Raw genomic sequence first — 112,226 nt, 5'->3', positions numbered from 1 at the left:
GGACAGGCGGCGGCAGACCGACAATCCGTTTTCGCCCGGCATCATGATATCGAGTACGATAAGGTCAATCCGACCGGCCGCCAGTCGCGCGTCCATCTCGGTTGCGTCGCGCGCGGTACTGGCGCGCAACCCATTCTTTTCCAGATAACGGCTGACAGCATCACGGATTTCGCGGTGGTCGTCGACAATCAAGATATGTGGTGCTTCGGTCATGGCGCGATCATAGGCCTCGGCGCGGTACAAATCCCGGCTTTTTTGTAACCCTTTGTATCAGTTGGGCCGGCTGCGACACAACGATACAAACCGGGTTGAGTAGGAGGGTGGTGGCGCGGCCGAGGGCGGCCATATGCTTTGTGTAGAAACAAAAACCCGAGAGGTGAAAGTCATGAAAGTTACCTTCACGCTGGCCGCCGGAGCCATTGCCGCGACTTTGATGGCGCTGCCCGCGCTTGCCGCCGGTCAGCATGGCAGCAGCGCGCAGATGCAGGGCCATCAGGGCGGCATGATGCAGGGTGCGCCCGGCGGTATGATGGGCGATCACGCAGGCATGATGCAAGTGATGATGAAAATGCATGGTCAGATGATGGGTGGTATGCATGGTAAGGGTATGATGGGCGGCAACTGGCTGGCGGTTCTGGACATGGAGGTTCTGGACATGGACGAGGACGGTCGCCCGAGCGAATCTGAGATCGCCGAAGGTCTGAAGGCCCGGATGCAGGCGCATGACGTTAATGGAGATGGCAACCTGTCGATTGATGAGTTCGAAGCGCTGCATTCCGGAATGATCCGCGAAACTATGGTGGACCGATTTCAGCATCTGGATGCCAATGGCGATGGCGCGGTGACCACAGGGGAAATCGAGAAAGGCGCGAAGACGATGTCGCCGAAACACGGCATGAAGTCCTCGAAACCTGTGACAAAGTCTTCTGAAACCAACAACTGAAACGCAACCGTGTAGCCGGGTCATCGCACTCGGCCACAAACCACTGAGGAACAAAGCGATGATGGGGTATGGCGCTGGAATGGGGTTTGGCATGATTTGGATGTTGCTGATTGCAGTGTTGATCGTTCTGGCGATCGTGGCACTGGTCAAATACATCGCTAAGTGACCTCGGAATCCGTCACTCCCGTATAGGGGTGGAGGGCTATGTCATAGGAGGAACGAAAGCTGGAAGGCCTGCACAGCAATAGCCGTTTGGTTTTCATCGCGGTTTTGATCGCGTTGCTGATCGCCACCATCTGGTTGTGGCTGTCTGGCGCGTTGGACGCAGGACTATCGCGCGAAGTCATTACTGCGTGGGTGGATTGGGCCGGCCCGTTCGGACCCATTGTCATCATCGGCTTCATGACAGCCGCAGTGGTTGCCAGCCCAATCCCCAGCGCTCCGATCGCTGTCGCCGCCGGGGTGGCATATGGGCATGGGCCGGGAACCGCATTGGTTGCTATCGGGGCGGAGTTGGGGGCGCTGCTGGCGTTCCTGATAGCCCGTTGGTTGGGGCGCGACGCGCTGCGCCGGTGGTTCGGCGACAAGCTGGACATGGGGTTGCTTGGATCGCAGAATGCCCTGATGTTGACCGTGTTCACCAGCCGCCTGATGCCTTTCGTTTCTTTCGACATGGTCAGCTATGCCGCTGGTCTGACCCGACTTCAATTTTGGCGGTTCGCACTGGCCACCTTGGCTGGAATCTTGCCGGCCAGTTTCGTTTTGGCCCATCTGGGCAGCCAGATTACCGAAACCGCGACGGGCGGCACCAGCCTTGCGGTTATCGGGCTTGGGCTGTTGACGGGGGCGCCACTTATTTGGTTGGCTTGGAAACGCAAGATGCCCGTTGGCTCTTCAGACCACGAATTGAGCCAGATCAATGCGACCGATCCAAGCGGTCCTAAACTGTTGGAGAATGGAGGAAACCCTAAGTGATCCGCGCACAATGGATATCAACTGCGACACGGACGGGTCGAGCCATGGGCCGGCTGCAGGTCCTGTTGATCTGTGCGTTGGTGGTTTCGATGCTGATTTCTGTTGTGCCGTCCCATGCCGGGCATGACATCGCGAAGGCCGCCACCCAGGCCGAGCTCGTTATCGATGACAGCGGTGGGTATCCCGCGTCTCATCCATCAGAAGAATTAGACTGCTCAGTGCACCCGGGCTGTTATGCGATGGCAGTTATGGCGGCACCTGAATTGCTCTCGATGCGTATTGCTACGCTCGTAGCGCCAGAACGGTTCCGGCCACGCGCAAGCCTGCCGGTCGCACCACTACCACATCCGCCAAACCTGTCCTGAACGTGACCGGCAATGGCCCCGGAATCGCTCCGGGGTCTTGCCCAAGCCGTTGATTGCGGCCCAACTCAGTTCAGGACACTTACCATGCTTACCATTCTGTACTTTTTCGTCACGGGCGTGGTGCTATTCGCACTGTTGCGCCTGACCTGTGGTCCCTGTGTGATGGGGACACAAGAACATCATCCCGTTGTTCCGGTGACAACCCTTGGCTGGGCGCTCAGCCTGTTTCTGGCCGCAACCTACCTGCTGTGCGTGGCCTTTGACCTGATCTTTCCAAGTTTTGCCATGTACCGGGCTTGGATCGGCCTGATGCCCGGAATGACTTGGCTCAGCCTGCCCTCATTCCTGTTGGGACTGTTATGGGCGTTTCTCTACGGCTGGTACGCCGCGTTGCTGTTCGGCGGACTGTTCAATGTCTTTGCGGCTCGCACAAAACTCAACTGATTGAATGGACAAAGCCATGAAGGCCATCGCTCTGACCCTGCTTTTGACGCCCTTCCTGATGGCCGTCATCTACCGGATTTTTCTGCACGTGCCCGCCAAGGTGCGCGTTTCAGTTGACGAAAGGAAACCTAAATGACCCTGTTCAATCTGGCCGCTGGCCTGTCTGTAGTAGCTTTGACCGCGCCTTCACTCACGCTTGCGGCAACCGTGTTCATTCCCGAAGGCAGCGCGGACTCGGTTCTGGTGATCGACTCCGAAACCGGCAAGACCGTCGAGCGGCTGCCGAGGCTCGTGGCGGTCCATGGGCTGGCCGGCGCGCCCGGCGTTAAGTACTTGGTCGCGGGCAGCTACGCAGAAACCGAGGCCACAACGCCACCAAAACCCGAAGGTATGTCCCAGGACGAACACGCCGCGCACCACGCCAAGCGCGATGTCACCGTGTTGCCCAAAGACAAGGGGCGGAGCCTGCTGACGATCCTTAATGCGGAAACACGCGAGGTCGTCCGCCAGATCGAGGTTCCAGGTGCGGTGCATCACACTGCGGTCTCGCCCGATGGGCAGTTCGCGGTGGCGACCCATCCGGGCGGTGACGGTATTTCGATCGTCGATCTCGATAAGCTCAGCTTCCTTGGTTTCGTAGCAACCGGGCCAATGCCCAACTATGCGGTATTCGCGCCTGACGGCGACAGGGTCTATGTCACCAATACCAGCAACGGTACACTTAGCGAAGTGGATGTCGTCAAAGGCTTCGTCGTACGCAACATCCCCGTCGGCGAAGGCCCTGAGCATCTTGTACTTAACGCCACCGGCAGCGCCGCCTTCGTAGCCGACAGTGATGGTGGCAAGGCCTTCCGCGTAGATCTTGCCAGCGGTTCTGTCACCGAAACCTATGACATAGGAGGCGAGTTGCACGGGATCGGCCTGTCCGACCGCGAGGCCGTACTGTTCGTGGCCGCCAAAGGCACCGACCGGTTGTTGTCGATTGATCTTGCTACGGGCAAACAGCGCTCGACCAACCTGTCACCGGCACCCTATCACCTGACGACCATACCGAACTCAGGCAAAGTGATGGTATCAAGCCGAACCGAACCGAAGGTCTGGATCGTCGATCAAGTCAGCCTGACGGCTATTACCGAAGTGCCGATACTGGGTGAGGGCCACCAGATGGTTGTTCTGCCCTGAAGGACTGTGCCCGGCATTGTGTAATTAAACGGCTCTACGACCAAAGCTTAAACCAGGGAGCAGAACATGACAGAAGACCACGACATCAGAATCCACGCGAACGGTCCGACCGAGATCGCTTACGTCTGCCCCATGCATTCTGACGTGCGTCAATCTGGGCCCGGCGACTGTCCCAAATGCGGGATGCACCTTGTGCCCGAGGGCGAGGTGGATGCGCATGCGCATCACCATCATTCCGCGCATCATGGCGCGACGGACGACAACGGTGAATATGACATCGTTCCGACAGGCTATGACGGACCCGTATATACCTGCCCGATGCATCCGCAGGTGCGGCAAACCCATCCTGGGTCCTGCCCACTCTGCGGCATGGGGTTGGAGCTGGAAAGCGCGGCGATGGTGGACGAGGGGCCGAACCCGGAACTGGTGGATTTCACCCGGCGCCTGTGGGTAGGTGCGGTTCTGACGCTGCCGCTTTTGGTTTTCACGATGGGCCCCTACGTTGGGCTGTCTGGTGTGCGAGAGATTTTTGGTGAGCGAACAACCCTATGGATTGAACTGATACTTGGCACTCCGGTCGTTCTTTGGTGCGGTTGGCCATTTCTGGAACGAGGGTGGAATTCGTTTCGCACCATGAACCTGAACATGTTCTCGTTGATTGCCATGGGGGTTTCGGCCGCGTGGCTGTTCAGCGTTGTCGCCGTATTGATGCCCCACATATTTCCGGACGGTTTTCGAGATTCAGAAGGCCATGTTGGGGTCTATTTCGAGGCTGCCGCAGTTATCGTTACACTTGTTCTGCTCGGGCAGGTGATGGAACTGCGGGCACGCGAAGGCACAGGAAAGGCAATCCGCGCTTTGCTGGACATGGCCGCAAAGACCGCCCGCATTATCCGCCCTGACAGCAGTGAAGAGGAAATTCCGCTTGAAGAAGTACAGGTAGGTGACCGCCTTCGCGTACGCCCCGGCGACAAGGTGCCAGTAGACGGCATTGTACTCGAAGGGCGCTCATCTGTTGACGAAAGCATGATCTCTGGCGAACCGGTTCCGGTCGAAAAGGTACAAGGCGAGCCGGTCACAGGGGCCACAATCAACGGCACCGGTAGTCTTGTAATCGAAGCAACCCGAGTGGGCTCTGACACAATGCTGTCCCAGATTGTCGAAATGGTGGCCAACGCGCAACGCTCGCGCGCACCGATCCAGAAATACGCCGACAAAGTTGCCGGATGGTTCGTGCCAGCGGTCATTGGCATCGCTGTATTGGCCTTCATTGCATGGGCGGTTTGGGGACCGGCTCCGGCACTCTCCTACGCCTTGATCGCAGCGGTGTCGGTACTGATCATAGCTTGCCCGTGCGCGCTTGGCTTGGCCACTCCGATGTCGATCATGACGGCCACGGGGAGAGGTGCACAAGCCGGAGTTTTGATCAAAAACGCCGAAGCTCTGGAACGGTTCGAGAAGGTCGATACCTTGATCGTCGACAAAACTGGCACTCTGACCATGGGCAAGCCGCAGCTGGTGGCTGTGTTACCTGAACCCGGCCATGACGAGGCCGAGGTGCTGCGGCTGGCTGCGACGCTGGAGAAGGGCTCGGAGCACCCGTTAGCTGAGGCAATCGTCACAGGTGCCGAGGAACGTGGCGTGGCCCTGTCCGACGCCAGTGACTTCGAGGCGGTGACTGGTAAAGGCGTGAAAGGCACGGTGGATGGCCGCCCCGTCGCGCTCGGCAACCTGAAACTGGTCACCGATCTCGGACTCGAGGCGACCGATCTGACGGCCAAGGCCGATGCGCGCCGGGATGACGGCGAAACGGTAATGTTCGTGATGCTTGATGGTTCAGTGGCAGGGTTGGTCAGCGTCGCAGACCCGGTCAAGGAAACCACGCCTGCAGCACTGAAAGCACTGCACGAGTTGGGTTTCCGAATTATCATGGCGACTGGCGACAACGAACGCACTGCAAAGGCGGTGGCCGAACGTCTGGGTATCGATGAGATTCGAGCCGACGTTCTACCTGAGGACAAGGCCCGCATAATTCGCGAACTGCAGGAGAAAGGCGCAAAGGTCGCCATGGCGGGTGACGGAGTGAACGACGCACCCGCGTTAGCGCAGTCCGATGTGGGCATCGCCATGGGCACCGGCGCCGACGTGGCGATCGAAAGTGCAGGCTTCACGCTGGTCAACGGTAGCCTCGATGGCATCGTGCGCGCCCGAAGGCTGGCCCGCGCTACCATGCGCAATATCCGGCAGAATCTATTCTTTGCCCTGATCTACAACGCCTCGGGCGTTCCGGTGGCGGCGGGTCTTCTGTTCCCGCTTTTCGGCATCCTGATCAGCCCGATGTTCGCCGCCTTCGCCATGAGCGCTTCGTCGATTTCAGTGGTGTTAAATGCGCTGCGATTGCGGGGGGCGAAGATTTGAGCACGCACGAGCATAGTACGCACGGCGCCAGTGGCGCGCTGAAGCCCGGATCAATCTCGCTGACCGGGGCCGTCGCCATGGGTACCGGCGTTATGATCGGCGCGGGGATATTTGCACTGACCGGACAGATCGCCGGGCTGGCGGGGCCGTGGTTTCCGCTGTCCTTCGTGGTCGGGGCCGTGGTGACGGGTTTCAGCGCTTATACCTATATCGCCATGTCCAACGCCTGGCCCTCATCGGGCGGCATCGCCATGATCCTGACCAAGGCCTACGGGCCCGGGGCGGTTGCGGCGGCGGCCTCGCTGCTGATGGCGCTGTCGATGGTGATCAACGAAAGCCTCGTCGCGCGTACATTCGCGAGCTATGCGCTCCGCCCGTTCAACATCGAGAGCGGACCGCTGGTGCCTTTGGTCGCGGTTGCGCTGATCGTCTTTGCCTATGCGGTGAACCGGTCGGGCAACCGGTCCGTGGGGTTGTGGTCGATCATCATGTCGGCGCTCAAGATCGGCGGGATCGCAATATTCGGCATCGCCGCACTTTGGGCTGCGGGCGGAACCTGGCAGGTTCAGGGCTCGGAACCGGCCGCGCCGCTGGGGTTCGTCGCCTCGGTAGCCCTGTCGATCCTCGCCTTCAAGGGCTTTACCACCATCACCAACAGCGGGGCCGAGATCCTCGACCCGCACCGCAATGTCGGGCGCACCATCATGATCTCGATCGCGATCTGCGCGGTGGTCTACCTGCTGGTCGCCCTTGCCGTCGGTGTCAGCCTGCCGCCCGAGCAAATCCGCGCGGCGCAGGACTATGCCCTGGCCGAGGCTGCCAGGCCGGTGCTGGGGCAGGGCGGGTTCTACCTGACCGTGGCGCTGGCGATGGTGGCGACGGCCTCGGGGCTGATCGCCAGCGTTTTTGCTGTGTCCCGGATGCTGGCGATGCTGACCGACATGAAAATGATCCCGCACAGCCATTTCGGCATGACGGGCAGCATCCAGTCTCACACGCTGATCTACACGGTCGTGATTGCGGGCCTGCTTGCGGTGTTGTTCGACCTGTCTCGCATCGCCTCGTTGGGGGCGTTCTTTTACCTGGTGATGGACATGGCGGTGCATTGGGGTGTCTGGCGACGCTTGCGCGGTCAGATCAAAGCCCGTGGATGGGTCTTGTTAACCGCCCTGGCGCTGGACTGCGTAGTCCTGACCGCGTTCACAATACTCAAGCTGCGCTCCGACCCGATGATCGTAGTATATGCCGTTGCTGGCATCGGCTTGGTCTTCGTCTATGAGCGCATCTTTCTCAAACAATGGATCATCGAAAAGGAGGCAAATCAGCTATGACCCAATCAAATTTCGACGAAACCCGCGCCACACAGGAGACGACCGAAAGGGTCAGCTATGACGTAACGGCCGAAGCGCCCAAAACCGAAGATCAGACGGCCAACGGTGCCAAGCGTAATTGGCTCCCGGTTGTCATTGCGATCGCGTTGGGCGCCGCTGTTCTGGGCTGGGAATACCGCGAGACACTCTATCCTTTGCTCAGTTCTCCGTTGCTGTTCTTGCTGGTCTGCGTGGGCATGCATTTCTTAATGCATCGCGGCCACGGCAAACACTGAGAACGGCGCCCTGTATGGCTGGAGGCTTTGCGGCAAGAACACTGCGCAACAAGGAGCAGCAACGGCCAACTGATCAGAACAAATTTGTAACCCAATAAGGAAGGGAAATTGCCATGTTAGCAAATCCAATTCGGAGAGCAGCAATTGAACTGCACCTGACGGCCGGTGCACTGCCTGTAAAGGCATTGCACGGTGACACCGACGAAGATCACTCTGATGAATAGGGAATGGGGCATCGCGGTGAAGAAGAGGACCAAGGCGACTGATCCACCTCGTCCGAGTCCTATCATTCGATGAACCCGTCCTGACGCACAGGAGGAACAATATGTCTGAATTTTCTGAAAGACAGGCACCTTCAGAGCCTGAAACTCGGCGCGATTTCTTATACTTCGTCACCGGCGGTGCCGCCATCGTGGCCACGGGCACGGCGGTCTGGCCACTTGTTAACAGCATGAACCCCAGTGCAGACATCTCCGCCCAAGCCGTTGTCGACATAGATCTTGAAGGTGTCGGACCAGGAACGAGGATCACTGTTAAATGGAAAGGCAAGCCGATCTTTATAGACCACCGGACTAAAGAGCGGATCGCGCTGGCGATAGCAGAAGACGATGCACCAATGATCGACCCGCAACCTGACGCCGAGCGCGTACAGCGACCGGAATGGCTGGTAGTTATTGGCGTTTGCACCCATCTGGGATGCATACCACTCGGGCAGGGCGGCAGCGAACCCACCGGAGACTGGGACGGTTGGTTCTGTCCGTGTCACGGTTCACATTACGACACGTCTGGTAGAATTCGGAAAGGCCCCGCGCCCCGCAACCTCGATCTGCCCCCTTACGAGTTCGTCACCGACACACGGGTCAAAATTGGGTGACGGCGCGGTGAACTTTGTTCAGAGGCGCGTGCCTCACCAGGTTCGTTTGTCAGTCCTCGAATATCCCTCGATCAGCGCCGCGATGCTATGTGGCGGAATTCGACATGTACCCCGCTTTCTGGAGTTTTCGAGAAGAGACCTCGCCGTCATGTTCTGAACGGAACAATTCTAATCGCTGCGCTCAAGGTTTCTGCTTCGCCCATGTTTAGACATGCCATCTTGCCTTTTGACAGGATCGCATCTGAATTGCGGGTTGAGAGGAAACGCTTTGGTCCTGAACAAGGTGCTATTTCAACCCCGTGTAAGCCGCGCGGCGATCGCGACCTGTCCCAGCGCGGCCAGGATCGCAGCGATGAACACGGCTTCGATGGCGATCATGCTGACCACCACACCGCCCACAAGCGGCGCCAGCGCCGCCGGGGCCGCAAAGCTGTTGAACCACGCGGAATAGGCCGGGCGGCGGTCGTCGGGCGAGATCTCCAGCAAGTAGCCGAGATAGCCGATGGTCACGCCGTTCATCATCGCGCCGATCAGGAAGAACAGCACCGCGAAACTGGTCAGCCCCGAACCCGTGACCACAAGCAGCAAAACCAGCACCGGAGGTCCGAGACGCACCAGTGCCACTATCCCCAGCAGGCGCAATTTGCCCGCCTGGTCTCCGATGTGGCCCCAGAGCGGATTCGAGGCCAGCGCGCCGACAGTCTGCGCCGCCAACAGCGTTCCGACATCCGCCGCCCCGAGGCCGCTGCGGCTGGCGGCAACGACATAGAACGGCAACGCCATCAGCGTCGCTGCACCAAGCCATTGGAAGATCAGGAACAGCCGGAACCGGCGGTCCTGCCGCAGCGTCGAGAAACCTTCGCGCAGAAATCCAGGCAGATTGGCAGGACGGTCCCGTGGCGCCCTTGCAGCGGTAGCGGCCTCACCCGCGGAGACAAAAAGCGTCGCAGAGACGATCATCAGCACCGCGCCGAGCCAGAATATCAGCGCATAGGCCCTGAGCGGCGGCATCACGTCGAGCGCGAGTCGCAGAACGCCCGCCACCAGAACCGCCAGAACACCGCCGCCGAAAAAGCGCCAGGCCAACATCCGGCTGCGGCGCTCGGACGGGATCGCCCGGCCGACGATGTCGTTGTAGGGCACCGCGACCACGCCGCTGGCAAAGGCATAGACCGTCCACAATCCCAGCATCCCGAGCGCCAGCGGAACCGGAGGCCAATCGACCTGAGGCCAGTCGGCCCCCCACCACAGAAGAATACCAATCATCGCGACCGTGATCGCCCGCCCATAGGCACCAAGGGCGTAGAACGGCATCCGCCGATCGGTGCGCTCGGCGAGGTAGCCCACCGCGAACTGGGGCAGCAGCCAGCCAAGACGCAGGACCGTGCTGGCATAGCCCACGGCCAGCGCGCTACCGGTCAGCATATGCACCAGACTGGCCACTACCGTCGCGCTGTCCACCGCCGCCGACCCGCCCTGAAACACCGCACCAGCACCGGCGATCCGCCAAAATCTCGTGTCTTCGGGATTACGCCTTGCCATTCGCCGCCTCTGCCTCCGCCCGGGCGCGGCGGATGTCGATGCCGCTCTGCCACAACACCGTCAGGCCGATCCCGACCACCAGAAGGATCGTCAGCACATAGTTGAACAGGATCATCAGAAGGGCGGTTTCGTCCGGAACGCCAAGCACCTTGAGCGCGAACCCCGCCCCAAAGACAAAGCTCGCCGGGATGCGCACGAAACGACCCAGAACCATGGCGAACCCGGCAAACACCATCAGGAACAGGTAATCCCACGCGCTCAGCACCACGCCAACCGCCAGCCCGGCCCACAGGAAATGGGTTGTCGCCACCAGCTTACCCGCAATGGCTGCGGCAATGGCGGCGATGCGGCGGGCCCGTGCCTGTGGCCAGACAATCCCTTCACCGAGCGCGGTGCGCAGATACGCGCCATCGGCCCCGATGCGGGCGGCAGCCCAGTCGAAGAGTCGGCAGACCAGAGGGTCTTCGCTCAGAAGTGACGCGCGGAACCGGAACAGAACCCAAAGCAGGCTGCCGAAAAGCATCAGGTTCAACAGGCCCGCAACGCTCAATCCCAGCCGCAGGTCACCCTCGATCTGTGGAATCTGGCCGGCGGCGGCCACCGCTCCGGCAAAAAGGGCGAAAACGACGCCGTCGAGGAACCGGGCGATGATCGCGGTTGCAAGCACGGTCGCCATCTTCAAGCGGTCGAGCCGAGCAACCAGCCAGGCCCGGACCAGCGGGCTGATGCCGAGCGGGACAAGGACATTTGCGCCATAACCTGCCAGTAGCGCCCCCGTCAGCCGCAGGGTGCCGACCGGTTTCACGTCGAACAGGATCTGCCGCCACTTCCAGCCGCTCATCAGCTGCTCCAGCAGGATGGTGGCGGCAAGAATCGCGATCCAGAACATGTTGGCTCCGCGCAGGCCCTGCAGAAACAGCGCAAAATCGAGGCTGCCGTAGAGCGCAAACACCAGATAGAGCGCCAGGGCGGAGCCGAATATCGGCAGCAGCCACCGTTTCAGGAAGATCCGCATATGACATCCTCGCAAGCACCAAGACCCCAATGTTTTAACCTCCGTATCATGATACGGTGTCAAGATGCCGGTGAAGGAGGGAGACCGCGATGCAACCACTTAAGATCGGCCAGGCCGCGCGCGAGACCGGGATAGGCGTCGAGACGATCCGATTTTATGAAAGGAAGGGCCTTGTCACTCAGCCGCCGCGCCCAATTGACGGCGGCGCGCGGGACTATGGTGGTGACACGCTTTGGCGGCTGAAATTCATATCCGGCGCTAAGAAGCTCGGATTTTCGCTGGCAGAAATCGCGGAAATTCTGGAGTTGCGCACGGTACCAAATACCGAGTGCGTCGCGATGCAGGCCAGAGCGCGCAAAAAGCGGGACGAAATTCAGGAACGGATCGACGGGCTTGTACGGTTGAGGAACAATCTGGACGAGCTGATAGCGGCGTGTCCGGGGCGTGGTGGAATTCAGAACTGTTCGATCGTGGGTGCCATAGAACGCAGCAGTGAGAAATAGGCGCAATTCCGGCCTTGATCGGAGGGTAGCGGAGTTGCTTGCGAACCGGGTTATTGCCAAGCAAGACCCAGAGTGGCTGGTGCAGCGAAAAAAGGAGAGCGAGGGTTCCGTCTCCGAGCAGAGTTTGCGCCAGATCATTGTGAGAAATCCCTCCGTCGCCCAGAAAGCCATATCTGATGAGTATCCGAGGGTAACGAATATGGCAGTCTCGTATCTGCGATCCGCATTCAACCCTGCCGGTGCGCTTTCACATCGGTTCAAGACAAGTTTTCCCCGGAGGGAACATGACGACGAATAACCTGAGCCGCCGCCGCGTGATGCAAGGAGCCGCGGCCCTTGCGGGAAGCGCGGCGCTTCCCGCCTTCGCGAAAACCGACCGTTTCATCCATGTCCTGAAGGATCCGAATTGCGGATGCTGCGGCTCGTGGATCAAAATCATGCGGGCGGAAGGCTTTGAATTAAGCGTGGAAAACAGTGCCTGGGAGGCCTTGAACGCTTACAAAACCGCCAACGGTATTCCAGAGGGCATGATGTCATGCCACACGGGCCGCGCGGAGGGCTACATGATCGAAGGACACGTCCCGCCCGCTGACATCCGGCGCCTGCTGGGCGAACACCCGGATGCTGTCGGACTGTCGGTTCCCGGAATGCCGTTCGGCTCGCCAGGCATGGGGCCGGAAAGCGAACGCGAAGCCTTTGACGTCTTCCTGATCCGCAAGGATGGAACCACAGAGGTGTTTGCCAGCTACCCGGCCGTATGAAGTCCCGACGGCGCTGGCAAGATCCTGAAAAACACGGCGCTCGCTTGTTCTGCCCGGTTTACGTGACATTCTTCACGGCAAACCAGTTGATCCGTGACTTCACGCCTGCCTTGTCCTACCGGGCAAGTTCCAGCCTACGGTGAAAAAATACCTGCGTCCGCCAAGCCTGATGACCGGCTTTGCGGACAAAACCGACATCCCGGTCGCCGTATCAACCGCAGCATTTGTCGCCCGCCTGAATTGGCGGGCATGGGGCCGATCCGTAGGAACAGTAGACGCAGCAATCGCCGGGAAGTGGCTTCAGGACTTTTCCGCAAGATGTGCATTCGTAGAACCACTGGCACGCATCTGTTGGCATCGTTTCAGGTCTTGAATGTCCACATTCCGGGCAGATGATCGTGCTGACAAGGTTCGGGCGTTCTTCACTCATGGCGTCACATTAAGGTTATCAGGAAATCATTTATTCGGATTTCGTTGAGTACGATAACCCAAGCGATGGTCGTTAACGCAAAACTGCCTGTCAGCCACCATTTGAGGCGGTCGAGTGAACCATGGCGGTACGCGACGATGCCAGAGAGAAACAGCAGGGCCGTCGAACCGCCGAGCACGTAATAACTCGCGGCGGCAATCTTGCCAAATACGGCCAGCCAGCCCCCTCCCAAGCCAAGTAAAATCAAGGCCATCGGCAAGATGCAGCAGGTCGCAACGCCAAATGCGGTAAACGATCCAAGAAAACTCGCCCCTACAAACTTGCTCATAGTCTGCTTTCTCCGACTTTGACGATCTTGAGCGGAAGCCGGTTCGGCTTCCTCGATTTTTGCTTCGTGCGGTTTGCGAAATTCGACATCATGACCGACAATATGCATCCTGTAGTGGCTACAGGTTCAAGGGAAAGGTCATCACATGATTGCGATTGGCGAAGTGGCGAGATTGACCGGCCTGTCGGTCGAGACGATCCGCTACTACGAACGGGAAGGCATAGTCGAGAAAACCGGTCGAACCGCCTCGGGGCGCCGCGCTTACACGGAACGGGAAATATCCGAGCTCAGATTCATCAAACGCTGCCGCGATCTTGGCTTCACTATTCAGGATGCATGCGCACTTCGCGAATTGTCCAAAGCGCCGGAGCAAGCCTGTCGTGACGCCGAAGACGTCGCAACAAAACATCTCGACAAGGTCAGGTCAAAGATCGCCGCTCTCCAACGGCTGGAGCAAGCATTGGTAGAACTTGTGCAGACCTGTACTGAAGGAGCAGCATGCCCCCTGCTAACGGCGTTGCTCAACGAGCCTGTCGTCAAAGATGTCATTAGCGGTCACTAATTGCAGCGCCCGGAAAAACCGAAACTGCCTGTCTCAGTTTGGGGAGGAGCGGCTTCATTGTCCCAGTATTTCGTAACCTTAAGCGATGACGGCCGATCTGTGTTGTATTTTTGTTGAATGAGAGAATTGCGATCAGCTTACCCTCTAGTTCGCGCTGTTAGCTATGCCGGACTGGTGATGGCGTGGATGCTCTGATGCTGTCAACTAAGGAAGAAATACCAAAGAATCTGCAAATTTTTGCCGCTTTACCCCTAGAGGCTAAGAAGCAGTTGCAATGCCTCAAGGCACATGAAGGCTTGGAATAAAATACATTGGCCCCGGAAGTTTGGATACCTTCGAGGAACGAGCATGGAGAAGGCAGATATGACAAATCCCACGTTAGTTCAGAGAATGTTATCGAAAAACCTGCTGGGTTATCTCCCAATGATCTGTTTTATATGCAGCTTTTTTGTGTCTGCCGCTACATTACAAGCCTCTGAGCTTCCCTCGATCGGTCTTGACAGAAAGATTGAAGCGCCATCCGGTGCCAAAACACTATGCAAAGATTACTCTTGGGCGTGCGCGAGCGCTCGTAGTTCTGGTCTGTCCGTGGCACAAGAAAATCAGATCGTTAAAACGATCAACACGCGCGTCAATCGGAGAATCCGTGCCGTTTCGGATCAAAGCCAATACGGGACAAAGGAATACTGGACACTGCCGACGCAAGGGTCAGGAGATTGCGAAGACTTCGCTTTGCAAAAGAAGTTTGAACTTGTGCAGAACGGTGTGGATCCTACGAAGCTACTAATCGCGACCGTCTTGGACACCAATCGCAATGGCCATGCTGTTCTAGTCTATCGCTCGAGTGAAGGCGATTTGGTTCTGGACAATGTTACCAACAGGATCAAAACGTGGAAGGAAACAAGGTATCTTTTCCTACGAATACAGGACCCGATTCACCCTGATCGTTGGGTACAGGTTTCTAGCGGCTAAACCATTGGGTAGACATTGGTTGCCTCTCGCAATTGATGTCACGACCTGCATTGTTCTGGGCGCATAGTTGAGTTTCGATGCTCAGTCCGACTCGTCCATCTGCTTGTGTTTGCACCATTGCGTGTGAACGAATTCGATCCGCGCGCCAGATATCTCGGAGGTGTCGTATTGGCCTACTGTTGGGATTCCGCAAGCCATACACGTAGACAATGGGCGCGTTTCCGCAGCGAAACCTTCCATTTGACCCGCTCAGATTGGAGTATCTCCGTCAAGTAAAGGCCACCGGGTCGAGCGCGTTACGGCGAAGATATCGAACGCCTGATTAGGACGACCATGGAGGCCGTTCATCTACTTTAGGGAAGAACGCAATTATCCCCCAAGGATAAGGGGAAATGCGACGGCTCCGGCACTGCGTCGATGACATTGGAGGAGTTCGAAGACTGGCTGCACCCGGAGATATGCCGTTATCACAACACCCATCACACCGGGTTGCGGCGAGAACCGATGGCGGCATGGGCGATCCTCGGTTGTAGTGACGCAGACAGAAAAGTTGTTAATGCCGAGGCGTTTCGCATCAGCGTACTTCCTTTTGAATGTCGTCGGTTGTCGCTACGCATTCAGTCCCATGATCGGTCGTGGTAACCGAAAGGTAACCATCAAGCACGAACCCCGCTATATGTCCCGGATCTAGACTGTAATTGACGATAGAACGAACCTAGTTACGCGCAACAAGAACCTGTCGCGTCTCGGAATTCGCCTTGGGAGGCGCGGTGCGCGCGGACCTGAAAATAGGCGTGTCATGGCGAGCCGATCCCGGAGGCAATGCTGTTTCAGATTATTGAAGAACAAAGATGTTTCGCGTGAGCTGTTTCCACTTCATCGCCTACCACCTGCTTCAGCTCAGTCTCACGTAGAAACTTAAAAATTTTTTCGTCTGATGGTTGCTTCTTCGCCCTGCCAAATCCCCGTCTCGCACTCGGTGTATTTGCAAAGTTTTCGAGGGCTAGGGCTCATGTGTCCTTCCTGCCTGAGTATGGACTCTTTTCCAGACTTAGAGTCAAAACACGTATTGAAACTGAGCTAACAACCGACCAGCAAATATGAAATCTCAGATGGAAGTTCTCGATCAAGGATCAGCCTGACGCATGTGCCTACCTAACCTCACGCTTTGCAGAACCTGCCGCGACGCGGATTCCACCCTTTATGATCAATTAGCCGCAACGCTGGAGGCATCGGGGGTGCAAGCCGAGTTGCAGCAAGTGGATTGCATGTCCGGTTGTCACCGACCACAGACGTTGGCGGTGCGACAAAGCGGCAAGACCGCCTATCTTTTCGGTGAGGTTACGGTTGTCGATCTTCCGGACATAATGATCTTCATGCGGATGTATGAGGACAGTACTGACGGCGACTTCGCTGACGCCAGGAAGCTAGGTAAGCTACGTTTCAAGGCGATTGCACGTATACCGGCACAAAAAAGATAGCCAACATGCAACTTGCCGACCAAAGCTCCGGTGTCGAGTTTTCAGCTTACAGTTTGTGTTTTTCGACTTAGCCTTCTGCACTGAACGGCTAAAATCTAAACCAAGCCTGCCATTACCTAAGATTGACCGCTGCAGAATACTATGATGTCGCTTTCGTACTTGACGGAACAAAGCACTATGGAACAATAAAGGCTTCTACGGTGTCCAAAGGTGCCTACGCACTGGGACTGAAACGGGAATGAGGACGGTGCACCAAACTACCGCACTGAAGCCTTGACCGCCCCCGCGACTGTGAGCGGCGAGCGGCCTTCCAATACCACTGGCGTAATGGCGCTGGGAAGGGGGAAGTCTGCTGTGACCTGCGAGTCAGGAGACCGGCCGTAGGATGGACACAACATATGCCGTCGGGTGTGACGGCGAGGAGGATTAAAATGACGACAAAAACGATCAAGGCATCCGCCGCTGGCGCATCCTTTCTGCCTGCAGTATTCGCCGTGGTTCTGGGTCTAGGGATCATTACCGTGACTGGCCATGTTCAGGCTTCTGGCCTGCATGACGCGGCTCATGATGTGCGCCACGCAACTGGCTTCCCCTGCCACTAAAACAATGTTCAGTCGTATTCTGACCAGCGGCTTGTTCGCTGGTGCAGCAGCGGGGCTGATTGCCGCCCTTCTGCAGTTGTATTTCGTGCAGCCAGTGCTACTTCACGCCGAGCTCTATGAGGGCGGCGACCTGGTGCATTTTGGCGCTGATCCCGTAACTGCGCATCCCGACCTGCCCGGCATGTTCGCCGAGCCGATGCGCGATGGTCTCAGCATTATCTTCACCATGCTTACCTACACCGGCTATGCGCTAGTCCTGGCGGCGCTGATGTCAGTAGCCGAACGTCAGGGGCATGAGATCAACGGCCGCACCGGCCTGCTTTGGGGTCTTGCGGGCTTTGTCGCCTTCCACTTTGCTCCTGGCTTGTCACTGGCTCCAGAAGTTCCCGGCGTAGCGGCAGCAGATGTGGGAGTGCGTCAGATCTGGTGGACGGTCACCGTTGCCGCAGCCGGCGTAGCCATGTGGCTGATTGCCTTTGGAGGTAACCTGGTAAGCTACCTGATTGCGGCCGTGCTGCTAATGGTACCGCATATTATCGGGGCCCCTGAGCCTGAGAGTTTCTCTGGGCCGGTTCCGACCGAGATCGGGGCGCTTTTTGCTGCCCGGGCCTTCGGCATCGGCATGGCCGCCTGGGCACTCTTAGGCAGTTTCACCGGCCACTTCTGGCAGACAGAAGGCAAGCGCGCAGGCGCTGCAGTCTGATCGCGCTCCTCCATTGCTACCCCGCTGGTTACACCGGCGGGTTTTTTTTATTGAGGATGACAAGATGTCCCGTTCTCTTGCTCTCTTTGCCATCGGACTTGTCTTTGGCGGCGGTGCTGGCTTTGTGATTGCCGCCAGCAGCGGTAGCACCTTTGAGAGCCATGACCATACTGACCCGGCCCAACACGGCGGCAACATGGAGATGGCAGCGCACGACCACTCCGCTGCCACTAATCTGCCTGCCGACAGCGACGCCCCCAGTGTGGCGATCCAGATGATTAAGGATCCTATGGCGGGCTGGAATCTGCGTGTGACACCGCAGAACTTTCGCTTTGCTCCGGAAAATGCCTCCACGGCTGACGTTCCAGGCGAAGGTCACGCGCATGTTTATATCAACGGCGAAAAGCTGGGCCGCCTTTATGCCAATTGGTTACACCTTCCGTCGCTCCCCGATGGCGATGTTGAAGTAAAAGTTTCTCTCAATGGCAACAGCCACAGCCCTCTGATGGTTGAGGGTGTGCCCGTGGAGGCCAAAGTGACCGTGCAGCCTGACGGCGATGACTCCTGATTGACATTCCTGGCTGAGAAGACAACTACGCGGATTCAGCGGGTCTAAGCGGCAAGTACAGCGTGCGCGCGGGTTTTTGCCGCTCTGTATCCAAGGACAGATAAGCTGTTGCAAAGCCGCGCCGAATTCCCGTCTTGTTCCTTTGGCTTGCATCGTCGGAAACCGAAAACATGAAGCAACTACAATGGGCATTTCGGTTCTTTCCATTGCTTTTTTGACCCAGTCCAAAGCAAACTCGATCAAATCAGAGTTCACGCCACCGCGCACCTGATCGACTGGATAAACTAAGCGTTACCTGAAACCTCTTGAAGCTCTAGCTGCTAGAGGCTTTAAGACTCGAATTTGATCGTGAAAATGCGATGCAAATACATTGAACTTGTGAACCAGGCTGAGATCTATGCTGACAAGGCGCTATTTCATTCAATCAACCACTGCGCTGTTTTCCGCGTCTGCGGCCAGTCCATTGATCGCCAAAACATGGCCAACCTCGTCGCAAAAGACCTATTGGGACAGCCAGGTCACGCCATTTGATTACGATCCAGCGACCTCAAATCCATGGGGCGTTCATGACCGTTTTTTACCACGACGTGTCGTAGCAAATGATGGTTTGGTTCCTGGTGACATCCATGTCGATGCGGTCGCGCGCTATCTTTACCATATCGAGGAAGGCGGGACCGCAATGCGCTATGGCGTTGCGATCGCGCGAGGGAACCTTTACGAGCCCGGAACCTATGCTATCCGGCGCAAGGTCGAGTGGCCACATTGGACGCCAACGGCTTCAATGATCGAGCGCAACCCCGAATACGCGGAATTTCGGGATGGTATGGAACCCGGGCCAAGTAATGCTCTCGGCTCTCGAGCCCTTTATCTATACGTTGGAAATCGAGATACATATCTCAGAATTCACGGCACGCCTCAGCCTAGAAGCATCGGTGGTCGCGCAAGTTCTGGATGTGTTAGAATGATCATGGCCCATATCAATGATCTCTACCCACATGTAAGAATCGGCTCGACCGCATATTTATACTCGGCCGAAGATAGCGTCACAGCCCGCTCATAAATTTTGGGCAGCGTAGGTGGACGTCGTCGCCCTCTTTTTTATCAGGCGTCTCGCGCGGCGCAGATCGGAGCGCCATTCGTCGCGCGCAATGGTACCAATGTCGTCTCGACAGGTCCGCTGTGCTCATACCAGAAGCAATTGTCTTCTGGCAAAAGGCGTGCCGTGGCCAGATCCTGCCCCGGCCCTGCCAGCGCAACGACTGAATCTGGCACGTTGCCTGGTTCAAGTGCTTTGCTTTTGGCCCCAGTGAACTGGGCTGAGCAACCGGCAGTAATCGAGACTAACGTGATGGTAATTGCGATCCGTTTCTGCATTGACCTGTTCCAGAATTTTTTGCGTCCTCTGCGACTAGATTGCATCCACGCGACCAGCCCGCAAGAAGGAATGGAGTGTCGGTATCACGCGCAAGGAACCCGGATGCTAAAAAATTCAGAAAGGTATTGAAGCTCTAGTTACTGTAGGAACTACTTACAAAGGACCATAGAGATTCTTGAGGTCCGATCATGTCATCCGATACCCATAGCCACGACCATGGCCACGAAAACAAACATGGTCACCACGCATGCAGTAGTGGCGGGTGTGGCGCCATCGCCCCCGCCGGTCCAATTCCTGACGGCGGTAGAAGCTTTCAGGTCTCTGGCCTCGATTGCGCCGAAGAGGTTGTGATCCTGAACCGGGTTATCGGCCCGAAAGTTGGTGGTGAAGAGCATCTCGCTTTTGATGTCATCAACAGTCGAATGACGCTTCTTGAAAGTGCTGCCAAGCTTTCTGACGAAGACGTCATGCTGCTGGTTGCCTGCACCGGTATGAACGCCAAACCTTGGGATGACGGAAATGCCGCCCTGGATCAGGCGGCGCATATTGCGCGTCAGCGACGGTTCACCACACTCAGCGGAGGTTTTTGGGCGGCAGGCTTTGGCTGGCACATCTTCGAAACAGGCATGGGCGGAGCGCTTGGACTGTTTTCGGGACATGGTGAGGTTCCGATGCCTTTGCCCGAGGCCACTTTGTTCGCGGTCGCGATCTTGTTTGGCGTCTGGCTGGTGGCCCCCAAGGCCTGGTCTTCGGCGCAGCGCCTTTCGCCGGATATGAACCTTTTGATGGTTGTTGCCGTCGCTGGTGCCATCGGTCTGGGTGAGTTTTTTGAAGCGGCAACTGTAGCATTTTTCTTTTCGCTCTCTCTTTATCTGGAAAGCTGGAGTGTCGGACGGGCTCGCAACGCAGTATCCGCGCTGCTTGATCTGGCCCCCCCGACGGTTCGGCTGGTTCGTGCTGACGGCTCAGAGGCAACGGTCCCGGCGGCGGATGTCTTTGTCGGCGACAGCTTCATCGTTCGGGGTGGGGATCGCATTCCACTTGACGGGGAAGTCATCGAAGGGGCCGGTGCCGTTGACCAGGCTCCAATCACAGGTGAAAGCGCACTGATCCCCAAAGAGCTGGGTGATGAGGTCTACGCCGGCACAATCAATGGTGAAGGCACCCTCAAAATACGTGCGACGAAAACAGCGTCCGATACCGTGCTTGCCAAGATCATCCGGATGGTCGGTGATGCTCATGCGCGCCGTGCGCCGGTTGAGCAGTGGGTAACAAAATTTGCGCGGATCTATACGCCCATCGTTATGGTCGTTGCAGTGGCCATCGCCCTGATCCCACCGCTTGCATTTGGCGCATCGTGGGGCTTTTGGTTTTACAATGCACTTGTTCTTCTGGTTATCGCCTGCCCCTGTGCACTCGTCATTTCCACGCCGGTTTCAATCGTTGCGGCTTTGACCGCTTCGGCCCGGGCCGGGGTTCTGATTAAGGGCGGTGCATATATCGAAGCCCCCGGGCGCACTACCGCACTGGCCATGGACAAGACCGGCACGATCACCATGGGCGAGCCTGAAGTGGCCAATGTCTATCCGCTGGGCGGCGCATCCGAGCGGGAACTGTTGGCAAGCGCTGCCAGCCTTGAGGTTCGATCTTCACACCCGTTGGCCCGCGCCATTCTCACCAGGGCAGAACAGACCGACATTTCGATATCTGCGGCTGAAGATATCCGAACCGTTCCCGGTCGGGGTCTTGAGGGCCGCACCGAGCGCGGAAATATCTGGCTTGGCTCTGACCGCTTCGCTGTAGAGAAGGGCTTTGGCGCGTCCATTCCTGCCGAATTGAGCAACCAGATCGAGAGCGCGGGAAGCACACTTGTGGTTGTCGGGGATGAGAACGGAGTCACCGGTTTGCTTGAGCTGCGGGACCGCATTCGCCCCGAAGCCAAGAACATCGTTGCCCGGCTTCACGCGCAGGGCGTGAAGTCAATCATCATGCTGACAGGTGACAACGAACAAACCGCGAGAGCGGTAGCAGCCGAAGTCGGCATCGACGAAGTCCGGGCCCAGCTTCTGCCGGAAGACAAGGTCGCTGCGATCGAAGAACTGGCAGAGCAACACGAGATGGTTGCGATGATCGGCGATGGCGTCAACGATGCACCTGCGATGGCTCGGGCACATTATGCGGTCGCGATGGGTGCAGTTGGGTCCGACGCTGCTATTGAGACCGCAGATATTGCTCTAATGACCGACGACATCGGTAAAGTACCCTGGCTGATCGACCATTCACGTCGAACCATGTCGATCATCCGTCAGAACATCGGCTTCTCACTTGCGACCAAAGCATTGTTTGTGACTCTGACGGGTTTTGGGCTGGCATCCATGTGGGGTGCAATCGCCGCGGATGTCGGAGTGTCCTTGCTGGTCGTGGCCAATGCCTTACGGCTTCTGAAAGCTCCGGAAGATCACACCGCCCAGACTGCGGCAAATACCCTTGGCTCGCACGGAACAGGCGCTGCGACCACATAAGAGTGGAAGCCGGACTTCAAGGTGTCCGGCTTTCGCCTCGCTTACTGGCGCGTTACATCAGGCGCACAACTGCGATCGAAAGAAAGAACGCCACCAGGCCAAAAGCGATGGCATATCCTGTAGCGTATTGAAGAATATCAAGGCTGTTGCCATTCCGGCGCTTTGCCAGGACCCCACCCCAAACGGCGCCAACCAAGGCCCCCGCGATTGCCATCATCTTACATCCTCTGATTTGGTTCTTCTGCAGTGCAGTTCGCTTCAGGTGCGCATACCCGCTAACTGATAGCCGCGCACCTGAAGCCGTTTTAAGAAACTCTCACGAACTAGATTCGCTTTTTTTGGCGACGGTATTGCCCAGCTGTTCCTCAAGCTGTGCCCGAGCATTTCTTAAGCGTTTTCGCGCTGCTTCGCTTTCAACCTCGTTGTTCGCAGCGGCAGCAAGTCGGTCGTCAGAAAGCGGGTCCGTTGGGCGCCCGTCAACCAATACTTCATAATGAAGATTGGGGCCGGTCGCGGTGCCGCTCGACCCGACACGGCCAACCATCTCGCCAGCCTCCACGCGCTGACCTTTGGCCAGACCATCGGCGGTTGCGCTAAGATGCGTATATCGCGTGACCGTATCCGATCCATGAGCGATTTCCACCACACGCCCATACCCCCCGCGCCAACCAACATAGGATACCCGGCCCGGAGCTGTCGCATGTACCGGCGTGCCGCGTGCAGCAGCAAAATCGACACCTGTATGCATCCGCACATTGCCGTAGACCGGGTGTTTTCGCCGACCAAAGACTGAACTCAGGCGCGCGCCTTCGACGGGTTGGGCAAAGACACGAAGAAGTTCACCATCAACATAGATCGTGGCGCGACCGTTGTCGTCGTCTGGCCATGCTATTTCGTAAAGCCGATCATCAACTTCCAGCGCCGCAAAAATGAGCTCGGACTGGCCCACCCTCTCGCCATCGATGCTCTTTTCGCGCCAGAGAAGACGGAGAGCTTCACCACCTGTCAGGTCCCTCCGAAAATCCACTGTCCCGCTCAGCATCTGAGCGAGATCCACCGCAAAACGAACCGGGATCTTTGCGCTACTCAGCGCATTTGAAATCGAAGTTTCGATCTCTGTTTTGCGGGCCAGAATGACAGTGTCGGGTTCCGGTGAGACCACGCGCGTGGACAACGTCTCGCTAAGTGTCACTTCAATTCTCACGCCATCTTCCACGGCGAGCTCCACACTCCACAGTTGATCCGCTGCCGTTGCAACGACTGTTATCGAGTGACCCGGCCGCAAGCGCCGCAAGTCGTATTCAGCGCCAAGTGCAAGTGCGATTTCGGCGCGATCGGTTGCGTCGATCCCCGCGTCAGACAGCATACTGTCGAGTGTGTCACCCACTGCAAGCTCGCGCGTCCATGTTCGTGAAGGTGGTTCAACAGGTGGCAAAGGTTCCTCTGCCTGAATGGGTTCCGGCTGAGCAGGTCGAAACGAAACGGGGCTTGGAGCGAGTTCTGCCGATGGTACATTCAGCAACGGAGCCGATGTGATCTGCGGTTCCGCAGGAAGTTTGGGCAGCTGAAAGACCGTGGGCGCAGGCGCCGTCATTTCAGACCTGTTCGAGGCAATGAACATGATCGAAGCAATCGAGACGCTGCTGATCGCGATCGCCGAGGTTGCTAGAAACCGTGCGTTCATGATGTTGTATCCGCTCCACTTTTCAAAGCGCGGCGGATCTTGGGTACAGCGAACTCTCTCTGCTCATGATAGTCGATGGTGCTGACAAATTCGCCTGTGGGGTTAAACAGAAAAACACTTGCGGTGTGGTTCATTGTGTAGTCGCCATCTTCCAGTGGAACTTTTTCATAATTGGCGCGAAAGTCGTCTGCGGCTTGCGCGATTTGGTCCGAAACGCCGACCCAACCGCGAATAGCCGGATGAAAGTAGCTGACATAATCGGCCATGGCATCGACCGTGTCCCTTTCAGAGTCTACGGTTATAAACACGACGTTCAACTCGTCCGCGTCATTGCCCAGATCATCCAGCCAGAGGGAAATATCCGAAAGAGTCGTCGGGCAAACATCCGGGCAGTAGGTAAAGCCGAAGAACACCATTGTTGCACGTCCGACCAGCGATTGCGGGGTGACGGTGATCCCTTCGTGATCAACCATGCGAAAGTTCATGTCCGACAACGCAAGGGGGCGAAGGCGATCGGATTGAGCCGCTCCCGGCCCATCCACTTGCCACCATCCGGCAAAGAGCGTCAGGCCGATTGCTCCAAGTCCAGCAGACCCGAATGTGAGAACGCGTCGCCGCTGCATCAGCTCTCGGGGCCTCGCGCCGCGATGCCAAATATCGGCACGTTGACGGTCTTTTCTGCGCCATCAGCAAAGATAAGAGTCAGCGTAAAGCGCTCGCCTTCGATCATAGGGCGTTGCAGCCGCATGAGCATTGCGTGGAGCCCGCCCGGCTCAAGCGCTACGAAACCACCCGGCGCAATTTCCAGCTCGCCAGCGGGTGCCATGGAACTGACGCCCTCTGCATTGGTCGATGTCTGATGGATCTCGGGCATCCTCGCAAGATCGGTGCGGATAGACGTCAGCGTGACGGCCTCATTGCCGGTGTTGCGGATCGTCATGTAAGCGACCCCAGGTCGGTTGGAGCCAATAGAAGCGCGCGACCAGGCATCTTCAACGACAACATCGTTGCCCCCTGCCAGAACCGGTGCCGAGAGAATGGCCGTCAGACCGAATGCACTCAGTACACCTGCCAGAAGAGTATTTTTTGCAGTGAGTCTCATAGTACCTCTCGCTACTGCTCAGCTTTGCAGTGCTGCAACTTCTGCAGCGACCAGGCGCCTCAATTCAGCCTCACCAAACGGATCCAGAGATTTGCCATTGACGAAGAATGTCGGAGTTTGCCTTATACCGGCCGCTTCGACATCAGCGCGATCCTGATTGAGAACACCAACTGTCTGGGGCGCAAGCATTTGTGCCTGCGCTGCCTCGGCATCCAGTCCCGCCGCTGCTGCAATTCGAATAATAAGACCAGGCTCAGGCGCACCATGCGCGGCCCATTTGGGCTGCTCTCGCAGCACGGCTTCCAGGACCGGTTCAAAGACCCCCTGCATGCGTGCCGCTTCAAGCACGCGGATCGCCTCCTCTGAGCCTTCGCCATGGAAAGGGGTGTACCGGATCACAACACGCACGGCGTCTCCATGCTGAGCCATTATGTCCTTCACGACCGGATGAAAGGCACGGCAGGCTTCACAAGCCGGATCGAAAAATTCGACAATTGTAACCGGTGCGTCTTTAGGGCCGAGAACAGGCGAGTAGGAACGGATAAGTGTTTCGGCGATTTCGGGTGCGACAGGCTCGGTGTTGCCTGAAGCAGTCGTTCGGTTCACGTACCAGGCGGCGGCCCCGAATCCGGCCCCACCGAGCGCGAGAACGGACAAGATCATGCCACGTCTGTTCATACTTGTTTCTCCTTGAGTGAAAGGGCGCACAGAACGCCGATCAGCGCGAATGAAACGAGCGCCATCAGCGGAATCGGGATGCCCAAAACAGATTGATTTGCGTCGGTGCAGGACGGACCACTTGCCGAGCATGGTTGGATTTTTTCCGGGATCAGACCAGCATACAGGCCCATGTGCCACAAGGCGACAACGGCGCCCCCCAATGCCAGTGCTATCCCGTATCGGCCCACGTTCTGGTCCTGCCACCACAGGCCAAGCCCCAGTACGATCGCCAATGGGAACATGAACGCGCGCTGGAACCAGCACAGCACACAGGGCGTCTGCCCCAGGATCTCTCCAATGAACAGAACAGAAAGAGAAGCAACCAAGGCAATCGCCCAGGCCAGGCCGAGAAGTGTATCTTTAGAAAACCGGGACATGGTGCTCAGAGTCTCTGTTTCAGATCCGCAAGAATTTCTTCGGCAGGCGTGCCATAGGACCAGGACTGGACGAATCCAGCGTCCTTGTTGAACAGAAACAGATGAGAGGTATGCCCCATCGTATATCCATCCGGCGCAGGGGTTTGTTCGATCCGTTCGTAGAATATCGGAAAGGTCTTGGACGTTTGCGCAATCTGTTCTGGCGTGCCTGTAAGCCCAATGATCCCCGCATCGAAAAGTGGCACATACTCGGCCAGGACGGCCGGAGTGTCGCGTTCGGGGTCAATTGAAATGAAGATAGGTTGCACTTGGTTTGATTGGTCGCCCAGCCCTTCCTGCACTGCTGCTACCTCAGACAGTGTTGTAGGGCATACGTCCGGGCAGTTGGTGAACCCAAAAAACACCAACATCCATTTGCCCGCAAAGTCGTTCTGAGTACGGACAACACCAGAGTGATCTGTCAGTTCGAACCTGGCTTCGAACGGGACAGACCCCTCCTCAATCCGCGCAGGTCTATATTCTGACCACAGCATCAGATAGGCAAATGCCGCCGTTGCGACACCAGCCATTACCCATAAGATTTTCTGAAACACGGTCAGTTTCAAAGTTAGCCGTCCGCCTGTGATTCTTGGTTCAGAACGGCATGTACACCCTCTACCTGCTAGAGGTTCAAAGGGGTTTTTGAGCCTGCGGCTGGGTGTCACAGGTCCACCGGCTGGAAGGTACTATTGTGCGGTGTCGACGCGAACCTACATAAGCTGTAACTTTGCAAGGAGACCCAGATGCTGACGATCGGAACGCTCGGAAAAAAGACCGGAACCAAGGTTCAGACGATCCGCTACTACGAGCAGATCGGACTTATGCCGGAACCGGGGCGCACCGAAGGTGGCCAGAGGCGTTACGGCCATGCCGAACTGGATCGCCTTGCATTCATCCGTCATTCCCGCCAATTGGGGTTTTCGCTTGAGGCGATACGCGAACTGCTTGATTTGTCCGACGATCCGGATCGCCCATGTCATGAAGCCGACAGTATCGCGCGCCGGCAACTCAAACAGATTGAGCAAAGAATGGCGCGGCTGGAAGCGTTGCGGACCGAGCTGGAGCGCATGGTGCATGAATGCAGTGGCGGCAACACCTCGGACTGTCGTGTTCTCGAAGTTCTGCGCGATCATTCCGAATGTCTTACTGATCACGAAGAAATCGGCGCGTAACCCCGGGCAGCGTTATTGCGAACTGGAATTAGCCTCTTGAAGCTATAGTCACTATAGCAGTTAAAAGTCTTTCTGAGTTGATTCGACGAGAGACCAAATGCTGAACCGAGACCCGTTGCTAACCGCCACACCTCTGCTTGATTTTGAAACACCCGCAATTTTGGGGCTCATAACGGAACGGAGCTGGCCCGATCTGCCTGTATTGGATCGAATTGGCGCTATTTATGATTTCGTGCGTAACGAGATTGCCTTTGGTTACAACCGTGCAGACGATATCCCGGCGTCAGAGGTACTCGCCAATGGCTATGGGCAATGCAATACCAAGGGCACTCTTCTGATGGCACTGTTTCGCGGCAGCGGTATCCGATGCCGTTTGCATGGCTTTACGATCCACAAAGAATTGCAGAGGGGTGTGGTTCCCGAGCTTTTCTATCCGATGGCGCCGATGGAGATTGTGCATTCATGGGTCGAAGTCGAAGCAGAGGGTACGTGGCTAAAGCTGGAAGGCTTTATTCTGGATGAGCTTTTCTTACGCGTGTTGCAGCAGACATTTCCCAAAACAGAAAGCCTGTGTGGGTATGGTGTGGGGACGGATTGCCTGAGCGATCCCCAGGTCGAATGGGAAGGCCGTGACACATACATTCAAAGAAACGGCATCGTGCAGGATTTTGGGGTCTTTGACTCCCCTGACTCCTTCTATGTCCGTCACAGGCAGAACTTTGGCTTTTTCCGTGAACTGATGTACCGAGTCGTCGTGAGGCATTGGATGAACGCACGTGTCAGAGCACTACGCACTGGCAGGCTGGTAGCAAATGTTTCGGCAACACATTCCCATGGAAACAGCGGTGAATCCGTTTGAACGCTAGATTGGCACCAAGAATTTTCCTCAACGCAGGCGACTTTCAATCTAGCAAGCTTGAGGCCTTAACAAACCAGCGTGAGGGGGTGTGTAGCAGACTACACCGGCCCGGTTTCAAGCGAAGCATCCAACCTTCAACCGCGATGGAAGAAAGGAAAGACACGAGCCTTTTCCTTGGAGAATTGGGAGATTCCGGCTTAGTTGAACCGTTTTTGCAAGGCCGTATTCAGCGCCTCTGACAATAAAACCAGAACAATGATTGCCAACGTCACGGTCGCAGCCTTTTCATACTGAAACGACCGTACATAGGTTTGCACATACAGCCCGATGCCACCGGCACCGACAATGCCCAGTATCAGGCTTTCGCGCAGATTTAGTTCAAACCGAAATACGGTATCGCGCATGATCACAGGCGCCATCTGCGGCCAGATCGCCCAACGCAACTGTTGAATTCTGTTGGCTCCCGCGCTTTCAAGCGCCGCCACAGGAGCGGTAGCAACGTTGTCGATGGCTTCCGCATAGAACTTTGCCAACATGCCAGTCGCGTGAAATGTGATTGCCAGAATACCGGGAAGTGGTCCCAACCCAACAGCGCCCACCATTAGCATGGCGACCAGGATCAGCGGGATCGACCGGATAACCGCCAGCAAGGCGCGGACGGGGCGCCAAATTGTTGGTGACACCATAGTTTCAGAGGCCAGAAGGGCCAGTCCCGAGGACAGGATTACAGCGAACAATGTTCCCAGAATGGCGATCCTCAGTGTCTCCGCCAGCCCTGTCAGAACCTCGCGCCAAACGGACAGGTCAGGTGGGATCATGCGCCCCATAAACTCTGCCAGACGGGGCCCTGCGCCTGGCAGCTTGCCCAATCCCATATCCCCGCTGGTCAGCGACCACAGGATCGCCAGAGCCAGCATGACCCAAATGACAGATCGGCCCATCAACTGACTACACGCAGCCCCGATGTGACACTGGCGCCGTGATACAGCTCGTCGATGTCCCCGCTGGTAAATTGAGCCGACGGTTTGTCGAACAATACCACGCCATCTCGCAGGCCTATGATGCGCTCGGCAAAGCGGCGCGACAGATCCGGCTGATGCGAGCTGAAAATGACGCCGATACCACGGCTACGTGCAGAGCTTGTGATCAGGCTCAGAATTCGTTCGGCGTGAGCAGGGTCCAAATTGCTGACGGGCTCATCCGCAAGGATCAACTCGGGTTCTTGTGCCAGACATCTGGCAATCGCAACGCGCTGCCGTTGCCCACCCGACAACTGATCGGCACGGCGGCTTGCCAGGTCTGACAGCCCCGTATCCTGAAGCGCCCGTGTCACGCACATGTGGTCCTCTTCCCGGAACCGCCCCCAAAGCGAAGACCAGATATTCATCCGGCCCATCCGACCGTTCATTACATTCTGATAAACACTCTGCCGATCAACCAGTGCGAATTCCTGAAAGATAAAGCCGGTATTGGCACGGTCCTCGCGGGATGGAACCCCAGTTGCCAAAAGTGGCTTGCCAAGCACCTGGGCTTCGCCGTGCCAACCACGCAAACGACCGTCCAACAAAGCCAGCATCGTTGATTTGCCCGCACCCGAAGGACCGAGTAGCGCGACGCTTTCACCGGGCTGCACTGATAGTGAAACTTCTGTAAGCGCCGCTGCACTGGCAAAGTGTTGCGATATCGCGTTGAGTGAAACTACAGGATTCATTTCAGAAACCCATACCGCCGCGCAGTCTCGCGCACGCCCTCGTAAACCGATGGATCAGCAGGAAGATAGCCATCCGGGCCATAGAGGTAGGCCAACAGATGACGGTTCTCACTCTCGTTGAGGCGCAGCATGGTTTCAATGAACTTTGCCTGCAGCCCGGCGTCCAGATCAGGGCGGGCAATGATTGCGTGGCTGGGAATTTGTTCTGATTCCGCCAGCACCTTGACCTCGGCCTGCTGATCCGGGGTCAGATAGAGATCGGCATACTGGCTTGCGCCTGCCGCATCGACCAGTCCGTTGGCCATGGCCTGCATCGCTTGCTGATATCCGCCAGCAAAGAATTTCTGCCCGAAAAAGCTGTCGGCATCGCCCGTGCCCGCGAACAGCCCGGCGCGCACAAACAGATCAAGCGGATAGATGTAACCGGATTCCGAGACCGGATCGGAAAAGGCGATGTCACGTCCCCGGAGATCGGCCAGCGCTTCGATTCCGCTGTCACGCCGCACGAAGACCCGGCCCGAATAGCTGGGTTGCCCGCGATAAACCTCGGACAATAGCGGTACGGCGCCGATCTGGTCTTCGGCCAACACAAAGGGCAACGCTCCCATGAACGAGATATCGGCATCACCGTTGCGCAGCGCCTCAACGGCAGCAGCGTGGTCGAACGTGACAAACCCCGTGACCGGGACGCCCATCTGCTCTGAAAGCCAGCCGGTGATGACGTTGATGTCACCCAACAGCTTTTCGGGGTTCTCCTGCGGGATGAAGGCCAGCTTCAGCCCCTGGTCAGTTGCAGCCATTACGGGCATGGCTGCAGATGCGGCTGCAGCGACCAGAAAATTGCGGCGCGACAACATCAGAACATCCTCTCGTCAATTTCGGCCTGCATGGACTTGAACAGTTCCCACTGGCGGATGGCTTCGGTCCAGTTTCCTTCGGCGCTGGCATCGCCAACCGCTCGCAGGATCGCGGCGAATTCGTAGATTTCGGGCTTGGCGTTCTGATTGACCATGACACTGGCATCCGCGGCCAGATCAGGAGCTACCGTGTCGATCAGAACCGCTATGTTTTCGGCATCCTGCATCGGCAGCAGGGTATCGAGCGTACTGGCGAATGTCGTCAGCTCTTCCCAGGACAAGCGGAATACGCTGTTGCGACCTTCGAATACTTGATAGGGGTCTTCACCGTCTCCAACAGCTTCGACGTAGGCCGTCAGATCTGCGCGCTGTGCTTCGTCCAAACCCAAATTTTTGGTATCATTGAACCAGTCAACAACGCTGGCCAGCGTCGGCAGCGATCCGTCATGCATGTAAGGTGCAGTGAAATTGACGTTGCGCAGCGTCGGGGTTTCGAACGCAGAAGCCGTGCCGCCGGGGAATGGTGGTTCAGCGCTGCCGATGTCGTAGGTCAGACCATCGCGGAACTGACGGTCAGGCGTGTGACACGAAGCGCAGGATTTGTCACCAAGTCCGGCAAATTTGGTGTTGAACAGCAACTCCCCGCGCTTGGCGGCATCTGACGCCAGATCGGTCAGCTTGCCGGACCGGTCGATCTTTGGGTTGGGAAGAAAGTCGAACTGTTTGACATAGGCTTCCAGCGCGTCCAGTTGGAACGGCGTTGGTTCCTTTCCCGCGAATTCGGTCACAATCACATTTCGGATGAACCGGCGCAGGCTGGGTTCGCGCCCGTCGCGGCCATAAGGTGCGGTAAAGCGGATGCCACGCATAGAAGGCGTGTCCAAGTGATCATCGGTCCGGTCATTGAACATTGGATTGAAAAACGATCCGTCCACATCCATCCCACCCGGATGGGATGAAAGGCCCGGAATGAAGAAATCCCGGTTCACGTCGGAGCGGTTGTGGCAGGTCGAGCAGGCGATGCCCAACTCACGCGCCGGGCCGCCGAAGATTTCGGGGCTGTCGAACAGCATGTCACCGTAGGCCACCAGCGGTAGATTAGCTTCATCCTCACCCGCCTCCTCAAACTGAAGAACCAGCCGCGGCAGCTGCGCCTGATCTCCGATGTTTGACCCTGGCGGCAGCGTGGCGGGCATTGTGATTTGTTCGCCGGAAAGCACAACTGTTTCAGGCAGCGGTGTTAACTTGTCGCGTTGGGCATACTCGGATGGCAGATAGTTGGCACGAATATAGGCAGCGACAATGGCCTGAGCTTCTGCAAATTGGTCGGCATCCACCGTTTGGGCGCCGTTGCCCAGTACTCCTGCGCTGCCAAGGGTGGAGTTCAGAACCAGCCATGCCCGGCCCAGGTCGCGAGCCGCCGACGTGTCCGCAGCCTTGATACCATCTTCGAATGCGCGGAACAGAGCAGCCGCTTGCGCGACCTCGCGGGCCGCCTCAGGCTGACCCAGCGCGGTCTTTGCGACATCCAGATGGCGCAGGATTCCCTCCGCAATGGCAGTTGTGCTTGCTTCGAACAGCGCCTGCCGATCTTCGGCTTGCATAGCTTGGTTGATCGCAAGCGCTTCGTTGTCGGAGACGCGTGATAGGGGAGCGACCTGAATGTCACTGCCAGGTGCGGGCGAAGTCCAACTCCTCTCAATTTCATCCCAGGGAACCGGGGTTAGATTTCCCATGAACAAGGTCAGTCGATACGCGGCAGCGCGCGGGGCCCAAGGAGATTCTTCAATCGCCGTGGCATCCGCGATCACTGGCAGTGCGCAAAGAAGTGTGGACGCTATCAGATGTTTCATAGCACTGTCTATTTAAGTTAGCCTTGTCTAATTTAAGGATGAAGGCATGCTCATTGTCAAGCTCGGCTTTCAGGTGCATACACTGGAGACTAGACCAGCGACGTAATCATGAGCCGATGACCGAAACAAAACCGGTAAATTCAGATCGTAGTATTGATACCCAGGCGAGCGGGTTTGAGGCTGTGCGACAGGCTCACCAAAGCGAAATGGTTGAAGACTACGTTGAACTTATCGCGGAGCTGATCCATCAGAATGGTGCAGCGCGCCCGGTCGAAATAGCCGAGCGATTGGGCGTGACCCAACCTACGGTTTCCAAAAATTTGACTCGTTTGAAACGAGAGGGTTTCATTGAGCAAATACCTTACCGCTCACTTCAGTTGACCGATGCCGGGCGTCAATTGGCGGAAGCTTGTAGAAGGCGTCACCGGATTGTCGTGGAGTTCCTGATCGCCTTGGGCGTTTCACCGGAAGTGGCAGAGCATGACGCTGAAGGTATTGAGCATCATGTAAGTGACGAAACTCTTGCAGTGTTTGAACGGTTCGTTGGGCGGGCCGATGAAGCAAAGTAGAAACAAATAGAGCCTCAAATATGTTTGCGAAATTTGGTAGATCTAATTTCAGATAGACAGAGATTGTCCTAAGTTGCAGCTAGACAGTGACGCTATCTGAGGGTGGGTGGCCCGGCGCGAAACTACGTGGTACCTGAAAATCGATACAGGTGCAGCGTAGTGAACGAACCCTTAGAACAAGAATCCAATTCGGTAGACGATCTGGCTCGCTTAATAATCGGCGTCAAGATTTCCAGCGGCAAAAAACCTGACTACAGCAGCGATCTCGATACTGAATAGGCGAAAACTGAAAGGTTGCGTAAGAATAACAAATGTCGAAATCAAAGTGTCACTCATTGCACTGCTGACGAGGTGGCCACAACTGATCACTTGGTTTTCGGTTCCTGTCCTAGTGAGATCCAATACACCTTTGTTCAACTGGCCTTTAGTGATATTCTTTTGAAAAAATCAAAATGAGCCGGGCAGTTCCTATGAAAAGACGTTTGTTTCTCTCTGGCTTCATAGCCGCCTTTTTGTCTGGCTGTGCAAACAAGTTCCGTACTTACAATGGGCCGGTTGTGACTCGGCTTCGGCTATACAAAGGGCAGCGCCTACTTATCCTCGATGGTAGTGAGCGTGTCTTGCGGACTTTTCCGATTGGACTCGGATTTGCCCCCGAAGGTCACAAGCAATTCGAAGGAGACGGGCGAACACCTGAAGGCTCCTATGTAATTGACCGTCGCAATCCCGAAAGCCTTTTCCATCTTTCAATCGGAATCTCTTATCCGAACGAGGCGGATTCTGCGTTTGCCCGAGCTCGGGGTCGTTCTCCGGGCGGTGATATTTTTATCCATGGCGGCCCTCGCCCTGGAATTGATCCCACGAACAAGCGTGACTGGACCGCAGGGTGCGTCGCTGTCACAGATCAGGAGATTGAAGAGATCTACGCTATGGTCAAAGACGGAACGCCAATTGAAATCTATTCATAGAGGGACAGGTTCCAAATAGACAACGATTGCGGATTTGCCTTAGCGCTACGTTGACGGCGTCAGAAGCTATTACTGGAGCTTTCACGGCCAACGCCAGACTCGCTGTTTCGGCGAACGGGTCAGCACCTCCTGTGAAACCACGCTGGGCAAGATCCTCCAGTATACCAGGGCATTGCAGAGATAAGGCCTCAATCTCCAATTTTTGGCTGTTCGAACGAAGGTGACAGCATCTGCTGCCCTCGCGTCTAAGGGCTCTGTAGCCAAGCTTTGAACGTGACGCGTTTTCAGCAGAATAGGAGATTTAGAAACCAGAGTTAGAGTGGGCTCTACTACGGTGGCACAGCGGCGTAAGCGAAATTACGTGAAACTTGCGCCTGCGGTCTTTTCAAAGACAAAGCAGTGCGTTTTAGCCGAATTCAGAGATACCTAATCCGCAATCTTTGATCAATGTTACGCGCAAGTTCCTCGACCACCTCGTTTGCACTCAAGTTAAACTCTCTCACGAGATCCGTGATCTGGACCGGCTGAAAGCTATCAGCGTTCCGAACCAGTCTGCCGTCTTCAAAAGCGATAAACTCGTGAGACCTGCCACCCCAACGGACGATCCCACCGCATAGTCGCTGACTTTCCATATTGACCAGTTCGGCCACAGGGTCGGCAAAGAAATCGCTCCACTTAAGAAATCCAGTACTGACTGCCCGCGCCACTGCCTGTTCAATCGTCCGGCTTTTGAGCTTGGTGGTGATCGAAGCAGTCAGTGCCTCTACCATTCGCGAAGAATGCCCCGTCTGCCTGGCAATGACAGACGGTATCAAACCCGACGCGAGCATCTTCAACACATCCAGTTCATCGCCAGACAGGGAATCCGAGGGAAAGTTGAATACGGTTTCAATGACATCTAGCGCAAGCAGATGCAGGACCTGTGCCTCATGGCGAAGGGCAGGGAGCATTGTAGCGACCAAGGCGTCCCACTCAGACCGCGGCAGATTGGACGTAACCGTAAAAACACCACGCTCACCAAACGGATTGATAGCCGGAATGGAAAGGCCGTTCTGACCCACACCAAATTCCCTTGCAGCCTCGAATAGCGGTGCATGTTCACGCTGGTCATCAAACACAGCCCAATCAATTGGTGCAATCATTGCAGCGCCAAAGCGAATGAGGGGATCGGCCAGAACCAGATCGTTGTCGACGTAATGCCTGACCCATTCGGCCGGGAACGTGGTGCAGCCGTGGACAACGTTGTGATACTTGTCGATATGGGCGTAGGACGCATTTTCCAGTCCAAACCTGGAGCAAATCTCCTGGAGGCGCGCTTCGCCTGTTTGCCTGAAATCCAGTTCAGAATTGCCAATGTCCGCGATTTTCATAGATCGACTTTCTGTTCTGCGTTGCCGTCGAGGCCGATTAGCAACCTAAAGCTGAACAAACCACTCGGGAATTCCCGTAGCCAATCACAGATTTGAATACGGTTCTGTTCTGGAGGCGGAAACAGAGCGAAAACCTGCCGATGAGACACATGAATTGGAGAAGCTGGCAGCGCGCAACCCGACACTGTTAAATCCGCTTCTTGGGGTCTTGCGGAAGCCCGTCTTCCTCCTCCCGGGCTCTTCGTGCCAACAAACCCATGAAACTGGAAATCAGGTTCAATTCACCTCGTTCTTCTGCTTGAACCATTCCGCGCAGATATCCGCCCGGATTAACCACGGGAGGCAGCCGCGGATCACTCAGCCTCGCATCCACGATCACTCCCGAAAGGATCGCCCCCATGATGGTCAATCGTTCGATAGCCGCATGCCAGGCGGAGATATTGGTACCGATCTCAGACAGCCGGGACCAAGTGCCGGTCTCGATTGCATAGAGGCTTGGATTGGAATTCTGATCTCCACCCCCGGCGATATCGATATGCATGCGAAGTTCGGACGATGCCAGTTCATAAAGGGTACGGTTATTCACCCGAGGCAGTTTTTGGGTCTTGCGCGGTTCAGTATCCGTCGGATGATTGCTTTCTAAGCAATGCGGAGGGCCGTAAGGCCCGGAGCCCGAACAATTTGGTTCCTCGGCTTTAGCCGAGGACATTGTCTCATCGCCATCGGCGTTACAGGACAGAATTTCTTCTTCAATTTGGTCTTGTATATGGGACCCGAAACGAGCTTCGGGTTCACCCGAAATTCCAGCGTGTTTTGCGACATGCTCTTCGATCCGCTTCCAAAGGTCGTGAGCCGCCTGAACATGTGATCTGAGCCTATCCAACGACATGTATTTCAGCTTGTCAGCGCGCGGCCAGGATCGAAATTCAGCCATCATCTCGTCAACATCTTCGGAAGGGCAGGGGAGTAAGTGAAGCACAGCCAGACTATGTTTCACATATCGGTGAAGCCGTGATCGATCCCCGCGCAGCTCGTCATGCTCTTTCTTCTCAGCCTTGCTTTGCACGTCCGCGGCGCGCATCTCTGGAATGAGGTTCAGGGCAGGGGTCAGGAAGAGGCCAAGCCCCTTGCGCTTACACCGCGCGCCATTTGCACCAAGCCTACGTTCAATCAGACCAATGGATTCCAGTTCGCGTTCATGGTTGTGAATTGTTCGATCTGTCACGCCACGCCCGACAATCAGTGTTTCCTGTCGCGCGAAGCAAAAGGGTTCTTGAGACGGATCGCGAAACGCACATGGCGTAATCATATCGATGATGATCTCTAAGGTGCGAATACACTGGGCCGATGAGCCCCTTATTTGCGCATATCCCACACAGAGCTGTCGAAACCTGTCACGGTTCCAGCCCTCTGGGAGGCCGTTGTGGAAGCGATCTTTTTCGTAGTGTTGGGCGGTTGAGATATGCCGAAAGCTCATGGTTTCGACCTCGTTGGTAGGCGGCCGTCGTTTACAGCGCAGCGTCGGTCGCGCACATTGTTGGTAGATTGGGATAATGTCATGGTCTGCTTCTCATTGGGGAAGCAAGGCGGCTCGAACCTCAGCAAAAAGACATAGAAAAACCGTTCGCACAGATGCGTTTGTCCTTGTCAGTAATTTTGGAGTTTCCTATAAATCAGGTGATCAAACGTGACTTAAGAAGATCCCCGCTGAGGCCCCGCCTTGCGGGGGTTTTTGTTTCTGGGATTAAGTTTTTCCTCCGGGCCAATCGGCCTGGTTTAAAAATGCAGCTGGCGATTTTTGGTGGCATAGCCAGGAGCAACGCGTTGTACCGCAGGTCAGCACCTCAATATCGGATGAGTTCGTAGTCGCTGAACCCGAATGTGTCGGTCCACTCGACGCCAACGCCGCGGAAGTAGCTGGGAGGTTCACAGCGATTGCCCAGTGGCAGCCAGTAAGGGATTGGGGCAGGAGCGCGCTCGGACCAGCGAAAATTCGTATTATCGTCGTAGGTGCCAACCACAAGATCAAGCGAACGCTCGCAATCTCCCTCCCTTGAACGACGGCGATAGCTGTAGTGGCGCACATCCCAAACCCTGATGGATCTCACAACGTCGAAATCGGAAGAAGAAAGATCGACGCTGATCGGGGTGGCTTGGAAACCGTCACCGTATTGGCCGTGATGTGCATCGATCCTTCCTATCGAGATCGCTGCGTCTACCAGTATTGGCTTAGCGGTGTCATCCGATGGAAGCTCTGGAACTGGGCTAGCACTGGTGCGCTTGATGGCTTCCAACCGTTCCATAGGACCCAAGTCCGAGGGGCTGTGTGACGTATTCATCGGACAGCGCCAGAGTTGAAGCGGCGGTTCGACCGGGTAGGGTGTGATGCGCCGAATGAACTCCGCCTTGGCTGCGACGCAATCAGCCGAACTTGGCCAACCCCCGGCGAGGCAAAGGAATATGGCACAGTCAATTGGATAGGCACGAGCCTGCGTGGCTGGCAGTGCAGCGAGTGCAACTGCAAGGGCCTTCGCGCGAGTTCGATTTCCGGATTTTGAGTGTTTCAAGATGGTCTCTCCTGCTTGCGAATCGCCTAAGCAATATCCGGCCAATATATTTCTGACAATCCAATATCGTATATTGGCGGGTTTTCTTATATTGACGTAGATTGTGTTTTAGTCCACAACTTTTGGATGTAGAAGACGGCCCATAGGGGGTCGTCATGGCGGACAACAAGAGACAATACACTGTGGTAACCATCGAGATGGTCCGGGGCCTGAAAGAGGATCAGGTTCCCTTTACATGCCGCTACGAATTTATCGGACTCGCTTCCCTTGGACGACCTAAGTACCACTGCATTTACAGCTCTCCGAACTATGTCGGGGCGTTGTGCAAGTCGAAGATCTCTCGAGCAGGCGCTGAGCCCAGAGAGTTTGATCTCTGGCCTGGGCTTTTTAAGCATCACCAGGAATTTGGGGATGGGCGCATTCTCTGCGTCAAATCAGATTACACAATCGAGTCGATCACTCCCAAGGGTCTTGAAGCGGCGCAGGCACTGGACGCGAAATCTGAAACCTAACAACCGGCAGCGCGCGAACGCACAGCTGATCCATAGCTTGGGTTACGGCGCATGAAACGGCTTTTGTTCCTCAGCATTGCGCCCGTGTTGTTGTTCTTCGGCGCAGCTTGGATTGAACCAACCAAGCGAACAAAGACTCTGAGTGCTTCCGACGTGACTGCCGTTGACGGTGACACCATCGACCACGGCGACGACCGCTACCGCCTCATTGGTTTCGACACGCCTGAGACTTTCCGGCCGCAATGCGCAGCTGAAAAGGCTCTGGGATTGCAGGCGAAAGCAAGGCTGACAGAGCTCATCCATTTGGCGGACCAGATAGAGCTGGTCATCCAACCAGATCTGGACGTGCATGACCGCTTCCTAGCGGTTGGGCGTGTGGCTGGGCAGGACGTCGGGGCCATTCTGATTTCCGAGGGTCTCGCGCGCCCATACTCTGGCGGCAAACGCCGGTCCTGGTGCAACTGAAGGAAAGGATCAAACAACGACTTGATGACCAAAAAACGAAACCACCGAGCAGTGAGCGGTCCTGTCGATTGCGCCAACAACCGACAGGACAAGAAACGCCCTTAATCCATCCGGGCATTCCTCAAACATCAAGAGAGAACTGTACTATGGTAAAAACAGTAACCCTAGATGCCGATCTTAGATCGGTCAGCACCGCGCCAGAGTCAATGGGTGCGACCCTGAACAACGTGTCTGCGCTTGCGACGGCACAGCACTGACCAGCGACAGCGCCGAATAGGACATCCCCGACACTTTGGTCAGACCTTCCGGCTGATTGACCCAAGCTGAACGCTGGCTGTCTGCAAAGCCCGCGAAGGGTTCAGTGCTGTGTCCCGGCATCCAATTCCTGCTGCTCAGATGATCGGAACCTCAACCTCATAATAGTAATTATGTAAAAACTACTGACCTAATTTGGAGGGCGAATTAGTGACCAGCTCCACCACAAGCTTCAACGAAAACAGACGCAGGTCCAACGTCATTTGGTCTTTGTTGGCGCTCCTGGGAACTGATGTCAGTGCCCAGGTCATCGAGTACGAACCGGATGGCAGCGTGTTTCTTAACGGTTCGCGGGCAGAAATCGTCAATGGCGTCGTTCGTCCAATCCGGATGCGAGAATACACGCTTGAAGCAAAGCCAGAAGCACCCAAGGCCAAGCCGCAAGAAAAGATCGAGATAGCGGGTAAAGCACCGCGGCCTCGCAAAGCCTCGGGTGGCTGGTCGCAGGACCGGATCGTCAAGGAAATTCACGCAGCAGCGGATCGGCATGACATTCCGGCCGAGTTGTTCATGGCACTGGTCTGGCAGGAAAGCCGATATCGGGCTGATGCCCTGTCGCCCAAGGGTGCCATCGGCTTCGCGCAGCTCATGCCGGGAACGGCGAAAGACCTGGGCGTGAACCCAAGAAACCCTGCAGAAAATCTCGACGGTGGCGCCCGCTATTTGGCGGCGCAGTACCGCGCGTTTGGAACCTGGAAGCTGGCGCTTGCTGCCTACAACGCCGGGCCTCACCGCGTCGTCGAATACGGCGGCGTCCCCCCCTTCACCGAAACCCGCAACTACGTGCGGACAATCCTAAGCAAAGTGAGCACTTCCTCATGAACAGAACCCACTTCATCCAACAGACCGCGTTCTTTGCGCTGACGCTCGTTATCGTCAGTGCGGCACCGGCCTCGGCAGGCTGGCTCCAAGACGCCATTGGCGATTTCATCAACGAAACGCTGGCCGACTCGAAGGTTGTTGGCGTCAGCCTTGCCGCTGTCGGCTTCATCTGGGGCTGTCTCGCCTATGTGTTCGGCTGGGGTTCGTTGAAAGGCCCTGTAATCGCTATCGTCGTCGGTGCCGTTATTGGCCTCGCCGATACGTTCATCGGAGCCTGATTGATGCAGCGCCGCAATACGGTCTTTCGCGGCCTGAACCGCCCCGCAGAATGGGGCGGCCTACCCGTGATCTATCTGCTGGTGGTCCTCGGGATGACCATGCTTTCGTTCTTTATATTCGGGATAGCACCAGCAATCATTGCGGGTTTTGTTTTCTACACCGGGCTTCGCCTCTTTTACGAATGGGAACCGGCTTTCTTCCGTGTCCTGTCCGTAACCCTTTCCAAAACGCCACGCACCAAAAACCGCCAGCATCATGGGGGAGATTACTATAGTGCCTAAGCCTGCTTCAAAGGATCTTTTTACCCTCGCCCGCTCGTTGCTTGAGCCGAGCTGGCGTAAGGATGAAATGCACCTCTTTCAGATGTTGCCTTATGGCTATGTCGTGGACGATGAGGTCATTTCCACACGCAACGGCGGACTGATCGCCGCTGCCGAAATTACCGGAATCAACGCAAACACACTGGACGAAAACGAATTCGAGTTTTTGGCCGAGCGCTTTGAACGTGTACTGCGGACCACTCCAAATGAGGTCGCATTCTACGTTCATCGAGTGACCGTCCCCGCTGAAACAGGGCATGTCATCACGGACACAACCGGCTTTGCTGGTGCTGTGGCAGAAGCCATGCGGTCAGCCTCGCTCGATGCAGAGCTGAAAGAGCGGAAAATCATCATCAGCGCTATTCTGCAGAAGCGTCAGGATGAACGCGCCAAGCAAATATTCGGCATGTCGTCAGGAACGATCGACGAGGAACGCCGCGAAATGATGGAACAGCTCGACGGTGTGTTCACAACACTGGCGGGCACGCTGGGCGAGGCCCGCGTGCGCCGGCTGAAGCTCAGCGAGGGGCGTTGGCTCGGCTATTATGGAATGCTGTTGAACGGGCGTTATCAGCCAATCGTTCATACAAACATTGCAGAGCCGATTGCTTTCAACATGCCGCAAGAGGACGTGCTGTTTCAGGGCAAGACTGCCAAGCTTATGTCTGGCGATGACCAGGAGCGGTCAATTCGCGTCTATTCCCTGAAGAACTATCCGATGGCGTCATTCCCCGGCATTTTTGACGGGCTGGACCTGCCGGTTGATGTCGTGATTTCGCAATCGTTCCTGCCGATCAGCCGCGCCCAGGCGCAGGAATTGGAACGTCGCAAGTCAGGACAGATGCGCTCGGCTGGCGACAAAGCGACGTCGTTGCAAGAGGACTTGTCCATTCTGGCCGATGGGATTGCGTCGGGCACGATGTCTCTGGGTAAGCACCACCTTTCGATCTGCGTGTTCGGGACTGAGGAAGATCTGAAAACTGCCGAAAAGCATATCATCGGTGAAATTCAGATTTCGGGCGGTACGGTCAAACGCGAAGCGATGTCCGCGCGGTCAGTGTATTTCGCGCAGCACCCCGGAAATTTTGCGTTCCGCGCGCGTGAAGAACTGATCACAGATCAGAACTTTGCAGACATGGTAGCGTTTCACATGCGGCCAAAGGGTCTGCCTGAGAACAAGCTGCCGTGGCCCGGACCTCTGGCGACATTCCCGACCACGCATGGCGACAGCTACGATGTTTCGCTGCACCTGCCCAAGACCAGCTCGGATGCTGAAAACCTGCCGTCCGGCCACACCATCGTTCTGGGTCCAAACGGCTCTGGTAAGACCGTAATTGCAGTGCTGCTGGCGACCTGCGCAGTAGCTCAGGGCGCGCGGATCATTGCGTTTGATAAAGACCGGGCAATGGAAGCCCCCATGCGTGCGCTTGGGGCACAATACACTCGCGTTCGGGTTGGCGAACCCACTGGCATGAACCCGTTTCGAACGGAAACGGATGAAGCAGGGCAAAGTTGGTTGGCGAATTGGGTCACAGCTTTGATGAGCTACGACGAAAAGCTGACCGCCGAACAGAAAGATGAGATCACTCAAGCCTGCCAAGCCAACGCGACCCTGCCCCCACAGCTTCAGAACTTCGATTCACTGGTCGAGCGGTTCAGAGCCTTTGACGACGGCAAGAACCTCTTCAAGCGAGCGAGTGAATGGGCGAGCGACGGGCGGTTGTCCTGGATGTTTGGCGAGGGTGGCACAGATCCGTTTGCCTCTGATGATCGGCATCTTGTGTTCGACATTTCCGAGGTTCTGGATGACGAATTGGTCCGGCTTGCCTGGATCAGCTACGTCATGCGCCAGATCGAGCGCCGGTGTGCCGCGAAGGAGCCGACTGTCTTTGTGATTGATGAAGCCTGGGTGATCGCAGGCAACCCCTACGGCGCGGGCATTCTCAAAAACGCCTACACAACCTATCGGAAGCTGAACGTTGTCATGATGATGATGACGCAGATCCCAGATCACATCCTGTCATCGGCGGCCAGCAAGTCGATCCTGGAAAACACCAGCACGCAGCTCCTGTTCCCCTCTCGATCCGGCAATGAAACGGATTACCGGGCAATCGGTTTGAACGATTCGGAGCTGGGCGCATTGCGGGCGCAATTTGGCGACCGCGTGATGCTCATGAAAAAGGGTGATGAGAATGTTTGGCTCGATGTCGATGTCGGCGCTCTCGGCCCGCTGCTTCGTGTTCTGAGCGGATCAGACGGCAAGTCTTTCCCTGATCCTGAATGGCGACAAAACCCCAACTTCTGGAAGGAAATCACATGAAACCTCGCCTTTTCCTCGCCCTCGTTGCTCTGGCCGCTGTTGCCGCCTGCACCAACACCTATTCGGGCTATCGCAGCAAATGCGCCTGCGACTTTGAGCGGATGACACTTCCTGAAAACCTGGAGCTTGTCTGATGAACGTCCTGACAACACTTCGCACCACTGTCGCCGTAACCGTTCTGGCCGCCCTGCCCGTCATAGCGTCGGCCCAGGGTGTTCCGACCATCGACGCCACGGCCATTACACAGGACGCCGCCAACTCGGCCAAAGAAATCGCTGAAATGGTCCGCCAGTATGAACAGCTGTTGCAGCAATACGAAAAGCTCGAACAACAGCGTGCAATGCTGGAAAACTCCTTCAAGGCCATTTCCGGCCTGACGGATCTGGACGCGTTCAACAGCCGTAGCTTTTTGAAGCTGGCGACTGCCGCTGACACGCTCGGCTATGCGCTGGACGCAGCAGAAGATGGTATCTCCGGCCTGCCCGATGTCGCTGCGCAGGCAATGGAACGTCGATCCATCAACCTCGGCCTGAACGATGGCATCTTGTCCGAGTTCAGCGGATCGGATGTGCAGGCTCGCCGCATCCTGTCTGAGCGCGGTGGCGCGGGCCTGATGGCATCGGCCCTCGGCGAACAGGGCTACGACATGGCCAGTCAGCTCTCTGAGGATGCTGAAAAGCTGCGCGGTGAAATCGGCCAGCAAGAAGATCTGAAGGATGCAATCGACTACAACACGGCGGTTCTCCTGAAACTCCTTCAAGTTGAAATTGAAGTCTTGCGCGCAACCTCAGCTAATGCTCTGGCGTCGGGCACGGATCTGGCTGCCAACGCAGCGGACCTAAAGACGCTTAGCAATTACGCAAGAGGAGAAACCCAATGAAAAGCCGCACCACTTTCGCCCTGACCACACTCACGGCGGCGCTTTTTGCGTCGTCGGCCAGTGCTGAGGCCAGACTGCCGTTTCCCCCGAATGTTGATTGGACATTTGGCGAATATCGGACCTGTCTTGGCTACTCGGGCGTCCGAGCGTTCAAGAAGCCACTGAAAGAATACGGGGTTGAACAGCTCGCTAACGCCGGTCAGGGCGCGGATCAACAGTATGTCGTTGGCAACTGGACCGATGCCATCCTGAATGAGCAAGTCATAGCTGCTCATGAATTTGCCATTGAGCAATGCCGCCTGCGCAAAGCCGATGAGGCATTCAGCACAGAATGCCCGCTCGGCAACCTTAGCCGCGAAGCTGCAATCGAGTTGGCAGGCGCGGACCAGAACGATTTCTGGTCGAAACCATCCAGCGAACTCAAATCGCTCAAAGAAGCGCAGCAAGCACGCTTGGAAGCGCTGCGCCCTGTAATTGAGGAGGCTTGTGGGCCGTGATTCAGGATTTCGTCAGCTCGATTGAAACAGCAATCAGCAACTTTTCTCAGCAAGCATACACCAGCCTTGCGGCGGATCTCGCATCCGCCCTCTGGGCTATTGCTGCACTGATCTTCGTGGCGATGCTGATCAACGGCGTACTTCAGATCAGAGAAATAGGGTTGGGTGGTTATATCGGCTGGCTCATTCGGGCGACGATAATCATCGGAATGGCCTCAAGCTGGTCCTTTTTTCAGCCAATCTATCAAGGCGTTCAAACCTTGCCGGACAGCATTGCCGGGGCGCTCACTGGCACCACAAATGTATGGCAGGCGCTCGATGAGATTGCGCTTCAATGCTTTATCATGGGTCAAACAGCTATCGAGAACGCCACGTGGGGCTTGAGCATTACAGGCGCAATCTTGTGGGTTGTCGGGGCGGTTATCGTCGCCTTTGGCACTGGCATGGCACTAATCGCCAAGGGCGGCATGGCAGTCCTTCTCGGTTTGGCACCCGTGTTCATTGCAACGCTTTTAAGCTCGGCAACTGCAAACATCTTTGCCGCATGGGCGAAAACGACCGTGGGCCTCGTCATGGTCATAGTTGTGCTGACAGGGATTGTCTCGCTGATCCAAGCGCTTTTCGCCTCGGAGCTTGGTTCCTTGTCTGATGTCAATGATATGGAAGCCAGCGGGCGTTTTCTTGCAATCTGTATCGTCGCTATCGTCATGCTTACACAGATCCCATCCCTCGCTGGGGGAATGTCAGGAGCTATTGTGTCAGCGTCATCGGGCCTTGCCGTTGCAACCGGTGCTGCAGCAGCCGCCAGAGGCGCGCTGGGAACAGCAGTTGATGGCGGGCGTGGCGCGGTGGCCGGTGGCAAAACCGCCGCTGCGATGGCTTCTGCAGCCCGCGACGGGACCGGCATTCGTGACAGCGCGTCTCGCGCAATGCAAGCGCGTCGGGACATAGCGCACAGAGCCCGCAATCAGGATGGGGCGGCTCGTCAGAGCTACGCCGCTGACCGCTATCGGCAGAGCATTCGAGCTGCTCGCGAAAAACCACAACAAAAATCGTCGTAATCCGAGGTGCAGAGCAAATGTCACACGTGACAGATCACGAAAAAGAACTCTTTCTGGGCGCACGCCGTGATGCCTTCAAATGGCAGGTATTCGGCATGGTCGGCATGGCAATGGGCGTGGCCTCTATGATTGGCTGGGCGATGCTCCTTCCCCTGAAGGAAATCCGCGCGGTGCCATTCTCCATCGATCCCGACACAAAGCTGCCGGTGCTGCTGACTGAAAAGGTCGAAGAACTGGAACCATCCGAGGCGATGGCCTTCCGCGAGGTGGCAAACTATGTGCAGGACCGGGAAACCTATGATGTCCAGGACAACAACGAGCGCCTGAAATCGGTGCTGCGACGTTCTGATGAGCTGGCCGAAACGTCCTACCGCGAACTGTGGGACGGCTCGAACGACAACCATCCGGACGAAATCTATACGCCCAAGACAAAGGTGCAGACCGAAATTCTGGGCGTCTCGCCGGTCAACGATGAGACGGTGCAGGTCGAGATCCGCAAGTCCCTGATCGTGCCAAACCAAGCAACGGTCTCAGCCCGCTACGTGGTCACAGTGACCTACGGGTTTGAGGAAAAAATCGTGACGTCGATGGATGAGCTTCTTGAAAATCCATTCGGTTTTGTCGTCACCAACTACCGCGTCGACTCCATGGGAGACATCTGATGCAGCGAACCATTAAGACACTCACAACCGTCACTGCCGCAGTCCTGGCTCTTTCTATGCCTGTTCTGGCGGAAATCACACCAACGCCAGACGGAAGGAACGCGGATCACCGCATCACGCATTTCCACTATGTCGAGAACCAGGTGTATCGCATCCCTGTGGGTGAACGCCTGATCACCTATGTTCATTTTCCGCAGGGTGAAACCGTCCGCAGCATTGGTGCCGGTGACACCGAAAGTTTTCAGATCACCCGCCTGCAGGAAGGGCGCGTTATTGCGTTCAAGCCGGAAATCCTGAACTCGGATTCAAACCTGACCGTTCTGACCAATCGCGGGACATACAACTTCTATCTGGTTCCGGCCGAGAGCGCCGCCGAACGCAAACGTGTTCCGTTCCGGGTCACGTTCTACAACAAAAACAACGGCGACGGGACCACAACACGTCGTGGTACGGTTGCTCGGAGTGAGCCGAAACCAACAGGCCGGTTTGTGAACCAAAACTACTCACGCTCGGGCAAAGCTGACTTCGCGCCTACCGCCGTATGGGACGATGGCGTTCACACCTATATGCAGGTCCCGCAGGATGCGGAACTGCCAGGTATCTTCCGTGTCCTGCCTGATGGCCGTGAGTTGATGGTGAACACCACAGTCAAAGAGCGCGGCATTATCCAGGTGCAGGGTCTTTCCGATCTTTGGACACTGCGTATCGAGGACACTTCGATCTGCGTCCGGAATGATGGCGACGCGTTTCAGCAGGCCAGCGGTACCGGGCGGCCCGTTACATCTCAAACAGTTAAACCGGGGGGCAGCAAGTAGTGAACCGTGAACAAACAATTGCGGCACGGGCGGCGGCGGAACAGCCGCCCCTGCGTTCCCGGAAAAGGCTTGAACCCAAGAAGCTCATGGGCGTTGCCCTCGCGGGTGCCGTGTTCGTTGGTTTCGCGTGGTTTGTGCTGGGCGATGACGCCAAGAACAGCCGCGCAGGTGTCCGCGTCGATGCCCTGCAGCAAAGCGGTGGCGAACGCTATGGCCTGCTTACGGCACGGGGGCCGGACGTAGACGAACCCGAACCAGACGCGTTGCCGGAGGAAATCGCCTTCGCAACGCCCGCCTCAGCTCCACAGCCGGTTGAATTCATCGGGTTTGATAAAGCCATGAAAACTATCGAACAGCTCAACGATCGTATTGCGGGGCTGCAAGGTGAACTGACAGACGTAAAAGTGGCGATATCCGAAAAGGATGGTGAAATCGCTTCGCTCACTCTGGCCAATGAACGCCTTCAGGTCAGGTACGACGAGCGCGAGAAAAAGTTTCAGACAGAGCTTGCCCAGGCCGTTGCTGATGCTGAGGCACGGGCACTTGCCAGCATGAGCCACTTGCAGACTACGGGTCTGACCGATGATGAGCGGCGCAGGCTTGAAGAACTCAAGCGGATGCGCGAACGCCAAAACCAGTCGGACGGCATTGTGTTCGATGAAAATCCATACAGCAGAAACTAGTGGAGCTGACGATGAACAGAACAGTACTCACCCTCGCCCTGGTCACGTTGGCGTCAAGCGCATTTGCGCAGGATGGCACCGGGCAAAACTACGAGCCGATTAACAGCGGATCGCAGCCGGTGATTTTCCAGCCCTTCCCCCCTGCCCCGCAGCCGGTCCAGGTGCAACCGGATGACACCCGCCGGCCTGAAGAACAGCGCGGCTATCAGGAAAACCAAAACACGACATGGCAAAACAATCTGGTCGAAGAATATCCCCCCATCGTCGGGGTTTCGATCATTGACGATCCGTCGCGCACCCTGACGCAAGGCACGGTGTTGTCAGCGGTATTCGGCGGTGCGGTCAGCTCGGAATTGCCCGGTAGCGTGGTGGCAACGATTACACGTGGCGTCTACTCGATGGACGGTACGCGTTTGCTGCTGCCGCGCGGATCGAAGCTCTATGGCGAGTATCGAGCGGATACGACATTGGCGCAAACGCGCATCATGATTGTCTGGAGCCGTGTCATCACGCCCGACGGGTTGTCGGCTCAGATCGGTTCAGCTGGTACGGACGGTCAAGGCCGGACTGGTGCGACCGGTAGGGTGAACACACACTTTGGGAAGCGGTTCGGCACCGCGGCGTTGTTGTCCATCATCGGCATTGCGCCGGTAGCGTTGGTGTCTGACAGTGATAGCAACAACTCGGTTCGCACTGATCTGGCAACGCAAGTTGGGTCTAATCTGCAGAACGCCACGGCAGCGGCGCTTGATGAATACCTGCGCATTACGCCCACAATTTTTGTCGATCAGGGCAGCCGCATCAACGCGATCCTGCAGCGTGACATCGTGTTCGATAGCTTCTGATGAGCGGACGAAACGGTAATAGCCTTCTGGAATACTATACAGGCAAGATCGAGCATCTGTTGCATGATAAAAGCCTGAGCGAGATTTCTGTAAACCCTGACGGAGCGGTCTGGGTCGAAGAAATGGGCACAACACACATGATCAGGACAGACATCACACTGACCAGAGACGATGTAGAAAATATCGGGCGTTGTGTGGCCGGTTTCAGCGACGTGACATTCGGAGAAAAGAAACCCATTGCGACGGCCAACGTGCCAACACAGCAGGGCAAAGCGCGGGTGCAGGTCGTGATTCCGCCAGCAACAACCGGCGTGGGGTCCGTGGCGATCCGCCTGCTCCGCGTGAAAACTGTCGATCTAGGCGCGTTCAGCTTCGCCAGCAAAGAGGCCGCATTGGCGGAAAGTAACGATCACAGTGCGCTCGAAAATGCCCGTGCTGCCCTCGCAGCGGGCACGATGAGCTTTGACGAACTGGCCGACCTTGCGATGCAAAGCAAATGGAACGTGATCATTGCCGGGGGCACCTCGTCTGGCAAAACCACTGTTCTCAATGCCATGCTGAAGCGCGTCGATCAAGGCGATCGGATCGTGACAATTGAAGAAGTGGCCGAGCTGGACATCGAGCAACCCAATGCCGTGAGTCTGCTGGCAGATCGTTCTGAAAACGACGGTCCCCGATCACCAACAAAGCTGTTGGAATCCGCCTTGCGGCTCCGCCCGGATCGGCTCATCTGCGGTGAAATCCGGGGCGATGACGCGAATATGTTTTTGGAACTGGTCAACACCGGCCATGACGGATCTGTCTGCACCATGCACGCCAACTCGCCCGTAGATGCCATTGGGCGGATAAGCAAAATGGTGCGGCGAGGATCTCCGACCGTCCAAAAGTCAGAGGTGGTCGATGACATCAGAGCCACCATTCACATGATCGTTCACATGAAGAAAATCGGTGACAAGCGGAAGGTCAACGGCGTGATTTTTCCGCCGCTGATGACCGCTGACCAGCTGAATTGAAGGACTTACGTTATGGCTGAGTTTCAGGATCTACCCAAAAGCAAGAAGGTCGCGATAGCCGGCACAATGGGCTTTATCGCTACTTCAGCCTGTGCGGTGTTGGTGGTCGGCCTGGTCATCGAATACCTCAACACGAAAGGTTTCCGGGGGCTGGACATTTGGGCAATCCCGGAAAAGTTCATGTCACGGCCTGCAGAAGAACAACAGGTCATCGGGCTTGTGGCTGTTGTGGCCGTCTGCGTTCTGACATTTGCGTTTGTGGCCGCTGCTCTGCGCGGCCCCTCGACCAAATACGGGGATGCGGTTTTTGCAAAAGCGCCTCAGCTCGTCACAGAAGGATACGCGGCACCTCTGAAGCTGAAATCAAAACTGGACAGTGAAATTGTTTTTGCCAAGTTCGGCCCACCAAAAGAGAAAAACGCGATTTTCTATAAGCCCGGTCCGACTGTTCAAAAACCACATGCGATGTTCATTGCACCGTCAGGGTCGGGCAAAACCAGCGGCTTTGTGATCCCCAATATTCTGCGGTTCAACGGCTCCTGCGTTGTTCTGGACATCAAAGGCGAGATCTTCCAAGCGACCGGCGCACGGCGGGCGGCAATGGGCGATGAGGTTTTTGTGTTCGACCCCGAGAACCCCGACAAAAGCCACAGCTATAACCCGCTGCGCCGCGCAGCACGTGCCGACAATCTGGACCGGCGATGGGAAGAAGTGATTCAAGTTGCGACCCAGATGTTCGACACGCCCAGCTCGTCCGCACAGGGCTTTATGGGTGGTGTCGAAGGCATGTTCTGCGCAATGGCGATGTTGGCGATCAAAAGAGAGCGGCCATACATTTCCGAAGTCCTGCGCCTGGTCAAAACGACCAAGCAAAAGGACTATGAGAAAATGGCTGAAGAAGTTGGATATGCGCGAGCTGCAGATGAATTCCTGAATCTTGCAGCCGAAGAATCCAAAATCTTGCGGTCAACGATTTCGGTTATGTTGAACTCCGGCCTTCAGCTCTGGCGTAACCCGTCTGTGGCAAGAGCCACGCAGGGCAATGACATCAACTTTGAAAATCTGCGTCGGCGCCCCACCTCGATCTACTTTTCTGTGCCAGGGAAAAAGGTCAAAGAGTTCCGGACACTCATTCGCCTGTTCTTCCTCGATCTGGTGAACACAATCGAAACCGTAGAGCCGGGCCCGGATGAACCGTTCAAGGTTCTGATACTGCTCGATGAGTTTCAGCGCCTCGGCCATCTTGAGCGCGTTGTGGAAGCCTATGACACCATGCGATCCTTCGGCGGTCGGCTGGTGGTGATTTCGCAAACGCTGTCGCGCCTGCAGGACATCTATGGGCATGAAGGTGTGCGGGCGATGCTGGCAAACGCCGGGACGCAGATGTTTGCGGCATCTGAGGACTCAGAGGTACGCGAACACGTATCCAGGTCCATCGGTGACAAAACAGTCATGAGCAAATCGAAGTCTCGGGCGCTCGGCAAAATGGAGATGGGCAGCATATCGGAACGCGAAGAAGGCATTCGCCTGCTCCGGCCGGAACACGTTGGCCGATTGCCTGAAAATGAGGTTGTGCTGATCCGTGAAGGCAAGATGCCGGTGATTGCAAACAAGATCCGATACTTCGAAGATCCGTATTTCATGCAGTTTTTGGGCGGCGATAGTCCGAAGATCAAAGGCACACACCTCGATCTTGCTACAGAGCAAGCCAGGGACACGGCAAAAGCGCTGGCTGAAGCGAAACCGGCCCCTGCCCCGATAAAAGAGGTTTCCGAAAAAGATCAGGAACTTCAGGCAGCTTTTAACGCGCAGCGCGCGGTCGCAAAACGAAAAAGCCGGTCAGCAAAAGACATGGCGATGGAGAAAATGCGAGCCAAACGGCGAGAAAGCAGTGCCTCCGCTTGACGGGGGTGCTGTTTCTGTAAATCTGCGCTTAACCATGTTCGTGAGAACGTAGCAGTATAACTATCAGAAGGTCATTTTAGATGAGATTGATACTCGCGATTTTGCTTCCGTTTGTGGTGTTCTTTACGATCAGACGCCCTTTTCAGGGCTTTTTCTGCCTACTCCTGCAACTGACGCTGATTGGCTGGATACCAGCGGCAATATGGGCTGTTTACTCGCTGAGTCAGTACAACACGGACAAGAAGATCAAGGCTGCAGCGAATAGGTTGAGCGATCAATGATCTGAGTTGCCGAAAACCCGGAATGGTTTGAAGAAATACAAAACCGCAAAATCAGCCCTGCGGTCGGCTAAATCAAATAGGGCCACCCCGAGGCGGGGGTCTACTCCGGTAGGGTGCAGGATCATACGTTCGTGCAAGCAGCCGTTCGCGGATCACGCGGCGAAGGTGCCGAGAGAGCCCAAACTCACCAATGCTGCGGCCAGGATCAAGGGACGTGAACTGGTGTGAAGCTGCCATTCGAACTTGCTGGCCATGGGTGGGTGAGCGAGAGATTGCGGTCCGTTTAATCCCATAAAAGCTTCTCTCGGCGGCAATCAACTTGGGGCAGGAAAAGCCTGCCTTCGATACCATTCGCCCAAAATCGAAGCGAGATGGACGCAGAGCATAAGGGCGAAATACGACGTTTCGCTCGGCTCTGAGGCTCCGAAAGCGTGGGGTTTGACTCCTGCGCTGTCAAAAGAATCCTTGACCAGTTCCAGTATCAGCACTAGTTGAAATGAAATGACGTTTTGTCTAATGAAACGTTAAGGCAAAAGATGATGGGATCGCCCATGTCGCGGACCCGCAAGCCAACCAACAGTTAGGGAGGAGCCTGACATGACGAAAGATAACGGAAAATTGACGCTCACTGCGGGTCTCGTAGCCGGTAGTCTGGTCATTGCCACGTCTGCCTTCGCCGAAGGCGAGGTGGTGTTTTCGTCCTGGGGAGGTTCATTCCAAGATGCGCTTCGGGAGTCCATGCTGGACCCAGCGGCGAAAAAGCTGGGTCTTACCATCAAAGAAGACACGACAAACGGCATTCAAGACGTGCGTGCGCAGATCACTGCGGGTGCGGTTGCTTGGGACATTACCGAACAGGCGTTGTCCGACTGTGCCCGTTTGAAGCAGGAGGGGGCGCTGGAACCCATCGACTATGGCGTGGTCTCGACCGATGGCATGCCGTCCAGCCTTGTGGACAGCGAGTGGGTTGGCATGCTGACCTATTCACTGGTCATCGGCTGGCAAGCAGAGAAGTTTGGTGAGAACGGCCCACAGTCCTGGGCGGATTTCTGGAACACCGAAGCCTACCCTGGGACACGCGCGATGTTCAACTCGGTGTCGCATGCGCTGGAGGCGGCATTGATGGCGGATGGTGTCGACCCGGCGGATGTAAACACCGCTCTGCGGAGTGAAGGCGGCGTAGACCGGGCCTTTGCCAAGCTTGAGGAGATCGCGCCCGATATCACGGTCTGGTATCGGGGAGGCTCGCAAGCGGCGCAGTTGATGGCAGATGAAGAGATTGACTTCATTCATATCGGCAACGGCCGCGCAGAAGCGCTGAATGCCGATGCAATAACGGTTGGGTATACCTGGAACCAGGCCACGACCGACGCGGATTGCCTGTTGGTACCCAAGGGCGCGCCAAATCGCGAAAACGCCATGCGGGTTCTCAATGAGATGCTGTCGGCCGAAGCGCAGGCGCGCATGGCGGTGGCCATCTCCTACGGCCCTGTCAATGCGCATGCATTTGAAACCGGGCTGATCTCGCCCGAACTGGCAGCCAAAAACAATGCCGCCCCTGACAATATGAAGACCCAGGTGGTTATTGACGCAAGCTTCTACGTCGAAAACTTCGCAGAACTGCAAGAGCGGTTTGACACTCTGGTTCAGCAGTAGGCCCAAATTGATGCGCTCCAGTCCTTCATCCGATCCGGCAGAACCTTTGAACGTCCTTTTCGTTCATGGCTGGGCGTGCGGGTGGCAGGATTGGAGCGGTGTCTCCCCGCTCCTTCCAGACAGTGCCCACATTGGGCTTGCGAAGCTTCCGGGATGCCCCGATGCCGTGCCGCTGGGGGGAGCGATCAGTCTCAGCGACTGCGCGGCCCATGTGATTGCCCAGGCAAATGATCTGGGTTTTGATCGCTTTGCCCTTGTCGGCCACAGCATGGGTGCCCGGATTGCCATCGAACTGGCTGCGACTTGGCCAGGACGCGTCTCTCATCTTCTTTTGCTGGATGGCAGCAACGTTCCTGAAGACCCCGAAGAAGCCGTTGCGCGTCTGGCAGAGCAGCTTGCGCAGCTTGGTCAGAAAGGATGGGCGGAGGCGGCAGTCGGTGGGATGATGGTCAACAACCTCGATCCAGATCAAAAACGTGATATTGTGAACCGGGCTGCGCAATATCCGGCAGACGTTTTGAAGGCGTATTACCATGCGATGGCTGCATGGGATCGCGATAAATTTGTTCCGGCCATCGACCGGCTCACCTGCCCGGTCACAATCCTGCAATCAACGTCGCTGGACGAACACGAAGTTCGCCGATCGGCGACGACCCACCCCGCATCGCTTTGGCTGGATGCCTTGCGCGCGCGGGTTCCCGGGGCGGTGATCAAGTTGGTGCCGAATACCGGCCATTTCATCATGTACGAACGGCCGCAACTGATCGCCGACTGGGTGGAAGAGACATTGCAAGTCAACCACGGCGTTCACCACGAAAAACCCAACCAAATAACGAGAGAATATCAAGGGAGAAACTGACATGAAAAAAGTAGAGAGAAAACTGTCGCTTGCGACCAGCCTCGTTGCCGGCAGCCTGGCAATGGCTGCGCCAGCCTTCGCCGAGGGCGAGGTGGTGTTTGCATCCTGGGGCGGGTCCTTTCAGGACGCATTGCGCAGCGCCATGCTGGAACCTGCCGCCGGCGCGCTGAATGTCACGGTCAAGGAAGATACCACAAACGGTATTCAGGACGTGCGCGCACAGATCACAGCGGGTGCCGTCGCCTGGGATGTGACCGAGCAGGACTTGCCCTCGTGTGAAACACTCAGCCGTGAGGGCAGCCTTGAGCCGATTGATTACTCGATTGTCGACACAACGGGCATCCCCGAAGAGCTGATCCACGAAAACTATATCGGCTTCATCAACTTCACCAAGGTGATTGCGTATCGCAAGGATGCCTTTGGCGACAATGGTCCGTCCAACTGGGCAGAGTTTTGGGATCTGGAAAACTTCCCAGGCAAGCGCGGCATGCACGGCAAGGTGAACTACAACCTTGAGGCCGCCCTTATGGCCGACGGTGTGCCGATGGCCGATATCTACGACACATTGGCCACGGACGAAGGCAAAGCGCGCGCCTGGGCCAAACTGGGAGAGATCGCACCAGAGGTCACCGTTTGGTATCGTGGCGGGTCGCAGTCCGCGCAGCTGCTGCGTGATGGAGAGGTGGACGTGATCCACATGGGCCATAACCGCGTGGAAAGCGTGATCGCATCCGGCATTGAAGTCGCCTATGCCTTCGATGGAGGGACGATGGATGTCGACTGTCTGCTGGTGCCCAAAGGTGCCCCGAACAAAGACAACGCCATGCGCCTGATCAATGAGCTGCTGAGTGCCGAAGCGCAGGCACGGCTGGCGGTCACGATGCCGCTGGGCCCGGTGAACACCGGTGCGTTTGACACTGGTATTATCTCGGGAGAAATGGCGGTTAAGGTCAACACCCATCCCGACAACTACGGCAAGCAGCTTCTGGTCGATCCGAACTTCTACATCGGCCAGCTGGGTGAGTTGACTGAAGAGTTCGACACTCTGATCCAGCAATAATCCATCTGGGCGCAGCGCATTTGGCACTGCGCCCACTTTTCAAGTCAGGAGCTAGCATGTCCTCTGCCACCCAATCCCTTCCCATCGACATATCCAGCCTGTGCAAAGCCTACGGATCAGTCAAAGCGCTCGATGATGTATCGCTGAATATCGCTGCAGGCGAATTTCTGACACTGCTTGGGCCGTCGGGCTCCGGCAAAACGACGCTCCTGATGGCGCTGGCCGGATTTGTGCGTCCTGATGGCGGGTCGATTCGGTTTGGCGAACGCGAAATGATTGCAACGCCGCCGCACAAACGCGGCCTTGGCATGGTTTTTCAAAGCTATGCGTTGTTTCCATTCATGACGGTGGCTGAAAACGTAGCCTATCCGTTGAAAATCCGCGGAGTTTCCAAAAGCGATCAAAAGACCCGCGCCGAGCGTGCGCTGGATACCGTACAGCTGGGCGGCTATGGGGATCGGCGCATCACCCAATTGTCCGGCGGCCAAAGACAGCGTGTGGCTCTGGCCCGCGCCATGGTTTTCGAGCCGCAGATCATCCTGATGGATGAACCCCTGTCCGCGCTCGACAAAAAGCTGCGCGAGCACATGCAGATTGAATTGAAGGCGCTCCATCAAAAATTGGATGCAACCATTGTCTATGTAACCCATGACCAGCGCGAAGCCCTGACGATGTCGGATCGCATTGCGGTGGTCAATCATGGGCGGATCGAGCAGGTCGAGACCCCTGAGCGGCTGTATCGCCAGCCTCACAGCTTCTTTGTGGCGGATTTTATCGGTGAATCCATTTCGGCGCCGGTGAACGTGGCCAATAATACGGCGCATCTTGGCGAACGCGTGCTGAAATCCGATTTGCCTATTGCTCCGGGGAGCGGCGGCCATCGCCTGGTGATCCGGCCTGAGCTGCTGGAGGTCACCTCAGGTGCTGTGCCTGAAACAGCCAATGATTTGTCCGGCCGGGTCGACGCCATCATTTATCAAGGCGACAGCGTGCTGGTTATCGTTCAGCACGACAGCGCAGGCCAGATCAATGTGCGCGTCCCTGCCAATCGCGCGGGCCAGACGGGTCTGCCTTCCAAGGGAGAGAAAATTGGCCTGGCCCTGCATCCCGAAGACACGATCATCGTACCGGAGAATGTATCATGAGCATCGCCGAGTCCTTTGGGGCCGCTCAGACGCTTCGGAACGCAAGCACGCTCAAATCCGAAGAGCGCCGTGAACGCCTGACGTTTTTGGGGCTTTCGATGCCCGCGGTTCTCGCAATTCTGATTGTCGTGTTTCTGCCGATTTTCTGGCTGTCTTCGCTCTCATTTTACAATGCGGCGGGTGAGTTGAGCACGGAAAACTATGCGCGTATCTTTGAAAGTGCTTTGTATCGGCGGACCTTTGTTGTCACCTTTCAGATCAGCATCGCCGTGACGGTGATTTGTGTCCTGCTCGGATATCCGCTGTGTTACTGGCTGACCAGGATGCCGAACAGAACGGCTGCCATTTTAATGGTTTTCGTGCTGGTCCCGTTCTGGACGTCGGTTCTGGTGCGGACCTACGCCTGGCTGGTGCTGTTGCAGCGCAATGGCATCATCAATTCGTCGCTGATGTCGCTTGGCATCATCGAGGAACCGCTGCAACTGGCGCACAACCTCACGGGATCAATCATTGGCATGGTACATATCATGCTGCCGTTTCTGGTTTTGCCGCTTTACGCCACCATGCGCAACATCGACACCGACCTGGTTCGGGCCGCCGTTGGGCTTGGCTCCAGCCCGCGCGGCGCATTCTGGCGGGTGTTTTTCCCGATGTCCTTGCCGGGCCTTTTTGCCGGCATCGTGCTGGTCTTCATCCTGTCACTTGGGTTCTTCGTCACACCTGCTTTGCTGGGCGGTGGCCGGGTGCAGATGCTGGCGCAGCGGATCGAAAGCACGATCACAGTCTATTCCAATTGGGGGGCTGCATCCGCCCTGGGCGTTGTCCTGTTGCTGCTGGCACTGGCGATGATCTGGCTGATGAACCGTGTGTTCGGTCTCGACAAACTCTTCATGCGCTAAGGATCTGAGAATGGAACAAGTCGGACAACGTAAAATTGACGGTCTGTGGCTGACGGTGGTCGGTATCGCGGTGCTGTTCTTTCTGATCCTGCCCACGCTGATCGTGATCCCGATGTCGTTTTCGGGGGCCTCATTTCTGGAGTTCCCGCCGACGTCGTTCTCGTTCCGCTGGTACACGGCCTATTTCACCTCTGCGGAATGGATGAGCGCCACGAAGACCTCTCTGATCGCGGCAGTGTTGACCACGGCGATCGCGACGCCTTTAGGCTCTCTTTGTGCCTATGGGCTGCATTGCTCCACCCCACGGATCAGGAACACTGCGCAGATCCTCGTGATCATGCCCATTGTCGTGCCGGTGATCCTGATCGCCGTCGGCGTGTTCAGCCTTTATGCCAAGCTGGGGCTCAATTACACACTGACCGGTATTGTGATCGCCCATACCGCGCTGGCCCTGCCGTTTGTAATCGTGACCGTGATGTCGGGCTTGCAGAACTATGACTTCGATCAGGAACTGGCGGCGCGCAGCCTGGGTGCGTCCCGAGCTTACGCGCTGTGGACAATAACAGTACCCCAAGTCAAATTCTCGATCCAGACCGGGGCCTTTCTGGCCTTCATCACATCGCTGGATGAGGTGGTGATTTCGATGCTGGTCTCGGGCGGGGAAAATGCCACAATTACCCGCCGCATGTTCAATTCACTGCGCGATCAGCTTGATCCGACCATTGCCGCGATTTCCACCTGCCTGATTTTCGTATCAATCACGGCGCTCATCGGCGTTCAGTTGATTGGCCGCAACAAGAATGCTGACAAATGATGGGCTCTTTATATCACACCAATCTCGGCCCGGATCTGGCGGGCGGCATCAAGCACCGCAGCGCGATAGCCTTCGACAGCGGTTTCATTGAAGCGAACGCGCAGACCCGACAGGCTGACGGCACCCAGCAGCTCGCCCTCAGGCCCAAGAACCGGAACAGACAACCCGGCAACGTCCGGATCACGTTCACCAAGGCTGAGATAATACCCGGCCTTGCGGATGCTGCTGGCCTTTTTGCCATGCCCGATGGAATAGGCATCCAGCACCCGGCCCGACGAGCCAGTGCTCAGCGGAATTATCTCGCCCTCCTGGATATGATCCCGCGCAAGCCTGGGCGAATTGACACGGTAGAGGCAAACGCCGGAGTTGCCGCGTTGCACGTAAAACGACGCGCTTTCCCCCGTCGCATTCACCAGGTTCGCCAGCACCGGGCGCACAATAGGCCCCATGCGCAGATTCTGGCGAAATACGGATCCAAGACGCCACAAAGACGGCCCCAGATGAAACAGCCCTTCGGCGTCGCGCGTGATATGGCCAAATTTCTCAAGCGAGACGCTCAGACGCAGGATTGTCGCTTTGTTGACACCACTGCGGTCCGCGACCTCTTTCAGAGAAAGCCCCGCATCTCCGGGCTCAAAGCTGTCCAGAACACGCAATGCACGTTCAACCGCTTCGACACCACCATTCGTGTCGGGGGTTCGGGGCTTGTCGGGCATGGGCAGACCTTTCGACGCAAATCCGTCACTTTTTATAGCTGGTTTGAACGCAATTGGAAATCGCAAATAATGAAGGCATCTGGCAATGCATAGCGCGCAGAAACAAATGATAACAACTGGTTATGCTGGCCTGCCATTTGGCGAGATTTCGCAATGCGATGCAGGATCTGTCGGGCTTTTGGGTGTTCCAAGCGAAGTCGATAGCGGGCCACGTTCCGGCGCCTCCTTGGCACCGGATGCGCTGCGCAAGATGACCGGACAGCTTGGAACTAGCCTGCCTGTAAATGGTCGGGATCTGGGTAATCTGGACCTGTCGGGCGATTGGTCCGGCGTATTGAAACAGCTTGTGGCGCAAATGGTGGATCGCGGCATTGTGCCCGTCGTTCTGGGTGGCGCGTCTGATGTCGCCTCTGCTGTACTGGGGGCCTTGCCTGATCTGCCGGTTGTCGCGGCCATGCCACTGGCTCGGCGTGATCTTACAGAACGACCATCAAACACGATTTGGGTGGGTTTGAATGGCGGGCAACCTGCCGATGTTTGGGATCAGATCGCTCAGCGCACGATGGATTGGCGTACCGCCCGGTGGTTGGATGAAGGGCACGCAGACTTTTCTGACACGCCCGAGCGCGCTGTTCTCTGGATCGACATATCGGTCGTTGATCTGGGGCATGCAGCCGGTGCTATCGGCCTTAACCCAGGCGGAATGAAACCCGAAACCTTGGTTTCTGTCATTGGGGCAATGTCCTGCCGCTGGCAGGCGATTGTGATCACTGGCCTTGCGCCTGCCCGCGACACGCGTGGCATGTCGGAATTGGCGGCCATTGAAACCCTGAACGCGGCTTTGCGTCATGGGTGATGCGGCGCAAATACAGTTTGACGGGATCCCCAGTTTTCTGGGCATGCCTGTTGGCGATCTGGAAGACCTCGTGCCTGGGCAAGTCGCGGTAGCAGGATATTTTTGTGACAATCTCGACCGACCAGCAGCAGAGCAACGCTACCTCGCAAGGCAATTACGATACGCCTCCCAACCCGGAAAGGCCCCCGCGAATGCCATTGACCTAGGGGACGTGAATGTATTTCCGCTTGAGCCGGATAAGCATTTTTCTGCAGTTGTCTCGCAATGCGAGGCGGTTCTGAAAACCGGCGCGCGGATGGTGCTGGTTGGCGGAGATTCCAGCGGACTGAAGGCGCTTGGAATCGCGACACAAAAAGTCACAGGTGCTGATGTTCCTGTCATTCAGGTCACAGGGGGCGTTGCAGGCCAATTGTCTCACGCTCAACCGGTCATCCTTTCTGTGGATTTACAAGAGCTTGCGGGCAAATGGGTGTCGCACCCACGTCGCCTGACCGGGATGTCACCTGCACAGATGATCGCGCAAATTGACACTACCCCAGGCAATGTCACCGCCGCAGCAGTTTTCGGACTTGCCCCGGCATTAGACGATCGTGGCAGAACGGAATCCTGCGCCGCGCTGGCGATCTTGCAGGCAGTGACTGAGCGTCTAGAGAAAGGAGCTGGCTGATGCCTTTACGATCGGCCCCATTGCCGCGCATGGCAGGGCAACTGTCGTTTATGCGCGCAAAAACCAAAGCAATTGAAGATGTCAGGCCCGGTGATCTGGCAGTGCTGGGCGTCCCGTTTGAAGACACCAGCGCGCCGCATGCCGGGCAGTCCCTGGCGCCGCGTGCGTTGCGCGAAACCTCGGTCTATTTCGGTTGGCACGCAAACCCACAATTCAGTCACCCGGTAGATGTCGATGCACGTCAGGACATCAGTACCGACGGTCTGCACGAGCGGCTCTGTGACCTCGGAGATATAGCGGCAGGATCTGAGGACGCGATCCACGCGGCATTGAAGGCCGCGACGCGTCAGATCAGCCGCAATGGTGCCTGCGCCATAATATTGGGTGGGTCAGATTGCCTGTCCAAGACAGTGCAGAGCGAGCTGCCTGAGTGTCAGACTGTGCAGCTTGGCGGTACGCCAGATGATGCGCGCGACTTTCATGTATCGCCCCTGCCAAACGGGGGTGGCACGACCTGCAGCCAAAACACTGCCGCGCAGCTTGCCGCGTTTTCCAGGTGGCGGGATGTATCAAAGCCGCTGTTTGTGCAGTTTGATCTGTCCGTGTTTGAAACATCGCTCAGCGCGCTTTGTGATCGGCCCCGTTTGGGAGGCTGCGACCTTGATACAGTGGTGCAATGGCTCAGCGCCCTGGGACAGCACGAGGTCAGTGCCATCATGTTGACCGGCCTGAACCCGAGCAGGCCCGGAATGGGTGTGGTGAAGGTTGGCCAACGACTGATGGTCACGGCTCTTTTGGCATTCATCTATGCGCGCCTCGGTTTTGGGATTGACCGACCGGTGCGCCCAATTCCCAAGGAAAATGTACTGACATGACTGCAGCTAATACCACATTTCACCCGCCTCTGTCACAACCGGGATATCGGCTGTTTGATGGGCCTTTGCGCGACGTGGCCGAGGTCGGTCCCGATAAGATCGGCGTGGTCGGCATGCCGAGCGACTGGACACATTCCAGCCGCCTTGGCACAAGGTTCGGCCCCGAAGCATTGCGCAGGGCGACAAGTCTTCTGCAATCTTTGCGTCCGCAGGGAGCCAGCTTTGATCCCGATACAAGCCGCCGTACTGTGCCTGCAACCGATTGGCTGATCGATTGCGGCGACGCAGAGATCACAGCGCAGGACGTTGACGCAACAACCGAAGCCATCGCTGCAATGACCGAAACGCTGACCGTTGCAGGGGCAATCCCACTGGCACTGGGTGGTGATCACTATAACAGCTTCCCGGCCTGTCTGGGCTATTCCCGTGGGCTGACCAAACGTTCGCCAAACGCGCGCTTCGGATATATCCAAATCGATGGTCATCTCGATTTCTCCGACCGGCTGGGGGCGTGGGGCAGCCACAACCATGCAACCAACGCGCGCCGGATTTCCGAACTGCCCAACATCGATGTCTCCAATATGGTCTGGATCGGCATCACGGGCTGGGTCGATGGCGGCGATCTCGCGCTCATTGAAGAGCAGGGCGGACGGGTATTTTCATCTGGCGAGGTGCAAAAACTCGGCGCGGCCGAGGTGATGCGTCAGGCCCTTGCGCATGCCATGCAGGGGTGCGACGAGCTATATCTGTCGATTGACATTGATGCGATGGACGCCGGCTACCTTCCCGGCACGGGTTCCATCGTGCACAGCGGCATTACACCGCGTCAGTACTACGACCTGCTGGATGGATTGGCCGAGGCCCCCTTGGGCGGGTTGGATATTGTCGAGGTCTCACCTCCGCTTGATCCTTCAGAACGCACGGAGTTCCTGGCGGCGGAAATGCTGTTCCGGGTCCTGCGGCGCTTCCGCACGCGACCGGTGTAAGAGCTATGATGAAATATATCGGAACCCGGCAATTGGGTGGGCTATCACATGCAGGACAGATCCTTGCCCCGGCAACCCGGCCCTGGATCACGGATCTTGCAGCGCTTTGCCCCTACGAGGGTCTGCAACCCGGTAACCTCCCGGAATTTGAACGTGACCCGGATTGGGACAACTGGGCGCTCACTGACAGCCCCAAAGACCCGACCAAACGCCTGAACTGGCATGTGTTTCAACAGGGAGGCACCCGGTATCTGGTGGCCGACCGGATGCTAATGAGCCGCGTTAGCTGGCAGGATCTGGACGATGCCGGGTATGTCTATGGCACAGAGGTGTCCATCGATGGCACTACGTTTCGATGCCGGTTGCTGACCGGTGGTGATACGCCCCGAAATGACCCCTATCAGGGTGCGACTGGGCCCAATGAATGGGATGCGTTGGTGGGCGGTGCCGCCGTGTCAAACGCGCCCCAACCGGACCCAGCCAATGGTGCAGCCCCGCTTCGCCCGGATCACCTGACCTCACCTCATAACCGTTTGTGGAATTGGTTCGGGGCGGTCAGCTGGACCGCCGAACCTGTCGCCAACCGTGCCGATGGGCGGGTATGCCGGGGCTATCACGGCCCGACCTATTTTTATGTGAACACTGTAGACCACCGGCATGAAGATATCGGGTGGCGACCAGTTCTTGAGGAAGTACTATGACCGCAGATCCCTTTTCCAACTATATCGCCGGAACATGGGCCGCTGGCAGTGGTGCAGTTCCAAACATCAACCCATCTGACCTGAACGACACAATCGGGGATTATGCGCAGGCCAGTGCCGCGCAGACTGCCGATGCGATCGAGGCCGCGGCTGCCGCTTTTCCGAAATGGCGCGCAACATCGCCACTGGTCCGGTTCGAAGTGCTGGACCGGATCGGGTCGGAAATCCTCGCCCGTGTGGACGAGCTGGGCGACATGCTGGCCCGCGAAGAGGGCAAAACCCTACCTGAGGCCAAGGCCGAAGCACATCGCGCCGGGCATTTGTTCAAATACTTCGCGGCCGAAGCCTATCGTGCCACCGGCGACGCTTACCAATCACTGCGCGAAGGTGTGTCGCTTAAGGTTCTGCGCGAACCCATTGGCGTCGTGGGCGTAATCACGCCCTGGAATTTCCCGCTGGCGATCCCGGCATGGAAAATTGCGCCCGCTCTGGCCTATGGCAATACGGTCGTGTTCAAACCTGCCGAACTGGTGCCCGGTTCTGCGTGGATGTTGTCCGACATCATTGCCCGTGCGGGGCTGCCCGAGGGTGTGTTCAACCTTGTGATGGGCAAAGGCCGTGAGGTCGGGGAGGCAATCGTGTTACACCCCAAGGTTTCCGGGGTCACGTTCACCGGCTCCACACCAGTCGGTCGCAATATGGGGGCTGCGCTGTTCGCCCGCGGGGCAAAAATGCAGCTTGAAATGGGGGGCAAGAACCCGCTGGTTGTGCTGGATGACGCGGATCTGGATCTGGCAGTTCACTGCGCCATACAGGGCAGTTTCTTCTCAACCGGCCAACGCTGCACAGCGTCTTCGCGGCTGATTGTTGAAGACGGAATTCATGATCAATTTGTCAGCGCGATGACCGCGGCGATGAAAAAGCTTCGGATCGGGGATGCGCGTGCGCCTGACACCGATATTGGCCCGGTTGCGAGCGCCGACCAATTGCGGATTGACCTTGATTATATTGCGAGAGGGCAGGCCGAAGGCGCGGAGCTCATCAGCGGTGACCAAATTACTCTGAACACGCCGGGGCACTATTTGGAGCCAGCCTTGTTCGTGGGGGCCGAGCCGCAAATGGATATCTCTCGGCATGAAATTTTCGGGCCAATCGCCGCTGTGTTGCGCGTGCCGGACTATGAGGCCGCCCTTGCCAGCGCCAACGACTGTGAGTTCGGCCTGTCAGCGGGCATCATCTCGCGGGATGCGGCCAAGATCGACCATTTCTCGCAGAACGCCGAGGCAGGCATGGTACAAGTCAATCTTCCCACGGCAGGCATGGATTTTCACGCGCCATTCACGGGCCGAAAAGGATCATCCTATGGCGCGCCGGAAAAAGGCAGCTATTGCCGCGAGTTTTTCACAGTAGCCAAGGTTGTACACGAGGGGCGCGGACAATGACGCAGGCACCTTTGAAGGGCATTCGCATTCTTGATCTGACCAATGTGCTGGCCGGTCCGTTCTGCTGTCATCAGCTGGCCCATATGGGGGCCGACGTGATCAAGGTCGAAACCCCGGGCACCGGTGATCTTGCGCGCCAGCTGGGGGCTGATCCCGCGCGCAACGCCGACCTTATGGGCGTTTCCTTTCTGGCGCAAAATCCGGGCAAACGGTCGATCACCTTGAACCTGAAATCGGCATCCGGAAAACGCATCCTGAAGGAGCTGGTGCAAAAGGCCGATGCCCTAGTCGAAAACTTCCGCCCCGGGGTGATGGCGCGCTTGAACCTTGACTATGAGACGCTCCGTCAGGAAAACCCGCGCCTTGTTTATTGTGCGATCTCCGGCTTCGGCCAAGATGGCCCGCTGGCGAAACTGCCCGCTTATGACCAGATCGTGCAGGGGATGAGCGGCGTGATGTCGATCACCGGCGATGCCGACACCGCGCCCTACCGGGTGGGCTACCCGATGGCCGACACCATCGGAGGGATGACGGCCGCCTTCGCCGTCGCCGCTGCGCTTGCTAACAAGGCCGAAGACCGCGGCACGTTCATTGACGTCTCGATGCTCGAGGCCGTCATTGCGACAATGGGCTGGGTGGTGTCAAACCATCTGATCGCCGGGAAGGCACCCACTCCAAACGGCAACGATAATTTCACCGCCAGCCCATCCGGCACATTCAGAACCGCCGATGGCGTGATGAATATCGCCGCCAACAAGCAAGAACAGTTCGAGGCCCTGTGCGGGATCCTCGACAACCCGGCCCTTGCGCAGGACCCACGCTTTGCCGACCGAAAGAACCGACTGGCCAATCGGCCCGCCCTGACCGCCGAACTGGAAGCGGCCTTTGCCACGGCCCCCACCCATGAGTGGGTCGACAAGCTGACAGCACAGGGCGTTCCCGCAGGGCCTGTCTGGTCGGTGCCTGAGGCGTTGACGCATCCGCAGCTTGCCGATCGGGGCCTGCTGCAAACCCACCGTATAGGATCTGAGGATCTGCAACTGGTCGGGATCGGCGCCAAGCTTGATGGCACGGCCCCTGGTGTCGATTCGCCGCCCCCGACCTTGGGTGCACATACAGCCGATATCCTGAGCGAACTTGGCTATAACAATGCCCAGATCTCGGACCTGAAAAAGGAAGACGCGATATGACGGCCCCCTCAGAACGCAAAGAGGTCGATGACATGCGCCACTGGTGGCGCACCGCAATCATCGACATGGCTCCAGGGCGGATCGCCTTTCGCGGCCACCCGATCCAGGACCTTATAGGTTCTGTTAGCTTTGCTCAGATGATCTGGCTCATGGTGCGGGGCGATATGCCCACGCCAGAACAGGCGGCGCTTTTCGAATGTGCGCTGGTGGCGGGCGTGGATCATGGTCCGCAAGCGCCTTCGATTGCCGCCGCCCGTATGGCCGCGACCTGCGGGCTGGGGCTCAACAACGTCATGGCAACCGGGGTCAATATGCTGGGTGACGTGCATGGCGGCGCCGGTGAACAATGCGCAGAACTTTATTTCGACATCGCCAAACGGATCGATGACGGCGCTGAACATGAAAGTGCCGTCCGCGACGGTATCGCCGCCTGGCGTGAGGAAAATGGCAAAATTGTCTCGGGCTTTGGCCACCGCTTCCACAAGCCCGTCGATCCCCGCGCACCAAGGTTGATGGCGTTGGTACGCGAGGCCGCGAAGTCCGGTACGGTGGATGGGCGGTTTGCCGACATTGGCGAGGCTATTCAGGCGGAAATCGGACGCAAGCGCGGCACTGAGATCGCAATGAATATCGATGGGGCCACGGCTGTTATCTTTTGCGAGCTGGGCTTTCCGCCCCCACTCTCTCGTGGTCTGTTCTGTCTCTCCCGCTCGGTAGGCGTCTTGTCTCATGGCTGGGAACAGATGCAGCAGGGCGGCCGGAACAAAGGGCCAATGCCACCGCGCTATCTGCCGGAATACATTGGTGTTAAATCGGAGAGCTAAACCGACGAAACCTCTTAAGGCCGGAGCTATCGTTTGCGGCTGCATCAGCGGCATCTATTTCAAAACACTGGAAAAATATGACGCAATTGAGGTTATGGCCTGTGCCAGACTCGCACCGCAGATCGAGGGGTATTTGTCAGATATCAAAAGTCGCGCAATCCCGATGAACATCGATGGCGCGACCGCCGCAGTTTACGTCGAGCTTGGCTTTAAAGCCTCACTCGCGAGTGGACTGTTCTGCCTTTCTAGGTCAGTGGGCATCCTGGCACACGCCTGGGAGCAGACCCAACAAGGCGGTCGTAACAAAGGTCCATTACCTAAAGATCGTCTTTGGACATATCTCACCCCAAGTGAGAAATGATACGAATTTCACACTTGTTCTGACGTCAGCGAAGAGCAATCAAGCGGCCATTGGTGCAAGCGCCGCGAACTTGCACTTTGTCCGCGTCTTACCAGTTCAGGCAAGGTGCCGCGAAGGGTCGGTTTTCAACACATCCCGTTCGGCAACTTCCATACCGCCCTGTTTTGCACCCAGCCTGAATCTGGTCCAGCTGTATCTGAATAACCTTCTGCGTAGCCCCTACAAGCTATGCCCCTCATCTTCATGGATGTGGGTCGCCTGCTCGCGGGTGAGTGTAATCTCGTGAACCACGGCGGCAATCTTGCTGGACGAAACCTGGTGCAGCTCACCGACAACGGCCTCGGCGCGTGCGTAGCTGTCCGGAACGCCTTGGCTGTTGAAGTGGGCAGCAGCGGTGGAAATGTCCGCGTCTCGCCAAGTGGCCGTTGTGCCGACCGAAACGCTGTCATGATCGTTGTAGCGGGCCAGGAAGGTGTTTCCATCGAGACCGAAGCTGTTGGCGGTCGCCACAATGTCATCCCGCACAGCCAGCCATTTTTCGGCCTCGGACGGGTCCAGGTTGTCCAGCTCGGCTGCATTCATGGATGTGGTGTAACTGTCGTCTGCAACAGTGTACGCCTGCAGGTCGGTGTCGTATGGGCGCAGTTCAGCAACATCGCCTTTCAGCTCTCCGATCTGGACGTCCATTGCGGCACGCAGATGCGGGTTTTCGACCTCTCGTGCAAGAGCCTCCATGTTCTCGATGGAGTTCACGATGTCCTTGGTCATTTGTTCATAGGTTTCGAAACCGACCTGCCCCAGAGCGAATTGCATATACTGAACATAGCGATCGCCGGGCGACTGGTAGTCGTCGGAACCCTGAAAACTTTTGTCGCCGGACAGATCCGCAAGCGACGAATAGTATGGATGGTACAGATCGTATTCCTGAGCATCACTCAGTTGCAGAGAAACCAAAGACTGCATATCGTTCAGATCAACCGGCTCCCCTGACCTCTCGGCTGCTTCCAGTTCGATTTTCAGTTCCGCGACCAGATCTTGTTGCGCCGTATGTTCGTCAACACGACGGTTGGCCTGGTCCTCGATATCAGCCAGTCGGCCACCGATGGCGGCATTGTCATACCCCATACGCCGATGCTCTTTCTTGATGATGTCGATCTGCTCAGAAACACGATCTTCACGTGGGGCGGATTGATCAAATTGGGAATAGGGTGCGAAGTGTTCGACTTCGTTCAAAAGATAGTCTGTACGCGAAACCATAGTTTTTCCTTTGCGAGTTGATGGAAAACTCTGTGATGGATCTGCCTACGGCGTTGGCGCGCTCATCAGGCAGACCGGGTGAACTCCTTATAGGCTGTGACCGTCATCGTCGCCCCGCCCTTGCAAGAGCGGGTGCGTTGCGTGGGCGTGAACGTCTGAAAGTTCTTCAGAGATTGCGATGATCTTGGAAGAAGCAAGCTGGTGCAGCTCGTCAACAACGGCCTCTGCCCGGTCGTGGCTATCCGCCAACCCTTGAGCCTGGAAGTGGGCCGCTGCGGTCGAAATATCCCCGCTGCGCCATCCCATTGTTGTACCCAAAGTGACGTTGTGATGATCGCCAAAACGGGCAACAAACGCCTCGCCATCGAGGCCGTAGCTGCTGGCTGTGTCGATGACTTCGTTGCGGATCGCCGCCCATTTGTCGGCCTCTGGATAATCCAAGACATCCATTTCGGCGGTGTCCATTAGCGTTGAATAGCGGCGGTCCTCGATGATGAAGGCTTGAAGGTCCGGATCGTTGGTGCGCAGATCCGCGACATCGCCTTTCAGCTCGCCAATCTGAATATCCATAGCGACACGCAGATGAGGGTCGTCCACCTCTCGGGCAAGCCCTTCCATCTTGTCGATGGATTGCAGCAATTCTTTGGTCTGGGCCTGGAAGTCCTCATAGACCCCCTCGCCCAAGGTGTCCTGCATATAGACTTCGTAGCGGCGTGCTGCTGGGGCGTAATCTGCGGACGCCTGGAACGCCTTGTCATCGACAATGTCAGCAAGGGCCGACAGATACGGATGGCTCTGTTCGTTGTCCCGAACGTCGCTGATATGGGCAACAACCTGAGCCTTCAGCTCTGGCGAGATTGTTTCCTCAGAACCGCCTGTTTCGATGTGTCGCCGCAAGTTGCTCATAACCTCGGGCGACACGTAAGACGGGTCTCCCGGCTCACCGTAATCATCAAAGTGATGGGCTTGATCCAATAGGTGTTCCATTCTCGAAACCACTGATTCGTCTCCTTCAACGAGTTGGATGGCAAACTCTTCGATCCGGTCTTTGACGGCGTTGGCGCGCTCATCAAACAGATCCGACATTCTTGCGATGGAGAGGGTCATCACATCACCGGCCATGTCGCGGGCCGTAGCTTCAACCTCCGGGGTGCTTTCAACAAGTGACAGTCCGGCCTGAACTTTCCACGTGTCGGTCTCGACTTCTTGGCGCAAACCGCGCTCAAGGCGGGTCGTCGCGGTCAGCTCAATGCCGTATCCTTCGGCAACCTCAACCTGGATGGCGCGCTGAACATCTATGTTCATGTCACTGCTCATACCCATAGCGAGCCACTGCCCATGCTCGACACCTCGGTTGTTCACAACGATGTGGACATGGGGGTTGTCAGTGTCGTTGTGGAACACGGTCAGGTAATCCCAAGTATCGCCAAAATCACCGCGTCCAAACAGACGATCCGCGAACTCCAAACCAGCCTCATGCGCGGCGTCCGGATAGGTGCCTTCGGGAAAAGAAACGATCATGTGACGGGTATACCCGTAGTTGGTTTTGCCGTTGAAATCCTCGGCCCAGGTCTCGATCAGATCACTGACCTGATCCGCATCGAGCGGGGTCACGCCATTGTCCCGGATGTCCAATACGCCCTCGGCCCGGACGGTCAGATAATTGATCTGGCGGCGCAGCTCATGGGCGTTTTTCACCCCACCTTTGCGGACGTGTTTCACAACCGCCTCGGGCTTGCCAAACACGGCCCCAAGCCGCGCCTTGATGGATGAGGCCCGAGAGATCATGAACTTCATGCGCTTGGCAGTTTGCAGCTGCTGGCTGATCTGCTTGGACCGATCGACACCCTTCTGTGCTTCCCGGAAGGCAAGCTCCAGGAAGTCCCCTGCTGTGAGATCTCGGGGCGCGGCGTTCATTCTTCCGGTGTCCACTCATCGTCGCGCAAGATCCGGCGAATGGCGGCCTCCGGCTCTCGGTTTCGGCGGGCCGCGGTGATCATCGCCTTAAGGTCTTGCCGGTGCTGGATGATCGCACGATGGAGATTTTCGACATCGCGCCGATCGTCATCCGTCCAGATCACCGTGCCGCGCTTGGACGACTTCGCAAGCTGATTGAGGTTGGTGTAGCCGCCCTGAACCTGACGCAAATGCTGTTGCCAGAGATCCACCAATGACGGGTCAGGATCGAGATACCCGATCAGCCGATAGATCAATCGCTGGATGATGTGATTGCGGCTCTTGGCTCCGAGGGCGGTCACGGCCCCCTCCAATCGCTCCAACGCATCTGACGGCAAGCGCACGGAAAAGACAGTGGTGTCGGCGGGCTTGCTCAATATATACCTCAGGTTGTATTTGTGATTTGTAACACAACTACCTTATCCTGTCATACTCTCCAAGAGGAAACCGGGGGTGATTTAGGAAATCCGTATTTTCTCAATTTGCCCCCGGAACAGTTTTGCTCTTGGAGGCAATCTCCACGCCGGGAAAAGGGTCCCGCCCCTTTTCCAGCCAGCAGGCGTGGGTGCCGGTGGACCGGCGCAGGGCAATCATGTTTCGCATGAGCTGCCCGAACAGCGCCCGTCACATTCCGGCACGTTCAAGGTCAGTATGGCATTTTCCGCGCGCCTCAGCGCGCTCAATGTCCCGCCGCTTTAGCGGCGGGTGTGGCAGGGCTGGGAGCTGCCGCGTTGCGGTGGGGCGATGCCCCTGACCGGACGGTCCGGCCCTGGTCCGTGCCTGCGCGGAACAGGTTAACAGCCGGACTCAATTTGGCGGGGTGGGTTTCTCTGCGATATCACGACGACCCGGGCGACCTATCTCACACTCGCGCCTAGCCGGAGAGCCAGCGCATGGGCACAGGGCGCGAGATGCCGCTCCAAGAAAGTGGCCCACGGAAGCGGGCCACAAGTTTTAACCGAAGGAAAATCTGGAGGTATTCTTTACAGTCTAACGCTTGCGCGCGCGATCGACAACACCGTCGGCTGTGATCGTCGCAATGCGATCCTCGGTGCGACGGGTCATCTCCACCCCGTCCCCCGTCATATGCGCCTCGGCAAATTCGGTGAACTTGAAGATGCTGCCATCGGCCTCGACATGAGTCTCATCCTCAGCCGAGCGACGCTTCACCGATCCGTCATGGCGGATTTCGATAACAGTGTTGTCGGCCATGCGAACCGTCACGGTATGCTCATCCACGGCCACACCTTGCCACCAGGCATCTGCATCGCGGCGCACAACAATGCGGTTTGGATGTAGCTTGATCTGCACATCCTGTGCTGCCTCCGGGTCTGCGGCTTTGACGACAACAATCGCCTCTTGCGCACTGGGATCACCATGGATCGACGCGCTCCCGTTCTTTGGCGGCCAGAGCTTCGGCTGCGTGCGCGGCTTACCCTTCTGATCCGTATGAAACCCGACAAACATCTGGGCAGATTTCCAGACGCGACGGACGGCTTTTTCAACCGTAGAGGGGGCTGCATCGGTAGACATGATGGATGGCCTTTAAAGTGGGTTAATTCACGTGCATTTTCGGGGTGAGCGTCACACCCACAGCACTCAGCACTTTCAGCACCGTGCCAAATTCGGGATTGCCATTTTCGCTAAGTGCGCGGTAGAGGCTTTCCCGAGACAGACCAGATTTGTCGGCCACACTCGACATACCTTTGGCCTTGGCAACATCGCCAAGTGCCGACGCGATAAGCGCCGTGTCGCTGGTTTCAAAAGCCGCTTCAAGATAGGCTTGAATGGCTTCCGGGCTGTCCAGATAGTCAGCCGCTTCAAACTTCGTTGTTTTGACACCCATGTTTTTCACTCCAACTCTCTTGCCATCGCCTTGGCGGTTTTGATGTCGGCTTGCTGGGATGACTTGTCTCCCCCGCACAGCAAAACGATCAAAACGTCACCGCGCGACACATAATAAACCCGATACCCCTTCCCTTCGGAGATACGCAGTTCGCTCACACCTTCACCTACCGGCTTTACGTCACCGGGATTGCCCAGGCTCAACCGCGTGATACGAACCAAAATCTTGGCTCTCGCCCTTTGGTCCTTCAAGCCCTTGAGCCACTTGTCGAACAGGTCCGTCTTACGAATTTCTATCATACCTATATGTAGCCTACAGGCTACAACCTTTCAAGTCAAAACAACTCATACCATTGAACTAAAATAAAAAAATCGTTGCTGAAAAGCAGGGCGCATTGCGCCCTGCCCTGCCAGTTTCAGAAGCACTCAGGTACCCACGCATCGATCCGGGCCTTCTGCGCCTCGGTCACGCCCAGTGCAGCCTGATGCTCCGGGTCATTGAAAAGCTTGTGCATCGCTTCGTTCTTCGCGCCTTTTTTGGATTTCACGAAGGCTTTGAACATGTCGGTGTCACCTTGCAAATCCAGCAGGTCTTTGTAGAGATCATCTAGCTGCCAGCCTTTCAAGCGCTTGAAGCAATTCTCCGCTGAAGGCGTCCAGATTGCACGCATGTTGGCACCGGTCTCAGCCTCGATTTCAGCCATGAACTCCGGGCGTTGGGTCAGAAACCGCCGGGCCAGAAAACCCGTGATCTCACCATTGCGGGTCTTCTTGCCCAGATCGCGAAACGCTTTGAACGCCTCCACGCTGCCTTTTGCGGCCATCTCGTGGAACTGGTCATAGGCTGCCTCTGCCGCCTCATTCCGCTCCCCGCCAAGGCGCGGATCGAGCGTGAACTGGTCGTCAATTTCGGGCGTGTTCCGCTCGGCACCCCCATAGCCAAATCCAAACAAGTTGCTGGTCAGACCGGAGGCCGGGGTGGCATAGAAGGCAAACAGGCTCAACACATAGTCAGGCTTGTCCAGCAGGGCCGTCTGCACTGCTGCCAGCCGGATCGCTACCATGTCGTCGATGAACTTCTGCGAATAAGCCGGTTTCGGTGTTTCTTTGACCTCTGTCTCTTTGACTGCTTCCAGAACACCGGCCTCAATGGCGGCCTGCTCATGTTCAGACGCGACATAGGCCGATGATGTTTTGATGTCGCCATTGTTGGTGACATAGACAAACACGCCGGACAGCTTGCGTTGATCGTCGGAATAGAACGGCGCGGCATAGTCTTCGAGCGCCGCCAACTCCTTTTCGCCATCCTCATCCAGAGCCTCAGCCTCATAGAGTTCGGCAAGTTCGTCATAGCGTTCGGCCTGCTCTTCTGAGAAGTCCCGGCTCTCCATATCCAGACGGTGCATGCCTTCGGTTCCCGAGAACCCATAGGGAATGTAGCTTTCCTCATGGGTGTCCACCCAGTCCCAGCCTTCCGCGTCGCGCAGCTTTGCGGCCTCTGCTGCCAGTTTCTCGGCAAACAGACGATCCAGTGTCTCGCCGTCATTGAACAGGGTTTCATCGGCAAAGAGATCAGCGGTGACGGTGCCGCCCGCGTCAACATATGCCTCCTGCCCCACAAAAACGGCCTTGCGATTGGTGCTGCTGACCGCTTCGGACGTCAGGGCCTGTTTCACATCATGCTCACTAAACCAACGGCACTCTTTAGCCTGTTCCATAACCTCCAGAATTTTCTCTTCCTCGGTGCTGATGGTCATGGCTTTGGCCAGTCCCATGCTGATCTCACCCGCTTTGAGCGCGTCCAATACGGCGGCGGGCAGACCGGCCAGTGCGAGGCGACGGCGCACATGGGCTTCGGTCACGCCAAACGCATTGCTGATCTTGGCGACAGACAGGGATTTCTCGGCCATCTTGCCATAGGCACGGACCTCGTCCACCGGGTCCAGTTCTTCACGGGCGGTGTTTTCCGCATTGGCCCATTGCTCTGCAACAAACGGGTTGTCCGTGACCTTAACGGGAACCTGTGCCAGATCGGCGCGCTCGGTCACGGCGATGTTCAGAGCCCGTAGGCGGCGACCACCGGCAACGATAGCGACTTTGCCATCTGCATCTCGCAGACCGCTGAGGTTCTGGATCAGGCCGCACATGACCAGACTGTCGGCCAGCAGGGTGATACCCTCCTCGGCAACCTCCTGTCGTGGGTTCAGGTCGGACAGGTAGAGATCGGAGAGGGTAACGGTTTCGATGGTTTCCGGTGCGGTGAATGTTTCAAATTTGCTCATGGGGCAAATCCTTGTTTCAGAGTTTAAGATCGTGGTAAGGGTGCCCTACCCCTCTAGGGGTAGAGCGGAGCCATTTAGATGGCTGCGTGTTGTTTCAAGAAGGCGAGGCCGATCTTGGCGGAGAGTCCTCCCTTCTTGACCAGCTCAAAGGCTTCACACCGTCGTTGCTGCAAGGTTTCCTGACTTATTTTCATCACCCCCTTTCCGAGCTGCGATGGAAATCAGTATTCGCTGGGGCACATGATGGTCAGAACACGTCGGGTAACTGCGGGATCAAACGGGCGATCAGACCCGTAGGTGAAATCCGCGTCATAGAGATCGATCTTCCAGAACAGCTTCTGGTCACGGACTGTCACCGTTCCGAAGGTGTGATCGCCATAAGGGTCATTGCCCTCATCGAACTGGTCATCCGACGCCACCGCCGCCAAAGCTGCAGTCTGGAATTCAATCCCTTCGCCCGACACACCGGGCGTGACTAACACCTGCCCCTGAATGCCTTTGGAGTGCATCTCGATCGCTGCGTTCGGATCAATCAGGGCTTTCCGAAACAGGTCATTCTGGACCGCAATCTCAGCCGACTGAAGGTTGGTGTCAGTCTCGATGTCTTTTGTCGTCTCAAGGTTCAAAACCGTCTCTCCTATTGTCGTGCGACCTTCGGGGTTGATCCCCTTTGGTGCTGGTTTTGAGCCGAGCCCTGAAAGGGCGTCGTCTCTAAAACCTGCCACGTGGCGAACGCGGAGAGGGGCGAGACAGGATAAATCGACAAGAGTGGTGCGGCCCGCAGCGCAGGCGCGCGAGGACACGGTCTTGTCTATTTGTCTTGTCCGAGGGGGGAGGCCGCGCCTTCCCCCTGACGTCGGGCGGCGTTTGGCCTGTCCAAATCCCGCCTGACCAACAAAGATGCAAAGGATCTTCGATCCTGCGGGAGCGCAAAAGGGATCGTCACCCGAAAGGGCAGATCACCGCGGCATGGCCAACCATGACCCAAAGCCCCTGCCCCGGCTCGCATGAGACGGATCAGGGGCTAGTGGGACAGGGAGAACATGCTGGGGTGTTCTGGGTGGAAGCCGATACGTCGGCTGAAACCTAGAGCCCGGTCACGAGCCAAAAGGCTCGGGATTTGCCAGGGAAAAAGAATGTAACCCGAAGTCACTCACCGACCGGAACATACCCTCGACGGAGCTTTTGCTTTTCGAGATTATGGAGCGCTTCACTAGCCTGGGCTTCGTCATCATACGTCACCCTCATGGCTTGCCCGTTTGTGCCAATACGTCCCCAAGTACGAAAGACGGACACTTCCCCAAACAGCGTCGGCTGCAACTCTATTCCATAGAACCGCGCCATGTTAACGTCCGGGTCAACATGGATCAGGTGAACAGGTGTGGTGTCTGTCAGTTCCATGATCCGATTGTCGGTCAATTCAGCACGTCTGTCCAATGACTTTGCTGGATCAGTCAATTGGTAAGGATTCGGAACCGTGATGAAAACATTCGACAACTCAATCTGTCTGATGCTTGCCTCGCACCCATCCAGGTACAGGGGCTCATACTGGCACCATTCCACATTCCGCTGCTGGATCCGTTGTGACCACTGGCCAGAGTAGGTACGGTTTTCTCATATCTTGCAAACGAAATAGAAGGATGAAAGGAACGTGGCTGAGATCTTGGAAGGCGGGTGCTTTTGCGGTGAAGTCCGATATCAGGTCACTGGCAGCGCGGTAACGCAACTCATGTGTTTCTGCAGTGATTGCCTAACAATGACTGGCACAGATGGCTACGCCGGGTACATGGTAAAGTCAGAAAATCTGCAGCTACTGAAGGGCAAACCAAGGACCTTTGAGAAGACCTCAAAGGAAGGGCGACCTGTCATCAAGCATTTTTGTGGCACCTGCGGATCAGGCTTGTGGGGGGTGACATCGTTCGGATTGACCAGCATTGCGGCTGGGACATTGGATGAGCCAAACAACTTCAGCCCAACGAACAAGGTTTTTGTGAAGGATGCGCCCAACTGGGCCAGGATCCCCGAACATCTAGAAGAAATGTAGCGTTTGAAGCTTTGGTATCACGTACATTTCTGTCTTGGAGTTGTTCCTCTTGGTGACCCGAGTTGCTACGATTGTCGTTGAGGCAATAAGCAGGACATCGCGATGCGCAATGCAATCTTTTTACCCCTAATGGCTTTGTTCCTGGGGGTCGTCGTGGACGTTAAACCGGCGGCGGCCGCGTCACTCGGAACATATTAGGTTTTTGGCGTCGAAGACGGTGACATGCTAAAAATGCGCAGTGGGCCTGGAACAGGGTTCAATGTGATCGTTGGTCTTCCAAATGGAACCGCACTACGAGTTCACGGCTGTGAGCAGACCGGTGGCACCCGTTGGTGCCGCGTCTCTTTGGAGCGCGCGCGCAAGCTTAAGGGATACGTCTCTTGGGCATATTTGCGGAAAATCTAATACGACAGCGATCAGCACCACCATCTTTTAGCAATCATAGAATACCGGCGGAAACGCCCTGACGAATCCACTAGTTGGGCTCACACCCGTCGTCGAAGCGGCTCGCAACATCCCCGAATTCGCTGGGTTCAGGACGGCCCTAAGGCTTTGACTGGGGAGCGCTTGATCGCCTGCACCGTAACGGATTGATCCTGGACCCGGTTGGAAAGGCAAAATCGGTGGTACTGACCGATGAAGGCCTGCGCCGCTCCGAAAAGCTTTTCACAGAGCTTTTTGGGCGGGAGCCAAAGACATAGCATTCGCCATGACAAGTCCCTCCATGTAACGCAGGTCTGCATACGCGTGTGGGCTGGCTGGCGGTTGCAATCTGCGCTAAATCGCCCCTGTCCGGCAAACAGGGAGAAGCTGAAGATGACAACGGGGAACGATCTTGGTGGGCTCATCGGGTTTATCACCCGTGACGAGATTTGGCATGAGCGGCTCGCTGATGTGTTGGACGAGCATTTTCTGCCAGCGCTCGAGGCCTTCGATCTTGAGTTCGAGGATCTGGGCGACTTGCTGGGCGAGGATTGGCCGATGGTCCTGTGGGGTGGTGGCCTGGAAGATTTGCTGGGCAGGACATTCGGAGCGGACGCCGAAAACGCTGCGGATGCTTATCTGAAAGGGAGCGGTTCCAAGGAGAGTGCGCAGACCCGCGCCTATATCAAAGGATTGCGGGACGCGTCGGTCAGCCTTTATGAGGTGAGCGAGGTAGACCCCGGCAGATCCATGGTCTTGCGCAACATGCTTTCGGACGCAGAGCCGGTTACCGTCCGGGAACACAGCGCGACGCAGATGCTGCAGCGATGGGATCGCATCGCAGCTCGGGTTGTCGCACAGGGGGATTATAACGTGATCTCGGGGGCGCTGCTCCCATTCGACCCCGACACCGTCGCGTTTTTTGAAGACGGGCTCCGCTCCGTGTTGAAATTGAACCCCGACGTTGAACTGAGGCTGACACAGGATCAGCTACACCGTTCCGCACCCCTCTTCACCAATGCCTGGCTCTTCGCACATCTGCCGAACCTACTGGATCCGGAACCACCACAAATCAGCAACAGCGATGGCGACAACCTGCTCTTTCACGACATGCGCTTCCCCCTCGCCAGCAAAGTGACGCAAAGCCAGGTATCTGAAAAGCTAACACAGTCCGCAGAACTCGTGATCTCAGGCCAGAAGGATTGGACCTGGCTTGACCTCGACACCCCGTCCGGCACCAAGCACGGCACCGGCCTCGTGTTGGACAAATCAATGTCAGGGGCCTCCGTGCTTGGGTCCCTAGATCTGAAAGGTCGGACACTCACACTTTCTGTGAACTCTACAGCGCGCGCTGAACGCGGCGAAGCCCTGGTCCGGGACCTCCTGGGCGACCTGGTGAAATCTCCGCTGACATCAATCCAGACCGCCGAACAGATGATGGCGGATGACAGCACGAGTAACGGAGTGGCAGAAGAAGAGGACATCCCCCGTGCCCTTGCCCGTCAGATGGCCCACGAATATCTCGAACAGCATTACCGCGATACGCTTGGCCAGCCGATTCCTGCCCTGGATGGCAAGACCCCGCGCCAGGCCGTTCGCAGCACGGCGGGCAGGAAGAAAGTCATAGACTGGCTGAAGACAATCGAAAACCGCAGCGCGCGCCAGACCGGCTCTCCGGTGGCTGAGTATGATTTCGGCTGGATGTGGGACGAGCTTGGTCTGTCAGACTACCGAAATTGGACCAGCGATGGTTCTTGCAAAAACCGTTCCAAAGCTTCGCCTCCAGAACCCATCGACTAACCCATGTTTTCCCGGCTGCGTCTTGCAGATATGTGGCAAGGGTTATGCTGTCGCTGCGCGTCCAGATGGTTTGCCTCGTGACAGCTGGGGCACAACAAAATTTCAGTCTCCGTGGACACACCGGTTTCATAATCGAAACAGTACTCTTGACCACATATTTCCAGCACCTCTCCACGCTTGGACAGTTCCGAACTTGTCACCTCACAGTGATGACAAATTCCGCCCAAGAGAGCTGATTGGAGTTCAGAAAGAACCACTGTTTTCTGAAAATTGCACACTCTGTCACTCATAACCGCTTCAGGCTTTCACAAAACGGTGAATAGAGAAAGCTTGTGAAACAAGAATTCAAGGGAATGTGACATAGCCCAATGGGTTCGAGATTTAATTTAGCCGATCATTGCCTGTAAGCTGCGGGGCGCGACGAACTTTCACGTCAGCCTCCATCCGACAACAGACCCGTGCACATCAAAATGCAATCTGGGCTAGTCCTCCCAGCGAAACGCGTCGTTGTCCGCCTTCACCGACCAATAGACGGCGAAGCGAAGTGGTTTCCGAGCACAATACATCCTGTTTCCGACGCGCTTTCCAACAGTTTCCGAAGGAATGTCACGGCCATCTCAGCATCGGAATCAAACGTAAATGCCACTCGGGATGCCCGCACTGGGCGGTTGTATGGATTGCATCACCTGTTATCAGAGCGCACCGGTCGCCACTGGTGATTTCGACCGAGACATGACCGGGTGTATGGCCTGGCGTGGGGATCAGAGTGACGGAATACACCCTGTCGCAGTCCTAAGGTTCACAGGAGGCCCGAGACAAAGTAGGTTTCTTGTGCAGAGGTAACGGCAATAGGCGTGGATCAGAATGGCGCGACAGCTCCCACTCGAAGGTAACAAGCCCTTTCTGGTTTACGCCGGCACTGGCACCGACCTGATTTTCAATCATGGAATTGAGCTTCCCGGTTTCGCGTCGTTTCCATTGCTGGAAGAACCTGGCACCAGGGTGATACTGGCCGGTCAAATGCAGGCTCTTGTCGATCTGGCCCGTGAAATGAATGTCGGATGCATCCTTGATGCGCCCACATGGATGGCGAACGCCGACCGGGCAGCGCCCTTGGGGTACGATGCAGAGCGGCTCGCCGAAGTAAACAAAGATGCGGTCAGTCTAATGGAAGACGTGCGCCAAGCTTCCGCTCGTGATGATGTACTGGTGTCGGCCTGCATCGGTCCGCGTTATGATCCTTACGCCGACATCCCGCCGGTACCCGTCGAAGATGCACGTCAGTACCACGCTGCTCAAATGCAAAGCCTGAAAGACACAAGCGTAGACCTGGTCACCGCTTATACATTCAACCGTCCAAGCGAGGCAGCGGGTTGCATCCTCGCCGCCCGAGACGCTGATCTGCCGATCATCATGTCTCTGGTTGTTGAGACAGACGGGTGCCTGGCAGACGGAACCAAACTTGTGGACGGCATAGACCAAATCGACGCGGCAACCGACTCGGCGGCGATGTTTTTTATGGTCAACTGCGCTCACCCTACCCATTTCGCCAGAGCGATTGGCAACCACCCCCGGCTGAGAGGCCTTGTGGCGAACGCTTCGAGTTGCTCGCATGCGGAACTTGACGAAGCGGATGAGCTGGACGAAGGCGATCCAATTGAACTTGGTAAACAGATTGCCGCGATTGCGCAGCAGAATCCGTCGATTCAAGTATTTGGAGGATGCTGCGGTACCGACATGCGCCATCTGAAATCGATGATCAGCGAATTAGCATAGCCAACTTGGTTCAATCTGAGCGATAACGCTGAGATCTAAGGTGATCCCGTAATTTCTTTCCACAACTTGTTAGGAGATCGGCCCATTCCGGACCTTCACCCTACCTTCAAGATGCTGCAGTCGCAGCTTACATTGCGGTCATTCGTGCGTCGCGCAGCATTTCAAAGAAGCGAAGGACTGCCACGCGGGACAAAATGGCCGCTCCGCGTAAACCTCGAATGTTAGACTATTCAGGTCTACGGGCGGTCATGACGTAAGCAGAGGTCGGGAATACAGCCATTCCAGACGGCGTTGCGTATTTTGAAAGGGTCGCATCCGACTTTGCCAGCACATCCGCGATCTCTTCCTCGCTGAGATGGATGCCAAAGAGTGGCAACCACCCGCGCAACTCTACTTCCACCATGGTCCGTGTGTTTGGAAACTCTGCCTGCTCATGCTTAGTTTCGAAGGCAACGTCATCAAACCCTGCCTGCGAAAGCAGATCGGCCACCTCCGCCGGATCGCCCAAACAGAACGGTATCCTAACGGTGTTTGCCGCTTCTGAGGACACGTGTTGCTCCAACACCGAAGAAATATCGCTATAAGCAGGATTCTGGTCAACAGAGTGCCAGATTGCGATCGTGACCTTTCCGCCTGGCTTGGTAACCCGATGAATTTCACGTGCAGCTTTTGGGCGGTCCTGAAAGAACATCATACCAAATTGCGAAATCACATTGTCGAATGCTCCGTCATCAAAAGGCAAGTCTTCTGCGGTGCCGAGAACCCATTCGGCATTGGGCTCGACCTCTTTTGCGGCTGCAATCATACCCGGCGCAGGATCAAGACCGACAACCCGACCAGATGTACCTGTGCGCTCCAATGCCGCCCGCGCAAGGACACCCGTGCCACAGGCAATGTCCAAAACCTGTGCGCCCTCCTGAACAGCAGCGCTGTCTATAACGTGACGGGGCCAGTGCGCAAAAAGCGCTGGGACGAAAAAAGCTTCATATCCGCGACCCGCCTGAAGTTCTTCTTGTGTTGCTGGGGCAGCCATTGGATGTCGCTCCTCCGCACTTCAAGTCAGGAAACTAGCATAGCACAAAAATGCAAGCTTTTCAGGTACGTGTTTCGGTCAAGCGCAAATTCATCCACCCCGGGCTCAGACCGGTCCTTCACCGCTCCGCAGCATCTCCGGCCTTAGCCATAGTTTTTCACGTCACGAAGCGGCCCATAGCCGACCTTGGCCTTAAGAGCGGACGCCGCATCGCAGCTTCACCGAAGCGGACATTCATGGATGGCGCAGCATTTTGAGAGATCAAGTGTCCGCAGTGCGGACTAACCCGTCACTCAAGTCTTGGTCGCCAATCGGTGTTTTCGACCCAAACCCGACTTTCACCACAGCTGTCGCGAACGTCAGTTAACCGCCCTACTTGCGGATCATCAACCTCAAGAACGATTGGGGTTTTTCGTGTTGCAGATCCATGTTCCATTCAAAGGTGCAACACTCAATTCAAGAACGTCAGGCTCAAGATTTGACAATGCGCACCAATCAGCGTCGCTGCGCCCCGGGGGGACCAGAATGGACTTGCAACGATCGACCCGAACTGATGGACAATCGTCGCGCGTTTTACCCTGGAAATTCGTCGCGATTGTCTTTGCCGCGCTTGCGATTGCAGCCGTGGCCACCGCCTGGCTCTTTGAACGCCCCATGATCCCGGCGGCACTCGCCGGCACGATCATGGGATTCTTTGGAACGGTCCTGGCCAACCGGGCGCGAGCACTGTTCGCTGGTGCGATAGTCCTGCTTGCAAGCTTGGCCGGCAGCGAGTTTCCAGCCTGGATGATCCCGGTCGTAATCGCGCCACTTTTATGTGCCTTTTCCGGTTGGGAGATTGGTAAAACAGGCACCCGCGCCCATGCCTTGGGGCTTCTTGCTTGGATCATGCTCATCGCGCCGGCGGGCAATGGCTCCGCACTCGAACTCTTCGCTGCCTATATTGTCCCTCTCTTGGCCGGAAGCCTGCTCGCTGCCGGTCTCGGGGCAGAGGCGATCGCTTCGAAACCGCCTGCTGGCACCCGTTACGGACGAGCCCACGCGATTGCCCTAGCCATCGGCCTCGCAACGTCGATCATCCTGTCCTGGCAGTTCGACCACCCTGGGGCACATTGGATCATGACACTGTTTGTCGTACGCGCTCTGGACGATCCCGGCACGCACAGGAAAAAGGCACTCTGGACCGGGCTTGCAACGATGCTCGGCGCGGTGACGGCGGCCCTCGTCACTTTAATGCCCTTGCCGCCATCCCTGTTCACGGTCCTGGGCGCTCTTTTCCTCCTGATCGGTCTCCGACTTATGCCCCTGCCGGATGCTAAATCGTCCCTTTTCATGTCGGCCGGCGTGGTCCTCGCCACTGCACCGACCCTCGACGCCGCCCTGTATCGCGGCGGGGCGGCATTCTTCGCATCCCTGCTCGCCATAATGCTCTCCTACGCATCGGCCGTTATGACCGAACGGCTCGAGCGAACAAGGCTCGCCGAGGGTGATCGCGACGAGATCTAGTGGCAACCAAGGCCGATTTTATGCTCTACTGGGTGAAAGGTTTTGAACATATGTCATTTGGAGTAGAGCTGTTATGCCCGCAATGATCAGACGACATTTCCTGAAGGCGGCCCTGTCCGGTTCGACCGCCATGGCGCTTCCCGGAATCGGATGGGCGCAATCGATTTCCTTGTCGGATATCGGTGGATCGATCCTCGGTGGACCGCCGGCAACCGTCTTCACGGCCCGCGAGATAGTGACCCTCGACGCAACCAGACCCCTCGCGCGAGCCGTCGCCGTCGTAAATGACCGGATCCTTGCAACCGGATCGCTGGAGGAGGTCGAGGCTGTCCTTGGCGATCAACCCTACAAGATCGACGCCCGCTTCGCGGATCTGGTCATTGTGCCCGGTTTCATTGCCCAGCACGATCATCCGATCCTCGCTGGCCTGACCATGTCTTCGCTCATCCTGTCCATCGAGGATTGGGAACTACCAAACGGAACCGCGAAAGCAGTCTCCGACAGGGACGATTTCATGACGCGGCTTGCAGCCGCCGAGGCAGACATGACCGACCCCGACGCGCCCTTGCTCACTTGGGGCTACCATGCGTCCTTCTTCGGGCCTCTGACTCGCGCCGACCTCGACACCATCAGCCGCGATAGACCGATTTTCGCCTGGGTGCGTTCCTGCCACGAGTTTGTCCTGAACACAGCGGCTATGGAGAAAGCTGGCGTGACCAAGGAACTCATTGCGGGCTGGTCAGCCACCGAGCAAGCCCAATCGAGCTTCGAGAATGGCCACTTCTGGGAGCAAGGTCTCTTCGCCGTTCTTCCGAATATCGCCCCCATGGTTGCTGAGCCTGATCGGTTTCGCCACGGGCTGGAAATCATGCGGGACTACATGCACGCCAAGGGTGTCACCTTCGGCAACGAGCCGGGCGGTATTCTGGCCCTACCCGTGCAGGAAGCCGTGAACGAGGTGATGTCGTCGCCCTCCATGCCCTTTCGCTGGAGTTTCACCCCTGACGGGAAGAGTCTGGTCGCCGCTTATGACGATGACCTGCGGGTGCTCCGCGAAACCGAAGCACTGATCGACTGGTACGGGGGCATGACCAGCATGGCGGAGAAAAGCATCAAGCTGTTCTCTGACGGGGCGATCTATTCACTTGCCATCCAACTGCGCGATCCTCCGATTGGGGATTACCATGGCGAATGGATGATGGATCGCGATGCATTCGAGCGTGCCTTCCGCATTTACTGGGACGCCGGCTACCAGATGCATGTGCATGTGAATGGCGATGCCGGGCTTGATCGGGTTCTGGACGCGCTTGAGGAAAACCTGCGGCGCAATCCGCGTTACGATCATAGGACCGTGATCGTTCATTTCGCGGTCAGCGCCCCGGACCAGGTCGAGCGAATTAAAAGGCTCGGGGCCATTGTCAGCGCAAATCCTTACTACGTGACGGCCCTGTCGGATCGATACAGTGAAACCGGCCTCGGGCCGGAAAGGGCAGACCAGATGGTTCGGCTTGCGGATGTCGATCGCGCCGGGGTTTCCTGGTCGCTGCATTCTGACATGCCCATGGCACCTGGCGACCCGCTGTTCCTGATGTGGTGCGCGGTGAACCGGATGACCAGTTCCGGGCGTGTCGCCGGCGAAAACCAGAAGGTATCGGCCGAGGCCGCACTACGCGGCGTCACGATCAACGCTGCCTACTCGCTCCGGCTGGAGAAGGAGCTTGGCAGTATTGAACCCGGCAAGCGCGCGAACTTTACCGTTCTCGACAGGAACCCCACAACAGTCGACCCGATGACGATCAAGGATATCGTTGTGTGGGGGACCGTAATGGAGGGTGATGTCCTGAAGATCCAGCCTGCGGGTCAAGACGACGCCGCCTTGCGTCAAAACTGGGAGTCCAACGTGCATGACTTCGCAAGTCACGCTCTCCGCCACGCACTGTCCGCAGTCCATAGCCACATTTGAGGTGGTCCAGGTGCATCCATCGGCGTAGCCGGTGCGCCAAGCGCCAGCCGAATGGCATTTCGTCTGCGCTAGTTTTAAGCGCCAATAAGCGGCCATATGCTGATTGTGCTGCCAACTTCCGCTTCGCGCCTGACAAAAGAGGTGGGACCTAGGACCGCTTCGGGCTCAAAGCCGCCTTGCGGCGAGTGCAGCAGCACCAAGTCGAGACGCGTTCCGGAAGCAGCCGTTCGTAGGATAGAGGTTCCTCACCGTCTTCAATCAGATAGCCAACTTTGCAGACCTTCGAAGATTGGAAGCGGTCGTTGCACGAACTGACGCTCAATGACGGCACCGAGCCTAGTACGACAGATGCTGCAATTTGCACAAATGGCAGGAATTGCTGAATAGCCGGCTTCGGGCAGCATGTCTGGCAGTGGTTAGATAGAGCTGATGAAACGACCCGCGAACATCCTTTTGCGCTTTATAGCTGAGAAGAAATGAACAGATTTTTCTTCTCTAAGCTGGCTCAGTTTCCCTTGACCCTCGAATACTGACTCGGCGTGATGCCGGTTTGATTTTTGAAAGCACGGGAAAAATTCTGAGGGTTTTCGTACCCGAGCTCAAAGGCGGCTTCTTGAACGGTGAACTGTTTGGTAGCCAGTATTTCTTTCGCTCGGTCAACTTTGGCTCGGTTCACCACCGACCGAAAGCTCTCCCCCTCGGCAAGCAGCCGGCGTTGTAGAGTGCGAGGTCCTATGTCGAGCGCCAGTGCCGTGCGGTCCAGCGACACTTTTTGGGAATCGAGATGCTGCCTCAAAACGGCAATGACAACGTCCGCGTAGCTTTTAGGCGCAATTGGTGCGATTTCGCGATGTAGATCGTAAACTGTGATCGGTTTCCCCGGACACGGCCCTGAAGATGTCGCCATGTCAACTTTTGGGAAGCAGATTTCCAGACGTCCTGTGTTCCAGCTCACCTGGCAGCCGAATGTGATTTCTGCATCATCGGCAACTCTCGGTTTCGGAAAATCGCATTTGATTGCACTCGGAGTCCACTTACGCCCAAGATAGTGGCGAAAGATGCTGAGCATGGAACCAAGTGCTGAATAAGCAATCTCTGGATACACGTGATGCTGGCGCAGACCAAACCTGTACCCATAGCAAGCAAGGTTTCCATTATACCGAAGTGTGGTTCGGTCGGCAGAAGAGTGCAGCGGCATTATCGAACCTGCCCGTTGTAATGCTTGTCCTAAAGTCGGTGCCGAGAGGACGTATTCGCCCCATAAGCCATAGTCCCGAACGGTTAGGTTGGGTGCCCACATCAGACCAACATTCTTGCCGCCAACTTCCTGACAGATCCTGGCAACAAAGTTCGCGAAGGACACTTCCGGCAGATAGCCCTTCTTGTGATCAATTAACTCTTGGGTAAGGGCAGAGGCAGCAAGGGCCTTTCCAAGAGTGCGCGCGCCAAATTGCTCCAGAACAAAGTCTGGCATGGGGCCAAGAGCTTTGGCGGCGATCATGGGCGGCAGTGACAAATCGAGCTCCTGCGAAACCTGTCGTGAAATGACACTCGCATTCAGCATGAATGCGCTATCAACTACAAGGTGGGCGAACTTTAACTGCGCAACGTAGCGCGCGTGAACCATCAGGAGGAAAAGTCATGTTGCGGTTCTGGTTAATAACTCTTTCGATGACCATTACGGCACCTGCTCTTGCACAGGAGGCGCCCAAGCTCATACTTCAGCTTACGGTTGACCAGCTTCGCGGTGATCTGATTCAACGCTACAGCAAGGGTATGGGCGAAGATGGCTTCTTTCGGCTGATTAACGAGGGCGTTCACTATGCAGATGCCCATCATCGCCACGCGAACACGGAAACCATCGTCGGCCACACGACACTCGCAACCGGGGCGGACCCCTCGGTGCATGGTATGGTGGCCAATCTTTGGTTTGATCGGGTGACCGGGCAGCAATTCTATAACGTGCAGGATGCCGATTACCCGCTTGTTGGTGCCAGTGGCGTTGACAAGGACAGCGAGATCGACCCGACGCAACGTGCAGCCACCACCGATGGCCGGTCGCCGCGCTCGATTATTACCTCGACCATCAGCGACGAAATCGCGCTGCATTACGGGCCAGAGGCCAAGATCTTTGGTGTGTCGGTCAAGGACCGCGGCGCGATTTCGATGGCAGGGCATGCGGGGCAGGCCTATTGGTTTTCGAAATCTGACTATGGCTTTGTAACCTCCACCTACTACCGGGAAGATTATCCTGATTGGGTCGAAGAGTGGAACGATTCCGGGAAGGTCCGCTCTTATGAGTTCCGCGACTGGAACCTGCTGTTGCCAGAAGAAAACTATCTCTTTGCGAACCGGGACAATCAGGAATGGGAAACCATCATGGGCGAGTTCGGCCGTGTTTTCCCCCATTCGTTTGGACCGGCTGACGGAGATTATTACACAACATTGCTGACAATCAGCCCAGCGGGGGACGCGCTGACGTTGGACTTTGCCAAGGCCCTGATCGAAGCGGAAGACATCGGTCAGGATGATGTGCCCGACTATCTGGCAGTCAGCCTGTCTTCGACGGATTACGTGGGCCATATCTTTGGCCCCTCCAGCCTTGAATCCGAGGACAATCTGAAACATCTCGACAAGGAACTGGGCGCTTTCCTGACCTATGTTGATGAGACGATTGGTCTGGATAATGTGCTGATCGTTTTGTCTGCGGATCACGGCGCGTCGGAAACTCCGGGTTCCTTGGCCGAAATCGGGATTGAAGCGGAGTATTTCGATTTTAACGCAATTGATAGAGAACCGGGCTTTAACCGGCTGAAGGAACAATTTGGTGTTTCCAAGGAACTGATCGCAAACTTCTCACAGCCTTATCTGTACCTGAACAAGGAACTGATCAGAGAGCGCGGGTTGAATGAGCTGGAAGTTGAGCGTGCTGTTGCCGAAGAGCTGGTAAAGATCCGAGGGATTGCCTTTGCTGTCGGCGCAACCGAACTGCGCAACGGACTGGTCGGCGATACACTTGTAAACCGGGCGGTCGAGGCGAATTTCCACCCTGATCGGTCCGGCGATATCTATATCGTTTTTGAACCGCACTGGTTCGTTGCCGATCTGGATGGACTGATTGTCGCCGGCTCGCACGGTGCGCCCTGGCCGTATGACTCTTATGTGCCCATCATCGTTTCTGGCCCAAACATCGAAGCTCAGCGTGTGGTTCGCCGCGTCGAAACCGTCGATCTTGCCCCTACCATTGCTGCATATCTGGGGATCAAGGCCCCGACGGGGGCTGGTGGTAAGATTTTGCTCGAGGTGTTCGAAAACTAATTCGACAATATGAGAATCCACCTGGCAATCCCTATCGGAAAGGAATGCCGGTGATACCCAATTCTTTTGGGGTTCTGCGCCCCCTAATCTGAGGAGACACAACCGTGTTCAAGCCAATAAAAACCTTTGTACGTTCTGCGGCCCTTGCCGGTCTACTGGGCTCTGGCGCCGTGGTCCCGAGTGTCAACGCTCAACAGACATTTGATGATACAGGTGATATTCTTGCGAGATCTGCACAGGTCGAAGATATCGAATATCAGATCATGGTTCAGCGTGCGACGCAGACTGCCCTTTGGGGAATGCCAGCGGCGGGTATGATTGACTTCCTGAAAGGGATCAGGCGCGACCTCGGCGGCGATTACAATGATGTTGTCTATTTGAACAAACCATTTGATTCCAGACATGGTTTCTTAACCGCCAACGACGTGACGGCCTATTCATGGGCTTCAATGACGTCCGCGCCCGGTCCGCTGGTGATCGAGGTTCCTGCAGCCAACGACAAGGTCGACTATTTCGGGTCTATCGTAAATGCATGGGATCAGCCTATTGCTGATGTTGGGCCAGATGGGTTCGACAAGGGTAAGGGCGGCAAATACTTGCTGCTGCCCCCGGGATATAACGAGAAGTCCTTGGAAGAGCTGGAAGCTGCTGGCTACTTCCCGTTTGAGACGGACACCTTTGAATCCGGCTTCTCCTTTCGTCCACGCCTTTACAACGGGGCCACGGATCTTGATGCGGCGGAATATGCCCAGACCATCAAAATCTACTACCTGTCCGAGGCCGACAACCCGCCTCCGACTACTTATCACGAGGCATCTGAAGTGCCTTATGACTCACTGCCCTATTACAACGAGACCTACTTTCAGGATCTGAACGACTATGTTCAGAACAACCCGATCCGTCCGCAGGACAAGATCATGATCAATTTCCTGAAGGATCTGGGCATCGAAAAGGGCAAGCCGTTCGAGCCGACGGAGCGTCAGATGAAGGCGATGAACGAAGGTTTGGTTCTGGCCTATGCCTCTATGCAGCGGTATTTTGTCGAGCCTGGCCTTGCAACTATCCCGTTGTGGAAGAACGAGGATGGCTCGCTCAAGAACCAGTGGTTGGTCTGGGATTTTGCAGAAGGGCAACCACAGGCAGGTTTCCCGTATGAGACAGACACCGAGGTTTTGGTCGATGACCGGGCTGGTGGTACCTATTTCTGGATCACATACCTGCCCAAACAACTGGGTGGCGGAACCTTCTACCTTACGGGTCTGCGCGACAGCGACGGCGAGATGTACGACCATAACAAGACCTACAAGCTGAACGTTCCTGCGGATACGCCTGCGGACAACCTGTGGTCAGTCATTGTTTACTCAATGGAGACGAAGAGCTTTATCCGCAATGTTGATCCTGTCGGTTTGTCGTCGCGAAATGAAGACACGATGCAGGTCAATGATGATGGTTCTTATGACATCTATTTCGGCCCCGAAGCGCCGGAGGGCAAAGAAAGCAACTGGATCCCGACGACAGAAAGCTACTTCCTGCTCTTCCGTCTTTACAGCCCGACGCCGGGCTGGATGGAAACTGGCTGGATGCTTGGAGATGTGGAGAATATTTCCGACTGATAATTTGGCTTGGGCGCCGGGCGAAATGGGCATCTGGCGTCATTTTTTTCTGTGTTAGCAAAAAAGTGTTTTCAATGAAGTCTCTGAGAGCAGCCATGCACCAAAACTGTACGTAGGTCAGCTTTGTCCCGCTCCTTGCCAGTTCAGACCCGGCGCGGCGAACGGCTCATGTATCGGAGACCGGTCATTTCTGACCGGCGCGGCGAAAGAGGAGGAAGAGCCCAAATTGCTGGATGCTGCGCTGAGCACAAATGGCTGGCAAACGCCGAAAGCTGCCTTATGGTATGGTGCCAACCTTCCGTTCAACTCACGCCCTAACGCTGCGGCGCAGCTTCACCAGACTGGCCGTTCGACTATCGCGCAGCATACTGGAAGAATTGAGGTCAGATAAGCGGGACCAATGAGCCGTCTGGAAAGCGAGTAAAATCTGGGTGGAATTTTGACGTCCAATTGAGCGACACAACGAGCGCAATGGTTTATTTCTAAACCGCGGCAGGTAAATTGGAGTGAGCGCCCGCCCTAAGATCACCGGCACATTGTGCGCAGCAATGAATTCCTTAACAGCTCTATCGAAGGGGCGGTGACACGAGGAAATCGCCGCCCCTTCGAAACCAACTTATTCATCGTAGCAATGAAGTTGGCATTTCTGTACCTTGGCTCAAGTGCGCCGTCGCGACTGAGCGACGCCTAGTTCTCAAGATGCGCCTCAAAAAACTCTGCGACGCGGCGCACGGCTTCAGCCGCTTCCGGCGTACCCCAGTGTCCGTGGAAGCAGTGCTGCATGGCATCGTGTGCGTCCAGCACCGCCTCGTGACCAGCACTGCGCAGGACGCCGTACATGCGAATGCCATCACTCATCTGAACTTCCTTCGTGCCGACCTGTACCATCGTCGGTGGGAAGTCCCGGCCCTCAAAGTTGTCGTAAACGGTCGAGTATCTTGGATCTTGTGCCTTTTCCTCGGTGATCCCGAGCATTGGCCAGACTGCATCAATGAGGTTGTCCACCAGTGTCCGAGGATCGTGGTAGCGCAACGTCCAGGTCGAGTCGCTGTTAAAGGAAAAATCGGTCTGCGGGCTCTGCATGACAGCGGCGCCAGGAAGCGGTCCGCCGCGATGCGACATCTCGTTGGTGGACATAGCGACCAGCCCGCCACCGGCAGAACAGCCGTAAATCCCGACGTCCTCCGGAGCGTAGTCACCACCTTCGCCGGTAAGAGCATCGAAGACAGCAATCACCTGATCGCGCTGGTCCAGAATGTCCCAGTCAGGCGCGGGCATCAGTTTGTAGTCGACGGAAACAATGTCGATGCCCATGTGATTGGAAAGTGGAGCTGTCCGGTCGAAGGTTGTCTCCGGGGTGTTTCCGTAAAAGGCACCGCCGTGGACATGGATCAGCGCCTTTCCCGGGTGGCGGTTCTCGCTCGGGCTGACCGTAACGGTCCTGACGCCACCGATTTCCCGTTCCTCGGTTGTGAGGTTCATTGTCGTGAGAAGCTTCTTCCCGGCTTCCATCATCGGGTCGATCTGAGCGTCATGCAGCGATTGCCACGCGCCATAGTCGTCCGGCTCCGGATAGCCCTCCCACGTCGCACCCAGCCAGCCTGGCGTCCAATTCACCATGATTTCGCGCATCTCGGGGCTAACAAAATCCGGGATGTGTGACGGGAAACTGTCGTTGCGGTTCGGATCATCCGGGTCGGCCATGAATTGTGAGATCGAGATCAGACGGCGAACATCTTCGTGGCACGAAGCGCGCTCAAAATGCACATTCAGCGTGTCACACTTGGCCTTCAGCGCGGACAACTCCTGATCCAACTGCGCCAATTTTCCAGCAGTGTCGCCCTCGCCGCCAAGGATTGCGTCGACGCTGGAATAAGCGGCGGCCACAAGCTGCCAACGGGTTTCATACTCTGCGGCATCTATCTGTGAAGCTGATGAGACGAGGCCCATCGCTACTACAGACGAAAATAGAGGAGTCGTAAGTTGTTTCATTTTTAAGTGTCTCCCTGATAGCTCAGTTTTTTTCATAGGATGTCACCCGGACCTTCATGCCGGGGCGCAACAGGAATTCAGGATTGGGGAATTCGGCGATGCTGTAGCCAATCCCTGTCTCCGGATCGAATTCGAACGGTGTTGATATCAGGCGTCCCCGGTGTGGGAACTCACCACCTTCCGGCAGTTCCAACACCAGAGTCAGGCTGCCCATTACACTGTCGTGGCTTTCGCCCGCGAGGATGCGTTCCTGATGCTTCTCGTACGTGCCCTCCACGCGAACGTGGATCGGATCAAGTTGATACAGGGTTCCGATTTCGGGCGAGTCGGCGACGACGTTTGCATTATCGCGAAAACGCGGCGCGCTCATCTGGCCGTCGAACGGTGCATGGATGAGCTGAAGATCTGAGATTGCCTTGGCCTTTTCTGCATTGAGCCTCTTTGTCTCAACGGTCGCTTCGGCGATTTTGACGTGCGCTTCAGCTTGCGCAATCTCAACTTCAGAAACAGAATTGGTGCCCAGCCGCTTCTTTCTGGACAAGTCAGCCTGGGCCAACTCCAGTTCAGCCACGGCCTGCTGGTGAGCCAACTCACCGATTTTGGCATCCCATTCCTTGAAGACCTGATCGAAGGTCACCAGCAGATCACCTTCTTTGACGAATTGACCTTCAATAAAGTGGATAGTGTCGATCTGGTTTTCGGCGGCTGCCGATACATCCCAGCTTTTTGCCGGGACGACAATGCCAGCGCCAGTTGCACTTTCCGCACCGAGGGTATGGGAAGTGTCATCAGCGGACAGCGATAATGTGCTCGCCGCAAGCAGAAACATTCCCAATGCGGCGGATGCTAAGGTTAGAGTGTTTTGCCTAGTCATATGATCTCTTTGTATGGATGAGCGATGTGGGAAAGTGGACGCTCAGGCTGCGGTTGAAATCGGTGACTTAGTACGTGCGTTTCCCGTTCATCCAAGTCTCGAGCACCTCAATCTCACCAATCTGATCGAGACCCACGGTCCTTGGATCATCAGCCAAGACCACAAGGTCCGCCAGTTTGCCAACCTCAATGCTTCCGATCTCGTCCTCCGAAAGCAACTGGAATGCCGGTACGCTGGTCACGGCGCGGAGGGCCATGTCAATCGAAGCTCGCTCTTCTTCGCCCAGAACGTAGTCAGGATCAGTGAAGAGTGTCCGGGTAACTGCTACTTCAACCATCTCCAGAGGCGTGAGTGTGGAAACAGAGTAATCCGTGTGCAGTGAGTAGGGTATTCCCGCCCGCTCGAAGCTGCCTGTACGGTCGAGCTTCTCAGCTTTGGCTTCGCCGAACACAACATCGCGGAAAGCCTCTCCCCAGAAGAGCACGTGAGCGATCAAAAAAGAGCACGAGATGTCGAGTTCTTTTAGTCTTGCGATCTGATCGTCTTCTGTAATCGAGCAATGTTCGATCCTCGGGCGCACCATGTCGATCCCGTCGGAACGAGCCTTTTCGACGGCCGCGATAATGTTGTCGATGGACGCGTTGCCGTTACCATGCATAGCCATCTGTCCACCGCGGACGGTTCCGTCGGCTACTGCGAAATTGATGTCGTTCTGGATCATGTAGGCCAGGCCCAGATTATCGGAGTTCAGGTACGGTTCTCGCTGTAACCCGGTAAATGCTTGGTTCGATCCGTCAGCGGAGATTTTCCATCCGATCGCGCGAGCCTTGGCATTGCCATCGCCCGGCGCGACCCCGGCAGCGTCCCAAGCATCCAGTTCAGCCCATTGAAGGTAACTGCGTGTCCGAATGGGAAAGTCGTCGTCGGACGCCAGTAACTCAAATGTACTCCAGTCGTCGGGATTTGCCACACCCGCGACACCAACCGCCGTGACCCCACTGGATGCCCAACCCTGCGCTATGGTCTTTGTGCCGTTTACGCGGTCATAGTTCTGGTAGGGTTCAATCTCCGCGAGGGCGGCAAACAACAATGCGCCGCCAGACAAGTTCCCGTCCGGGCGGCCGCCTTCCATCCGGCCATACTGCGCCCCGTCCGGGTCAGGCGTATTATCGCTTACACCCATGAGTTCGAGCATCTTGGAGTTAACAGTCATTTTGTGACCACCCGCGTGCCAAACCACCGCCGGTGATTGGGGTGCGATTTCATCGAGGTGTTCACGCGTTAGCGCGGGCTCAGAAAAACGTTGCGTTGCAAGATCCAGGTTGACGAACAATGCCCAGTCATCGCCATCCTGACCCTCAAACACACTTTTCATGTGAGCGAGAGCCTCTTCTACGGTGCCGAAGCGATCGACCCCGACATTTTCAAAGACCGAGGACCCTCCGCCCCCAATCGGGTGTGTATGTGCGTCAATGAAACCCGGCATCACAGTCTTGCCACCCAGGTCGACGATCTGTGCGTTTTCCCCTGCGACCTGTCGCACATCCGCGTCGCTTCCTACAGCGACGATTTCGTTTCCACGGATGGCCAAAGCTTCAACAATCGAGAAGTTTTGATCAATCGTCAGGATGTTGCCACCGGTCATCACAGTGGTCTGTTGAGCAAGGACTGGTGCAGATACCAATAGGGCAAACGCAGTTGCGATTTCGATCTTCATTTTTCTTACCAAATGTTTCTCTCCTGTTTCCGTGCTTTTGTTCATCTGCTGGTTTTCACAAACGGGCGGGATGGACGAGGTGAACCATCCCGCCCATCGCTCAGTTCAGCGTGTTCTTGTAGATCACGCCGTCCTTCATGATGATCTTCAGACTGGTGTCAGGGTCCATAAGGATCTCGATGTTTTCGAGGGGATCTCCGTCTACCAGCAGCAGGTCAGCGTAGGCACCTTCTTGAATGACGCCCAAGGGCCCCTCAGGGTACGGGTTCATCTGACCGGTCAGAGAATTCAGTTCTCCGGCGGTCGAAGTAAACGCCCTGAGTGTTCTGAAGTTGCCGATGGCTTCCGAAAAATACTTGAACTCGTCCAGCGCCTTTTCGTCGTATGCGCGCCCCGTGTTCCATTGTGGAATATGATCGGAAGCAACGACCACTTTCAGTTCCGGGTTGTTGGCGATCACGTTCAGAGCATTCTCGGCGGCATTGCGAATGACCCACCATTTCTCAAAGCTCTCGGGCGGGTATGCCTTTCTTGCCTGTTCCTCGGATATCGAGAAGACCGGGGAAAACGCGGTCGAAACAAACATGCCCTTCTCGATCATCGTTTTGGCCTGTTCTTCGGTCAGATAGGGAGCGTGCTCGATCGACATCACACCGTTGTCTATGGCCTGCTGAATTGCCACTGCCGTATGTGCATGTGACGCGACGTAGGTATCCCAACGCTCCGCCACCTCGACAACGGCCTGGACCTCTTCGTCAAGAGGGCCCGAATGCAGCGGATCGAATAGACTTGTCACACCGCCGCCAGTGAACAGCTTGAGCTGAGTCGCGCCGCGGCGGAATGCTTCACGCGCCGCGCGCAGGCTTTCTTCCCGTCCGTCGGCGATAATCGTAACGTAGTCTTCGTAGAAGTGTTGCCGTCCCCCAGCGATATTCGGGTGAGGGTCATTCAATTCACGGAAATCGCCATGGCCGGACGTTGTGGTTATCCAGTTTTCCGTTGGATAGATGCGGGGCCCTACCATGACGCCTTCATCTATGATGAGGCGAAGGAAATTCGCTGGACCGCCCAGGTCTCGCACTGTGGTAAAACCGTTCATCAGCATCCCCTCTGCACGGTCAGCCGCCAGCGCACCATGGGCATAGGGATGAAGCCCATCGCGCGACTGCGTTTGAACGGGCCCGAAGGTGGCGAGGTGTACATGCATATCCAACATGCCGGGCATCAAGGTCCGCCCGCCGCCATCGACAATGTTGACCGCAACCTCAATCGTCTCCGAGCTGCCCTCGGAATCCTCAACGAGTAAGGTATATCCGCCCGTATAGTCGCCCAGTGGTGGGTCGATAACCCGTGTCCCTTGCCTGGTATCGGCGTCAATTTCCCATGTGCCAGTTTCAGGAATGTCGGCCTCGACCCTGTGGATCTTGTTCTTGACGACCAGGACATCGACGTCTTGGAGACCGTCGTCGACCCCATTGAAGACCTTCACATTCTTGAACAGCGTGACGGCGGATGGAATATCGGCGACTTCCTGCGCGGATACCGGCGCGGTCGCCAGCGCAAGCGCAAGGGTCACGGCGGCTATCTGTTGCTTCATTCTACTGTCTCCGGCTAGAGGGCAAAGCTCTTGCCCGTTGGTTGGTTTGCTGCACCTGGGCGAGGCAGGCATCAGAGCCCGACTCCCTCGTCATGTGACCAGCAACATTTCTGTTATTCCTTATTGGTTCCCCCAGATGTCGGAGCTCGTTTCCGCGGAGGCAGGTGGGCTGCCGCGCTGCTCAACTCCGCCGGTCTTGCGGTTGTCAAAGTTCGTTTCTGAGGAGGCGCGAAGGCTTTCACGTAACACGTCTGCCCATCTGTTTGTGGCAGTACCCTTTGCGGGCGCTGCAAATGTCGTTACGGCGTCTTCCACATCCAGAGTCCAGGTGGCCTGCATCGGCACAGTTCCATCCACCAGCCAGAGCGACTGTGTGGTCGGATCGAGGTGCAGTCTGCCCGATAGGCGTACCGGTTCGTGGAAGTACTTTGGCGCCCAGTCTTCGCCAAGGCGAACCCGGATCAACTGGTTCGGGTCTGGTGGCGGAAGGTGGCTACACATGCCGGGAGTCGGAACAAGATAGGCGATCCGGGTGCCGTCCGTTTCAATTGAAGTGGGGATGGCAAAACCAGCAATGCTGATCGTTTGTCCATCGAGAGACGGGTTACCGGCCGCAGCAGCAGCCTCGCGTCGCTCGGTAACCACCCAACGCTGCGAAATCAGCCAGTCAAAGTCGATCTCCTGGGCTGAAAGTTCAGTGCTGACCTCCGACAAACGCGCCTCATAGCCCTCTCGCGTGTCGGTTGACAGATCATCCCGAGCCAACTTCTCGCGCATCTGCACAAGGGTCAACAGGGCGGTCATCTGGGATGTGGAGAGGTCGAGGAAAGGATCCTCATAGACCTGCGCCAAAGGATCCGGCAGCTCATCCCACTCAAGCGGAACCATAGCCCGCTGATCCGCGAAAGCTGCTGAGGCAAGGCTTGCGAAGGCCAAAACAATTGCGCCGGTACGCATCGTTCAGTCGTCCAGCGTGTTCTTGTAGATCACGCCGTCTTTCATGATGAGGTTGATAGTCTCGATGCCACGCGGACGCGGTTCTGCGTTGAACCATGAAGGATTTCCACCCAGAACCGTGATGTCCTCCAGCGGATTGCCGTCGATCAACAGGATGTCGGCATATGCCCCTTCCTCGATGACCCCTAGAGGAGCGGGATAAGGGTTGCTGCCTCCGGTCAACGCTGCAAGCTTGCCGCCGGTAGAAGTCATTGCTTTCAGAGTTTCATAGTTGCCGAAAGTGTCCGCGAAGATCCATTTTTCGTGGTCCCTGTGATGCCGCGCCGCCATACCGTTGGTGCTGACGATGTCGATGGAAAATACGATATTCGGCTGCACTTTCTTGATGACTTCGGCGAAGTTGGCGGTCCCTTCTTTCATCATGAGCGTCCGCTCATATTCGAAGGTTGCCGGGTTTCCGTAGACCGGATGGGTCAGAATATCCTCGCTCATAACGGCCGCAATATACGGAGAAATGAAGGCGCCCTTTTCCTTCATCAACATGGCTGTGTCTTCTTGCAGGAATTGACCGTGTTCAATCGACATGACACCCAAATCGAGCGCACGGCGTATAGCTTCATCGAGATAAAGGTGGGCCGCTACGTAGGTTCCGCGCGTCGCGGCTTCTTCCACCGCCGCAGTGATTTCAGCGTCGGTGTACTGAGATGCTTCAAAGGGACCCTTGTTGCTGGCCACACCGCCCGCCATCATGATTTTCATGTGGGTTGCGCCCGCATTGAAATTCTCGCGAACCGCTGTTCGGACTTCATTGGGACTGTTGGCAATGTGATAGATACCATTTCGCCACGTGCTGCTTTGGAGGGGGTTGGTCTGGCTTTTAAACCTGAGATCCCCATGACCGGCACTTTGACTGATCATCCCGGCAGCGCTGTAGATGCGAGGTCCTTCCATGAGGCCCTTGTCAATTACACGGCGCAACCCATCGGCCATGCCCCCCATGTCGCGAACGGTCGTGAAGCCATCATAAAACCACTCGAGCGCAGCCGACGCGGCGTGAGCCGCCATATAATCCCACCGAGCCATTTCCATACCGGGCCGGCCGTCATCCATAGAGAGGTTCAAGTGCGTGTGGCTGTCGATCATTCCGGGCATCAGGGTCCGCCCCTTGCCGTCGATGACGTTGGGCGACAGTTCTACCGTATTTGTGCCCTCTTCATCTTGGATGACAAAGGTATACCCGCTGCCGCCGCTATGAATTTCTGAGTACAAGGGTCCGTCTCGGCCAGCTTCAACTTCCCATGTGCCGGACTCGGGAATGTCGTCCGCGACAGTGTGGATTTTGTTTCCTACAACGAGAACGTCCAGGTCCAGAAGGCCGTCCGTAGTCCCGTCGAATACCATGACGTTCTTGAACAAGGTCACCGAGGGCGGCTCTTGTTGGGCAAGAGCGACGCTTGCGGGCAGAGTGCTTGCCACAAATGCGGCAGCTGCTAACGTCAGTGTAGCTGGTACGGTCATTTGAACTCCCCGGATGCATGAGCGATGTGGGCTCGCCCTATTACCTCCGGAGTATGGCACCTTATCTTGGCGAATGCCTGACCATGCCCTCAGGTTCAAAATTTTTCCGTTAGGTTTCGGTCAGGTTTTTGCAATTTTTTCTGGAAGGCTCGCTGCGGTGCTGGCACGATTCCGGGTGTAGGGAGTGAACATGTTCGGGAATCGCAAAAAACGGAGAAACTCTGATCTACCCTTGGTCCGGGCGACCGTGCTGTCCCCGGTCACTGCGGCGTTGAGAAACCTGGGGTCGGATCCCGAAGAAGTCTTTCGGGATTTGGATTTTGACGCGGCCAAAACGATCACACCGGAACATTTCTTGTCGCATGAGACCGTGTATGCAGCGTTCAATGCTGCTGCTGATGCCGAAGGATCGGACTTTTGCGCTCGGATTGGCCAGTCTGTTGATCTCAAGAGGTTCCTTCCGAAGGGACAGGAGCTGGCAGAAGCATTGACGCTTGGGGATTTTTTCACGCGCTTCACTCAGATCGTCTCAAAAGAGTCGAATTCAGTTACTCAATCTTTGATCATTGAAGACGAACATGCCTACTTTGCGGCGCGGCGACACTTTCGCTCGTCGGTATCACCGGCGCAAGCCGATGGTTTTATGATCGGAATATGGGTTTCCCTACTGCACCGGGTGCTCGATTTCCGTTGGGATCCGCACAAAGTGATACTACAGCTTGCCGACCCCGACGTCTTGCCGAGGCATTTTTTTGGGGTAACAGGCGTCCCGTCTGACGAGCGTGGCTTTTCCATTCGCTTCCCGTCCACCTGGTTGAACCACCGCCTCCCAGACGAGGTTCTGGAGAATGTATCCGATTATCACCCGAATGATGTTGAGCTTGCTGCACCAATCGACTTTCTGACCGGCTTCGAAGACATCGTGCGATCACGGCTGTCTGAACCGACCTTCACAGCAGAGCAGGCGGCACGGCTAGTGGGGTTACACCCCAACACATTGAATGCGCGCCTGTCCGAACGTGGCGAAACAACCTCCAAGGTCATTGCACGCCTGAAGCGGGAGAAAGCCATTGAACTGTTGGGTGTGGAAGCCTGCTCGGTCAGAGACGCCGCCCAGCAACTGGGGTTTTCCGACCCGACTGCATTCTCACGGGCTTTCCGCAGATGGACAGGTCAGTCCCCACAGGCTTTCAAGCGCTCATACGGGGAACCAGAACAATGACCTTAACGATAGTCATTGCGCTCCTGTCGGCGTTCTTCCTTCTGGCAAGTTCAATCAAACTGACAGGCTGGCAGACGAAAGTGTTCGAAACACAACTCGCCATGTTCGAAAGCTACGGCCTCAACCGGCAGGTCATGTTCGTAGTGGGTCTTGTGGAACTGTTCGGCGCTGCTGGTATATGGTTCCAAGGCTCATTGGTGGGCGCACTCGGGGCGGCCGCACTACTCGCAACATCCGTTGGTGCAATTTTTTGTCATCTGGTGTTCGACACTTGGAAGGACGGTGTGCCGGCGATGATAACAGCAGCGCTTTCAATATTTGTACTCTGGCAGGGTTGGAACGGTATCGGCTCGGTGCTCACGTGAGTTTCTAATCCCAAAGGGGCCTTCCGAAGGGCACTATTCAAATTGTTTTGATTGGGAACGCTGCCATTCATTTTTGTCCGTCGAAATGGCAACGGAGGGCGTTCTCGACGGTCGAAAACCCTGCTGCGCTTGCGACACTGTGGGCTCCTGAGCGGCGGCAATGCGCAAAGAGCGGACCCTTCGCCATCGATTTCGATCGGCGGTAAAGTCCGCAACTGAGACATAGGTGACTTCCGCAGCGAACGGCCGGTTTGGATGCTAACGTTTTGGGCTGGATTGAATGACCGCTATCGCCGTTCCCGTCCAAGTTTTTCGCTCTCGCAGAGAATGTCTGGAATCCGCCCTTGGCGCCGGAATCTTCCATTTATCCCGGGTATTCCGATGGGTTTCCGCGTGGCGCTGTGTTTTTAATAATGTGTTATTTTCATCGCTATAGACGCTTTAAAAATGTACTTCTCAAAGAGATACTCTTGCGTTCTCTTTGAAATTATATGATTTAGGGCGTCATGAACGCTGGAAGATCGCAAAATCTGAAGAAAGTTCTCGACTCGGTGCCCGCGGGATATCTCGTCGATGCCAACTGGCTCACCGCCCATGGCATAGCCTACGAAACCTTTCGCGACTATGTAAAACGGGGCTGGCTCGAACGCGTTCACCGCGGCGTTTTCCGCCGACCTGTTCCCAATCCGCACGCATCAAACACCGTTGACTGGAAGGCCTGCCTGATCTCGATGCAACACATCATGGGCTATGACGTTCATGTCGGCGGCAAAACCGCTCTCTCACAACAGGGTTATGACCACTACCTGCGTTTGGGCAACAACGCCCCCGTCTGGATCTATGGCTACAAAATACCCAACTGGCTCATTAAGCTGCCACTCAACGCACGTATCGAAACGCGAAACACATCGCTGTTCGCTGACCAGGCACTTGGCCTTACAAATGACGATACAAAATCGGAAAACTCCCTCCCGTGGGATTGGCAACTGCGCATGTCGGTCCCCGAACGGGCGGTCATGGAAGCGATGGATGAATTGCCAGACCATGAGAGTTTTCACAACCTCGACATGGTGTTCGAGGGCTTGACGACGCTACGACCTAAGTTGCTCTCGGCACTTTTGCTGAGCTGCAAGAAAATAAAGGTCAGGCGCCTCTTCTTCGTTTTTGCGGATCGTCACAATCACCCCTGGCGCAAACGACTTGATGCTGACGCCTTCAACCTCGGGACGGGGGATCGAGCATTGGTCAAAGGTGGCCGGATACATCCGCGATATCGCATCATGGTACCCGAAGAGTTCGTCACGACAGGGGCAGAAAATGGCGCGTAGGAATTATGAATCCCAGGTCGCCCTTCTCGTGCGTGTATTGCCTTACGTCGCGCAGGAAGAGATATTCGCGCTCAAGGGCGGGACAGCAATCAACCTATTCTATCGCGATCTACCGCGACTCTCGGTTGATATCGACCTGACATATCTGCCGATCAAAGAGCGTGAACAGAGCCTCGCCGAGATCAACGAAGCCATGGATCGTATCGCTAAGTCGATCGAAAAGGGCATCAACGGGGCCAAGGCTCAGAGAATAAAAGGAGGTGGAGGCGGCGCCACCCGCGTGCTTGCGCGTCTGGAAGGTGCAGAAGTCAAAATCGAGACCTCCCCAGTCACGCGCGGCGTTGTTCACGATCCCGAAACCCGGGCGGTCTCCGACGCCGTAGCAGACGCGTTTGGCTATGCAGAAATGCAGATCGTCTCATTCGAAGATTTGTTCGGCGGTAAGCTTCACGCAGCCGTGGATCGCCAGCATCCACGCGATCTTTATGACGTAAAACTTCTCTACGAACATGAAGGACTGACGGATGATCTGTTCCGGACCTTCCTGATCTACATTGCCTGTTCGGCACGTCCGGCACACGAATTGCTGAATCCCAACCTGATTGCCCTTGATCAACCTTATGTGCGTGAGTTCGAGGGCATGACCAAGTCGCCCGTCGGCCTGGATGACCTGCTGGCGACGCGCAACCAACTGATTGCGGATATCCAGTCTCGCTTCGACAAACCCACCAGACAATTTTTGCTCAGCCTGCAGGATGGCGCGCCGGATTTCGCCGCAATAGATCGACCGCAGGCCGCCAATCTTCCCGCCGTGCGTTGGAAGCTTCTCAATCTGGAGCGCCTGATCCGGGACAACCCAAAAAAGCACGTCGAGCAAAGGGAAGAACTCGAGAAACTCCTAGTTCGCCTCTTCGACTGATTGAAATTCAGAGTCCGACCAATTGAAAGCGCGGGCACATTTCCGCGCCGCTCACCCGCCCTTCGTGCCGTATTTCAGCCCCCTACCCGTCCCGATCTAGCTTTAGCCAATAGCGTGTGTACCGGAGTTCACCTGTTCGGGTCAGAGCTCCCTTCTCTACCAGATCCTGCAGATCCCGCGTCGCGGTAGCGCGCGATGTTCCCGTGATCGAGATATAGTTCTCGGCGCTGAGCCCCCCTTTGAATCCGCCCGGTCCAGCCTTGAACAAGCGGGCAGTTACCTTGCTTTGGCGGGCATTAAACTGATCACGATGCCGGTCGTAGAAATGCGTCTTAGCAATAAAAAAACCAACCCGTTCAAGAGTCACCTGCTGCGCTTTAAGGACTGTCTCGGCAAACCAGATAAGCCATGGTGTCACGTCCAGAGTCCTTTGGTGACGTTCGAGTTGGTCGTAGTAAGCCTTACGCTCTCGCTCGATCGTGAAAGCAAGAGCAATCAGGCTTGGCTGGCCAATGTTTTGCGCCAGGGATTTTTCCGCCAGCGCCCTGCCCAACCGGCCATTGCCGTCCTCAAAGGGGTGAATGCTCTCGAAATACAGATGGCTCAAACCGGCCCGGATCAGTGCGCGCAATGGTTCGGGACCATCCGGTGCAGTCCGGTTGAACCAGGTTACGAACTGGTCCATTTCAGCCGGAACCTGATGTGAAGGTGGAGCTTCGAAATGCACCGTTGGGTGGACGAGCCTGCCTGAGACGATTTGCATCGCATCCTCATGGCTCCGGTATAATCCAATTGTTTCCAGATGCCTGTCATGGGACAGAAGCATGTCATGCCACCGAAACAGGGTGTCGTGTGACAGTGGTTCCGAAAAATTGGAATAAACATCCACCATCATTTCAGAAACGCCCTGCTCGCGCGGTTTGGATGGATAGCTGTCGGGAGCCAGTCCAAGATGCCGACGCAAGGAAGATTGCACGCTGAGACGATCCAGCATCTCTCCTTCAATCGCGCTGGTCTTCATCGCTTCTTCGCTTAGCAGGTCGATACGCAATTGATCTCGATCCGATGTGTTCACATGATGAACTGCTCCAAGAACTTCCCCTGAGGACAACAGGAACTGTTGCTCGTATGGTTCGAGTCTTACGGCATCGTAACGAAAAGTCGGCCAATCAGGGCTCTGCCAGTTCCACATTGTGAGGTATAAGCTTCCTTTCTATAGCTCACTAATTATGGTTTTGTGGGTTATAGAGGTCAATCCTATTGCTCACCTTTTTCAAACTCTTCGACCCGGTCATCGATTGGACGTCCGCGACAGCATTGCCTTAGGGGATAGCTCGCCCTTTTCGATCTTAGCCAGCAATGAAATCAGGTAAGCCCCTGGAGATTGTATGTTCTCAGCACGTTGAAAGATGTATCCGAGGACAATGAAGCGAATAGCTGAGCCAAACGTTGATTTCATAGCATACCAGGTTTGGCCAAGCCGCAGATACTCTGCGATATCATCCATGAGCCGATCACAGTGGTGCTGGTCTTTTGCAAAGCGTAGTTCTGAGCATAGCCGTGGAAAACTGCGCTCCATTTGGCCTGGAGAAACCTGAATTTGAGAAAGTTCTTCTTTCTTAACTTCTGGATTCAGAGAGTCCTCTTTGTGCCCCTCAATTTCACTGTCACTGGCCCTCAAATTTTCTGTATCTGTCTGTGTTATCTCGGAGATTTCCACAGAGATTTCTGCCAGCAGCTCGCTGAGTATATTTGCATCTGGTTTGCGACGCAGAGCATTGCGTACGGTGGTCATCAAATCAGAGATCGCGGTGTCATTTGCTACGAGGTCCCTAAGGCGCGCCAGAGCGGCGGAAACCTTGTCGCGGAGTACAGTGAACTCCAGAACTCGATCAGCATGCCTCTGGGCTTCCTGGATGAACTCAGCGTGCCGTTCAGACAAAGGCATCAAGGAGAGCCCAGTTGCGGTGACCACCCTGCCCTGTCGATCCCGGCGCGCCCATCGCTTGCCGTTTGCGCTCATTACGCGGCGGATAAGTCCAAGCTCAACCAGCGTTGAGATATGACGCTCAACTGTCTGCACGCTGACATGAGTTCGCTTGGCGATCGCCGCGTTGGAAGCGAAGCAGATGTGATGATCATCTTGGTCCGGAGCAATCTGATCACCGCCCACAAAGGAAATCATCGTTCTCAGGACATTGAGAGTTGTGGATTTTAACCCAAGAGGTTCTCTGGCCTCTTCAACGGCGCGAAGAAGTATCCATTTTTTGGGCGTACTACTCCCCTGCCCTGTCGTTACCGACAAGGTTGCTCCATTTGGAGCCAATGCTGTTAGTGTTTTCATGATTATCTATCGGCAGACAAAAATTACCCGTTCGCTCAAGAGCGTTTTTTCTTGTGTGGCGATTCGGGTGCTGCTAGATTCTAGGTGTCTAATCTAAGAATTGCGCTTTGCGCAGCAGCCCTCGAAGCTCCGGTTTCGGGGGTTTTGTTTGTTTGCCTTCCTCCTTTCTGCTCGTCCTCAGTTCTTTTCCTCGGTGTTTACAGCTGTAAACTCAGCGTGTGAGCGCTTGATGATTTCAGCCATGTTTTTGTCCAACCAGCTAGCAAAGCCAGCGTTAGCTCCGGTTCTTTTGACCGAAACAGTTAGTGATCCGTTGGTGGATTTGATTGTAACGCCTTCAATTGGGCTTACTTCGGCTGCACCTTCTCTTTGTCGTGCACCACGTTTGACTGCTGCCTTAAGGAGCATTTCCAGCCGATCATCTGACGACATCGATGGCTCAATGGTTGCAAGCAAATTGGCCGCTTCATCTTCCGTCAGCTTGCCTGCAACGAAGTGTTCTGCAAGCCCGGTCCATTTTGGGCGGCCAGATTTTGGGGCTGCGCCGATCATGTCACCAATCTTTGCAGGAACATGTTGCGTAACTTTTGTCAGGTGAGACAGCCCTGATTTCGAAACGTTCAATACTTGCCGCACCGTTGCAGTGTCATGCCCGGAAGTCAGGATCGCCTCGGCAAAACGTGCTTTCTCGTAGAAGGAAAGATTGCGCCTCGCAGCATTCTCAAGCCCCTTGGCGAGAAGCGCTGAAGCATCGTCGATATCCTGAACATTGGCGCGAACTTTAATACCGAGTTCACGGCAGGCTTTGAGCCTCCTCCTCCCATAAATTGCCTCGTATCGACCGTCGGATTTCGATTTTCTAACAAGAATGGGAACTTGTTGGCCACCGTCTTGGATGCTCGACATCAAGCTTTCAAAACTATCGTCATCTTCGTCGGTGTTTACAGCTGTAAACTCACCAAGCCTATCGGCTGGGCCCCAATCGTCGATCAAAGCAGGGTCAATTTCCCTGATTGCGGCAAGAGAGCCCTGAAGCGCACCAAGAGCAGGGGCATTGGGTTTTGGAGTTTTATCGATGGCCTTGGGGCTCGAGCGCGCGATGGTGTTTGCGATCCCCGACATCTCCTGAAGCGACTTTCTAGCCATTAGCTGCGTCCCCATGCTTGATGGATCATTTGCTCTACCTCAGAGCCGATCGCATCCATTGAGTTCTTTGCCCGATCATAAGTTGCGCGTGTCATTTCTGACCGCACGACTTCGTAAATTGATTGTTTGAGCATTGTGGCGTCACTGACCGCGGTGCTTTTGAGGGCTGTAGCTGACATAACGCGATCCTGAAACAGTGCCCGCATGAACGAAGCCAGTTGTTGGGACGGTACGTCTGTTGGCTCGTCACGCGTTATCAGGAATTTGAAGTTGTCGTATTCGAGCGTAGCGCCGGCATCTTCAATGACTGCCATGTAAGCACCAGCGAGTTCGAGAAATTGAGCCGTCGAAGACACGTCCAGCATCGAAGGTGTAAGTGGCACAAGCAATGAACTGGCGGCCGCCATCCCAGCAATTGTCAAGAATCCTAGTTGAGGTGGGCTATCAATCAGAACAAGGTCAAAATCGCCTTCCACCTGGGCCAGGGCATTCCGTATTCTTGTAAAGAACGGATGGTCTGGATTGGAGTGAACGGCAGATTCTGTCTCAAATTCGGAAAGAACAAGCCGTGACGGAGCCACAGAGAGACCGGGGAAGTATGTCGGAAGCACGACGTCCGCCATATCTACCGGATCTTCATATCGAATAGCGTCGTAAATCGTCAGCCCGTCAAACTCTATTTCCGGGCTTATGCCGCACATGGATGTAAGAGAGCCTTGAGGATCCAGATCAACAGACAGTACACGGTAACCGCGAAGCGCAAAATAGTGAGCCAAGTGAATTGTTGTGGTGCTCTTACTGCTGCCGCCTTTGAAGTTCATCAACTGCCAGACTTGGAGCTTTTCTCCTTCAGTCCGGCGAGGGACATAGCGCCCTTTTTTGCGTGAGGTTTTCTCAAGCGTTTCGCGAGCCTCCCAAAGTTCTTGGGCAGTATAGTAACGCCTACCGCTGCGTACGTCATTCGGTTCAGGAATCGTTCCCTCTGCGTGGACTTTGCGCATGAATTGACCTGAGACTCCTAAGAGTTCAGCAGCTTCTGGCGCTGCAAAATTTCGCAGTGATTTGGTGTTGTCGGGGGCAAATGCAGCAAGTAGATGTTCCCGGATAGCCGAGTTTAATCTCTCAGATATTTCCGTGGCGAGTGCCGATGGTCTTTCTGCCGCAAGTGGTGTCACGGGAATCATGTAGTTGCCTCAAATTAAAGAATGTGGTCATTTTTGCGCCACTTGAGATAAACAGCCGTGATTCATTGCACTAAGTCAAGGATTTTCGCCTATATTGTAGGTTTTCCAACGCGGAGGACTACATACGCTTTGCATCAGAGCAGGGTGGTTTACAGTTGTAAACTCGGTTGAGCGGGATCATGGATTCTTTCAGTCGATGAAGTTCTAACGTAGGCGTGCGAAGGCATTCCTGTAAAACTCCTCCCTATGCTCCGCTTTGAGTAGAACGCCTCTAGCATGGAGTTGGAGTGAAGGCCGAACGGCTTTTGGCGCAAATCGCGCAATTGGGAAGGGCAGGGAGCTAGTTGAGCTGATTGGTCAAATTCTCTCGCCAACAATTTCGTTATCAAGTTTTCTGCGATACCAACTTCGTAACAATACTTCTGCGCCAGTACGGGAGTACGATGCGGTGAGAATGGCATGGCGATCTGGGTCAGATACACCGAGCTCAGCCCGTGCGCAGAGGCAAAACACGCGAACATTCCGGCTAGAGTCAGCCGCTCGCCAATTGCCCAAGAAATGGCATACCGTGAGGGCGGGGTTTCGGGAATTGTGCGCCTATAAGTTGCGACGGAACAGGGAACTGTACTCGATCCAGTGCAGCTGTGCTTGCGCGGCGCGGCTTTTGGCGCAAGTCTCTACCGTCATTGGATTCATATGGGATCACAGACATGATCCGTGTGTTCACGTCCCATTAGCGTCTATAAAACCAGCTTGCTCGAATTAGTGATTTTGGGCTCCTCAATCGTTGAACCGACGGTCTCGTTGGCATATATTGCCAAAATGGAGGCTTACGCCATGGTAACCCGCAATGTTGTACTTACAGAATCGCAGGATCAACTGGTGCAGAATCTGGTTGCGTCCGGTCGATATCAGAACGCCAGTGAAGCGTTGCGCGCCGGCCTTCGGCTTTTGGAGCGGGAAGAAGCGGGGCTGGAGTCTCTCAAACAAGGCTTGCAGGAGGGTGTAGCGCAGGCTCAGGCCGGAGATTTGGCAGAAGGCAGCGGTTCGGATGCGATCCGTCGTGCCTTTGCAAGGGCACGAGCCAAGGCGTGACCAGACCCTTTCGACTGACACGCCGTGCTGAATCCAGCCTGGTGGAAATTGCCCGATGGACCATCGACAAGTTTGGATCGCATCAAGCCGATCTTTATGAACAAGAACTAATAGCGCGCTGTCAGGCCATCACAGAGGGCAGGGTGGCCAGCCGCAGTTGTTCTATATTGGTCGAAGAGGCGGCGGATCTCAGATATGTGCGCGCAGGAGAGCATTTCCTAGTTTATCTGGATCAGCCGGACGCGGTGATCATTGTTGATATCCTGCATTCCCGTTGTGATCTGCCGCGACATGTTTCCACGCTGGCCACGTTAACAGATGCGACAGGAAACAAGACATAGGCACTGCAGCCGGAGTTTCCCTCAAGCGGGGATTTTTAAATAGTCAGTAAGTACTCACCCCAGTAGATCAGTCGCCGGGTTATCCGCGATGTCCACATCGTCGTAATATTTCTGCGCCTGCGCCATGGAGCGATGCAAGGATAGGCGCATGGCGGCCTGGATCGGGGCGCCGTCCAGCGCGGCCTGGGTCAGAAAGCCCGAGCGCAACCCGTGGGGCGAGGCAAAGTCATCGGGTAGCCCGGCCAATGTCAGTCGATGCTTTATGATCTGATAGATGGCGTCGGGGCTGAGGCGGCGGTTCAACACCCGGTCAGCCTTGGAGATGGGGCGGAACAATGGGCCACCCTCGATCCCGCCAACCTCGATCCAATGCATCAGCGCTTGCGCGGCACGTCCCTTCAGCACCAACCGGGGCGTTTCCCCCTTGGCTGTGGTCTTGGTCTCCAGCAGCGAAAGCCAGACCAGACCTTCCTTTTCAAACGCCTTCAGGCTGACATCTTCCCGCATCAACGCCGTGATCTCGGATCGTCGTCGCCCGCCGCTGGCCCAGCCCAGCATCAGGATCGCCCGGTCGCGGCAATCCCGGCGCGAGCCCCGGCAGGTGGCCAGCAGCTGCTCCAGCACATCGCGGGTGATCGGATGTTGCGATTTCGGGGCCGGGGGCCGTGCGGCAGCACGTCTTGCCTTGGCGCGGGCCTGTTTCACCTGAGGGCTGGCAAACGGGCTGGCGAGGTTCTTCATCCGGTGGAAGGCCAGCCAGGACGCAATGCGCCGGTCCAGGGTCGACGGGGCCGGGCAGGCGAGACTTTTTCTCAGCCCCTGTACGATCAGCCTCTCTGCCGTCTTTCGCGCGATGTCTGTATCCGGGGCATCGCTCAGGTCACGGGCGTGATCGAGGATGAAGGCAAGCGCCGTGGCCTCAGACTCGGGCCAGTCCAACGCGGCGCTGAACCGGGCAGATTTCCATGCCGTGACATAGAGCAGGTCGCGCTCATAAGCCCGCAGCGTGTTGGCGGGGGTGCCGCGCACATAAAGGTCGGTCAGCGCCTCCTGATCTGCCTGCGACAGGGCAGGGGAGGTGGCTGGGAGGTATGGGGCAGGCGGCTTCATGGTGTCGATTTTCCCAAACCTGTAGACTGCTCTTGCTTGTTTTCACCATGTTTCACGGTTGGCCTTATGCTGGGTTGGTCCTTTAAGTGTAGACTCGGATCTAAATTGTGCCGGTACTTGTTTACAAAATTGCAGGTTACTGTGCTGCAACGATAAAGATTTGCTGCCGGAGCGGGGCAGGGGTCTACGGGTTAAGGACCAATGCCGTCGCGAGTCCAGTGGTTAAGGAAAACCGACAATAGCGCGTATTCTGCGTCAATTTGGTTCGCTTTTCAATTGATCCGATAAGGGATACTTATCGAGTTTGATTGTGATTTGAGGACGTGACAAAAGTAACGAGCAAAAAGCTATAATTATGCGCGTAAATCAGATGTAGGCCGCGCTTAGCAAAAGAAATCGCGCAGGCGAGGGGAGCCAGTCGATGCAATAATTGCAACAGATCCGAATGATTTTCAGAATTGCCACGTATTTTGACCCGTGCTTCCGAATTGACATCCAGATGATTCAGGCAACTCTGGTTTATTGTGGCGATCGAAGCTAAATATGAAAATGAAACAACCCAACTGGGGGCGGCTCTGGCTGAATGAAGAATAATGCGCCCGGCTATTCCAGAAGATGTAACGAACCGGTAGAGCAGCTGGCACAAAGCCGTTGGGCAAAATGAGGTCGCAATGCTTCAGATCAGACAAGCCGTAGGAGCTGATGCCGCCGAGATGAGTCGTATCCTTCTCGATATTCTCGACAAGTGGCAAAGCTCTAGGCCCGGTTCAAAGGAGCATGTCCGTGGCTTCTATATAGACCATCCTGACAGCATCAAATGCTCAGTTGCATGTAATGAACAGGGCAGGGTGGTCGGGTTCCAGTCACTGAAGATTGCGCGATCTGGGAATGACTACGAGGTCCCGTCTGGATGGGGAGTCATTGGGACCTACGTCAGCAGTGCCGCATTGCGTCAAGGCGTTGGGTCTGCTCTGTTCCGCAGCACCCTTAACGCCGCTGCGGATGCTGGTATCCGTTCGATTGATGCAACGATTGGTGCGCTGCATTCGGATGCACTTGGCTTTTACGATGCGATGGGTTTTCGGACATATCGCAGTATCGAGAGCGCGGTCGGTAAGCGGTTTGATTTGCCGTAGAGAGGATTTGGTTCACGGCGCTGCAAGTGCTTGGCCGGTGCGGTTCCTGCGCCCACCCCATGTGCGCAAGGATGGCACCCATTTCGGTGCGAGAACTTTACGCCGACGTCTTCAAAGTGAAGGGACAAACTTTTCAAGCATTGTTGAACGCAAGAGAGCTGAGATCGCATTAAGCAGAATTCAGAAGAAAGACCCTCTCAAACTGAAAGACCAACGGAGCGAACTCGGCTATTCCAATCAATCGACCTTAACACACGCCGTCGAAAGGTGGACCGGGCTCGCTCCAAGCCGTCTACTTCGATCCAACAGTTTCCAAAAGTTCTATTGGCACTGTCGCCGCGTTCCTTTGACTACAAGCATTGAAGTGAGAAGGCAGTGGATTCTGTTGCGAAGTCCTTAACTGCAATTGCCCCAGGATCGTCTTCGCATCTTCGAGCAACAACCCAAACCCCTCAGGCTGGGTGCGTCGAAACGGGCGGGACAAACGGCCGAGACGATGCCTCTTTGTGGTTCCGTTCTCAAAGGTCGTCTCGACAATAATCCGCATGTCCATGGCAGTTCCCCTCTCAATGAACCACCATCATACACAGACACCCCCAGGTTTTGCCCACTTCCGAAACTTTGCTGACCTTAATAGTACCCGTCCATACTTAAAACCCAGTCGCAACCCCTACACCGAAGACAACCTGATCGCGGCTCCCGCGCACAGATACGATCGGGCTGTCTGCTGCATCGTTCAAAAGGCGACTGTAAAGGACTCCAGCACCCACCACCCATTTGCGATTGATCGGCTGCATGAATACGGCGGTGACACGCACATCTCGGACCCCTGATTCCGCATCAAAAACTTCCAAACCGCTATCGAATGCGCCGTCAGCATCAACCGAAAAAAACGTATTCATGTATTCCGACGATCCATATGTCGTGCCAAGGGAGTAACCGAGCGCCGAAAACCTGCCAACTGGCATCCATCGCCTCACTGAAGCGGCCAAGGTGTAACCATCGTTGTCACCAGTCACACCGTGTGTCACGTTAGCACCGACCCACCAGCGGTCTCTGGGATCAGTTCCAACGGTTTCATATGCAATAAAAGCACCGAGTTCCAACGACCCGTCAATTTCCGGTAATTCGTTGATGACTTCATCTTTAACGTTGTTACGCCCAAATCGCCACATCCCCGCTGGCCCGAAGCGCCAATTGCGATCTTCGAGCAGATTTATCGACGCGTAGTTGACTTCGAGCGACACGTACCGCTGCTCGCCAAAATAGTATCTACCGAACGGCGCTACTCCTACCACATTGTCGTCGGAGCCGATGTAGTCAGGGTAGCTACCAACACCTAGACCGAAATAACTGGGAATATACGTCGGCGCTAAGCCCAGGAATTGTGTGTCCGCTGCGACAGGAGGCGCAAACACGCCAGCGCAGATGGCCAATCGTTTCAATAGCGTGTGCTTCAGGGCCCTTCCCCTCAGTTGAACGCGGCAGTTTAGCCGTGCAATAGTCTGCGATTGCGCTGGTATCTGTCAGCCAACTGAATAAAACACTTTGCGCTGCATAACGTATTTTGGATCAAGATGACGCCCAACAATGCCAGCATTAGACTCGCAGGAAAAGTTTGTATCATCCGAGAATTATCATAACCAATTTATTTTGTCGTTTCAAAACGAACCTTGCCTTGATCCGGGCGACGTCGCGACAAATGTCACGTCAGCGTGTTCTTGTAAATCTGTCACTGTACCCTAATAAATCAGAATCTTGTCTGAAATTGTTCTGCAAAATCAATGGTAGTTTGTACTCTTAATTTTCATATTGTACCG

The 112,226-nt window shown here is 56.2% G+C and carries 115 protein-coding genes, 3 pseudogenes and 1 riboswitch (1 of these 119 running past the window's edge); of the genes and pseudogenes, 71 read left to right on the top strand and 47 right to left on the bottom strand.

Annotation, left to right across the window (positions count from 1 at the left end; translation table 11 throughout):
* Positions 1–213: the beginning of a response regulator gene (locus ACR0L1_RS20775; RefSeq protein WP_170634701.1), read on the bottom strand. 513 nt of this gene lie to the left of the window's left edge; only the first 213 of its 726 coding nucleotides appear in the window; the start codon lies at positions 211–213; its stop codon lies off the left edge, out of view.
* Positions 214–385: 172 nt separating this feature from the next.
* Between ACR0L1_RS20775 and ACR0L1_RS20770 the strand changes: the two genes are divergently transcribed.
* From ACR0L1_RS20770 to petA, 8 genes are all read left to right on the top strand, one after another.
* Complete coding sequence (locus ACR0L1_RS20770) at positions 386–943, top strand: EF-hand domain-containing protein (RefSeq protein WP_247748071.1); 558 nt, start codon at positions 386–388, stop codon at positions 941–943.
* Between the two features lie 252 nt (positions 944–1,195).
* On the top strand, positions 1,196–1,918 hold the full coding sequence (locus tag ACR0L1_RS20765) for a TVP38/TMEM64 family protein (RefSeq protein ID WP_371811950.1): 723 nt from the start codon (positions 1,196–1,198) through the stop codon (positions 1,916–1,918).
* Between the two features lie 449 nt (positions 1,919–2,367).
* Positions 2,368–2,727, top strand: coding sequence for a hypothetical protein (locus tag ACR0L1_RS20760; RefSeq protein WP_170634699.1), 360 nt, complete (start codon positions 2,368–2,370; stop codon positions 2,725–2,727).
* A 132-nt stretch (positions 2,728–2,859) separates the two neighbouring features.
* Positions 2,860–3,909: a YncE family protein gene (locus ACR0L1_RS20755; protein ID WP_170634697.1), complete on the top strand. Its 1,050-nt coding sequence runs from the start codon at positions 2,860–2,862 to the stop codon at positions 3,907–3,909.
* Between the two features lie 132 nt (positions 3,910–4,041).
* Positions 4,042–6,327 carry a copper-transporting P-type ATPase gene (locus ACR0L1_RS20750; RefSeq protein ID WP_170634748.1) on the top strand — a complete coding sequence of 762 codons (2,286 nt, stop codon included), beginning with the start codon at positions 4,042–4,044 and terminating at the stop codon, positions 6,325–6,327.
* A complete protein-coding gene (locus ACR0L1_RS20745) occupies positions 6,324–7,658 on the top strand; it encodes an APC family permease (RefSeq protein WP_475198682.1) in 1,335 nt (444 codons plus the stop codon). The genes ACR0L1_RS20750 and ACR0L1_RS20745 overlap by 4 nt, the downstream gene beginning before the upstream one ends.
* A complete protein-coding gene (locus tag ACR0L1_RS20740; protein WP_170634695.1) occupies positions 7,655–7,933 on the top strand; it encodes a DUF2933 domain-containing protein in 279 nt (92 codons plus the stop codon). The genes ACR0L1_RS20745 and ACR0L1_RS20740 overlap by 4 nt, the downstream gene beginning before the upstream one ends.
* Before the next feature lie 325 nt (positions 7,934–8,258).
* Complete coding sequence (gene petA / locus ACR0L1_RS20735) at positions 8,259–8,807, top strand: ubiquinol-cytochrome c reductase iron-sulfur subunit (RefSeq protein WP_170634693.1); 549 nt, start codon at positions 8,259–8,261, stop codon at positions 8,805–8,807.
* A 291-nt stretch (positions 8,808–9,098) separates the two neighbouring features.
* Here the strand turns inward: petA and ACR0L1_RS20730 are convergent, their stop codons facing one another.
* Entirely contained in the window at positions 9,099–10,349 is a 1,251-nt protein-coding gene (locus ACR0L1_RS20730; protein ID WP_170634691.1) for an MFS transporter, read from the bottom strand.
* On the bottom strand, positions 10,336–11,364 hold the full coding sequence (locus tag ACR0L1_RS20725; RefSeq protein ID WP_170634689.1) for a lysylphosphatidylglycerol synthase domain-containing protein: 1,029 nt from the start codon (positions 11,362–11,364) through the stop codon (positions 10,336–10,338). Before ACR0L1_RS20725 ends, ACR0L1_RS20730 begins: the two co-directional genes overlap by 14 nt.
* Positions 11,365–11,453: 89 nt before the next feature.
* Between ACR0L1_RS20725 and ACR0L1_RS20720 the strand changes: the two genes are divergently transcribed.
* Both ACR0L1_RS20720 and ACR0L1_RS20715 read left to right on the top strand, forming a co-directional pair.
* Positions 11,454–11,867, top strand: coding sequence for a heavy metal-responsive transcriptional regulator (locus tag ACR0L1_RS20720; protein WP_170634687.1), 414 nt, complete (start codon positions 11,454–11,456; stop codon positions 11,865–11,867).
* Positions 11,868–12,151: 284 nt separating this feature from the next.
* A complete protein-coding gene (locus ACR0L1_RS20715; protein WP_170634686.1) occupies positions 12,152–12,628 on the top strand; it encodes a DUF411 domain-containing protein in 477 nt (158 codons plus the stop codon).
* Between the two features lie 211 nt (positions 12,629–12,839).
* Here the strand turns inward: ACR0L1_RS20715 and ACR0L1_RS20710 are convergent, their stop codons facing one another.
* Both ACR0L1_RS20710 and ACR0L1_RS20705 read right to left on the bottom strand, forming a co-directional pair.
* A complete protein-coding gene (locus tag ACR0L1_RS20710) occupies positions 12,840–13,058 on the bottom strand; it encodes a GDCCVxC domain-containing (seleno)protein (protein ID WP_247748072.1) in 219 nt (72 codons plus the stop codon).
* A gap of 4 nt (positions 13,059–13,062) precedes the next feature.
* Positions 13,063–13,386, bottom strand: a complete 324-nt coding sequence (locus ACR0L1_RS20705; RefSeq protein WP_170634684.1) for a hypothetical protein — start codon at positions 13,384–13,386, stop codon at positions 13,063–13,065.
* A 145-nt stretch (positions 13,387–13,531) separates the two neighbouring features.
* On the opposite strand from ACR0L1_RS20705, the gene ACR0L1_RS20700 reads away from it, so the two are divergent.
* The 7 genes from ACR0L1_RS20700 (at position 13,532) to ACR0L1_RS20670 (ending at position 19,334) form a co-directional block, all read left to right on the top strand.
* The gene (locus ACR0L1_RS20700; RefSeq protein WP_170634682.1) at positions 13,532–13,948 is read left to right on the top strand and encodes a MerR family transcriptional regulator; all 417 of its coding nucleotides are present in this window, start codon (positions 13,532–13,534) and stop codon (positions 13,946–13,948) included.
* A gap of 348 nt (positions 13,949–14,296) precedes the next feature.
* A complete protein-coding gene (locus ACR0L1_RS20695; protein ID WP_247748073.1) occupies positions 14,297–14,920 on the top strand; it encodes a transglutaminase-like cysteine peptidase in 624 nt (207 codons plus the stop codon).
* Positions 14,921–16,065: 1,145 nt separating this feature from the next.
* On the top strand, positions 16,066–16,401 hold the full coding sequence (locus ACR0L1_RS20690) for a DUF1636 family protein (RefSeq protein WP_170634680.1): 336 nt from the start codon (positions 16,066–16,068) through the stop codon (positions 16,399–16,401).
* Between the two features lie 181 nt (positions 16,402–16,582).
* A riboswitch (cobalamin riboswitch) is annotated at positions 16,583–16,798 on the top strand.
* 34 nt (positions 16,799–16,832) lie between these two features.
* The gene (locus ACR0L1_RS20685; RefSeq protein ID WP_170481539.1) at positions 16,833–17,003 is read left to right on the top strand and encodes a CbtB domain-containing protein; all 171 of its coding nucleotides are present in this window, start codon (positions 16,833–16,835) and stop codon (positions 17,001–17,003) included.
* A gap of 4 nt (positions 17,004–17,007) precedes the next feature.
* Positions 17,008–17,706 carry a CbtA family protein gene (locus ACR0L1_RS20680; RefSeq protein ID WP_170634742.1) on the top strand — a complete coding sequence of 233 codons (699 nt, stop codon included), beginning with the start codon at positions 17,008–17,010 and terminating at the stop codon, positions 17,704–17,706.
* 64 nt (positions 17,707–17,770) lie between these two features.
* Positions 17,771–18,274, top strand: a complete 504-nt coding sequence (locus tag ACR0L1_RS20675; RefSeq protein ID WP_170634678.1) for a hypothetical protein — start codon at positions 17,771–17,773, stop codon at positions 18,272–18,274.
* 397 nt (positions 18,275–18,671) lie between these two features.
* Positions 18,672–19,334, top strand: coding sequence for a L,D-transpeptidase (locus ACR0L1_RS20670; RefSeq protein ID WP_170634676.1), 663 nt, complete (start codon positions 18,672–18,674; stop codon positions 19,332–19,334).
* A gap of 41 nt (positions 19,335–19,375) precedes the next feature.
* Here the strand turns inward: ACR0L1_RS20670 and ACR0L1_RS20665 are convergent, their stop codons facing one another.
* A complete protein-coding gene (locus tag ACR0L1_RS20665; RefSeq protein ID WP_209251491.1) occupies positions 19,376–19,648 on the bottom strand; it encodes a hypothetical protein in 273 nt (90 codons plus the stop codon).
* Between the two features lie 189 nt (positions 19,649–19,837).
* Here ACR0L1_RS20665 and ACR0L1_RS20660 point away from each other — a divergent pair, with 189 nt between their 5' ends.
* Positions 19,838–22,171, top strand: coding sequence for a heavy metal translocating P-type ATPase (locus ACR0L1_RS20660; RefSeq protein WP_209251492.1), 2,334 nt, complete (start codon positions 19,838–19,840; stop codon positions 22,169–22,171).
* A gap of 52 nt (positions 22,172–22,223) precedes the next feature.
* Here the strand turns inward: ACR0L1_RS20660 and ACR0L1_RS20655 are convergent, their stop codons facing one another.
* The 7 genes from ACR0L1_RS20655 to ACR0L1_RS20625 all read right to left on the bottom strand — a co-directional run bounded on the left by ACR0L1_RS20655 (position 22,224) and on the right by ACR0L1_RS20625 (position 26,623).
* Positions 22,224–22,388: a hypothetical protein gene (locus tag ACR0L1_RS20655; protein WP_170481525.1), complete on the bottom strand. Its 165-nt coding sequence runs from the start codon at positions 22,386–22,388 to the stop codon at positions 22,224–22,226.
* A gap of 99 nt (positions 22,389–22,487) precedes the next feature.
* The gene (locus ACR0L1_RS20650; RefSeq protein ID WP_209251493.1) at positions 22,488–23,855 is read right to left on the bottom strand and encodes a M23 family metallopeptidase; all 1,368 of its coding nucleotides are present in this window, start codon (positions 23,853–23,855) and stop codon (positions 22,488–22,490) included.
* On the bottom strand, positions 23,852–24,478 hold the full coding sequence (locus ACR0L1_RS20645) for an SCO family protein (RefSeq protein ID WP_209251494.1): 627 nt from the start codon (positions 24,476–24,478) through the stop codon (positions 23,852–23,854). Before ACR0L1_RS20645 ends, ACR0L1_RS20650 begins: the two co-directional genes overlap by 4 nt.
* Positions 24,478–24,957 (bottom strand): copper chaperone PCu(A)C, encoded by a 480-nt coding sequence (locus ACR0L1_RS20640; RefSeq protein WP_209251495.1) that lies wholly within the window; start codon positions 24,955–24,957, stop codon positions 24,478–24,480. Before ACR0L1_RS20640 ends, ACR0L1_RS20645 begins: the two co-directional genes overlap by 1 nt.
* An 18-nt stretch (positions 24,958–24,975) precedes the next feature.
* Complete coding sequence (locus tag ACR0L1_RS20635) at positions 24,976–25,635, bottom strand: DsbA family protein (RefSeq protein ID WP_209251496.1); 660 nt, start codon at positions 25,633–25,635, stop codon at positions 24,976–24,978.
* Positions 25,632–26,054: a disulfide bond formation protein B gene (locus ACR0L1_RS20630; RefSeq protein ID WP_209251498.1), complete on the bottom strand. Its 423-nt coding sequence runs from the start codon at positions 26,052–26,054 to the stop codon at positions 25,632–25,634. Before ACR0L1_RS20630 ends, ACR0L1_RS20635 begins: the two co-directional genes overlap by 4 nt.
* 5 nt (positions 26,055–26,059) lie before the next feature.
* Complete coding sequence (locus ACR0L1_RS20625) at positions 26,060–26,623, bottom strand: SCO family protein (protein ID WP_209251500.1); 564 nt, start codon at positions 26,621–26,623, stop codon at positions 26,060–26,062.
* A 213-nt stretch (positions 26,624–26,836) separates the two neighbouring features.
* Here ACR0L1_RS20625 and ACR0L1_RS20620 point away from each other — a divergent pair, with 213 nt between their 5' ends.
* Both ACR0L1_RS20620 and ACR0L1_RS20615 read left to right on the top strand, forming a co-directional pair.
* Positions 26,837–27,265: a MerR family transcriptional regulator gene (locus ACR0L1_RS20620; protein ID WP_170634659.1), complete on the top strand. Its 429-nt coding sequence runs from the start codon at positions 26,837–26,839 to the stop codon at positions 27,263–27,265.
* Positions 27,266–27,362: 97 nt separating this feature from the next.
* Entirely contained in the window at positions 27,363–28,124 is a 762-nt protein-coding gene (locus tag ACR0L1_RS20615) for a transglutaminase-like domain-containing protein (RefSeq protein WP_170634657.1), read from the top strand.
* Between the two features lie 197 nt (positions 28,125–28,321).
* Here the strand turns inward: ACR0L1_RS20615 and phnE are convergent, their stop codons facing one another.
* Genes phnE through ACR0L1_RS20595 form a run of 4 tightly spaced genes read right to left on the bottom strand, consistent with a single transcriptional unit; the run spans position 28,322 to position 32,545 of the window.
* On the bottom strand, positions 28,322–29,065 hold the full coding sequence (phnE, locus tag ACR0L1_RS20610) for a phosphonate ABC transporter, permease protein PhnE (RefSeq protein ID WP_209251502.1): 744 nt from the start codon (positions 29,063–29,065) through the stop codon (positions 28,322–28,324).
* Positions 29,065–29,835, bottom strand: coding sequence for a phosphonate ABC transporter ATP-binding protein (locus tag ACR0L1_RS20605; protein WP_209251504.1), 771 nt, complete (start codon positions 29,833–29,835; stop codon positions 29,065–29,067). The genes phnE and ACR0L1_RS20605 overlap by 1 nt, the downstream gene beginning before the upstream one ends.
* The gene (locus ACR0L1_RS20600; RefSeq protein ID WP_170634651.1) at positions 29,832–30,692 is read right to left on the bottom strand and encodes a phosphate/phosphite/phosphonate ABC transporter substrate-binding protein; all 861 of its coding nucleotides are present in this window, start codon (positions 30,690–30,692) and stop codon (positions 29,832–29,834) included. The genes ACR0L1_RS20605 and ACR0L1_RS20600 overlap by 4 nt, the downstream gene beginning before the upstream one ends.
* Complete coding sequence (locus ACR0L1_RS20595; RefSeq protein ID WP_170634649.1) at positions 30,692–32,545, bottom strand: cytochrome c peroxidase; 1,854 nt, start codon at positions 32,543–32,545, stop codon at positions 30,692–30,694. Before ACR0L1_RS20595 ends, ACR0L1_RS20600 begins: the two co-directional genes overlap by 1 nt.
* A gap of 116 nt (positions 32,546–32,661) precedes the next feature.
* On the opposite strand from ACR0L1_RS20595, the gene mntR reads away from it, so the two are divergent.
* The gene (gene mntR, locus ACR0L1_RS20590) at positions 32,662–33,114 is read left to right on the top strand and encodes a manganese-binding transcriptional regulator MntR (protein WP_170634647.1); all 453 of its coding nucleotides are present in this window, start codon (positions 32,662–32,664) and stop codon (positions 33,112–33,114) included.
* 470 nt (positions 33,115–33,584) lie between these two features.
* The gene (locus ACR0L1_RS20585; RefSeq protein WP_170634645.1) at positions 33,585–34,082 is read left to right on the top strand and encodes a L,D-transpeptidase family protein; all 498 of its coding nucleotides are present in this window, start codon (positions 33,585–33,587) and stop codon (positions 34,080–34,082) included.
* A gap of 416 nt (positions 34,083–34,498) precedes the next feature.
* On the opposite strand, the gene ACR0L1_RS20580 is transcribed toward ACR0L1_RS20585, so the two are convergent.
* The 3 genes from ACR0L1_RS20580 to ACR0L1_RS20570 form a co-directional block, all read right to left on the bottom strand.
* Entirely contained in the window at positions 34,499–35,452 is a 954-nt protein-coding gene (locus tag ACR0L1_RS20580; RefSeq protein WP_170634642.1) for a helix-turn-helix transcriptional regulator, read from the bottom strand.
* Positions 35,453–35,639: 187 nt separating this feature from the next.
* A complete protein-coding gene (locus ACR0L1_RS20575) occupies positions 35,640–36,929 on the bottom strand; it encodes a helix-turn-helix domain-containing protein (RefSeq protein ID WP_480860624.1) in 1,290 nt (429 codons plus the stop codon).
* Between the two features lie 367 nt (positions 36,930–37,296).
* Positions 37,297–37,791, bottom strand: a complete 495-nt coding sequence (locus ACR0L1_RS20570; protein WP_170417962.1) for a hypothetical protein — start codon at positions 37,789–37,791, stop codon at positions 37,297–37,299.
* A gap of 383 nt (positions 37,792–38,174) precedes the next feature.
* Between ACR0L1_RS20570 and ACR0L1_RS20565 the strand changes: the two genes are divergently transcribed.
* Positions 38,175–38,531, top strand: coding sequence for a hypothetical protein (locus ACR0L1_RS20565; RefSeq protein WP_480860622.1), 357 nt, complete (start codon positions 38,175–38,177; stop codon positions 38,529–38,531).
* 51 nt (positions 38,532–38,582) lie between these two features.
* Complete coding sequence (locus ACR0L1_RS20560; protein WP_480860621.1) at positions 38,583–38,996, top strand: thermonuclease family protein; 414 nt, start codon at positions 38,583–38,585, stop codon at positions 38,994–38,996.
* Between the two features lie 186 nt (positions 38,997–39,182).
* Here ACR0L1_RS20560 and ACR0L1_RS20555 read toward each other — a convergent pair whose 3' ends face one another.
* On the bottom strand, positions 39,183–39,374 hold the full coding sequence (locus tag ACR0L1_RS20555) for a hypothetical protein (RefSeq protein WP_480860619.1): 192 nt from the start codon (positions 39,372–39,374) through the stop codon (positions 39,183–39,185).
* 87 nt (positions 39,375–39,461) lie between these two features.
* Here ACR0L1_RS20555 and ACR0L1_RS20550 point away from each other — a divergent pair, with 87 nt between their 5' ends.
* From ACR0L1_RS20550 to ACR0L1_RS20450, 21 genes are all read left to right on the top strand, one after another.
* Positions 39,462–40,133: a lytic transglycosylase domain-containing protein gene (locus ACR0L1_RS20550; RefSeq protein WP_480791350.1), complete on the top strand. Its 672-nt coding sequence runs from the start codon at positions 39,462–39,464 to the stop codon at positions 40,131–40,133.
* The gene (locus ACR0L1_RS20545; RefSeq protein WP_480791349.1) at positions 40,130–40,411 is read left to right on the top strand and encodes a hypothetical protein; all 282 of its coding nucleotides are present in this window, start codon (positions 40,130–40,132) and stop codon (positions 40,409–40,411) included. The genes ACR0L1_RS20550 and ACR0L1_RS20545 overlap by 4 nt, the downstream gene beginning before the upstream one ends.
* 3 nt (positions 40,412–40,414) lie before the next feature.
* The gene (locus ACR0L1_RS20540) at positions 40,415–40,693 is read left to right on the top strand and encodes a VirB3 family type IV secretion system protein (RefSeq protein WP_480791348.1); all 279 of its coding nucleotides are present in this window, start codon (positions 40,415–40,417) and stop codon (positions 40,691–40,693) included.
* Complete coding sequence (locus tag ACR0L1_RS20535) at positions 40,686–43,052, top strand: VirB4 family type IV secretion/conjugal transfer ATPase (RefSeq protein WP_480796361.1); 2,367 nt, start codon at positions 40,686–40,688, stop codon at positions 43,050–43,052. Before ACR0L1_RS20540 ends, ACR0L1_RS20535 begins: the two co-directional genes overlap by 8 nt.
* Complete coding sequence (locus tag ACR0L1_RS20530) at positions 43,049–43,186, top strand: hypothetical protein (protein ID WP_480791346.1); 138 nt, start codon at positions 43,049–43,051, stop codon at positions 43,184–43,186. Before ACR0L1_RS20535 ends, ACR0L1_RS20530 begins: the two co-directional genes overlap by 4 nt.
* Positions 43,186–43,932, top strand: coding sequence for a type IV secretion system protein (locus tag ACR0L1_RS20525; protein WP_480791345.1), 747 nt, complete (start codon positions 43,186–43,188; stop codon positions 43,930–43,932). Before ACR0L1_RS20530 ends, ACR0L1_RS20525 begins: the two co-directional genes overlap by 1 nt.
* Positions 43,929–44,429 carry a hypothetical protein gene (locus ACR0L1_RS20520; protein WP_480588225.1) on the top strand — a complete coding sequence of 167 codons (501 nt, stop codon included), beginning with the start codon at positions 43,929–43,931 and terminating at the stop codon, positions 44,427–44,429. The genes ACR0L1_RS20525 and ACR0L1_RS20520 overlap by 4 nt, the downstream gene beginning before the upstream one ends.
* Positions 44,426–45,490, top strand: coding sequence for a TrbL/VirB6 family protein (locus tag ACR0L1_RS20515; RefSeq protein ID WP_480588224.1), 1,065 nt, complete (start codon positions 44,426–44,428; stop codon positions 45,488–45,490). The genes ACR0L1_RS20520 and ACR0L1_RS20515 overlap by 4 nt, the downstream gene beginning before the upstream one ends.
* 17 nt (positions 45,491–45,507) lie before the next feature.
* Complete coding sequence (locus ACR0L1_RS20510; protein ID WP_475220440.1) at positions 45,508–46,152, top strand: VirB8 family type IV secretion system protein; 645 nt, start codon at positions 45,508–45,510, stop codon at positions 46,150–46,152.
* Entirely contained in the window at positions 46,152–46,967 is an 816-nt protein-coding gene (locus ACR0L1_RS20505; RefSeq protein ID WP_480860615.1) for a TrbG/VirB9 family P-type conjugative transfer protein, read from the top strand. Before ACR0L1_RS20510 ends, ACR0L1_RS20505 begins: the two co-directional genes overlap by 1 nt.
* Complete coding sequence (locus tag ACR0L1_RS20500) at positions 46,967–47,650, top strand: hypothetical protein (RefSeq protein WP_480860613.1); 684 nt, start codon at positions 46,967–46,969, stop codon at positions 47,648–47,650. Before ACR0L1_RS20505 ends, ACR0L1_RS20500 begins: the two co-directional genes overlap by 1 nt.
* Before the next feature lie 11 nt (positions 47,651–47,661).
* Positions 47,662–48,495 carry a TraB/TrbI/VirB10 family type IV secretion system protein gene (locus ACR0L1_RS20495; protein ID WP_480860611.1) on the top strand — a complete coding sequence of 278 codons (834 nt, stop codon included), beginning with the start codon at positions 47,662–47,664 and terminating at the stop codon, positions 48,493–48,495.
* On the top strand, positions 48,495–49,508 hold the full coding sequence (locus ACR0L1_RS20490) for an ATPase, T2SS/T4P/T4SS family (RefSeq protein WP_480860609.1): 1,014 nt from the start codon (positions 48,495–48,497) through the stop codon (positions 49,506–49,508). Before ACR0L1_RS20495 ends, ACR0L1_RS20490 begins: the two co-directional genes overlap by 1 nt.
* A 12-nt stretch (positions 49,509–49,520) precedes the next feature.
* Complete coding sequence (locus ACR0L1_RS20485) at positions 49,521–51,413, top strand: type IV secretory system conjugative DNA transfer family protein (RefSeq protein WP_480860608.1); 1,893 nt, start codon at positions 49,521–49,523, stop codon at positions 51,411–51,413.
* A gap of 80 nt (positions 51,414–51,493) precedes the next feature.
* The gene (locus ACR0L1_RS20480) at positions 51,494–51,694 is read left to right on the top strand and encodes a YqaE/Pmp3 family membrane protein (protein ID WP_480860606.1); all 201 of its coding nucleotides are present in this window, start codon (positions 51,494–51,496) and stop codon (positions 51,692–51,694) included.
* Positions 51,695–52,291: 597 nt separating this feature from the next.
* Positions 52,292–53,350 (top strand): ABC transporter substrate-binding protein, encoded by a 1,059-nt coding sequence (locus tag ACR0L1_RS20475; RefSeq protein WP_170361257.1) that lies wholly within the window; start codon positions 52,292–52,294, stop codon positions 53,348–53,350.
* A 10-nt stretch (positions 53,351–53,360) separates the two neighbouring features.
* Positions 53,361–54,209, top strand: coding sequence for an alpha/beta fold hydrolase (locus ACR0L1_RS20470; RefSeq protein ID WP_170361255.1), 849 nt, complete (start codon positions 53,361–53,363; stop codon positions 54,207–54,209).
* Between the two features lies 1 nt (position 54,210).
* Positions 54,211–55,269 (top strand): ABC transporter substrate-binding protein, encoded by a 1,059-nt coding sequence (locus tag ACR0L1_RS20465; protein ID WP_170361253.1) that lies wholly within the window; start codon positions 54,211–54,213, stop codon positions 55,267–55,269.
* Between the two features lie 56 nt (positions 55,270–55,325).
* Complete coding sequence (locus ACR0L1_RS20460) at positions 55,326–56,414, top strand: ABC transporter ATP-binding protein (protein WP_170361251.1); 1,089 nt, start codon at positions 55,326–55,328, stop codon at positions 56,412–56,414.
* On the top strand, positions 56,411–57,313 hold the full coding sequence (locus ACR0L1_RS20455) for an ABC transporter permease (protein ID WP_170361249.1): 903 nt from the start codon (positions 56,411–56,413) through the stop codon (positions 57,311–57,313). Before ACR0L1_RS20460 ends, ACR0L1_RS20455 begins: the two co-directional genes overlap by 4 nt.
* 10 nt (positions 57,314–57,323) lie before the next feature.
* Complete coding sequence (locus ACR0L1_RS20450; protein ID WP_170361248.1) at positions 57,324–58,127, top strand: ABC transporter permease; 804 nt, start codon at positions 57,324–57,326, stop codon at positions 58,125–58,127.
* A gap of 8 nt (positions 58,128–58,135) precedes the next feature.
* On the opposite strand, the gene ACR0L1_RS20445 is transcribed toward ACR0L1_RS20450, so the two are convergent.
* Positions 58,136–58,843 (bottom strand): IclR family transcriptional regulator, encoded by a 708-nt coding sequence (locus tag ACR0L1_RS20445; RefSeq protein ID WP_170361245.1) that lies wholly within the window; start codon positions 58,841–58,843, stop codon positions 58,136–58,138.
* A 106-nt stretch (positions 58,844–58,949) separates the two neighbouring features.
* Here ACR0L1_RS20445 and ACR0L1_RS20440 point away from each other — a divergent pair, with 106 nt between their 5' ends.
* From ACR0L1_RS20440 to ACR0L1_RS20400, 9 genes are read left to right on the top strand one after another with little or no spacing between them, the layout of a single operon-like run.
* A complete protein-coding gene (locus ACR0L1_RS20440; protein WP_170361244.1) occupies positions 58,950–59,699 on the top strand; it encodes an arginase family protein in 750 nt (249 codons plus the stop codon).
* Positions 59,692–60,366 carry an arginase family protein gene (locus tag ACR0L1_RS20435; protein WP_170361242.1) on the top strand — a complete coding sequence of 225 codons (675 nt, stop codon included), beginning with the start codon at positions 59,692–59,694 and terminating at the stop codon, positions 60,364–60,366. Before ACR0L1_RS20440 ends, ACR0L1_RS20435 begins: the two co-directional genes overlap by 8 nt.
* The gene (locus tag ACR0L1_RS20430; protein ID WP_480860604.1) at positions 60,366–61,241 is read left to right on the top strand and encodes an arginase family protein; all 876 of its coding nucleotides are present in this window, start codon (positions 60,366–60,368) and stop codon (positions 61,239–61,241) included. The genes ACR0L1_RS20435 and ACR0L1_RS20430 overlap by 1 nt, the downstream gene beginning before the upstream one ends.
* Positions 61,238–62,227, top strand: coding sequence for an agmatinase family protein (locus ACR0L1_RS20425; protein ID WP_171186054.1), 990 nt, complete (start codon positions 61,238–61,240; stop codon positions 62,225–62,227). The genes ACR0L1_RS20430 and ACR0L1_RS20425 overlap by 4 nt, the downstream gene beginning before the upstream one ends.
* Positions 62,228–62,235: 8 nt before the next feature.
* On the top strand, positions 62,236–62,928 hold the full coding sequence (locus ACR0L1_RS20420; protein ID WP_170361236.1) for a hypothetical protein: 693 nt from the start codon (positions 62,236–62,238) through the stop codon (positions 62,926–62,928).
* Positions 62,925–64,370 carry an aldehyde dehydrogenase family protein gene (locus ACR0L1_RS20415; protein WP_170361234.1) on the top strand — a complete coding sequence of 482 codons (1,446 nt, stop codon included), beginning with the start codon at positions 62,925–62,927 and terminating at the stop codon, positions 64,368–64,370. The genes ACR0L1_RS20420 and ACR0L1_RS20415 overlap by 4 nt, the downstream gene beginning before the upstream one ends.
* Positions 64,367–65,560 carry a CaiB/BaiF CoA transferase family protein gene (locus tag ACR0L1_RS20410; RefSeq protein WP_170361232.1) on the top strand — a complete coding sequence of 398 codons (1,194 nt, stop codon included), beginning with the start codon at positions 64,367–64,369 and terminating at the stop codon, positions 65,558–65,560. The genes ACR0L1_RS20415 and ACR0L1_RS20410 overlap by 4 nt, the downstream gene beginning before the upstream one ends.
* A complete protein-coding gene (locus ACR0L1_RS20405; protein WP_170361230.1) occupies positions 65,557–66,384 on the top strand; it encodes a citryl-CoA lyase in 828 nt (275 codons plus the stop codon). The genes ACR0L1_RS20410 and ACR0L1_RS20405 overlap by 4 nt, the downstream gene beginning before the upstream one ends.
* Complete coding sequence (locus ACR0L1_RS20400) at positions 66,365–66,745, top strand: citrate/2-methylcitrate synthase (protein WP_437438583.1); 381 nt, start codon at positions 66,365–66,367, stop codon at positions 66,743–66,745. Before ACR0L1_RS20405 ends, ACR0L1_RS20400 begins: the two co-directional genes overlap by 20 nt.
* Positions 66,746–66,964: 219 nt before the next feature.
* Here the strand turns inward: ACR0L1_RS20400 and ACR0L1_RS20395 are convergent, their stop codons facing one another.
* From ACR0L1_RS20395 to ACR0L1_RS20355, 9 genes are all read right to left on the bottom strand, one after another.
* Positions 66,965–68,002, bottom strand: coding sequence for a hypothetical protein (locus tag ACR0L1_RS20395; protein WP_480860602.1), 1,038 nt, complete (start codon positions 68,000–68,002; stop codon positions 66,965–66,967).
* Positions 68,003–68,089: 87 nt separating this feature from the next.
* Positions 68,090–69,919, bottom strand: a complete 1,830-nt coding sequence (locus tag ACR0L1_RS20390; RefSeq protein ID WP_480860600.1) for a relaxase/mobilization nuclease domain-containing protein — start codon at positions 69,917–69,919, stop codon at positions 68,090–68,092.
* The gene (locus ACR0L1_RS20385; RefSeq protein WP_480860598.1) at positions 69,916–70,335 is read right to left on the bottom strand and encodes a hypothetical protein; all 420 of its coding nucleotides are present in this window, start codon (positions 70,333–70,335) and stop codon (positions 69,916–69,918) included. Before ACR0L1_RS20385 ends, ACR0L1_RS20390 begins: the two co-directional genes overlap by 4 nt.
* 613 nt (positions 70,336–70,948) lie before the next feature.
* The gene (locus tag ACR0L1_RS20380; protein WP_480860596.1) at positions 70,949–71,491 is read right to left on the bottom strand and encodes a hypothetical protein; all 543 of its coding nucleotides are present in this window, start codon (positions 71,489–71,491) and stop codon (positions 70,949–70,951) included.
* Positions 71,492–71,513: 22 nt separating this feature from the next.
* Positions 71,514–71,804, bottom strand: a complete 291-nt coding sequence (locus tag ACR0L1_RS20375) for an addiction module antidote protein (protein ID WP_152460667.1) — start codon at positions 71,802–71,804, stop codon at positions 71,514–71,516.
* 5 nt (positions 71,805–71,809) lie between these two features.
* The gene (locus ACR0L1_RS20370) at positions 71,810–72,103 is read right to left on the bottom strand and encodes a type II toxin-antitoxin system RelE/ParE family toxin (protein WP_480860594.1); all 294 of its coding nucleotides are present in this window, start codon (positions 72,101–72,103) and stop codon (positions 71,810–71,812) included.
* Between the two features lie 116 nt (positions 72,104–72,219).
* On the bottom strand, positions 72,220–74,085 hold the full coding sequence (locus ACR0L1_RS20365; RefSeq protein WP_480860592.1) for a ParB/RepB/Spo0J family partition protein: 1,866 nt from the start codon (positions 74,083–74,085) through the stop codon (positions 72,220–72,222).
* 221 nt (positions 74,086–74,306) lie between these two features.
* On the bottom strand, positions 74,307–74,711 hold the full coding sequence (locus ACR0L1_RS20360) for a DUF3768 domain-containing protein (RefSeq protein ID WP_480860590.1): 405 nt from the start codon (positions 74,709–74,711) through the stop codon (positions 74,307–74,309).
* A gap of 523 nt (positions 74,712–75,234) precedes the next feature.
* Positions 75,235–75,486 (bottom strand): WGR domain-containing protein, encoded by a 252-nt coding sequence (locus tag ACR0L1_RS20355; protein ID WP_480860589.1) that lies wholly within the window; start codon positions 75,484–75,486, stop codon positions 75,235–75,237.
* 250 nt (positions 75,487–75,736) lie between these two features.
* On the opposite strand from ACR0L1_RS20355, the gene ACR0L1_RS20350 reads away from it, so the two are divergent.
* The 4 genes and pseudogenes from ACR0L1_RS20350 (at position 75,737) to ACR0L1_RS20335 (ending at position 78,352) form a co-directional block, all read left to right on the top strand.
* On the top strand, positions 75,737–76,129 hold the full coding sequence (locus ACR0L1_RS20350) for a GFA family protein (protein ID WP_480860587.1): 393 nt from the start codon (positions 75,737–75,739) through the stop codon (positions 76,127–76,129).
* 129 nt (positions 76,130–76,258) lie between these two features.
* Positions 76,259–76,534: pseudogene (locus ACR0L1_RS20345) on the top strand (SH3 domain-containing protein).
* A 155-nt stretch (positions 76,535–76,689) separates the two neighbouring features.
* A pseudogene (locus ACR0L1_RS20340) lies at positions 76,690–76,830 on the top strand (DUF6429 family protein); the annotation flags it as partial.
* Between the two features lie 115 nt (positions 76,831–76,945).
* Positions 76,946–78,352, top strand: a complete 1,407-nt coding sequence (locus ACR0L1_RS20335; RefSeq protein WP_480860585.1) for a DUF7986 domain-containing protein — start codon at positions 76,946–76,948, stop codon at positions 78,350–78,352.
* A 606-nt stretch (positions 78,353–78,958) separates the two neighbouring features.
* Here ACR0L1_RS20335 and ACR0L1_RS20330 read toward each other — a convergent pair.
* Positions 78,959–79,132, bottom strand: a complete 174-nt coding sequence (locus ACR0L1_RS20330) for a hypothetical protein (protein WP_480860584.1) — start codon at positions 79,130–79,132, stop codon at positions 78,959–78,961.
* An 84-nt stretch (positions 79,133–79,216) separates the two neighbouring features.
* On the opposite strand from ACR0L1_RS20330, the gene ACR0L1_RS20325 reads away from it, so the two are divergent.
* Complete coding sequence (locus ACR0L1_RS20325; RefSeq protein ID WP_480860582.1) at positions 79,217–80,128, top strand: homocysteine S-methyltransferase family protein; 912 nt, start codon at positions 79,217–79,219, stop codon at positions 80,126–80,128.
* 226 nt (positions 80,129–80,354) lie between these two features.
* Here the strand turns inward: ACR0L1_RS20325 and ACR0L1_RS20320 are convergent, their stop codons facing one another.
* On the bottom strand, positions 80,355–81,161 hold the full coding sequence (locus ACR0L1_RS20320) for a methyltransferase domain-containing protein (RefSeq protein WP_480860580.1): 807 nt from the start codon (positions 81,159–81,161) through the stop codon (positions 80,355–80,357).
* 525 nt (positions 81,162–81,686) lie between these two features.
* On the opposite strand from ACR0L1_RS20320, the gene ACR0L1_RS20315 reads away from it, so the two are divergent.
* Entirely contained in the window at positions 81,687–82,667 is a 981-nt protein-coding gene (locus ACR0L1_RS20315) for an FUSC family protein (RefSeq protein ID WP_480860578.1), read from the top strand.
* Positions 82,668–82,740: 73 nt separating this feature from the next.
* Positions 82,741–84,630: an amidohydrolase gene (locus tag ACR0L1_RS20310; protein ID WP_480860576.1), complete on the top strand. Its 1,890-nt coding sequence runs from the start codon at positions 82,741–82,743 to the stop codon at positions 84,628–84,630.
* Between the two features lie 505 nt (positions 84,631–85,135).
* Here ACR0L1_RS20310 and ACR0L1_RS20305 read toward each other — a convergent pair.
* Positions 85,136–86,146: an AraC family transcriptional regulator gene (locus tag ACR0L1_RS20305; protein ID WP_480860574.1), complete on the bottom strand. Its 1,011-nt coding sequence runs from the start codon at positions 86,144–86,146 to the stop codon at positions 85,136–85,138.
* 125 nt (positions 86,147–86,271) lie between these two features.
* On the opposite strand from ACR0L1_RS20305, the gene ACR0L1_RS20300 reads away from it, so the two are divergent.
* Together ACR0L1_RS20300 and ACR0L1_RS20295 are read left to right on the top strand one after the other, a co-directional pair.
* Positions 86,272–87,948, top strand: a complete 1,677-nt coding sequence (locus ACR0L1_RS20300; protein WP_170361224.1) for an alkaline phosphatase family protein — start codon at positions 86,272–86,274, stop codon at positions 87,946–87,948.
* A 104-nt stretch (positions 87,949–88,052) separates the two neighbouring features.
* Positions 88,053–89,561 carry a DUF1214 domain-containing protein gene (locus ACR0L1_RS20295; protein ID WP_216602361.1) on the top strand — a complete coding sequence of 503 codons (1,509 nt, stop codon included), beginning with the start codon at positions 88,053–88,055 and terminating at the stop codon, positions 89,559–89,561.
* A gap of 687 nt (positions 89,562–90,248) precedes the next feature.
* Here the strand turns inward: ACR0L1_RS20295 and ACR0L1_RS20290 are convergent.
* The 6 genes from ACR0L1_RS20290 to ACR0L1_RS20265 all read right to left on the bottom strand — a co-directional run bounded on the left by ACR0L1_RS20290 (position 90,249) and on the right by ACR0L1_RS20265 (position 98,216).
* Positions 90,249–91,553 (bottom strand): alpha/beta hydrolase, encoded by a 1,305-nt coding sequence (locus ACR0L1_RS20290; protein WP_480860573.1) that lies wholly within the window; start codon positions 91,551–91,553, stop codon positions 90,249–90,251.
* Between the two features lie 22 nt (positions 91,554–91,575).
* A complete protein-coding gene (locus tag ACR0L1_RS20285; protein WP_480860571.1) occupies positions 91,576–92,427 on the bottom strand; it encodes an efflux RND transporter periplasmic adaptor subunit in 852 nt (283 codons plus the stop codon).
* Between the two features lie 67 nt (positions 92,428–92,494).
* Entirely contained in the window at positions 92,495–94,189 is a 1,695-nt protein-coding gene (locus tag ACR0L1_RS20280) for an amidohydrolase (RefSeq protein ID WP_480860570.1), read from the bottom strand.
* A 55-nt stretch (positions 94,190–94,244) separates the two neighbouring features.
* Positions 94,245–95,741 carry a metal-dependent hydrolase family protein gene (locus ACR0L1_RS20275; RefSeq protein ID WP_170514621.1) on the bottom strand — a complete coding sequence of 499 codons (1,497 nt, stop codon included), beginning with the start codon at positions 95,739–95,741 and terminating at the stop codon, positions 94,245–94,247.
* A 120-nt stretch (positions 95,742–95,861) separates the two neighbouring features.
* Positions 95,862–96,698 carry a DUF3299 domain-containing protein gene (locus ACR0L1_RS20270; RefSeq protein ID WP_480860569.1) on the bottom strand — a complete coding sequence of 279 codons (837 nt, stop codon included), beginning with the start codon at positions 96,696–96,698 and terminating at the stop codon, positions 95,862–95,864.
* Between the two features lie 3 nt (positions 96,699–96,701).
* A complete protein-coding gene (locus ACR0L1_RS20265; protein ID WP_480860567.1) occupies positions 96,702–98,216 on the bottom strand; it encodes a metal-dependent hydrolase family protein in 1,515 nt (504 codons plus the stop codon).
* Positions 98,217–98,406: 190 nt separating this feature from the next.
* On the opposite strand from ACR0L1_RS20265, the gene ACR0L1_RS20260 reads away from it, so the two are divergent.
* From ACR0L1_RS20260 to ACR0L1_RS20245, 4 genes are all read left to right on the top strand, one after another.
* On the top strand, positions 98,407–99,438 hold the full coding sequence (locus tag ACR0L1_RS20260; RefSeq protein ID WP_480860566.1) for a helix-turn-helix domain-containing protein: 1,032 nt from the start codon (positions 98,407–98,409) through the stop codon (positions 99,436–99,438).
* Positions 99,435–99,803, top strand: a complete 369-nt coding sequence (locus ACR0L1_RS20255) for a DoxX family protein (RefSeq protein ID WP_480860564.1) — start codon at positions 99,435–99,437, stop codon at positions 99,801–99,803. Before ACR0L1_RS20260 ends, ACR0L1_RS20255 begins: the two co-directional genes overlap by 4 nt.
* 506 nt (positions 99,804–100,309) lie before the next feature.
* The gene (locus ACR0L1_RS20250) at positions 100,310–101,131 is read left to right on the top strand and encodes a type IV toxin-antitoxin system AbiEi family antitoxin domain-containing protein (protein WP_152460803.1); all 822 of its coding nucleotides are present in this window, start codon (positions 100,310–100,312) and stop codon (positions 101,129–101,131) included.
* On the top strand, positions 101,121–102,050 hold the full coding sequence (locus tag ACR0L1_RS20245; protein ID WP_480860562.1) for a nucleotidyl transferase AbiEii/AbiGii toxin family protein: 930 nt from the start codon (positions 101,121–101,123) through the stop codon (positions 102,048–102,050). The genes ACR0L1_RS20250 and ACR0L1_RS20245 overlap by 11 nt, the downstream gene beginning before the upstream one ends.
* Positions 102,051–102,132: 82 nt before the next feature.
* Here ACR0L1_RS20245 and ACR0L1_RS20240 read toward each other — a convergent pair whose 3' ends face one another.
* From ACR0L1_RS20240 to repA, 4 genes are all read right to left on the bottom strand, one after another.
* Positions 102,133–103,242: a DUF4172 domain-containing protein gene (locus ACR0L1_RS20240; protein ID WP_480860560.1), complete on the bottom strand. Its 1,110-nt coding sequence runs from the start codon at positions 103,240–103,242 to the stop codon at positions 102,133–102,135.
* 99 nt (positions 103,243–103,341) lie between these two features.
* Positions 103,342–104,394, bottom strand: coding sequence for a helix-turn-helix domain-containing protein (locus tag ACR0L1_RS20235; protein WP_480860558.1), 1,053 nt, complete (start codon positions 104,392–104,394; stop codon positions 103,342–103,344).
* 177 nt (positions 104,395–104,571) lie between these two features.
* The gene (gene repB, locus ACR0L1_RS20230; RefSeq protein ID WP_152460800.1) at positions 104,572–105,540 is read right to left on the bottom strand and encodes a plasmid partitioning protein RepB; all 969 of its coding nucleotides are present in this window, start codon (positions 105,538–105,540) and stop codon (positions 104,572–104,574) included.
* Positions 105,540–106,724, bottom strand: a complete 1,185-nt coding sequence (gene repA / locus ACR0L1_RS20225) for a plasmid partitioning protein RepA (protein ID WP_152460799.1) — start codon at positions 106,722–106,724, stop codon at positions 105,540–105,542. The genes repB and repA overlap by 1 nt, the downstream gene beginning before the upstream one ends.
* Before the next feature lie 837 nt (positions 106,725–107,561).
* On the opposite strand from repA, the gene ACR0L1_RS20220 reads away from it, so the two are divergent.
* Both ACR0L1_RS20220 and ACR0L1_RS20215 read left to right on the top strand, forming a co-directional pair.
* Positions 107,562–107,819, top strand: coding sequence for a type II toxin-antitoxin system ParD family antitoxin (locus ACR0L1_RS20220; protein WP_480860557.1), 258 nt, complete (start codon positions 107,562–107,564; stop codon positions 107,817–107,819).
* Complete coding sequence (locus tag ACR0L1_RS20215; protein ID WP_152460797.1) at positions 107,816–108,160, top strand: type II toxin-antitoxin system RelE/ParE family toxin; 345 nt, start codon at positions 107,816–107,818, stop codon at positions 108,158–108,160. The genes ACR0L1_RS20220 and ACR0L1_RS20215 overlap by 4 nt, the downstream gene beginning before the upstream one ends.
* A gap of 54 nt (positions 108,161–108,214) precedes the next feature.
* Here the strand turns inward: ACR0L1_RS20215 and ACR0L1_RS20210 are convergent, their stop codons facing one another.
* Positions 108,215–109,270, bottom strand: coding sequence for a tyrosine-type recombinase/integrase (locus tag ACR0L1_RS20210; RefSeq protein ID WP_480860555.1), 1,056 nt, complete (start codon positions 109,268–109,270; stop codon positions 108,215–108,217).
* A gap of 671 nt (positions 109,271–109,941) precedes the next feature.
* Here ACR0L1_RS20210 and ACR0L1_RS20205 point away from each other — a divergent pair.
* Together ACR0L1_RS20205 and ACR0L1_RS20200 are read left to right on the top strand one after the other, a co-directional pair.
* Positions 109,942–110,406 (top strand): N-acetyltransferase family protein, encoded by a 465-nt coding sequence (locus ACR0L1_RS20205; RefSeq protein WP_480860553.1) that lies wholly within the window; start codon positions 109,942–109,944, stop codon positions 110,404–110,406.
* Positions 110,294–110,806, top strand: coding sequence for a helix-turn-helix domain-containing protein (locus ACR0L1_RS20200; RefSeq protein ID WP_480860552.1), 513 nt, complete (start codon positions 110,294–110,296; stop codon positions 110,804–110,806). Before ACR0L1_RS20205 ends, ACR0L1_RS20200 begins: the two co-directional genes overlap by 113 nt.
* Here the strand turns inward: ACR0L1_RS20200 and ACR0L1_RS20195 are convergent.
* Positions 110,807–110,959, bottom strand: a pseudogene (locus tag ACR0L1_RS20195) (ISKra4 family transposase); the annotation flags it as partial.
* A 97-nt stretch (positions 110,960–111,056) separates the two neighbouring features.
* Positions 111,057–111,851, bottom strand: coding sequence for a MipA/OmpV family protein (locus ACR0L1_RS20190; RefSeq protein ID WP_480860550.1), 795 nt, complete (start codon positions 111,849–111,851; stop codon positions 111,057–111,059).
* Positions 111,852–112,226 lie beyond the last annotated feature (375 nt).

The organism is Ruegeria sp. J8 (assembly GCF_056531925.1).
This window is presented reverse-complemented; position numbering and strand designations above follow the sequence as displayed.

Bases quoted from the DNA above. Each gene is read 5' to 3' on its own strand.
- ACR0L1_RS20480 (WP_480860606.1), top strand. From the start codon at position 51,494: ATGAGATTGATACTCGCGATTTTGCTTCCGTTTGTGGTGTTCTTTACG.
- ACR0L1_RS20290 (WP_480860573.1), bottom strand. From the start codon at position 91,553: ATGAAACAACTTACGACTCCTCTATTTTCGTCTGTAGTAGCGATGGGC.
- ACR0L1_RS20435 (WP_170361242.1), top strand. From the start codon at position 59,692: ATGGGTGATGCGGCGCAAATACAGTTTGACGGGATCCCCAGTTTTCTG.
- ACR0L1_RS20595 (WP_170634649.1), bottom strand. From the start codon at position 32,545: ATGAAACATCTGATAGCGTCCACACTTCTTTGCGCACTGCCAGTGATC.
- ACR0L1_RS20315 (WP_480860578.1), top strand. From the start codon at position 81,687: ATGGACTTGCAACGATCGACCCGAACTGATGGACAATCGTCGCGCGTT.
- ACR0L1_RS20460 (WP_170361251.1), top strand. From the start codon at position 55,326: ATGTCCTCTGCCACCCAATCCCTTCCCATCGACATATCCAGCCTGTGC.
- ACR0L1_RS20700 (WP_170634682.1), top strand. From the start codon at position 13,532: ATGATTGCGATTGGCGAAGTGGCGAGATTGACCGGCCTGTCGGTCGAG.
- petA (WP_170634693.1), top strand. From the start codon at position 8,259: ATGTCTGAATTTTCTGAAAGACAGGCACCTTCAGAGCCTGAAACTCGG.
- ACR0L1_RS20450 (WP_170361248.1), top strand. From the start codon at position 57,324: ATGGAACAAGTCGGACAACGTAAAATTGACGGTCTGTGGCTGACGGTG.
- ACR0L1_RS20390 (WP_480860600.1), bottom strand. From the start codon at position 69,919: ATGAACGCCGCGCCCCGAGATCTCACAGCAGGGGACTTCCTGGAGCTT.
- ACR0L1_RS20660 (WP_209251492.1), top strand. From the start codon at position 19,838: ATGTCATCCGATACCCATAGCCACGACCATGGCCACGAAAACAAACAT.
- ACR0L1_RS20265 (WP_480860567.1), bottom strand. From the start codon at position 98,216: ATGACCGTACCAGCTACACTGACGTTAGCAGCTGCCGCATTTGTGGCA.
- ACR0L1_RS20430 (WP_480860604.1), top strand. From the start codon at position 60,366: ATGCCTTTACGATCGGCCCCATTGCCGCGCATGGCAGGGCAACTGTCG.
- ACR0L1_RS20670 (WP_170634676.1), top strand. From the start codon at position 18,672: ATGCTGACAAGGCGCTATTTCATTCAATCAACCACTGCGCTGTTTTCC.
- ACR0L1_RS20375 (WP_152460667.1), bottom strand. From the start codon at position 71,804: ATGGGTGTCAAAACAACGAAGTTTGAAGCGGCTGACTATCTGGACAGC.
- ACR0L1_RS20695 (WP_247748073.1), top strand. From the start codon at position 14,297: ATGGAGAAGGCAGATATGACAAATCCCACGTTAGTTCAGAGAATGTTA.
- ACR0L1_RS20355 (WP_480860589.1), bottom strand. From the start codon at position 75,486: ATGGAACTGACAGACACCACACCTGTTCACCTGATCCATGTTGACCCG.
- ACR0L1_RS20335 (WP_480860585.1), top strand. From the start codon at position 76,946: ATGACAACGGGGAACGATCTTGGTGGGCTCATCGGGTTTATCACCCGT.
- ACR0L1_RS20310 (WP_480860576.1), top strand. From the start codon at position 82,741: ATGCCCGCAATGATCAGACGACATTTCCTGAAGGCGGCCCTGTCCGGT.
- repB (WP_152460800.1), bottom strand. From the start codon at position 105,540: ATGGCTAGAAAGTCGCTTCAGGAGATGTCGGGGATCGCAAACACCATC.
- ACR0L1_RS20440 (WP_170361244.1), top strand. From the start codon at position 58,950: ATGATAACAACTGGTTATGCTGGCCTGCCATTTGGCGAGATTTCGCAA.
- ACR0L1_RS20410 (WP_170361232.1), top strand. From the start codon at position 64,367: ATGACGCAGGCACCTTTGAAGGGCATTCGCATTCTTGATCTGACCAAT.
- ACR0L1_RS20395 (WP_480860602.1), bottom strand. From the start codon at position 68,002: ATGGTTTCGCGTACAGACTATCTTTTGAACGAAGTCGAACACTTCGCA.
- ACR0L1_RS20750 (WP_170634748.1), top strand. From the start codon at position 4,042: ATGCATTCTGACGTGCGTCAATCTGGGCCCGGCGACTGTCCCAAATGC.
- ACR0L1_RS20415 (WP_170361234.1), top strand. From the start codon at position 62,925: ATGACCGCAGATCCCTTTTCCAACTATATCGCCGGAACATGGGCCGCT.
- ACR0L1_RS20520 (WP_480588225.1), top strand. From the start codon at position 43,929: ATGAAAAGCCGCACCACTTTCGCCCTGACCACACTCACGGCGGCGCTT.
- ACR0L1_RS20630 (WP_209251498.1), bottom strand. From the start codon at position 26,054: ATGTCCCGGTTTTCTAAAGATACACTTCTCGGCCTGGCCTGGGCGATT.
- mntR (WP_170634647.1), top strand. From the start codon at position 32,662: ATGACCGAAACAAAACCGGTAAATTCAGATCGTAGTATTGATACCCAG.
- ACR0L1_RS20570 (WP_170417962.1), bottom strand. From the start codon at position 37,791: ATGAATACGTCACACAGCCCCTCGGACTTGGGTCCTATGGAACGGTTG.
- ACR0L1_RS20490 (WP_480860609.1), top strand. From the start codon at position 48,495: ATGAGCGGACGAAACGGTAATAGCCTTCTGGAATACTATACAGGCAAG.
- ACR0L1_RS20760 (WP_170634699.1), top strand. From the start codon at position 2,368: ATGCTTACCATTCTGTACTTTTTCGTCACGGGCGTGGTGCTATTCGCA.
- ACR0L1_RS20585 (WP_170634645.1), top strand. From the start codon at position 33,585: ATGAAAAGACGTTTGTTTCTCTCTGGCTTCATAGCCGCCTTTTTGTCT.
- ACR0L1_RS20250 (WP_152460803.1), top strand. From the start codon at position 100,310: ATGAACGCTGGAAGATCGCAAAATCTGAAGAAAGTTCTCGACTCGGTG.
- ACR0L1_RS20740 (WP_170634695.1), top strand. From the start codon at position 7,655: ATGACCCAATCAAATTTCGACGAAACCCGCGCCACACAGGAGACGACC.
- ACR0L1_RS20245 (WP_480860562.1), top strand. From the start codon at position 101,121: ATGGCGCGTAGGAATTATGAATCCCAGGTCGCCCTTCTCGTGCGTGTA.
- ACR0L1_RS20220 (WP_480860557.1), top strand. From the start codon at position 107,562: ATGGTAACCCGCAATGTTGTACTTACAGAATCGCAGGATCAACTGGTG.
- ACR0L1_RS20210 (WP_480860555.1), bottom strand. From the start codon at position 109,270: ATGAAGCCGCCTGCCCCATACCTCCCAGCCACCTCCCCTGCCCTGTCG.
- ACR0L1_RS20370 (WP_480860594.1), bottom strand. From the start codon at position 72,103: ATGATAGAAATTCGTAAGACGGACCTGTTCGACAAGTGGCTCAAGGGC.
- ACR0L1_RS20720 (WP_170634687.1), top strand. From the start codon at position 11,454: ATGCAACCACTTAAGATCGGCCAGGCCGCGCGCGAGACCGGGATAGGC.
- ACR0L1_RS20540 (WP_480791348.1), top strand. From the start codon at position 40,415: ATGCAGCGCCGCAATACGGTCTTTCGCGGCCTGAACCGCCCCGCAGAA.
- ACR0L1_RS20705 (WP_170634684.1), bottom strand. From the start codon at position 13,386: ATGAGCAAGTTTGTAGGGGCGAGTTTTCTTGGATCGTTTACCGCATTT.
- ACR0L1_RS20380 (WP_480860596.1), bottom strand. From the start codon at position 71,491: ATGTCTACCGATGCAGCCCCCTCTACGGTTGAAAAAGCCGTCCGTCGC.
- repA (WP_152460799.1), bottom strand. From the start codon at position 106,724: ATGATTCCCGTGACACCACTTGCGGCAGAAAGACCATCGGCACTCGCC.
- ACR0L1_RS20485 (WP_480860608.1), top strand. From the start codon at position 49,521: ATGGCTGAGTTTCAGGATCTACCCAAAAGCAAGAAGGTCGCGATAGCC.
- ACR0L1_RS20255 (WP_480860564.1), top strand. From the start codon at position 99,435: ATGACCTTAACGATAGTCATTGCGCTCCTGTCGGCGTTCTTCCTTCTG.
- ACR0L1_RS20680 (WP_170634742.1), top strand. From the start codon at position 17,008: ATGTTCAGTCGTATTCTGACCAGCGGCTTGTTCGCTGGTGCAGCAGCG.
- ACR0L1_RS20600 (WP_170634651.1), bottom strand. From the start codon at position 30,692: ATGTTGTCGCGCCGCAATTTTCTGGTCGCTGCAGCCGCATCTGCAGCC.
- phnE (WP_209251502.1), bottom strand. From the start codon at position 29,065: ATGGGCCGATCTGTCATTTGGGTCATGCTGGCTCTGGCGATCCTGTGG.
- ACR0L1_RS20200 (WP_480860552.1), top strand. From the start codon at position 110,294: ATGCAACGATTGGTGCGCTGCATTCGGATGCACTTGGCTTTTACGATG.
- ACR0L1_RS20240 (WP_480860560.1), bottom strand. From the start codon at position 103,242: ATGTGGAACTGGCAGAGCCCTGATTGGCCGACTTTTCGTTACGATGCC.
- ACR0L1_RS20530 (WP_480791346.1), top strand. From the start codon at position 43,049: ATGAAACCTCGCCTTTTCCTCGCCCTCGTTGCTCTGGCCGCTGTTGCC.
- ACR0L1_RS20605 (WP_209251504.1), bottom strand. From the start codon at position 29,835: ATGAATCCTGTAGTTTCACTCAACGCGATATCGCAACACTTTGCCAGT.
- ACR0L1_RS20470 (WP_170361255.1), top strand. From the start codon at position 53,361: ATGCGCTCCAGTCCTTCATCCGATCCGGCAGAACCTTTGAACGTCCTT.
- ACR0L1_RS20365 (WP_480860592.1), bottom strand. From the start codon at position 74,085: ATGAGCAAATTTGAAACATTCACCGCACCGGAAACCATCGAAACCGTT.
- ACR0L1_RS20665 (WP_209251491.1), bottom strand. From the start codon at position 19,648: ATGCAGAAACGGATCGCAATTACCATCACGTTAGTCTCGATTACTGCC.
- ACR0L1_RS20715 (WP_170634686.1), top strand. From the start codon at position 12,152: ATGACGACGAATAACCTGAGCCGCCGCCGCGTGATGCAAGGAGCCGCG.
- ACR0L1_RS20505 (WP_480860615.1), top strand. From the start codon at position 46,152: ATGCAGCGAACCATTAAGACACTCACAACCGTCACTGCCGCAGTCCTG.
- ACR0L1_RS20625 (WP_209251500.1), bottom strand. From the start codon at position 26,623: ATGGCTGGTGTCGCAACGGCGGCATTTGCCTATCTGATGCTGTGGTCA.
- ACR0L1_RS20465 (WP_170361253.1), top strand. From the start codon at position 54,211: ATGAAAAAAGTAGAGAGAAAACTGTCGCTTGCGACCAGCCTCGTTGCC.
- ACR0L1_RS20620 (WP_170634659.1), top strand. From the start codon at position 26,837: ATGCTGACGATCGGAACGCTCGGAAAAAAGACCGGAACCAAGGTTCAG.
- ACR0L1_RS20615 (WP_170634657.1), top strand. From the start codon at position 27,363: ATGCTGAACCGAGACCCGTTGCTAACCGCCACACCTCTGCTTGATTTT.
- ACR0L1_RS20525 (WP_480791345.1), top strand. From the start codon at position 43,186: ATGAACGTCCTGACAACACTTCGCACCACTGTCGCCGTAACCGTTCTG.
- ACR0L1_RS20495 (WP_480860611.1), top strand. From the start codon at position 47,662: ATGAACAGAACAGTACTCACCCTCGCCCTGGTCACGTTGGCGTCAAGC.
- ACR0L1_RS20270 (WP_480860569.1), bottom strand. From the start codon at position 96,698: ATGCGTACCGGCGCAATTGTTTTGGCCTTCGCAAGCCTTGCCTCAGCA.
- ACR0L1_RS20560 (WP_480860621.1), top strand. From the start codon at position 38,583: ATGAAACGGCTTTTGTTCCTCAGCATTGCGCCCGTGTTGTTGTTCTTC.
- ACR0L1_RS20455 (WP_170361249.1), top strand. From the start codon at position 56,411: ATGAGCATCGCCGAGTCCTTTGGGGCCGCTCAGACGCTTCGGAACGCA.
- ACR0L1_RS20725 (WP_170634689.1), bottom strand. From the start codon at position 11,364: ATGCGGATCTTCCTGAAACGGTGGCTGCTGCCGATATTCGGCTCCGCC.
- ACR0L1_RS20275 (WP_170514621.1), bottom strand. From the start codon at position 95,741: ATGAAGCAACAGATAGCCGCCGTGACCCTTGCGCTTGCGCTGGCGACC.
- ACR0L1_RS20205 (WP_480860553.1), top strand. From the start codon at position 109,942: ATGCTTCAGATCAGACAAGCCGTAGGAGCTGATGCCGCCGAGATGAGT.
- ACR0L1_RS20300 (WP_170361224.1), top strand. From the start codon at position 86,272: ATGTTGCGGTTCTGGTTAATAACTCTTTCGATGACCATTACGGCACCT.
- ACR0L1_RS20420 (WP_170361236.1), top strand. From the start codon at position 62,236: ATGAAATATATCGGAACCCGGCAATTGGGTGGGCTATCACATGCAGGA.
- ACR0L1_RS20655 (WP_170481525.1), bottom strand. From the start codon at position 22,388: ATGATGGCAATCGCGGGGGCCTTGGTTGGCGCCGTTTGGGGTGGGGTC.
- ACR0L1_RS20690 (WP_170634680.1), top strand. From the start codon at position 16,066: ATGTGCCTACCTAACCTCACGCTTTGCAGAACCTGCCGCGACGCGGAT.
- ACR0L1_RS20445 (WP_170361245.1), bottom strand. From the start codon at position 58,843: ATGCCCGACAAGCCCCGAACCCCCGACACGAATGGTGGTGTCGAAGCG.
- ACR0L1_RS20260 (WP_480860566.1), top strand. From the start codon at position 98,407: ATGTTCGGGAATCGCAAAAAACGGAGAAACTCTGATCTACCCTTGGTC.
- ACR0L1_RS20235 (WP_480860558.1), bottom strand. From the start codon at position 104,394: ATGAAAACACTAACAGCATTGGCTCCAAATGGAGCAACCTTGTCGGTA.
- ACR0L1_RS20425 (WP_171186054.1), top strand. From the start codon at position 61,238: ATGACTGCAGCTAATACCACATTTCACCCGCCTCTGTCACAACCGGGA.
- ACR0L1_RS20650 (WP_209251493.1), bottom strand. From the start codon at position 23,855: ATGAACGCACGGTTTCTAGCAACCTCGGCGATCGCGATCAGCAGCGTC.
- ACR0L1_RS20285 (WP_480860571.1), bottom strand. From the start codon at position 92,427: ATGACTAGGCAAAACACTCTAACCTTAGCATCCGCCGCATTGGGAATG.
- ACR0L1_RS20755 (WP_170634697.1), top strand. From the start codon at position 2,860: ATGACCCTGTTCAATCTGGCCGCTGGCCTGTCTGTAGTAGCTTTGACC.
- ACR0L1_RS20545 (WP_480791349.1), top strand. From the start codon at position 40,130: ATGAACAGAACCCACTTCATCCAACAGACCGCGTTCTTTGCGCTGACG.
- ACR0L1_RS20685 (WP_170481539.1), top strand. From the start codon at position 16,833: ATGACGACAAAAACGATCAAGGCATCCGCCGCTGGCGCATCCTTTCTG.
- ACR0L1_RS20575 (WP_480860624.1), bottom strand. From the start codon at position 36,929: ATGAGCTTTCGGCATATCTCAACCGCCCAACACTACGAAAAAGATCGC.
- ACR0L1_RS20475 (WP_170361257.1), top strand. From the start codon at position 52,292: ATGACGAAAGATAACGGAAAATTGACGCTCACTGCGGGTCTCGTAGCC.
- ACR0L1_RS20325 (WP_480860582.1), top strand. From the start codon at position 79,217: ATGGCGCGACAGCTCCCACTCGAAGGTAACAAGCCCTTTCTGGTTTAC.
- ACR0L1_RS20710 (WP_247748072.1), bottom strand. From the start codon at position 13,058: ATGAGTGAAGAACGCCCGAACCTTGTCAGCACGATCATCTGCCCGGAA.
- ACR0L1_RS20635 (WP_209251496.1), bottom strand. From the start codon at position 25,635: ATGAACAGACGTGGCATGATCTTGTCCGTTCTCGCGCTCGGTGGGGCC.
- ACR0L1_RS20640 (WP_209251495.1), bottom strand. From the start codon at position 24,957: ATGAGACTCACTGCAAAAAATACTCTTCTGGCAGGTGTACTGAGTGCA.
- ACR0L1_RS20320 (WP_480860580.1), bottom strand. From the start codon at position 81,161: ATGGCTGCCCCAGCAACACAAGAAGAACTTCAGGCGGGTCGCGGATAT.
- ACR0L1_RS20510 (WP_475220440.1), top strand. From the start codon at position 45,508: ATGTCACACGTGACAGATCACGAAAAAGAACTCTTTCTGGGCGCACGC.
- ACR0L1_RS20280 (WP_480860570.1), bottom strand. From the start codon at position 94,189: ATGAACAAAAGCACGGAAACAGGAGAGAAACATTTGGTAAGAAAAATG.
- ACR0L1_RS20580 (WP_170634642.1), bottom strand. From the start codon at position 35,452: ATGAAAATCGCGGACATTGGCAATTCTGAACTGGATTTCAGGCAAACA.
- ACR0L1_RS20645 (WP_209251494.1), bottom strand. From the start codon at position 24,478: ATGCAGCGGCGACGCGTTCTCACATTCGGGTCTGCTGGACTTGGAGCA.
- ACR0L1_RS20675 (WP_170634678.1), top strand. From the start codon at position 17,771: ATGTCCCGTTCTCTTGCTCTCTTTGCCATCGGACTTGTCTTTGGCGGC.
- ACR0L1_RS20565 (WP_480860622.1), top strand. From the start codon at position 38,175: ATGGCGGACAACAAGAGACAATACACTGTGGTAACCATCGAGATGGTC.
- ACR0L1_RS20555 (WP_480860619.1), bottom strand. From the start codon at position 39,374: ATGCCGGGACACAGCACTGAACCCTTCGCGGGCTTTGCAGACAGCCAG.
- ACR0L1_RS20405 (WP_170361230.1), top strand. From the start codon at position 65,557: ATGACGGCCCCCTCAGAACGCAAAGAGGTCGATGACATGCGCCACTGG.
- ACR0L1_RS20770 (WP_247748071.1), top strand. From the start codon at position 386: ATGAAAGTTACCTTCACGCTGGCCGCCGGAGCCATTGCCGCGACTTTG.
- ACR0L1_RS20730 (WP_170634691.1), bottom strand. From the start codon at position 10,349: ATGGCAAGGCGTAATCCCGAAGACACGAGATTTTGGCGGATCGCCGGT.